Here is a 115343-nt window from a genome sequence, read left to right as displayed (position 1 = left end):
CTCGAGCGTCGAGCGAGGATCGGGACCCTGCGGCTGCCACTCCCCCGGACCTAGCTATTCATCGTCGACGCAGCGTCCGCGGGAGGGCTGTCGGCTGCCGCCTGACCCTTCACGAATGACGGAGCACACGCTAGGATGAGGTGTAATAAATGTCATTGGTCAGGAGAAGGAAATGGTTGCTCCGCGGCGCGCTGTGCTCCGGAAGAAGAAGGCCAAGACCGCCTACCGGACTGCCGAAACCGCGCAAGTCCTCCACATGTTCGCCAAGTCCTCCACGGACACCACAGTGAAGGAAGCCTCCGGGAACGCCAACGTAGAGGCGTGGATCCTGAAACGAGCCGAGAGCGAGGCGAAGAGCATCTCCGCTCTCGGGGTTGCCATTGCAGCGAACCCTGAGCCGGCCTCGCCGGAGTTGGCCCGCAGCCTCCAGGCGGAAGAGAACTGGTGGCGCAAGATTGAACGCGAGCTGCCGTCCCTCAGCAGTACCGAGGTGGCCGAAATGCTCGGCGGCAACCCCAACAACCGGAACCTCGCCTCATCACAGCGTGCTGCCGGCAAGCTGCTGGGCTACGCCCGCCGGCACGCCATCCGCTACCCGAGATTCCAGTTCGATATGCATCGCGGGACCGTGCTACCGGTCATCGCGGAACTGCTCGCGCTGACCCGCGGACTCAACGTCCCGGACGAAGACGTGGTGCTGTGGATGGGCACGCACTCTTCCGCCTTCGCCGATCAGGGCATGCCCGTGGACTACCTGAAAGATCCAGAGCGGCTGCTCGCCGCGGCAGAGGACCACTTCGGGGCCATCTGGTGACGGCCGCCTGGCCAGAGACGCCGGAGCCGCCGAACCCGTTTCAACCCCGCATCGGGGAGCTTGCCGCTGGCACCGTCCTGCAGCGTGTTCACTCCAACCGCTTCCGCCCGACCCAGTTCAACCCCGGCCCACGGGGCGCCGGCAGGTTTCACTTCTTCGGCAACCCACAAGTCCCGGCGCTATACCTGGCCGGGACCCGTGAAGGTGCCCTTGCCGAGACTCTGCTGCATGACATCCCGGTAGGTGTCCCGGCGCCGATGCCCCGCAGCCTCTACGCCGACACCGTCTTGGCCGGGCTCGAGCTGAAGCGGCCCCTGCAGATCGCAGAGTTCTTCGGCCTCGGCCTGCGCTACGTTGGTGTCGAAGCCAACCAGCTGAGCGACACCTCGATGGACAACTACCCGCAGACCAGGAAGTGGGCCCACGCCGCGCACGCAATCGGCCTCGACGGCATCGGCTGGATGTCGAAGCGGGACAACAGCGCCCGCGCCTACATGCTATTCGGGGACCGGGTCGCGGAAAACGACCTTGAAGTCGTCCCGGGAAGCGGGCTGGCGTTCGCCTCCCAGGACGGCTTCAACTGGCTGGTCACAACCTGCGCGCCACTCAAAGTCGACGTCCTAGCGAGGTAGCGGCTCAGTGGCCTGCGTGCCTGCTCCTTAGCCATTTGTTCCGTTCACGGAACAATTTCGTAATGCCTACGGGGCTATGAGGCGAAACGCATCGAACCTAGTCCCGGTCCACTGGCGGACGCCGCACGGGAGCTGTCGAAGTAAGCGCAGCTCCGGCGCGAGCCCGATGGCCTTGACTGGGGGGAGGGCACCTAGCCGATCTTTTCACCCTCGACGATGACCGCGACAGCATAGGGACCGTCGAGGCTTTCAGGTTGCCTCTGGAGTCGGGCCGGTACTCCGTAGTACCCGCGGAGGACTGCGGATCAGTACGGGCTGGAGAAGACCGGAGCTTGAGCGGCTGCCCGGGAAGCCTCGAGGTCCGGTACCACTGTCGCCTCCACCGTGTCGGGGTCTGAGAAGAGTGCACGATGAGCTCGTGCGGCCTCACTTTCGTCGGTCTCCTGAGGAGCCGGTGCTTCGAGCGTGGTCGTCATAGGCATCATGTCTACGCCATGACTGGGGAAAGTGGCCAGCCGACGCGCCGTCCGGTTTACCGCTGGGCCCGCTGTTCCCACTGCTGTAAGGCTCATATTTCGAGGGTGGCACCGCCCGGCTGCATTCCTGGGCCGGCACACGTGCGGCAAGTCAACACTGCTGAAGGTTGTCGCCGGTTTGACCCGGGCCAGCGACAGAACGGTGGAACTGCGCGGCCAGAAGGTCAAGGGCCCCGACGGGACATCGGCTTGCCAAATGCAGATAAAGTACCACCCTGCACAGCGGGAGAGCCGCTGATAGCGGAGATTGCGTCAAGTAGTACTCTGCGTATCTCATCAGATGAATCATTGGAGTCCTCTCCCGCGGACTTCCGCGCCGCGCGTTGGAGGCGCCTTGCGCCGCGGCGTTCAGGGGTTTTCTCCGATTTCATGCTCCGACTCCGCGGCCTCGGAATTGAGCTTTTCGACACACAACACTGGGCGAGCACCGCGCCGTCACACCGCCGCCACTGGCCGCCGACGCACTCGGCTACAGCTAACAGGTCGTGTTCCTTCACGCCGACGCCGCAGGGCAACCATGGACCCTTTCGCTGACGCGATCCCGTAGCAGCGCTCGAGCTACTTCTCAGTCGCGGCGGCCCGTGCGGTAGGCCAGCAGATGGGCCGCAGAGCAATCTCCCGGATCTGGGCGAGGCCAGGCTCCCAGCGCTGTAAGTGCGGTCACGGGCTACTTCGCCATCCACCGCCCTGCGAAGGCACGGAAGACGAACTCCGGACGGGGCGCCGTCGACTCGGAGGACTTTCTCCTTTGCGCTTACCGCGCCAGCGTCTCTCGCTCCTATGACAGTTCCAGCGAGGAAATGCGATGCCTGACAGGGAAACTCCTCCGCAGCCCGGACGCGGCATGCCACCAATGCAAAGCTCCGCCGTGGTCCCTCCACCGTGTGACGGCGGCGCGGTCTGAAATTCTCAGCCTTGTGGGGCCGTGAGCTGCTGTTCCATATCTACCGGGGCATCCTCGGAAGCCTCATCTTCGGCAAAGTCCAAGGCCATTGCCCCATGCGAATGCTTCCGGCGGACCAGGAAGATCACCAGGCCGATGAGCAGCCAGACGCCGCCGAGCGCAAAGGTGAACCAGGCCAGCGAGGTCCACAGCCAGGCGATGAAGGCGAAACCGATTACGGGCATGACCAAGTGGCGTAGCACGCCGATCCTTCCGCGTTTGCGGAGATCGAAGAACAACACTTTGATGGTGGCCAAGTTGACCATGGCAAAGGCGAGCAGGGCGCCGAAGTTGATCATGTAAACAGCCTGGTCCAAGGTGATGAAGAGGGCCACCAGGGAAAATGCGGAGACCACCAGAGCTGCGATGAAGGGTGTCCGGAAGCGAGGATGCAGGCTGGCAAAGGTACCTGGCAGGATGCGGTCACGGCCCATGGCGAAGATCACGCGGCTTACGCTCATCTGCGCGGCCGTGCCGCAGAGGACCAGCCCAGTGAGGTTCACCAGCACGAACACCACCATCAGCACATCGCCGCCAGCCTTCTGCATGAGTTCTGTACCGGCCGCATCCAGGTTCCCGAGGCTGTGCCAGTTGGGCACGATCAGGCTGCCCGCCACGGAGAAGAGGACATAGCCCACGCCGGCCAAAAGGGTGGCGAAGAGAATGCCGCGGGGCACGTCTCGCTTCGGGTTGCGTGCCTCCTCGGACAGGGTGGACACACCGTCAAACCCGAGGAATGCAAACGCCACGATGGCAGCCGCAGCCATCAGGGGCGCGAATCCGCCGTTCCCCGGCGTCAGTGGTCGGAGGACGCTTTCCGGGCTCAGCTGTGGGGCATTGGCCACCGCCAGAACCAGGAAAACTAGGATGACCAGCACAGAAGCAATCACCACCACGAAGTTCATCTTCTTCACCCAGGTCACGCCGATGACGCTAAAGAACCCCACCACGGCCAAGCATCCCAGCACGGCCAGTTGTGGTGGAACGCCGGTGAACAGGCTGTTGAAGTACAGGCCGAAGATCAGGAAGTTCACCATGGGCAGGAACAGGTAGTCCAGCATCATGGCCCAACCCACAAAGAAGCCGACGGGGGCGCCGAAAGCCCTCGCAGTGTAAGCGTAGGCGCCGCCGGTGACTGGAACGTGGCGCGCCATGCGCCCGTAACTGTGTGCGGTGAAGAGCATGGCGAGGACGGCGAGCACATATGCCGCGGGCAGGTGCCCGTCGCTGATCTGGGTGCCTGATCCGTAGACGGCCACCACGGAAAGGATGCCCATGGAGGTCAGCCCGAAGGCAATAAGTGATGGCAGGCCGAGGGTCCTCTTCAAGCTGGGGGGCTGGCCGCCGGGGGCAGGGTTACTGGGCATCGGGAACTCCTTCGCGGTGGCCCTGAGAGATGGGTCACAAAATGAACGATGTTCATAAGAGTAGGGCGGATCAACTTCGATGTCTATGTTTGGTATTCCAAAACTCATAAAGATTCTTTCAACGGCAAAGATCTCACCCCTTCTGCTCAGCCAAATTGTGCAGATCTTCAGGAATCCGAGGCCACACGAGGGATGAATATGACGAATCAAACTTCCGCGTGTTGGAATGTTTGGTATACCATAAAGCCCGTCGTAATCGGCATGCTGAAGCCCCTGGTGCCCCGCGCGGCTCAAGGACCGGCGCAAGGAAAGGAACCATATGATCGTGCCCGTCACATCCGTTGCCGGAGACGATGCCGCTGGGGTGCTGGTCACCCCCGGCTTCGTGGACGGACATATCCACCCGGACAAGACCACCTGGGGTTCCTCCTGGCTCTCCCGCCGGCCCGCTCCTCGTCTGTCAGACCTCATCTCCCACGACCTTCAGGCCCAGCTCGGTTATGCGGACGGTGTGGAAGACCAGGCCTATGCCTTAATGAGGAATGCAGTGGAAAACGGCACAATGGCCATGAGGGCGCACGTGGACGTCGGCACGCAGATCGGGCTGAAGAATATCCATGGCGTCCGTGCTGCCGCCGAGCGGCTGGCGCCCTACCTCAAGGTCCAGATCGTGGCATTCCCGCAGTTCGGGATGCTGAGTAACCCCGGTACTTTGGAGCTCATGGAGGCCTCCCTCAGTGAGGGTGCGGATCTGGTGGGCGGCATTGACCCCCAGTCCCTGGACGGGGACCTCGGAGGCCATCTCGACGCGGTGTTCGGGCTGGCGCGCAAATACGGCCGGCACCTGGATATTCACCTTCATGATACGGGCCAGGACGCCCTGATGCAGCTCCGCGAAATCGCCAGGAGGACCATCGCGGAAGGGCTCCAGGGTCTTGTGACCATTGGGCACGCCTTCGCCCTCTGTGAACCTTCAGAGCCGGACCTGTCCATGACGCTGGACGCGATGGCGGACGCGGGCATGTGGGTGGCCACGTGTGCGCTGGGTGCGGACCCTGTCCCGGCCCTGGGCCTCCTGGAAAACCACGGGGTTCGGGTTGCCCTGGGCTCAGACGCTGTCCGTGACTCCTGGTCACCGTTTGGCACCGGCAGTATGGTGGACCGCATGCACCTGCTCGGCTACCGAACGGGCGCACTGACGGATGCTGAGTTGGAGCACTGCCTGCGCATCGCCACGGTGGGCGGGGCCGAGCTGGTGGGTGTCCCGGAGGTGCTCGGCTTCTCCGGCGCTGGCTCGGCACATCGGGTGGAATTCGCTGCCGCCTCCGCGCCGGAACTAGTGGTCAACCGTCCGGCTCCGCTGCGCGTGGTGCGTAATGGCACGCCGGTGACGTTCTGAACTCAGGCGATCTGTGCGGGCGCGATCTGCCGGAGGCCGACGCAGGAACTGCGACGGCAGGGCCATGACCGCGGTGCCGCTCATGGTTGGAGTGGTGGCTCCGTGAGGCGTTCTATGGCCCCCGGCCACGTCCTGTGCCGTGATGGCGTAAAAGAGGGCCAGATACACCATGGTATGTGGATCCACCAGGATTCCGCCGGTATTTGGGACGGGTGTGGGACGCTCTCACGGGCTCTTCGAAGCTCCGATTTATCCCCAGGAGCAGTCGATTGTGGCCGCCCGGACCTGACCATTTTCGGGTTCTGATCGACAAGCTGGACCCGAACCGCGAACCCAGCCGCCTGACCTTCACTATTCGCAGGGGCGCCGGCGAGATTCGTGGGAACCTCACACCGATGGTGGAGAAGGTCACTGCCCTCGGGTCCGCATCGCAACACCGTTACCAGCAAGAACGGTTACTGACCGCCGTTTTGACGACGTCATGGACGACGACCGCGGCTTCTTCGAGGTCCACGCAGTCTCGCTCGCTAGTTCCGGTCCTTCGTTCAGGAGCGGCTTCATGTCGATCAATTGCCACGGTTACTGCGTCGGCAGTTCGCTGGTAAACAAGGACTTGTCGGGTTTCCCGCCGACAGGTGTGCGACTCTTGATCGTCTGGGCAAATCCGGCGTCTGACATCACAAAGAGCCCCAAATCCTGCGTCTGCGCTCCGGGGCCGACGGTGCCATCTGAATCAGAGTGACCTTTGTCGACGTTCATCCCATTGCGTTGCATGAACTTGATGGCGAGATTTGACCGGCGAGAGGGATGCCGAGTTTCTTCCCTTCGAGCTGGGTCGCCGTAGTATGCGCCCGGTTTTCAGCGAGTACTACGGCGACCCCAGCTCGCGCGCCTGTGATGACTGTCGTCCCGCAGGAGAGGGCGGTGGGCCGGATACCCAGGCGGCTACGGCGCGAGCGTGTGGGCGAGACCGGCAAGAACTGGTTCACGTCCCAGTTCGATGTGCGAATACGCCAGCGAGTAGGCCAAATCGGGGCGGCCCTTGAGGATGGCATTGCAGAGCTCCACGTGCTCGTCACGCTGGAGTTCATTGCTGCGGTTGTGGGCGAGGCCGAAGATCCAGCGCATGCGGCCAAACAGTGGCTTGACCGATTCGACCAGCAGCCGGTTGCCGGAGAGCCGCACTATCTCGGCGTGGAATTCCGCGCTGAGACTCGCAACCTTCGCCTCCGGACCCTCGTCGATCGCCCGTCGCGTTTGGTCCACAAGTTCCTGCAGCTTTGCGCCGTTTTGCCCCTCGGCAACCCGGACCGCTGCGGTCCGCGCGGCAAAGGTTTCGAGGCAGAGCCGGACGTCGAAGAGTTCGTTGACGTCCGTGAGCGTTAGCCGCCGTACCGCCGCACCCCGGCGGGGGAAAGTTTCAACGAAGCCGTCCTGTTCCAGACGCTGGATGGCCTCCCGCACGGGAATCCTCGACACGTTGTGAAGTTCTGACAGTTCCCGTTCGCGAAGCCGCATGCCCTGCTCGTATTTGCCGGTCACGATCCCTTCAAGAACCAGCTGATACACGTGTTCGGCCCGGACTTCGTCATCACGCCCGTTCAGCGCATCACCTTTCGGTTCAACCACACTCACACCGCCGTTCATCACTCACCCCGTGGCCCTGGCGGACGGTGCCGCTCAGCGTTCCACCTGAGCATACACGCGCCCGACTGCCGGTTCCGGGCACAGGCGAAGGCTCCCGCGCAGCTAACCCCCAAGTGCGTTGCCACCGCTATCGGCAGGCCGGCCCAGTCACGGCGCCGCCCAGGCCACATCATTCTCTGGTATTCCAGATGATGCCAAGTTGTGATTTACATCGCACAAATGGTGCCCTAATCTTTGTTTGGTATACAAAACGATGGAGCTTGCTCCTTGGACCCTGAATCGAGCGTTCCCGATGACCCAGCTTCAGTCCGGTGCCACACCAACTGCTGCGAGTCCGTTGCCCGGCGCCAGCGATAGCGACGATGGCAGCAGCGGCGTCAGCCGCCCCTTGTCCCTCGGTGACCAAACCACCGTCAGTGCGGTTCCCGCCCACGCCCGGTCGCTGCTGGCCACGGCCTGGCTGAGGATCCGCAGGAGCAAGATCGCCCTGTTGAGCCTCTGTGTCGTGGTGGCGATCGTGCTCTTTGCTGTCCTCGCGCCTCTCCTCAGTGCCTGGTCCGGAAATGATCCCTTCACCTCCAACACCAGCCCGGAGGTGCTTGATGACTTCGAAACCCCGGGCCTGCCGCTTCCCGGCTACATGTATCCCTCCGGGCAGCACTGGCTGGGGGTGGAACCCGGGCTCGGGCGGGATCTGTTTGCCCGGCTTGCCTTTGGCGGTCAGGTCTCCCTCACCATCGCCCTCCTTTCAACCGCTGTCTCCGTTCTCCTTGGCACCGTGCTCGGGGCGGCGGCCGGCTACTTCGGGGGAAAAGCGGACGCGATTATCAGCCGCATCATGGATCTGTTCCTCGCGTTCCCGCACCTTCTGCTGGTGCTCTCGCTGACGCCCATCCTGCAGTCCCGGCTGCGCGGCACGCCTCTGGGCCAAGGCAGCTTCCTGCCGATGGCCTCGCTGGTCATCATCCTGGGATTTTTCGGCTGGGCGTATCTTGCCCGGATCGTCCGGGGGCAGGTCCTCAGCCTCCGGGAGCGTGAATTTGTTGAGGCGGCCCGCTCGTTTGGGGCCTCGCACCTCAGCGTGCTGTTTCGGCAGATCATCCCCAATGTCATGGGCGTCGTGCTGGTATACGCCACCATGCTCATCCCCACCAACATCTCCGCGGAAGCCGCGCTGTCCTTCCTCGGAGTCGGAGTCAAAGACCCGACGCCGTCGTGGGGCCAGATGCTCAACGCCGCCCAGTCCGGCAACTGGTACCTCAGCGATCCATGGTTCCTGGCCGTCCCCGGCGCCATGCTCATCATCACCGTCCTGGCCTTCAACCTGCTCGGCGACGCCGTCCGCGATGCCTTGGACCCCAAGGCCTCACGCCACTAGCACCCATCACCACCACCCACCCCGTATGAGGAGAACCATGAAATACCCATCCAGAGTGCTGGCACTTGCCGTGCTGATCTCCATGGCAGCCACCGGTTGTGCCGCGTCCCAGGGCCAGCCGGCCGCCAGCAAAGCCAGTGGTTCAGGGACGGATTCGGCCGCGGCGGTGGTCAAGCCCGGCTTCACCACCAAGGGCGGCAACATCAACGTTCTGATGTCCTCCGACTTCCAGACGCTTGACCCTGGAAACAGCAACTACGTCCAGACGGCCAACGTCGGACAGCTGTACTACCGGACGCTCACCATGGCCAAGGAAACCGCGGGCCAGCCGCCCACCATCGTCCCGGACCTCGCCACAGACACCGGGAAAGTTTCAGCCGACGGCCTCACCTGGACGTTCACGCTCCGGGACGGCGTCAAGTTCGAGGACGGCCGCCCCATCACTTCGGCGGACGTCAAATACGGCATCGAACGCACCTTCGCCCAGGACGTCTACACCCAGGCGCCCCAGGAGCTGAATTCCGCGCTCGACGCCGGCGGCTACAAAGGCCCCTACAAGGATCCTGCCGCCGTGCTCCAGGCAGTCGAGACTCCGGACCAGCGCACTGTCGTCTTCCACCTGAAGAAGCCGTTCGCTGAATTTCCTGCGCTGGCCTCACGGTCCAACACCGCTCCTGTGCCCCAGGACAAGGACACCAAACTGGACTACACGAACCATCCGGTCTCATCCGGTCCCTACATGGTGGAATCGTACAACCGCGGCAAGTCGCTCAAGCTCGTCCGCAACCCGCACTGGAATCCCGCGACGGACCCCAACCGCACGGCACTCCCGGATACCTTCAGCTTCTCCCTGTCCACGTCGCAGGCCACCATCAGCCAGCAGCTGCTGGCCAACGCCGACACCAACGCCATCACCCTGGACTCGAACGGTGCCTTGCAGACCTCGGATTCGGCCAAGCTGGCCGATGCCCAGGTCAAGGACCGGGTCGCCTCAGGGCTGCTGGGCTGCAACGACGTGCTGAGCCTGAACACCCAGAAGATCCAGGACCCGGATGTCCGCAAGGCAATTGCCCTTGCCCTGGACCGCCAGTCGATCCTGGTCCAGTACGGCGGACGCCGCTTCGGCGAGCTCACCCAGACGCCGCTCAACGACAAGATGCGCGGGTATGTGGCCCAGGACTTGGAGATCGATCCCAGCGGAAAGCCCAAGCTGGACGAAGCCAAGAAGCTCCTCGAAGGCAAGACCTACCCCAAGACCCTCACCTTTGGCTACGCCAACAACCGGGACGCCTACAAGAACACGGGCACCGTGGTCCAGGAAAACCTCAAGGCCCTGGGCATCGACGTACAGCTGGTGCCGATTCCGGCCCCGAACTATTACTCCGTCATGGCCAGTGAGCAGCTGCCGGACATCGGACGGTCAGGCTGGTGCGGCGGCGCCGATCCGGCGTCGATCCGGACCTCGGCGGACCCCATCCTCGGCCCGAACAACGACGGCACCACCTACGGATTCTCCAACACCTCCCGCTACTTCGACCCTGAGGTGTCCAAGGCCATGTTTGAGCTGCGGGACACCGCGGGGACCTCGGAGGAGCTGGGCCAGAAGTGGTCCGAGGAGTTTGAAAAGGCCCTGAAGACCTACCCGATCATTCCGCTCGTCCGCAGCCACACGAACAGCGTCGTCGGCTCCAACATCCGCAACGCGCAGGTGGGCTACTTCTTCGGCGGCATCGACCTCTCGATCGTCGGCGTCGAGCACTAACCGGTCCTCACAGAAGGAGACGCGGGCCGCCCGGATTCAGGCGGGCGGCCCGCAAACCACAATGATCAGATTCATAATTCGCCGGACAGGCTCCCTGGTCCTGCTACTCATAGCCGTCAGCTTCATCACCTTCACCCTGTTCCAGCTGGGTCCGGCAGATCCGGCCTCGGCCGCCTGCGGCCAGGAATGTACGCCGGAACGCGTCGCCGAGGCGCGCGTCGCCCTCGGCATGGACCAGCCGTTCCTCATCCAGTACGCCGACTACATGCGCGGGCTGGTTTCGCCGCGCATGATCGGCGCCCCCGGCACCGAATCCGTCTGCCAGTGGCCCTGTCTCGGCAAATCGTTCCAGACGAATGAAAACGTCTCGGACATCATCAGCCGGTCGCTGCCCTACACTCTCTCGATGGCAGTCGGCGCCCTGGTCCTCTGGACGGTGTCGGGCGTGGGTCTTGGCCTGCTCGCAGCACTCAGGAAAGGCAGTGCCACCGACAAGTTCATCGTCGGCGCCGCGTCGGTGGGCGTCTCACTGCCGATCCCGGTCACCGGCCTGTTCCTCTTGCTGGTGTTCGTCAATCAGCTGCATCTCCTGCCGTTCACCACCAATGAGATCACCAGCCCGTTCGGAGCCCAGGGACCGGGGGCCTGGGTGCTGAACTTTCTGCTGCCATGGATTGCCCTCGCCGTGCTGTTCAGCGCGTCCTACATCCGGGTCACCCGCACCAACATGATTGAAACGTTCGGCGAGGACTTCATCCGCACCGCCCGGGCCAAGGGACTGGCACCGCGGACCGTGACGTTCAGACACGGCGTCCGGGCCGGAATCACCCCGATCGTGACAATGCTCGGCATGGACATCGGCCTGCTGCTCGGCGGCGCCGTCCTCACCGAACAGATCTTCTCCGTGCCGGGGCTCGGATTCACCGCCGTCCGGGCCGCAATCTCCGGCGACCTGCCTGTCACCATGGCGATCACCATGCTGGCCGCCTTCTTCGTGATCGTCGCCAATGTCGCCGTCGATCTCGCCTATGCCGCCATCGATCCCCGAGTGAGGCTCCAATGACCCAGACCTATCCCGGCGCGCCGGCCACTTTGCCGTCCCCCGCGCCAACCCCTGCAGGGGCCGACAGCGGGGCTGGCGCCTTCCTGGATGTCCGGAACCTGTCAGTTGCGTTCCCCACCGACGACGGCCTGGTCTCGGCCGTCAACGGCATGGACTTCACCCTTGAGCGCGGGCAGACGCTTGGCATCGTTGGCGAATCCGGATCCGGAAAGTCGGTGACGAGCCAGGCACTGATGGGCCTGCTCAAGGGCACCTCCGCCCAGGTCTCCGGCCACGCCCTGTTCCAGGGCAAGGACCTGATCACGCTGTCCGAGTCCGGGATGCGCCAGCTGCGGGGCCGGAACATCGGCATGATCTTCCAGGACCCGCTGTCGGCACTGCATCCGTTCTATACCGTCGGGCACCAAATTGCGGAGGCCTACCTCGTCCATCACCAGGCGAGCAAGAAGGAGGCCCGGACCGCGGCCATCAACATGCTCGGCCGGGTGGGGATTCCCAGCCCCGAGCAGCGCTACGACGAGTACCCGCACCATTTCTCCGGCGGTATGCGGCAGCGGGCCATGATCGCCATGGCCCTCATCTGCGAGCCTGAACTGCTCATCGCGGACGAGCCCACAACGGCCCTGGACGTGACGGTCCAGGCGCAGATCCTGGACCTCATGGCCGAACTCCAGGCGGAAACCAACTCTGCGCTGATCCTCATTACCCACGATCTGGGCGTCGTGGCCGAGGTCTGCGATTCCGTGCTTGTCATGTACGGCGGCCAATGCGTCGAGTCCGGACCGGTGGACGAGATCTTCCACGACACCCGGCATCCGTACACCCTGGGCCTCCTCAATTCCATGCCGACGCTCACCGGCACCTCCGGCCGCCTCAACCCGATCCCCGGCCAGCCGCCGTCGCTGCTTGACCTGCCGTCAGGGTGCATCTTCAGCTCCCGGTGCGAATACGCCGCCCTAGCCGACGCCGACGTCTGCCGCGAGCAGAGGCCCGAGCTTCTGGTGGAGGCCGGCCACGGCAAGCGCTGCCATCTCAGCACCCCCCAGCTCATCACTATCCGGACTTCGCGTTAGGACCGACATGGACAGGCAGCCAATTCTCCAGGTGGAGAACCTTCAAAAGCATTTCCCCGTCAAGGGCGGGCTCTTCTCCCCCGGCGGCGGCCGCGCAGCCAAAACCGTCAAGGCCGTCGACGGCGTCTCGTTCAGTCTCGACCGAGGCCAGACGCTCGGACTTGTGGGTGAGTCCGGGTGCGGAAAGTCCACGACGGGCCGCATGGTCGCCCGCCTGCTGGACCCCACGGGCGGGCGGATCGTCGTCGACGGCGTCGACATCAGCCAGTTGCGCGGGCAGGATCTGTACAACTTCCGGCGCAAGGTCCAGATGATCTTCCAGGACCCGTTCGCGTCGCTCAACCCGAGGCAGACGGTCGGTACCGCGATCGCCGCGCCGATGGTGGCGCAGAAGATCAATCCGCCCGCAGGGCTGAAGAACCGCGTCAAAGAACTCATGGAACAGGTGGGACTCAAGCCCGAACACTACAACCGCTTTCCGCATGAGTTCTCAGGGGGCCAGCGACAGCGCGTGGGTATTGCCCGGGCCATTTCGTTGAACCCTTCGGTGATCGTGTGCGACGAACCGGTGTCCGCCCTGGACGTCTCCGTCCAGGCGCAGGTGGTCAACCTGCTCCAGGAGATCCAGCGCGACTCCGGTGTCGCGTACATCTTCATTGCCCACGACCTCTCCGTCGTCCGGCACATCTCCCACCAGGTGGCCGTCATGTACCTCGGCAAGATTGTCGAACAGGGTCCCCGCGAGGAACTGTTCCGCATTCCCCGGCACCCGTACACGCAGGCGCTGCTGTCCGCGGTGCCGTTGCCCGATCCACGGGCAGCCCGGCAACAGGTGAAGATCCGGCTCCGCGGAGACCTCCCGTCGCCGGCCAACCCGCCCAGCGGTTGCGTCTTCCGCACCCGCTGTCCGCTGTTCGGCACGCTGACCGAAAGCAAGCAACAGCGCTGCATCAGCGGCATTCCCTCGCCCGCCGGCCCGGCCGCACCGGCATGCCACCACGCGGGGCTGGCAGCTGCCGCCCCCGCCGGTGTGCAATAGACCCAACACAAAGGAGCATTACATTGACTACCCTGATCCGCGCCGTCCGTCCATGGGGACAGCCGCTGAGCGACGTCCTGGTCAAGGACGGCAAGATCGCCGCCGTCGAACCGCATGACCCGGTGCGAACGCCGGCGGACTCGTCCGGCATCCGGGGCGAGGCAGTCACGGTCGTGGAGGGCCGCGGCCGGTTGCTGCTCCCGTCCTTCTCGGATGTCCACGTCCATCTGGACTCGACCCGCATCGGCCTGCCGTTCCGTGAGCACACCGGCGGTCCCGGCGTTTGGACCATGATGATGAATGACCGGGAGAACTGGCGCAACGCCGAGGTGCCGCTGCAGGAACGGGTCAACAACACGCTGGGCCGGATGATCGCGCGCGGTACCACCCGCGTCCGTTCCTATGCCCAGATTGACGTGGACTGCCGGCTGGAGCGCTTCGAGGCCGTTGTGGCCGCCAAGGAACAGTTCAAGGACCAGGCCGACGTCGAAATCATCGCGTTCCCGCAGGCCGGCCTCCTGCTCGAGGAGGGCACCGTCCCGCTGATGGTGGCAGCACTCAAGGCCGGGGCCAACGTAATGGGTGGCATTGATCCGTGCAGCCTGGATCGCGATCCCGCACGTCATCTGGACATCGTTTTCGGCCTCGCGGAGAAGTACCAGGTTCCCATCGACATCCACCTCCACGAGCCCGGTGAGCTCGGTGTGTTCAGCACGGACCTCGTCCTGGAGCGCACGCGCGCCCTGGGGATGCAGGGCAAGGTCACCATGTCGCACGCCTATCAGCTGGGCAGCGTCTCCGAGGCGACCACGCGCCGGCTGATCGAGGAGTTCGCGGAGCTGGATGTTTCCATGGCCTCCGTGGCTCCGGCGGTATCCGGCCAGCTCCCGCTCCCGCTCCTGGCCGAGGCCGGAGTCCGCGTCGGTCTCGGCGAAGACGGCCAGCGCGACTACTGGTCCCCCTACGGCAATACCGACATGCTGGACCGCACCTGGCAGCTCGCCTTCACCCACGGCTTCCGCCGGGACGAGCTGATCGAACACTGCCTTGCGATCGCCACAGTGGGCGGCGCCAGCGTTCTGGATCCGGCCGCCACCCGGCTGAAAGGCACCGCGCACCGGCCGGGACTTGAAGCCGGCGATCCGGCCGAGCTGCTGCTTGTCGACGGCGAGACGGTAGGCCCCACTCTTGAGGGACCTGCCACTTTTCCTTTGCCTGCTTATGCCTGGATCAGCTTCCGACGCCGGCCGGCCGGGCCTCTCCGGCGGGCACAGTTCCTTCCTCGACGGACACGATGCGTCCATTCACCGCGAAGTACCCCGCCAGCGCCAGCAGCATAGCCACTCCTGCCAGGGCCCAGAACGCAGCGTCCCAGCCGCCGGTCACATCATGAAGCAGGGCAGCCCCCAAAGGTCCCAGGGAAGCGACGGCGAAACCCAGGCCCTGACTCATCGCCGACAGTTTCCCGGCGGTTTGAGGCCCCGCCGATCGGAGCACCACGAGCGCAATGGCAAGCCCGAATCCCGCGCTCTGGACAACCCCCAAAACACCCACCAGGACGAACTGCAGCTCAGCCGGGCCCGCCAGCACACCGAGCAACGCCGCCGCCACGAGCACCCCCAAACCGGGCGCCATGATTTTGAGAACCGCCGGCCGGCTGGCCAGCACGGGTGCCAGCAGGCTGGCGGGAAGGCCAGCCACGCTGAACCAGGCAAGGAGCGCCGCAGCGTTGCCGGCGGTGAGGCCCTTCGACACAAGGAAGACCGTCAGCCATGAAGTTACCGCGAAATACAGCATCGCCTGGAGCCCAAAGAAAGCGGTCACCGCCCAGGCAGTCCTTTGTAGCCGCACTGAGCGCGCGGCGCGGGGCCGCGCCCCCGCGCCGGCGGTCGAACCGTCGGCTGCAAAGGCGCGTGCAGGGAGAACGGATGCCCCCGGATCCAAGGGTTCTGTCCGCCTGCCGCCGTGCCTGAGGATAAGCACTGCCCCCAGCACGGCAGGAATAGCCCACATGGCCAGCGCACCCTGCAGGCTTCCGCCCAATACGCGCTGCAGCGGCTGGATCAGCCCCGCTCCCAGCGCCGCTCCGAGGCCGAACCCCATGCTGCACAGCCCCGTCCACCAGCCTGTACCCTCATTTGCCTTGACGATCTGGGGCAACAACACGCTGCCGGTCATGATGGCCATCCCCGCAAGGAATGTTCCGGGGAGCATAAGGACCGGCAGCAGCACGCGGGCGGTCAGGGCCACGGCGAGCACCAGCATCGCAAGAGCGACGGCTCTCCCCGCACCCAGGCGCCGGGCGAGCCACGGCCCGCATGGGGCGGACATCCCGAAGGCAAGGACCGGGAGCGCCGCAAGGAGGGGAATCGTCTGGGCGCTTATCCCGAGCCTCTGTTCCAACTGGCCCATGGATCCGGCAACGGTCGTAATCGCCGGCCGGAGGTTAATGGAAACGAGGCTCAAGGCGATGAGGGCCCATGCGAGCTTTGAAGCCGCAGGTGTCCGGGGCCGTCCCCGGGGCGCGTGGGGGATTTCTTCCATAGTCGTCTCCTGACAATATTTGGTATACCAAAAATACCTGAGTTTCGGTTTGGTGCCGCATTTTGGGTGGCCTGATGGTCTTGCTAGTGCTTGAAAAGGCTCTTTGGAATACCAAAGAGTCCCTGTGGGCAGCGTGCAAGGGGCGACGGCGGTTTCCGCCGTCGCCCCTTGCACGCCTCGCTGTTTCGTATTTCCGGCGGTTCCGCGCCGGATCCGCTACCGCCCGAGGGCCATCTGCCCCAGGGCGGCCGCCGCAATGAAGGATGCACTGTAGGTCACGAGGGCGACCACGATGATCTTCCAGCTCAGGGACTTCAGCGCTTTGATGTCCCGCCCGACGGTGAGCCCGATCAAGGTCAGCGCCGGCAGCCCGATGAGAATGACGTCCAGGTGTTGGGTCAGCCCGGCGATGAGCCCCGCAGTGGGCAGGAACGGCGCCGAAAGCACCGTTGTGATGGTCAGTACCCACACGCTTGATGGCACCGAGGGTAGAAACCGGGCCAGACGGAATGACAGGCCCGTCAGCAGCAAGAGGACGATCACGCCCGCTGCATCATTCCAGGAGAAGTTCTTTGTCCCGACGACGTTCATGACAAGGGCCGAGGCTCCGGCAATGGCAAAGGCGAGAATTGTGATTCGTGGCGTCACCTTGAGCGTGGGATCCACATCCACGGCTACCGGAGGGGCAAGCTGCGTTGGAGTAGGCAGCGCCGGCAGGCTGCGTGCCCCGCGGGTGGACCGGCCGTCGTCGTCCTTTCCGAAGAGCCGGCTCCAGAAGGCGTAGAGCCTCCGGCACAGAGGCAGGGACAGGAAGACTCCCGCGTAGAAGCCAACGATGTTCGTGACGAGGTTGGACAACGCGGCCAGCGCCATGATTTCGCCGGCCTGATCCGGGTAGAGCAGGGAGAGCGCCCCGACGCCCCCGAGCATCATCGACGCCGAGCCGAGCCCAAGCCCCAGGGCCAGCGCTCGGGGATCGAAGATATTCAGTCCGCCGAGGAATCCGGCAAGCAGGGAGATGAACACAGCACCAAAGAGGCTGCCGAGCAACCACACTGAGAAGACACCCCTGTACTCTCCGGAACGGACTCCAAAGCGCTGAATGGCGAAGGCGAGGAACGATTCCCGGTCGATGGACCAGGTGGCTCCGACCGCCACCCGGCCCAGCCCCATGGCCACGGCAATCGGCAGCGCCAGTATGACGGTGCCGAAGATGTGCCCCACTTCCTGCAGAAGGATGGCTGGACCGATCTCAGTGACTTTGGCCAGCGACGGCCCGATCTGGGTGCCGAGCCGGGCAAGGAAGAGAATGATCCCAATCTCCAGGAGCAGCGTTGCAACGGCCCGGCTTGCCCCGGAGAGACGGCGGATTCGCTGGGTACCGAGGATCCCGCCGAGGACCACGGCCCAGATGATGGGGAAGAGGACCACCGGGGCGGGCCCCAGTTGGAACTTGTACGTGCCAATCAGGACGGCCGCCACTGAGACAAGCATTGACGCGGTTACGACCGTCCACCAGTGTCGGCGCGTGATCTGTTGATCCGGGACCGCAGCGGAAGGTTGATTGATTAGCTGGGCTTCTGAGGCCATGGGAGTAACTGTCCTTTGGGGAAAGACCTGCCACCCGTACTAGGCGGTTGCTGGGTCGGGGATACATATCGTGTCTAGCTCACAAACCGGTTTGTATACCAAAATAGAATAGGTCAGAGCGGGGCGAGATGTAAATCACTTTCAAAAGCCAGCTTTAAGGGTTTCCGGGAAGATCAGTCTCCCGACAATCGCACCCGGCCTTGGCGGTGGTATACCATAATGAGTATGGTTTGATTCGYGCGGTCCGCTGAGTGGCCGCCCCATCATCGAATCGGAGGTTAGTTTGCGCACCAAATTCAGCGCGGAATTCGTGCTCGGGCATGAATCCGGTCAGCACGTTCTCATCCGCGACGGCGACGTCGTCTTTGAGGACACTCGCATCGTCTATGTCGGACCGAACTACAAGGGCCGCGCCGACCAGTCATTCGAACTTGGCCGGTCCCTCATCACACCGGGCCTGATCGATCTTGATGCCCTCACCGACATCGATCACCTGCTGATCGACTCATGGGCTTCCACGGACCGGGCCAACGGCATGCAATGGTCCGAAGACTACTTCCACAACCGCCGCGCGGACGTCTTTACAGCGCAGGAACGCCAGACCATTCGCAAGTACGCCTTAATGCAGCTGGCCATGCACGGTGTTACGACCTACATGCCCATAGCATCGGAAATCCATTCCGCCTGGGCAGAAAGCTTCGAGGAGCTTGCCGGTATGGCCGAAACCTCCCGCCAGATCGGGCTGCGGGGATATCTGGGCCCGGCCTACCGTTCCGGTGTAAATGTCGTCAGGGCCGATGCGCAACGCGACGTCGCATTCGATGAGGAGCAGGGGCGTGCCGGGCTTGCCGATGCCGTTCGGTTCCTGGACTACGCGGAGGATCTGGCCGATCCCCTGGTTAACGGGGTCTTATTGCCGTGCAGGATTGAAACGCTTACCGCGGAACTTCTACGCGCAACGGCCGAAATCGCCCGCGAACGGCACGTCCTTGTGCGGTTGCACTGCCTTCAGGGGGCGCGGGAGCGGGAGCTGCTGCAGCGCTGGCACGGACTGACGCCTCTCCAGCTTCTGAAGCAGACAGGGCTGCTGGCTGAGCGCCTTCTCATCCCGCACGGGATCTTCGTGGACCGCAATACGCTTGTGGATGGCACCGATCTGGGCGATCTTCAAACGTTGGCGGAGGCCAACATCTCCATCATCCATTGTCCGCTGACATCGTTCAGATACGGCATGGCTCTCGACTCATTTGCGGCCTTCCGGGAGGCCGGCGTTAACCTGTGCCTCGGAACGGACTCCTTCCCACCGGATCTCATCCGGGGCATGGACACGGGCGTGCACCTGGCCAAACTTCTTGACCACCGGCAGGACGCGGCTCCCGCGGAACACTACTTTGAAGCGGCAACCCTTGGCGGAGCCCGCGCCCTCGGCCGTCCGGACCTGGGGAGGCTGGAAGTAGGAGCCCAAGCTGACCTTGTTGCGTTCTCGCTCGACGACATCAGGGACGGCGTCCTGGACGACCCGGTTCGAACCCTCCTGCTCAACGGAACAGCCCGGCAGGCCACTCACTCCGTCGTCGCGGGGCGCCTCGTCATGCGCGACGGCGAAATCCCGGGCATCGATATCCCGGGCCTCAGAGCGGAGGCCCAACGGCTCTTCGAAAAGATGCGGGAAGCGTACTCGGAGCGCGACAGTGAACACCGAACGCCCGGGGAGCTGTTTCCCCCGACCTTTCCCTATGCGCAGATCCGGGGTCTTCGGTAGATAGATGACCGCGTGAGTGCCGTATGTCCTAATCCTTGGGGCCACTCCCCTGTCGTTCGAATCGCGCCGGAGCCACAAAACAACCCAGTACCGGAACCTCAACCAGATAACGGCCCACCTGAAACCTGGGCTCTCTAATCTCAAAAGCCGGCAGTGCGCATAGATACGCAGGCCACAGCGCCCACATCACTTCAAGGCAACGTTTCCGTCTGAGCTTTGGCTATTCCTGGGCCGCCTCGCGGGCCTGAGAGGGGTTCACCGTGGCCCGGTTGCGGATCGTCTGAGTCTCTCCTCGACTCATCGACACGGTACGGCCACCGGCCGGACCGACAGGCCAGGATCTGCGGATTCATGGGGCAGGCGCGGTCCCCTGCATGGCCTGTCCGTTGGGCAGTTTACTCTGCGTATTCTGCTTGGAAGCGAAGCTGCTTGGGGGTACTCCATTGAAGACCGACCTCGGTGAATGGTGCTTTCATGGCGGTCTCTAAGGCCGTTCGTCCACTTGGTATGCCCAATTGCCGCTGCTATTCCTCGGCCGAACTCCTTCAGAGCCGGCCGGCAACACGCGCACCGGGACGTACTTCCGCCACTGTGTGGCGCGTTCGTAGGAGTGAGCGATCGAAAGCACCCGGGCGTCAGATCGTTCCAGCCCCATGAGGTGCAGTCCAATGGGCTGCCCTTCAGCGAAGCCGCAGGGCACACTGACGCCCGGCATCCCGGTGAGGTTCGCGGCGGAAAGCATGCGCAGGGCGGCCGCCAAGGAGTCCTCCCCCGTGGAGCCGGTGAGCTCCGAAGACATCGAAGATGCTAACGGCGCGATCGCCGGCAGCGTGGGCGACACCAGGCCGTCCACTCCTGCCCGACGCATGGATTCCGGTATGAGCGACCGGAGGTGGCTCCGGACCTGCCAGGCCAGGCGAATGTCATCCTTCGACACCAGCGCGCCGGTCTCAATCATGACGCGGGTGCCCGGGAAATATTGGCCGGCGGCACCCCTCAGACGCTGGCGGTGATGCTGGGCCGCTTCCGACAGCGAAATCGCCACGCTGGCGTGCAGGGACAGGTCCAGTTCGGGAAGCGGCAGCTCCACGATCTCGATCCCCAGGTCCGCCAGCACGGACAATGCTTCTTCCACAGCGGCCAGAACGCCGCGGGAGACTCCCCATTCAGACCACATCCGACGGTCAATCCCAAGCTTCGTCTCAGCGGGAATGTCCAGGAGCCGGGCGGAAACCGGCCCTCCCAGACTGGAGACAGCCTGCGGTTCCACCATCCCGTCAAGGAGCATCGCGCAGTCTTCGACGCTCCGGGCGATCGGTCCCACATGGTCCATGGTGTGGCTTACGTGTAGGACCCCGGAGGAAGAAACGACGCCGGAGCTGGGTTTGAGCCCCACCAATCCGTTGACGGCGGCCGGGTTTCGCACCGAACCGCCTGTATCGGTGCCCAAGGCCCCCGGAACGGATCCCACGGCGACAGCGACGCCGGATCCGACGCTGGAGCCTCCCGCGTACCGGTCCGGCCCCCAAGGATTCCGTGATGGAGGCGTCCCTTGCCCGAAGGCAAATTCGTGCGTTTGAAGTTTGCCGAGGATCACAGCACCGCTGGCCCGAAGTTGGCGTACGACGCCGGCGTCGTCTTTCGCGTTGTTACCGCGGAGGCTCTCCGAGCCACCTTCGGTCGGCATCTGCCGGACATTGATGACGTCCTTCACCCCTACGGGGATGCCGTGGAGGGCACCGCCGAATCGACCCGAGGCAGCCTGATCGTCGGCCGTGCGGGCCGCCTCGCGGGCGCCTCGCTCATCCACGTACGCCCAGGCGCGGGCGTAGTCTTCAGTGTCCTGAATCCGATCCAGAATGGATTCGAGGAGTTCAACTGCCGAGAGCTCCCGCCGTCGGATGAGTCCTGCCGCCTCTGCGATGCCCAGCTCCCATGCTTCGGTCAACCCTGCACCTCCTGCTCCGCAGCGCCAGCCTTCTCCCCTGAGCGAGTCTGCTGTTCGAATGCCGCCTTCAGGGAATCCATCCCTGCCCGGAAGTCGCGATACGCGCCTTCCAGCGCGGGCAGGTCCTCCCGGGCGATCGTGTCGCCCACCAGATCTTGAACGACCATGAGCTGTTCAGGGTTCAAGCGTTCGCTCATCGGTGGGCCTCCGGCGTGAGCTTTCCATCCCGAACGACGCAGACACCGTCTACCAGGACAAACCTCACGTCGCGAAAATCGTCAGCACGGGCGACAACGACATCGGCGACGCGGCCGGCTGTGAGCCGACCACTTCCAGGAGCGATGCCCGGGATGAGATCTGCCACGGCCGAGGTGGCCATGGCGACGGCGCCGGGCAAAGTGCGGTGTCCGTACGCGGCAACGTCTTGAACGGCGGAGATCAGCTCGTCATGGTCGCCGTCGTGTCCGTAGTCGGTGCCGATGACTGAGATAAGGTCCGGTTCCCGAAGAAGCAGGTCCCAATGTTCGCGGGTCTTAACGGTGTGCCTGCGGTGCAGGAGATCGAAGACCGATGCCTCGGCTGGCCAGCCCATTTTCCTACCCTGAACGGCGAGCTCGTGCGCTTCATCGGGAGTGTGGGTGGGGTGGTTTGCGTGCGCCGCAATGACGGTGGCCCCGCCGCCGTCGAGCTCAAGCATCAGCTCCCGCAAAACGCTGGCCGTCGCCGATGCACTGTGGACGATGGCCGGCACGCCGAACTTTAGCGCCGCCCGAACACCTTCCCGCAAGCCTTCGATGGCAGGGGCGAAGGAAGGCATCACTGAGTCAGTGACGAGCTTTGCGAGCTGAGTAGCCGTGAAGGCCTCCGCGAGCCCCGCCTCTTTGGCCGCTTCAGCCAAAGCATTCAGATTGAATGCACTGACGTCGATGAACCTGCCCAGCACGGCTTCCTTGATGCGCCGGGCCTGGTCGATAGTGATGCGGATTCCGGCGGCGTGGTGGATGGCCGCAGGGATGTAGACGAGGTCCTGGCCTCCTCCGCCGAGCGTTTGACCCCCGCCCAACTCTCCGATGGCGACAGCACCGTCCTCGAGCATCTGTTCTACGGTGAGTTCCCTGGACGTTGCCGTTAGGCCCTGTCCATCCGCCATGGCCGCCGCCTGCAGGCATTGCGGCAGGTGCGTTGTGGCGCCCCGGACGTGCACCGCGTGCCGCAGATCAGCTTCGCGCACGTCGTCCATGGACGCGAAGCCACAGAGGCTGAGCACGGTGGTGGTTCCGGACAGGAGGTGCCTGTCCAGATTCCCCATCCAGCCCTCCGTGGACAGGGCCGGTGCTGCGCTCGGGAACAGCGGGCCAGGCGTCACTCCGTGGGAGTGGACGTTGATGAGGCCCGGCATTACGACGCACCCCGAGCCGTCGATGACCTCGCCGTCAAACTCTTTGCCCGCATCCCAGCGGTCGAGGACGTCCGCGATCCGGCCATCCCGGATGACCACCGCGCCGGCCTCGATGACAGTGTCGCCGGAGCCCGAGACAACAGTGCCTCCGCGAATGAGCGTAGACATTCGCTCTCCTCTCGACTAGTTTCATCATATCGAAGTTTGCTTCACTATAGCCGCAACCGTGCGGTGCCGGAACCCCTGAACGGAGAAGCTGATGGCAGAGCCGCGGACGCAGCGGGATTTCGTCGGATATGGGGAAATCCCGCCTGAATTCCGCTGGCCCGGCAATGCCCGGGTGGCGGTTTCCCTGGTTATCAATGTGGAGGAGGGCGCGGAACGCAGCATCCCCCGGGGCGACAGCGCCAATGATCTGGGCGCCCACTGGATTCCGGCCTGCGCGTCGGCCGTACGAAACTTGACGCTGGAATCGGCTTTCGAATACGGCTCACGCGCAGGCATCTGGCGGTTGCTGCGGATTCTGCGGAGGCACGATATCCGGGGCACCGCCTTCTGCTGCGCCGTGGCACTGCAACTGAACCCATCCATCGCTGCTGCGTTGATCCGCGACGGGCACGAAATTGCCGATCACGGCCACCAGTGGGACACGCACACAGACCTCGACGACGAGGCCGAGGAGCGCCTCATCCGCGCCTCCCGTGATGCGATTTCGGCGAGCACCGGCCGGACACCAACGAGTTGGTACTCGCGGGACGGACTCAAGCCCGGGACGCGCCGGGTGCTCGCCGAGAATGGATTTGCCTACGAGTCCAACAGCTTCAATGACGACCTGCCGCACTGGGGCAGCGACCCGGGAAACCCGCGGCTCCCGGTGCTGCCGTACGCCGGTGACACCAATGATTCAGGGTTGTTCAAGCAATTCCCCACGGCAACAGCGTTCGGAGACCACTTGATTGCCGCCTTGGACGTGTTGCTCGACGACCACCGCAGCGGCCCCTCGGTGATGAGTGTCGGGCTGCATCCCCGGCTGATCGGACGGCCGGCGTACGCCGTGGCACTCGACCGTTTCATTGCGCATGCCCGCGGCAAGGCGGTCTGGTTCGCGACGCGGGAAGAAATCGTCAACGTCTGGGTGCGCACGATGGCGCAGCAGGCGACGGCGGATAAGTCACCGGCGTGAGCGACCCCGGTCTCCTGCACCGGGGAGTCACGCTAATGGGCTGCGAGCAGCGCTCCCCACCCCGGGAGCGGCCGGGAGGAGCCGGAAATACGAAGCACGTGCCACAAAGTGGCGATGGCACTGTCCACCACGGGAACGCCAAACTCCTGTTCGAATCCGGCCGCCAGGTAGCCCGAGCGCAGGTTGGTGCCGACGCAGACGACGGCGTCGACGCCGCGGGAGAATGCCGGCCGCATCATGGCGTCGATGTCTGCGCTGCCCAGGAGGGCAATCTCCGGATTGGTCATCTCCGCCTCTGGAACCGAAATGGCCAGCACGTCGATGCCATGGGTGGCGTACTCCCTCTGGATCCGGGAGGCGATGGCCGCGGGACCCGGGAAGACGAGGCCGATCCGCGTTGCGGACAAGGCGTCAAGGGCCTCGACGACGGCCACGGAAGCGGTCGTCGCGGGCGCGCCGCACGCGGCCTCAAGTTCAGCACAAAGGGCCCGGTCGCTGCGGATCCCTGTCCAGGATCCGGAGGTGCCGTGGAACGCGATGGCCTGCAGATCGGCGTCATTCAGCAATGCCGGGGCGTCGCCGAGAACACCTAGGTCAACTGTGTCGTCAAGGCTGGGCGGAAGGCGGAACCGGCTGTAGTGGATTCCCAGGTCCGGCTGTCCGGCAAGGATCGACGCCGTGAGCGTTTCCGCATTCGAGTTGCTCGAGGGGACAAGGATGCCCAGCCGTGTCCCCGGCCCGGGAACGCCCACCCTTAGTGGGCCTTGCCGAGGGACGGCGGGGTGGAAATGGCGAGCATCACTGCGGCCGAACTGGTGTGGTTGCTCCACCAGTGGGGCACGGAAGCGTCGTAGGTGAGGCTGTCGCCGGCTTCAAGTACAAAGTCCTGCCCGCCGACGGTGGCCACCAGTGTGCCGGTCTGGAGGATGACACATTCCTCGCCTTCATGGGAGTGGGGAACATGGGCGCCGTCGAAATTAGCCGGGATGGTCATGCTGAGGACCCCCAGCTTGCGCTCCGAATCGGGAACGATCAGCTCCATGATGATGCCCTGCGAGGGGATTTCAATGCGGCGGCGGTCAGCCCGGCGGACCAGCATGTGGTCCTGGCCCTCGTGGGGATCCGTGAACATGCTGGCCAGCGGCAGGTCGAGGGAGTTTGCGAGGCGAAGGAGCGTTGCGAAGGCAGGGTTGCCGATGCCGCGCTCGATCTGGCTGATGAGCCCGGCGCTGACACCGGCGCGTTCGGCCAGCTCCTCCACGGTGAACCGGCCGAGGCGCTGCTGTTTGATCATGGCTCCGAGATGGGCGATCCAGAAGTTGCGTTCCAGGGACTCGGTTGCTTGGCTGCTTGCTGTGTCCGTGCCTTCCACGCCGACTCCTTCACTAGTCCTCGGGTTTCCGTCAGTATATCGAAGATGACTACGCGTGGGAGGTTTTTTGAGCGTCCTAAATTCGGGCGCTCCAACGCCTCTCTTGACGACGCTCACGCGGTCCGCAGATCGACGTAGCCGGCCAGGAGAGAGGCAAGCTCCTTCTCCCAATAGACCGCACAGCGGTCGGCTCCGCGGTCGAAAACGCTGGCCGCAGCAGCCATGCCGGGTGCTGGAAGTCCGATGCTGGCGCCGGCGCCGGACACCACATCAACAACGCGTTGGGTGGCTTCCTGCAGGGCTTCCGGCCGCTGGTCTCCGTGCCGGAGGAGGTCAGCGGCCAGATCTGTCGGGCCCACCCATCCCCCTCCGAAGGCCTCGCTGTCCACAAATTCCTTGACGTGTTCCACGGCTTCCGCCGTCTCGAACAACACGGTGATCAAAGGAGCGAAGGAATAGTCCATGCCGAACGCCGAGGCCGGCGTGACTTGCCGCGGACGCGATCCGGCGGGGGCGTATCGGGTGGCCTCATAAGCGCTTTCCAGCTCGTCCACCGTCCGTACCTGCGGCAGCACGATCTCTGCGACGCCGGTGTTTGCGAAGGCCAGGAGCGTGTTCTTTTGCAGGTCCGGTACACGCACAGCCACCCGCACCCCGGAGCCGGCCAGCCGCTGCACTACATCGCCGCAGTGTTGGACGGTGAGGCCGGTCTGCTCCGCATCGAGGACCAGGAAGTCCACCGCGGCACGGGCAAGGACGGCCAGCAGCGTCGGAGTGGGATCGGCGGTGATGATGCCGACGCTGCGTTCAAGGGCTGCAGCCGGTTCCTGGGTCATGAGAGGTTCCTCCTGAAGGGTGTAGCGCGGAAGTGAACAGTGGCAGGGTGTCCGGACGAGCAGGTCACTCGTCCGGGACGAACTGCCAGTCGGCGGGCTTGCTGACCCCCACAATGAGTTCCACGTCCTCCTCGCCGTCATTGGTGAGGCCATGCGTGGTCCCGCGGGGGATGTAGATGCCATCGCCGGGTTTTGCCCGGTAGGTGGTGTCGCCCAGATGGACGATCGGGGTTCCGCTCAGGACAACGTAGAACTCCGAGGCGTCCGGGTGGTGATGGCACAAGTGGTGCTGCCCGGGCAGGATCCTCCCCCAGCTGACGCACAAATCGTCTGAACCGCTAAGGTCCCGGGAGATGAGCGTGCTGACCAGGCCCTGATCGCGCTGACCGTTAAGGCCCACCTTGTCCAGGGCCGTGAAACCTTGATCATCGACGTTGTGCACCAGTCGGTCGATGTTGACCGTGGCCATCCCGCTGTCGCCTGTGCGCATCAGGCCACGCCCTCGAAGGCGGCCCCGGCCGTGACCGCGTGCGCCTGCACGGGCGGGTGCTCCATCCACCACCGCGCGATTTCCTCACGCGTGGCGAACCACACGCCCGGCCGGGCAAGGGCATACTCCAGAAACCGGCGCACTCCGTGGGCAACACTGGGCCGTCCTCCAATCCTCAAATGCAGCCCCACCGACATCATCTTCGGCACGGTTTCGCCCTCGATCAGGAGGCAATCGAGGGAGTCCTTCAATACGTTAAAGAAGTCCTCCGCCGTGCCGAGGCTGCCATTGCCCCAGAAGCGGGCGTCGTTCGTGTCGCCTGAATAGGGAACAACCAGGTGGCGGTGCGGCCCGGCCTCCACGTAGTACGGGAGGTCATCGGCATAGGAATTCGAGTCGTAGAGCACGCCTTCCTCGGCCAGGATCGTCCGGGTGTTCTCGGTGATGCCCTCCCGGACGTACCAGCCCACCGGCCTTACCCCGGAGACGGCTTCGACGGCGGCCAGGGAGTGGCGGATCTCCCTCCGCTCTTCGTCGGGCTCCATTCCCACGGTTCCGCGCCACTTGTAGCCGTGGGCGCAGATCTCGTGGCCGTCCCGCACGATCGCCCGTGCGGCGTCGGGATTCCGCTCGAGTGCCGCTCCGCAGGCCATGACGGTCGCCGGGACGTTGTACTCGCGCAGCATCCCGAGGTATCGCCAGATGCCCACACGGCTGCCGTATTCGAAGAAGGACTCCTTCATGAGGCTGCGCCGCGAGGGGTCAGCGGACCAGCCGCCGAAGATCGAGACGTCTTCGTCCCGTTCGTCACCGGCTTCGATGGAGCTTTCGGCGCCTTCCTCGTAGTTCAGCACCAGGGAGACGGCAACTTTGGCGCCGTGGGGCCACGTGACAACCGGAGGGTTCTCTCCATATCCAATCAGGTCCCGCATTGACTTCCTCCTTGCTGGTCGTTGGCATCCACCGCAGCATCCCGCCGGGGGCTGCTGCAGTCCGCGGGTCCCGGATTGGCCAGTGCCTTTCCGCGGCACCCCGAATCCACGTTTTCATTATATTGATGATACTTCACTTTACAATTCCAGCCCTTCGTACACTCTCCGGTGGGCGGCCAGCGACGTTTTGAGCATGCTGTCGACATCGTCGATGACGTTGCCGTGGGCGGGCCCGATCAGCCGGGCCGGGTAGGTTTCCAGCGTGTCTTCGATGCCTTGGAAGGCCGTGCGCACATCGACGAATTTCGTCCAATAGAGCGCACGGCCGGTGCCGTAGGCGGCCTGTTCCACCGAGGGAGGCGCCGGCATCTCGCTGGAGAGTAAGCGGCACTGCCCTGGAAGATGCACTGGTTCGTCATCTTCGTCCGGGCCAGGTATGTCGTGAATGTAGGAAAAGCCGTCGGAGACGAACATCATCCCTGCACCGGCGTCGTAACCCCAGAGCGTGTTCTCCAGGTCACGGATGTAGGCCGGAAGGAAGCGGAACTCCCTGTCGCCGAGGTCAAGAGACTCCCCCGCGGCCTTGGCGTGAAGCCGGTCCGCGAACTCCGGGAAATGAAGGGCGTAGTCACGGACGTCCCCCACTACAGCAGCCGAGGGATGTCGGTCCAGCAGGACGGGAAGATTGCCCGCGTGCGGGATTTCCGGATGCGTCGGGAAGATGTAGTCAAGCCTCCGGCCCCCCAGCGCGTGGTCCAGTTGCCGCAGTACGGTATCCCGGTGGGCCGGATCTCCGGTATCGACCAGGATCGAGGCTTCAGACCCGATCACCAGGTACGACGACACGTGATAATGGACCTCCTGGCCCTCAGCGCTGGCCGACAGGCAGCCGCCCAGCCAGTGCAGGCCATCGGCGAGGACACGGCCCGTGGCGGGCGTCCCGCCCGGAATCTCGGAGCTCATTGGATCCCTACCGTCCGGATTGCCGTGGCCAGGGCCGTAGCCGCTGCGGCCGATTCCGCCGTGCCAACGATGGGTGCGCCGTAGCCGGGCCCGATGGCCTTCACGTGTCGCCGGCGAACGGACTCGTCAACATCCCGGGCAATGCCGCGGGTATCGGCCTCGGCAAACCACTGGAACTTTCGCAGGCCGGCCGCGGCATTCGAGCTGCCGTACGAACCGTGCGTGAAAGCATCCGAGGTCAGGAGCGCCCCGGATGCGGGATCGAAGATCCATAACGTGGGCAGGAGACGCATCAGCGGCGAGACAAACTCCAGGGTCAGTCCGTCGATGACCTCGATCTCAAGGGAGGTCCCCGGGTCGACCATGATGCGCCGGGGCGTTGCGGACATCCTCGGCACTGTGATTCCGCCGGTGTACCAGACCGATTCGACGTCGAAGCGGGCCTCGATGGCGGGAAGATTCAGGCAGCATTCCATCTCCGTCCGTGTTAGCACGACGGTCAGCCGTTCCCCCTGCTCCAGAAGTGATTCCAGCTGCCGGATGATCTCTGCCTCATGGAGTCTGATGCCGGTGTCCACCAGCACGGAGCCGTTGCTTCCCTTGATGAGGTAGCAATTGACGGGCTGGATGACGCTGATGCCGGGTGGACACCAACTGACGTGTTCATCCAGGAGGATGTCCGCGCCCAGGCGATAGACGCGGTTTCCGATGAGGCTTTGGGCACCGTTGAAGGCGATCTTTGCCTGGGCTGTGTGCGGATTCAACGCCTTTTCCTCCTCTTGATTCAGAATCGGCCGGCCTAGGCGGTGCTTGCCGAGTCCCAGACCGCGATGGCCTCGTCCAGCGTGCAAACATCGTGGCGGGCCCGCATCACGGTCAGCGCCGCGCCGTGGAGCACCGTGTCGTAGGCGCCGACGGCGTCCTCAAGCAGCACGGCGTAGAAGTCGTTGTGGACGGCGTCCCGCAGCGTGGCCTCGACGCATCCTCCGGTGGAGACGCCAACCAGAGCAACCGACTCAATGCCCTGGCTCCGGAGCAGGAGCGCCAGCTCCGTGCCCACGAAGGCGCTCGGACGGCGCTTGGTGATGATGACCTCGCCCTCCTCAGGCATGCACTCGGCGCAGAACTCCGTGGCAGGATCGCCCTTGAGGCTGAGCCTGCCCAGGTCAATGGGCCGACCGTTGGCTGCCGTATACAGAGCCCGCAGCCACGCCGCAGGGGAGCTGCCGCCATCGGGCAGGTTTTCGACCCGGATATGGAAGATCGGCACCCCGTTCTTCCGGGCGGACTCTATGGCCCTTCCGCAGCGTTTGGCGACATCAGGCATCATGCTGAGGTCGTGGCCGGAGTCGCCGATGGCTCCCCCGGCGTACACTGCACCTTCCTGCATGTCGATCACGACAAGGGCCGTGCTGGCCGGGTCGAGCAATTCCTGAAGGGTGTCGCGAACCTGCTTTCCGCAGATTTCAATCATGGGGAGTCTTCCTTCGGTGGGGGTGGTGCCGGCCGGGTTCAAAGACGGCCGGCCGGCACCACGCTGGTGCTGGCGGCCTAGCGGCCGAGGGAGTTGAAGTAGATCTGGCCGTTGGTCAGGGGCACGGCCCCGGACAGGCCGTCCCTTGTGACGAGCATCCCCCGGGTTTCGACGAGGGAGAGGATGGCTGCGCCGTCGTCAACGAGCGAGGCCATCTTGTTCAGAAGGGTCGTCCGTTTGGCGGTTTCCTGGTCGGGAGTGGCGGCGAGCTCGTTGCGTGTTTTGTCGAACTCCGGGTTGGACCATCCGGTGCTGTTGCTCGGGGCGCCGGTGCCGTAGAACGCGTAGCTGTAGAAGGCAGGGTCTGCGATCACGATCGGTTCGGAGTAGAGCACCGCCTGGTAGCGGCCTTGCAGCAGTGCGGTGGAGAAGTCGGTGGAGCTGGCCACGTTCTGCAGCTGGACGTCGATGCCGACGTCCTTGAGCATGGACTGGAGCAGGACTGCCGACTTGGYGGCCACCGGGCCCGGGCGGGTGGCGCTGTAGCTGAGTGTCATCGGGAACCCGTTGCCGTACCCGGCCTCGGCCAGGAGCTTCTTGGCCTCGTCCTTGTTGTACTTGTAGATCGGGGAGCCCTCAACCGCGGGGAAGATGGATCCGGCGGGTTCACCGAAGCCGGCGTATGCGCCCTTGACCAGTGCGTCGCGGTCGATGGCCATGGAGAGGGCGTGCCGGACCTTGGGGTCTGCCAGCGGACCGGTCTTGGTGTTGATCATCATCGTGTCGCGGGTCTGGCTTGCACAGTTCAGGACCGCCACGCCGGGCGACTTCTCCAGGTCCTTGTACTGGTCGTACTCGAAGCCATTGGCCACTTGGACTTCGCCGGTTTCAATCAGCTGGCTGCGCGTGGCCGTGCTCTGGACCGCCTTGACCGCGACGCGCTTGACGGAACCGCGCGTGCCCTCCCATTTCGGATCCGCCGTCACTGTCAGCGACGTACCGGGTGTGAATTCTTCAAGCTTCCAGCCGCTGTAGTCCGCGAGGTTCTTCGACAGCCAGGCATTCGCCGTCGGATCATCCGCCGTGGCGTGTTTCTTGGCCTCGGTGCTGTCGTGTATGTAGAACAGGTTGTTCTGCAGGGATGCTTCGGTGTAGGACGTCAGTCCCACGGTGTTCAGCTGGATGGTGTGCTCGTCGATGACCTTGACCAGGTTGTCCACGTTGAAGCCGCTGCTTTTCAGCGTTCCCTTCATGACCGGCTGGCGCTTCATGCCGATGTCGAAACTCCATCGGACGTCCTCGGCCGACAGCGTGTTCCCGAATTGGCTGGTGAGCTTACGGAGCGTGACGACGACGCCGGTGCCGTCCGCGCTGGGCTTGGCGCTCTCGGCCAGCCGGCCGGATAGCTCCGTGGACGGTGCGGGGCACGTCTTGCCGTCGCTGGCTCCGGACTTGTACTCCAGGAGCTGCGAGCCGAGGCCGCTCAGCACCACGTGCGAGGCGCTGCCGCCCCAGGGCGAGGGCGTCAGGCTGTCCGGAAGGGCTCCGACAGCGACAACAACATTGTCGATGGACGGGTTGACTGCCGCCTGCGGGGAACCGCCGCAGGCGACAAGGGATGTGGTGAGGGCGACAGCAGCGCCCCCGGTGAGCAAACGCAGACGTTTCATAAGGTGACTCCGTTTATTGGGGGAAGTTACGACTGTGCGGTCTCGTAGCGGTAGGCGCGTTTGTGGCCGGCCCGGATGATGGGCTCCACCTCGCGGATGTTGCTGATGAAGTTGCCGTGGGTGGGGGCCACCGCTTTGACGCCAATTTCATCAATAAGATGAAGGACGCGGTCATAGACTGCGTCAGCGTCGTTGGCGAAGCGGGCCCAGTACAGTGCGCTTCCGGTGAAGAAGGCAGCATTCTCGACGGCGATGGGCACCCGGAGTTCGCCGGTGGTCAGCCCGCATTCGCCCGGGAGGTGTACCGGGTCTTCGTCGTCGAGCTCGGGGCGGTGCATGTAGCAGAAACCGTCGGCGGTGAAGAGTACGCCGCTTTCGGGGACGAATCCCCATTGGGTGTTGGGCAGGTCCCGGATGAGCGCCTCCACCACTGTGAACTCCTGCCCGCCCAGGTCAATCCTGTCTCCGGGCACCTTTGCGTGGAGGTTCGGAACGATCTGCGGGTAGAAGAGGTGGTAGTCACGGATGTCGCCTACCACCTTGATGTCGGGGTACTTCTCCACGAGCCGCGGGAGGTTTCCCGTGTGGGGAAGCTCGGGGTGCGTGGGGAAGACGTAGGTCAGCTCGCGGCCGTCCAGCAGTTCGTCGAGGGTGCGGGAAATGATGGGCCAGCTGGACGGATTCCCGGTGTCCACCAGGATGGACGAATGCTCACCCTGGACGAGGTAGGTGGAGTTGTGGCCGTGGATCACACGGTCCGCCAGGTGGAAGGGGAGGCAGGAACTCATCCAGGTGACGCCCTTCGCGACGCTGCGCGGGAGGTCGCTGCTCATCGTTTCTACAAGTTGTTCTTCCATGGTGGTCTCCTAAACCAGCTGCGGGGTGAGCGCGTCGAGCATGAAATCGAGGTGGCGCCGCACCACGTCGCGTCCCTTCAGGACGCATCCGCGGGACGGGGCGATGACCTCGGGGTCCAGGGCGTCGAACTTGTCCTGGAGCCACTCCCTCAGGGGCTCGCACGTGGAACGCGGGATCCATTCGTATTTCGCATATAGGTGGCCGGCCACCTGTTCCACCGTGGTGGTGTCCTGGACCGTGGAGTCGATGATGCGCTGGCCGTCGGGCCGGTCCATCACACCGTGGGTGAAGGTGTCCGAGGTGAACAACGTGCCCGTTTCCTTGTCCCAGCCCCAGAACGTGGGCAGGAGGCGCAGGAGGGGCGATTCGACTTCCAGCACGCGGCCGGGGGCTATCTTGATCTCCGCGGCCCGCGCCATGGAGTCGCCCTCCTCGGTCCGCTGGGCGTCGATCTGGTGGCGTCGTCCGCGCAGTGCCAGCCGGCTCAGGTCGTCGAAGGCGTCGAAGGGGTTGATGACCCCGCCGGTAAAGAGCCGTTCGATGTCGAACCTGCCGGCGATCGGTTCGAGGTTGGACACGCAGTCCATCTCGGGCCTGGTGAAGAAGATGGAAACTCCGCCGCCTTCGCCAATGAGCCCTGCCAGGTCCTCAAGGATCTCTTCTCTGTGGACCGCCAGTCCGGAATCGACCAGGAGCCTGGAGGATCCCTCGGTCAAGAGGTAGGCGTTCGATGGCTGGAATCCTGTGGCGCCCTGCGGAACCCAGCTCACGCGGCCGTCGAGCGGGACGGTTCCGCCAAGGACCGCCAACTTGTCTGCATGCAATGAAGTGAACATATCTTCAATCTATTGAATATTGTGGGTTTGTCAAGGGTTTTTGGGGTGCCGGTTCTCAGCCCTGCTGTACCGCCGGCACGGCCGCAGGGTGCTTCGCGCCGCGGATGACGTTGGTGCGGGTGCGGGGGTCCAGCATCGTGATGAGGGCGTCCAGCAGCACGTAGCCCAGCAGGCTCGTGGCACCCATGATGAGGACGAATCCCTGGATGACGGGCACGTCGCCTTTGAGTACACCGTCCAACGACCACCCCCCGACGCCGGGCCAGGAGAACACGCTTTCGATGATGGCAGCGCCGCTGAGTGCCGCGGCGAAGAGCAGGACCATGTAGGTCATCAAGGCCCCGCGCACGTCGCTGAGCGCGTAGCGGAAGACCTGCAGCGGTCTCAGTCCGCACGCCCTGGCGAATTCGATCTGGGGCGAATTCAACACCTGGAGGAGGCCTGTTCGGACGGTCTTGCCGAAGGGAGCGGCGAAGAACAGGCCCATGGTGATGACGGGGAGCACGGCCCTGCTCAGGATGGATTGCATCGTTCCCCATTGCCCGGAGATCACCGCGTCCAGGGCAACGGATCCCGTGGCTTTGGGCGGCGGAATGTCGGAGCTGGACAGCATGCCCAGCGGGGCTGGGGCAAGATGGAGCTGCTGGTAGAAGATGAAGAGGAGAAGGAGGGCCAGGACGAACTCCGGCATGGCCATGAGGACCGAGACGCCGGCAGTGAAGGCCCTGTCCGCTCCGCGCCCATAGCGGTAGGCCGCCAGCGTACCCATTCCCATGCCGATCAGCAGCGCCAGGAGGAGGCCAGGGAGCAGGTAGACCAGGGTGTTGGGCAGCCGCGTCCAGATCTCTCCGGAGACCGAGCTTCCGGTGAAGAACGAATTCCCCAGGTCCCCGCTCAACGTGCGGCCCATGTAGTCCAGATAGCGTTCCCAGAACGGCTTGTCTAGGCCCAGTTGGGCATTGATCCGGTCGATATCCGCCGGGGTTGCATACTCGCCCAGGAGTGCAACGGCGGGGTTTCCGGGCAGCAGGGACACCAGGCTGAAGCTCAGGGTGATGAGACCCAACAGGAGCAGGAAGGCGATGACCAGGCGGGAGACGATGTAGCGGATCATGCCATGGCATCCTTTGCTTCAGGGATGTACGGAACAGGGGGCATCGCCGCGGACATCAGGGCCTGGGTGTAGGGCTGTTGCGGATTGGACAGAACGTCCTCCGTGGACCCTGTTTCAACGAACCGTCCGCGGTGCATGACGGCCACGTGGGAACAGAAGCTCCGGACGGTCTCGATGTCGTGGGAAACAAAGACGTAGGTCAGTCCCCTGGCGATCTGGAGCTTCGCGAGCATGCGGAGAATGGAGGCCCGGATTGTGAGGTCCAGCGAAGACGTCGGCTCATCCAGGACCACCAGCGTCGGGTCGGTAACGAGGCACCGGGCGATGCCCACCCTTTGCTGCTGGCCTCCGCTGAGGTTGGCGGGGCGGCGGTTCAGGAAATCCTGCGAGAGCCCCACCTCTTCCAGCGTCTCCGTGACCCGGCGCAGGCGTTCAGCCCGGGAGCCGTAGGTCTTCGCGACGATCAGCGGCTCCTCAACGATCTGGCGGATGGTCAGTCGCGGGTTCAGGGAAGCAAACGGCTCCTGGAACACAATCTGCCAGCGCCTGCGTCGTTTCCTCAGCTGCGCCTTCGACAAGGCGCGGATATCCTCGCCTTCCAGCAGGATCGTGCCGGAATCGGCCTCACTGAGCCTGAGGATCAGGCGGCCAAGCGTGGATTTTCCGGAGCCGCTTTCGCCGATGATCCCCATGGTCTCACCGCGTTCGACGGAAAGTGATATCCCGTCGACGGCTGTCACGGGTTGTCCCTGCGGATTTCGGAACGTCTTCCGGACATCCTTCAATTCGATGATGGGCATGGTCAGATGCTCCTGGATTCGGAGAGTTCGGTGGGATGGGCTGTGCCGGCAGCCTTCGGCTGCACGACGGAGTTGAGCAGCGAGACGGTGTACGGGTCCTGCGGCCGGACAAACACCTCGGACACCGGGCCCTGTTCAACGATGCGGCCGCGGTACATCACCAGCACCCGGTCGCAGTAATTGGCCACCACGCCAAGGTCGTGGGTGACGATCAGCATCGATCGGCCGCAGTCCTTGGTCAGCCTGGTGAGTGTGTCCAGCACCTGGCGCTGCACGGTGAGGTCGAGCGCCGTCGTCGGTTCATCCGCTATGACCAGACGGGGGTTGAGGTACAAGGCCATGGCGATGACCACGCGCTGGGCCATGCCGCCGCTGAGCTCGTGCGCGTAGCCGCGCATGACGCGTTCAGGATCGTTGACGCCCGAGGAGGCCAGCAGGTCCAGGGCCCGGGCCCGGGACTCGGTGTCCACCTTGAGCCCGTGCGCTTTGGCAATGTTCGCGAACTGCTTCTCGATGCGGACCACTGGATTCAACGCGCTGAAGGGATTCTGCGCCACGAAACCGATCTCTTTGCCGCGGATTTGGCGGATTTGCCGCTCCGACAGGCGAATCAGGTCCTGGCCGTCGAACTCGGCAGTGCCCTCCATGACCCGGCCCGGTGGCATCAGCAGTTTGATCACCGAACGCACCACCGTGGACTTTCCCGATCCTGATTCACCCACGACGCCCACGACTTCGTTGGCGCCGACATCGAAGGAAATGTTGTGCAGTGCGCGCGTTACGCCGCTGCGGGAGTGGAACTCGGTTACGAGGTCCCGTACATGAAGTCCTGTCATCATCGTGCCCGTTCCACTCGCTCGATCTTGGTTTCGATTGCTCCGGCGATCACATTCAGTGAGCCGATGGCCAGGAGCATGGCAATGGTGGGGAACGCTGCGGCCCACCATTCGCCACGGATCAGCATGCTGACGCCATCGTTGATCATGGCTCCCCACGTCGGGGTGGGCGGCTTAACCCCGACGCCAAGGAAGTTCAGGGCAGCAATGGTTCCCAGTGCGTTGGCCGCCGTCAGAGTTGCCTGCACCAGGACCACGCCATACGCATTGCGGAAGATGTGGTTGAAGGCGATCCGGATCGGTGAACAACCGATCGCTGCCGCAGCCTCCACATAGCGAGCGGAACGAAGTGCCATGGCCGCTGCCCGGGACAGGCGCACGAACCGGGGGGCGGCCACAATGGCGATCGCGAGAACCACGTCCGTGGCCCCGCCACCCATGAGCTTGATGGAAACGACGGCGATCACGATGATCGGCAGCGCAGCGAAGGCGTCAATGACACGCATGATGACGTCGCCCAGCTTCCCGCTCGTGGCAAACAGCCCCAGGGGGACACCGACCACCAGGGAAAGTGCTGTGGCGGCGAGGGCGACAGGAAGGTCCAGTTTCGCGGCTTCGATGGTTCGGGAAAAGATATCCATCCCGTTTCCATCGGTACCGAACCAGTGCGTTCCGTTGGGCGCAATGCCGATCGCGTTCGTGTCCGGGCGCAATGGATCGTGCGGGAGCGGGGCGAACATTGCCATGAGGGGCAGCCCCACGATGATGGCCACTGCAGCGGCCACCATGATCGTGCTGGACCGGGTCATCAGTAGGGTCTGGCCCCGGCGCGCCCATCCTGTGACGCGGAGGCCCGGTGAGGTGCGCGGAAGTCCTTGAATGCTCATGGAGCCCCCTCGGAGAGTCCGGCGCTGGTGATGGGCAATGCAAAGTGGGAACTGCGTCGGATCGCAGTGATCTCACTCGCAATGTATTGAAGATTGTCCTGACTGAGGACCGGCGGCTGTTGCATGTTCAGCTCCCTGTTCGTACCTTGAGAGGCGATTCCCTCATATCAAAGTCTCGTCACTTTATTGAATTTGACTGTAGCGGCAAGTGTGACGAATTGCACTCTTTTCCGAAAAATCACCCAGAACTCAACGGTCAGCCGGCCAGGTAGGCCCGTCGATACCCGGTCGAGTGGGGAGTCCGGACGTCAGGCTGGCTGCCAGGGAAGCTACAGCCGAACCATTGACACCGCCCGCAAGTGACTTCAATATAGTGAGCAAGTACCGAATGTGATGAAGCTGGGGTGCTGTCTCCGCCGCCGGCGCCACGGAACAGATGAGGAACGGAACCTACGATGCCCAACTTTCAAGAAGCAGCAGCCGCAGTAGCCACCCGGCAAACCGCTCCGGGACAGCCGGTGAAGTATCTGCTCCACGACGGCGAGCTGGTGGACTACGCCGACGCCCGCCTCCACGTGCTGAGCACGTCGCTGAAGTACGGCGTCGGAGTATTTGAGGGGTTCCGCGCGTACTGGAGCGAGGACGACCAGCAGCTCTACGCGTTCAGGGTGGCGGACCACATGAAGCGACTGATCGATTCCATGCGGGTGGTGGAGATCGACGGGCCGCAGGATATCGGGCTGCTCGGCGATCAGCTGCTGGGCCTCATCCGGGCCAATGAGCTGCGGGGCAATCTGCACATGCGGGCCCAGGTATTCGTTGATTCCAGGGACGGCAAGCCGGAGGACACCGGCCCTTCCACCGTGTTCATGGCCGCCATTCCCATGGGCAACTATTTCGGCAGCACGGGACTGGACGTGCAGATCAGCAGCTGGGCCAGGCTCTCGGACCGGTCCATGCCGCCTAGGGTGAAGTCGATTGCCAATTACCAGAACGGCCGACTTGCCTTGCTGGAGGCCAAACGGAACGGTTATGGCGCCGCGCTGCTGCTCACGGAGAGTGGACACGTCGCCGAGGGCGCCGGTTACAACGTCTTCATGGTCCGCCAGGGAAGACTCTGCACTCCCCCGGTTACCGACAGCATCCTCGAGGGAATCACCCGGGACAGCGTCCTGCACCTGGCACGCACGGAGCTGGGCATCGACGTCGACATCCGTCCCATCGACCGCACCGAACTGTATTCCGCCGACGAAGTCTTTGTGTGCGGCAGCGCCGCAGAGGTCAACCACGTCGCGTCCGTGGACCGCACCACCATCGGAGCGGGAACAGCCGGCGACACCACCCGCAGCCTCCAGGAGCTATACCGGAAGGCCGTCATCGGACGTGTCGCCGCTGACCAGAACTGGGCCACGCCCGTCTACCCGTCCTGAGAGGAGACACAGCATGCAGGAAATCCCAACGCTGCGCGAGACGCCGTGCGTCGGCTACCAAGACGCCTCGCTGACCTTTGAGGCGAACTCCAAACCGGTACTTACCGTCAATCAGGGCGAGCATTTCTGGCTGGACGCGCGGAGCCTGCTCACCGGCGGCCTCTTCGAGGAGACCGGCGAGTACGAGAAGCTGTCCATTCCCGTCACCGGCCCCGTTGCGATCCGCGGAGTCAATCCCGGCGATGCTCTGCGCGTGGACGTCCACGAGATCAGGATCGCCGACCGCGGGGCAATGGTCACGCTGCCCGGACGTGGCGGCTTCACCGCTGACTTGGGCAGGGCAGGGCATGTGGTGGAAATCGTGGACGGCCACGTTGAGTTCGATGACGACACGAAGATCCCTGTCCGGCCCATGGTGGGGAAAATCGGGGTGGCGCCTGTCGGCGCCGGCCCGAATTCCAGCACCGTAGGAATCCATGGCGGAAACATGGACTGCAAGGACGTGACGGCGGGTGCCGCCGTCGTGATCCCTGTCCAGGTGAGCGAAGCGATGCTGTACGCCGGTGATCTGCACGCGGCGCAGGGCGACGGTGAATGCTCGCTGACCGCAGTTGAGGTTGAAGGCAGCGCACGGCTCTCATGCACTGTCGTTCCCAGCGGTGCGAATCCGTACGCCGGCATGCGGCGGCCAGTGGTCCTCAGCGGCGGTTCCGTCATCACCATCGGCGACGGCGACACGCTGGATGAGGCGGCGAGGCTCGCCTTGGACGACATGCTGGAGCTGCTCCAAACCGACCGGAAATGGTCCCGGGAAAAGACAGCGATGCTGCTCAGCGCGGCGGCGGATGTATCCGTCTCGCAGCTGGTCAATGCTCGGGTCTCGGCCAAGGTCACGCTGGCATCGCGCTATTTCAGCGCTGGACCATTCTCTTCCGAATCCTCCGACACTTTGAATGCGCAGGTCTCCAATGTTTGATCTCCTCCTGACCAATGGATTGGTCGTCACGCCCTCCGGTGCCGAGCGTTTGGACATCGGTATTGCCGGGGGCAAGATCGTCTCACTCCGCGCGTCGGGCGTGGGCACGCCGGACGAGGCCCGGCGCGTCGTGGATTTGAAGGGTCAGCTGGTGGTACCCGGCGGCGTCGATCCGCACGTGCACACCAACTCGGTACTTCCCACGGCTGCGGAAAGCGGCATCATGTGCTTCGGACCTGACCGTGTGAGTGAGGGCGCCATTTATGGCGGTACCACCACACTGGTGGACTTCGCCCACTGGAAGCCGGGCGACGAACTGACCGAGTCGTTCGCCCGGAAATCGGCCGAGTGGGCCGGCTCCACATACACGGACTACGCGCTGCACGGGACGTTCAAGGAACCGGAGATCCCTTTCGAAGTCCTGGAGCAGATCCCGGATGCGGTGGCAGCCGGACACGGCAGCTACAAGGTGTGGATGACTAATACGACGCCTACGCGGCCCAAGCAGAAGACTGACCTGGGCAACATGTGGGGGCTAATGGAGCAGACGGCCGCCTCGGGGGCGATGCTTGCCGTGCACGCCGAGGACGACGACATCGTCATGTACTCATACAAGAAGCTGCAGCACCAGGGCAATACCGGCATCGAGTACATGCACCACGCCCACAACAACCTGTCCGAGAAACTCTCCTTCCAGCGGGCGATCACCCTCGCCCACCATGTGGGTGCCCCCATCTACCTGATGCATGTCAGTGCCCGTGAGGGCGTGGACGCCATCCGCGAGGCCCGCGGACGCGGCCAGGCCGTCTATGGGGAGATCCTCCCCCACTACGCGTACTTCACAGCCGAGGATTACCGGCAGGAGAACGGAGCGATCTACCACACGTATCCGTCGTTGAAGTCCGAGACGGACCGGGATTCGATGTGGGAATCCTTGCTCGACGGCTCACTGAGCACCCTGGCCACAGACGGCGTCTGCACCGACCTGGACGTAAAGACGCGCGGGAAGACCATCCTGGACGCGACAGGCGGGCACGCCGGAGTGGAAATGCGCATGGCCGTGGCGTACACCGAGGGCGTCGCGAAGCGGGGTCTGGACCTGACCCGCTTCGTAGACATCACCTCTGCGAATGCCGCGAAGATCCTCGGCCTGTACCCGCAGAAGGGTGTCATCGCCATTGGCAGCGACGCTGACCTGGCCGTGCTGGACACCAACGTGGACCGCCGGATCACGGCCTCGGACCTTCACGAAGCCGACTACACCCCATGGGAGGGCTACCGCGTAGCGGCCTGGCCAAGCATGACCGTGTTGCGGGGAACTGTCATGGTGGAAAACCGTAACCTGCTGACCGGCCCGGGCGGCTCACTGCTCAAGCAGCGCGTGTCCAATGATGTCCTCAACCGCCCGGCCTGCTGACGGGCCCCATGCGCCATAGGGGCGTAGTGCGCTATTACCGAGAGCAAACAGTGCACTACTCCCCCTGACGCCGCCGCGGACCTACTTCTGACCAACCAATCCTGACAACCATCTGAGGCTCCAACGGCGACAGCGGTCGCTCACTATGTCCATGGACCGTGCCGGCGCCCCTGCCCGGTCCCGCTCGTGGTCCCCGGCGCCTTCGCCTTGGCCACCAACGTCACGGCCCTGTCTCGTCACAGCCGACAGGGGCGGAACAGATGCCGAGGGCGGGCTGTGCATCACCGGCCGTTTAAGGGAAATCATCATTATTGGCAGGCGGAGCGTTGACCTCACGGTGTTCTGAGCATCTGCCGGGCCACGAGGAACTCCCGGCGCCTGGTGAACTCGCCTTAGCGATAGGCAGGGTTGACAGAAAGCAACGCGACCGCAGAGCCAGCCTTCAAAGGACTGATCTGTTTTTTCGCTACCGGACCATGAGGAGACGGCGCCTGACGCAATCGCCGTTATTGCGACTGAATATTGAACCGCACACGGTGGACAACGATGGCGGGGCAACCGATCGTGAAGAGAGTAAGGACTTATGACCATTCAAACGGCGCCCGATCGACTCCTCGTAGCCGTTCAAACACGAAATGAACTGGACGCCGCCTTGGACCAGGCGCTGGAAATCTTGAAGCCCGTGGCCATGACCGAACGAGTCGGCATCCTGGTAACACGGCTCGCCCCTGGCCGCTACGAGGCCCGGCTCAACGCTGAGCTGCCGCCGGGCACGACGAGGGAAAGCTGGGGTCCGTTCTCCGATGAACCACGATAACTTTGGTACCTCCGGCGCGACGACCGACAGCTTCATGCCGGGCGCATGCCCCACGGCCGGCCAGATGCCGTGCTCGCTGCGGAAGGCGTCGGCGTACCTTGCTGCGGGACGAATAGGACCGAAAGACGCCCTCACAAGATGTGAAGCCGACGCCTTCCTGTTACTTGCGCCGGGGCACCGGGTCGTTGTCCTGGATCACGAAACCGGTGACGTCTGGCGCGGTGCGGTTGACGCGCCTTTTCCGCAACACGGGTTTGTCTGGGTGTTCACAGATTTAGGCGAGCGGAAGGTGTTCGACATCGCTCTCCACACCATCTGGCGATCGGACACGCGTCAAAGCTGTGGCAGTCAGCGCTAAGGACTCTTCCTGACGTCGGGCAACCATCCAGCTGGGTGCGCACTTGGGTATTTGTAGGGCGCGGTCGCGCTGACCGAATAAGTCGCTGCGGTAGAAAGGTCCGGGCCTCTATGAGGACACGCATGCGGTGGTCGGGTGATCTCGCCACCCGACAGTCGTTCCTGTGACGCCGTCGAGTCCGAGGTGTTCCCATGCCGTCCGTAGGGCTTCCAGACGGCCCCAGAAGGAAGTAGATGCCGTCGTGGACGGATACGGCCGCCAGAAGTTCGCTGGCTTCGTCGATGAGGTCGGACGTTGAGCGTTACCAGGGTGCCGACGAGTTCGATTCCGATGTCGTGACTCACTGCGTCGCGTGACGTTATCCGGCAACGAGGGCTTTGCCGGCGTCTGGTCGCCAGCGGGTTCGGCCGTCAGGCTATAACTTCCTGAAAATTCCTTGGGATGTCTTGCGAAGTCCTGGCGCCGGATATTCGACGGTTTCTCCTCCTGCCCCGCGCTAGCCGGGTTCCGGGACTCCCATCGTTTGTCGGCAGGCTTCCCTGACTTTGACGAGGAGAGGGGAATCGGTCATTTCGTTGCTGCAGATCAGGCTGACGCGGGAGATGGCGCCGACATCCTGGATATCCAGATAGGAAAGGCCGGGGATGGCGAAGGCGCGGAGGGATTCCGGGACAACCGCGATGCCCAGGTGGGCGGCCACCAGCCCGAGGATGGTCGGGAACTGGACGGCCTGCTGCGCGAGGTTGAAGTCGACGTCAGCGGCGTCAAGCAATGCGGCGATGTGGTCGAAAAGGCGCGAGATCCTGTCCCGCGGGAAGGCGATGAACCTCTCGCCCTTCAGTTCTCCAAGCCCGACTGAAGTCCGGTCCGCCAGCGGGTGGTCAGTCGCGACGGCTACGACGAGGCGTTCATTTTGCAGAAGGGTGGTACTGAGGCCCGGCACCGCCCGGACTTCCCTGGCGATTCCGGCATCCAGGGCTCCGCCGGCAATGAGGTCGATCTGGGCGTCGGTGGTTTCCTCGCGGAGCTCGAGGTCAATGCCGGGCCATTGCGATCGGAGTTCCCGCACCACGGGCGGAACGGCTGAAATCGCTGCCGATGAGACGAAACCGAGACGCAGCTTGCCGGCTTCCCCGTTGCGGGCCTGCCGAAGTGCCGCGGTCATGGCCCCGTACTGGGTCAGGAGTTTCCTGGCGTGCCCCAGGAGCAGTTCGCCGTCGGGGGTGAGCTGGACGTTGCGGGAGTTGCGTACGAAGAGCTGTGTCTTGCATTCCTCTTCGAGTTTTCGGATCTGCTGGCTGAGGGGCGGCTGGGCCATGTGCAGCCGCTCCGCGGCACGGTTGAAGTGGAGTTCTTCCGCCACCGCGACGAAAAGCTCCAAGCGCCGAAGGTTCATACGAACAAGACTAAACGCATATTGATAAGCGTCAAATAGATACTTCAGTGGACGTCTCGCCGGGTCTACCGTTGATCGTGAGGACAGTCACAGATCAACAAACACTAAGAGGTTAGAGAATGCCCGTCATGACCAAGCCCGCCAGCAGCTTCATCAACGGACGTTGGGTTGAAGGGACCGGGGACACGAGGTTCCGATTCAACCCGTCGGCACCGGACGAAGCGGTCACCACCTATCACCAGGCCGGTTCCGAGGAGCTCGCGCAGGCGATCCAGGCCGCCGCTGCCGCAGCCCCGGCGTGGGACCGGCTGGGGATTTTGGCCCGGGGCAGGATCCTGTCCGCTGCCGCCACACTGATCAGGGAACGGGCCGACGAGATAGCCCGCGTCATGACGGCCGAACATGGCAAGACCCTGACGGAGTCCAGGATGGAAGTCGACGCCTCCGCCGACACGTTCGACTACCACGCAGGCTCGGCCCGGAACCCGGTCGGCACCGAATACCCTTCCAGCCACCCCGATGAGCGGATCTTCACCGTGCGGCGCCCGCTGGGCATCGTCGGTGTGATCACCCCGTGGAACTTCCCGCTGCAGATCCCGGCGTGGAAGATCGCACCGGCACTGCTGCACGGCAACACCGTGGTCTGGAAGTCCGCAAGCCACACCCCCGGAGTGTCAGTCCTGCTGATGGACATTCTGGCCGCGGCCGGTGTTCCGGCCGGTGTCGCGAACCTGCTCCTTGGCCCGGGTCCGCTGGGCTCTGAACTCGTTTCCCACCCGTCCGTGGCGGGCGTGACCTTCACCGGATCCGTTCCGGTGGGCCACCACATCCGCGGGATCGTCTGTGGACGCGGCGCGAAGCTGCAGATGGAATTGGGCGGACACAACGCGACTCTTGTCCTGCCCGACGCCGACGTCGAACTCTCCGCAAGCAGCGCCGTCAACGCCGCCATGGGTTCCACGGGCCAGAAATGCACGGCCACCAGGCGCATCATCCTTGTCGGCGACGGGCACGAGGCGTTCCTGCAGAGGGTGAAGGAGAAGGTGTCCGGACTTGTCGTGGGCCCCGGTACTGACCCGTCCGTGCAGATCGGCCCCGTCGTTTCCGCCTCAGCCCGCGACGAAATTAACGCCGCGATCGACCAGGCCATCACCGAAGGCGGGCAAATTCTTGCCCAGTCCCCCGCTCCCGCCTCAGAGGGGAACTACGTCCGACCCACCGTGCTGACCGGTCCGGCATCGATGACGATCTGCCGCGAAGAGATATTCGGTCCCGTTGTCACCGTTCTCCGCGCAGCCACCCTTGACGAGGCCATTGCGATGGCGAACAACACCAACTTCGGCCTCACGGCCGCGGTGTTCACCAGCGATGAGCGCGCCGCCCGGCGGTGCGTCACGTACCTGGACGCCGGCCTCGTAAAGGTCAATGCCCCCTCGACCGGTTCCGAGATTCATGCCCCCTTCGGCGGGATGAAGGATTCAACATTTGCCGGTCCCCGGGAACAGAACAGTGCCGTCGCCGCGGCGTTCTTCACCCACGAAAAGACCGCTTACCTCCGCCTGGCACCAGAGAAGGCATGATCATGACACTTCAGGACCAACGAACCGCACACGAGCTCCGTTCGCCGGAGGAAGTCCTCTCCGGCACCGACATGAACGGCGCCTGGGCCACCCGGCACAGCTTTGCCCGCACCATGCTCCGCCGCGCCGCAGCCCGGAAGTGGACTGTGGCCAGGACCCGCCTGGATCTCGACGCGGACGCCCGGGGCACGGCCGTCTACACTGTGGAGGCCGAAGGCCGGAGGCTAAGCTTCATCGCTTTCTGCCGCACGCTGGAGGAAAGCGAACGCACCGACCGCGTCATCGCCGATGCCTGGGACGTTACCGCAGCCCTCCTTGAAGGCGACCTCACGCCGGAACGCGAAGCTGAACTGCGGCTCAACGTTCCCGTCCAGGAGCGCGGCCGTGTCGATCCGGACACCATCGTGCTGACCCGTGCGAACCGCAGCGCACGCTTCTTTGACTACGTCAGTGACTGTTTGGCCGCAGGGTCCCAACCCGACGTCGACATCATCGGCCCCAGCCCATATCTGATCCGCAGCACCGCGTTCTATGGCAACGGAAAATTCGGACTCAAGGAATTCGCGGACGTCCCTGCCGGCCACCCGCTCGCCGTGCCGTACCGGTCCCAGATGCTGACCGCCTGGCTGCTGCGTGAACTCAGCATGGACATGGTCGAACATGTCGCCCGCGCCAAAGCCTCCGAAACCGGCACGACTGCCGTCCGGCTGGACGCGGCGTGGAGCCGTTACCTTGGACTGGGCAACGCCACCGGTCTGGGTATGGTCCCGTTCGTGATCAACCACCCGGAATTTCTGGACGCCTGGTGCCGGCTGCGGGAAATTCCGCTCGCTGCCGGGCTCGGCCGGGACTACGCACCCGGGCATCCGGACCTTGCCCGCGTCGCGGAGCTTCTCATCAAGGCTGACCGCCACCTTGAAGAGAAACACGCACTCCACACCGCCCCGTTCCTCCCGACCAATGCGATCCGGCCCCAGCTGCAGCAGCTCCTGCAAGAACTACAGACCCACACGGCCTCCGCGACCGAGCCCGCACCGGTCCTGGCACACCTGCACGACAGAGCCGCAAGCCTCAGCCCGGAGGCCCGAGGGATCTTTGCCTCCATCGTCATTGAACTCCGTACCGACTTCGACGAGGACGCCGAGTCCCTGCTCAGAGTTGACGGCACCGCACCGTTCGACGCGACCATGCCCTGCAGGGAACTGAGGCAGTTGCTGGCGACCAACTACGCCTGGGCGCGCGGCTACGACTTCACCGATCCGGAGAGGACGCTCTACTACTGGTTCTCTTCCGCAGCCAACGAAGAACCCCGCCGCGCACTGCGCGCAACCAGGCCCGCAGGCACGGCCGAGCACTGCACAGACATTGCCCGCCGCATCAATGCCCTCGCCGCGGACCTCGAGCAGTTTCCGGCCCACCGCAGCATCGCTGACTTCCTCCTGGCACACCCCGGCCACCGCTTCGCCGCCGCCCGGGTCCAGCAGACACGGCCCTATCTCTACGGGGAGCTGCAGGACAATCTCATCGACGCTGAATTCCTGCCCCTGAGCACCCAGCGCTTCCAGCTGGCCAGCTACGGGATGAACAACTTCAGCCCCCAATCCACGGACTGGCTACGGGTCACCTTGTTCAGCGGAGCCCCCCGGGCCGTGGACATCAACCACGGAACGGACGATGACGACTGGCTGTTCCCCACGGCGCCCCAAGGGGCGGAACAATGAACCTCCACGAGCAGCTGACCGTCGTCGACGGGCTGCAAATCAGCAACTGGACCCGCCCCGTCCTGGAAGAACTGCGCACCGGCGGCGTCAGCGCGGTCAACGCGACCTGCGCCGTCTGGGAAAACGCCGCGGACACCCTCCGCTCCGTCGGTGAGTGGCTGGACCTCGTCAACCACAACCCGGACCTGGTGTTCCTCGCCTCAACCGGGGCAGACATCGAAACAGCAAAGCAGCAAAACAGGATCGCCGTTTTCCTGGGGTTCCAGAACGCCAGCCCCTTCGAAGACGACTACCGCTACGTTGAACTCTTCCATCGGCTCGGCATCCAGATCGCCCAGCTGACCTATAACAACCAAAATCTGATCGGCAGCGGGTGCTTCGAAGCCGACGACGCCGGCCTGACCCGCTACGGGCGGGTGATTGTGGAAGAGATGAACCGGGTGGGCATGCTCATCGACCTCTCCCATGTCGGATACCGGACCAGCCGCGACGCCATCGAAGCATCCTCGGGGCCGGTCTCCGTCACCCACTCCAACCCGCTCTGGTTCTTTGACACCCCGCGAAACAAACCCCACGACGTCATCCAGCCCCTCGTCGACAGAGGCGGCGTCATCGGCTGCTGCCTTTACCCCACCGTCAGCGGCGGTGAACACGTCACCCTCGAGAGCTTCTGCACGATGGTTGCACGCATGGTCGACCAGTATGGTCCCACGAGCGTCGGTATCGGCAGCGACTGCACCCGCGGATGGGACCATGAATTCGTCGGCTGGCTCCGCAACGGCCGCTGGCAACCGACCGATCCACGGAACACGCCGACCTGGCCCCAGTGGCCGGAATGGTTCAAAGGCCCCCTGGACTTTCCCCGGCTCACCGACGGCCTCTCAGCAGCAGGCCTCACGGACCACACCATCACAGCCGTGATGGGCGGCAACTGGAGCCGGCTCTTCACACAAGTCATGGACACAACAGAGGAACACGCGCATGTCTGACACCTCCACCGGACCAGCCCTCGACGGGCAACAGACGGACCGCGCCATGGCCGTCCAGCCCCGCGAAATCAAAGAAGCGGCCTTCCGGGCACTCTGCGCGGCCGGCGCCGACCCCCTCGAAGCCCAGGAAGGGGCCCTCGCAGTCCTCCGCGCCGAAGCCGAAGCACACGCCGGCCTCCACCTCCTCGAACAGCTCGTGGAGGCAGACTGGACTACACCCGTCCGAGCAGGAGCGGTAAGGGACGCCGCGTGGGTGGGCGGAACCCTCCGCGAGCTTGACTCGGCCGGACAACCGGCTCTGCGAACCGCCCTCCAACTCCTCGACCTCGCCGGCGACACCCCGGCTGGCGAGGTATCCGTGACCCGCACATCGGACGCCAGCATTCCGGTCCTTCTCTGGAGAGACCTGGTACTGAGGCACACAGCATCCCTGCAACGCCGGATAGTCATCGCCACGGCCAATACCGGCGCGACACCGGACGACGGATACACCACTGACCACCTCACCGTCCGGGACGGGCAGCCTTCGGCCACGCAGACGCTCGCCTCGGAGGCCATCGCGGCCCTCATCCCCCAGCCCGCCAGGGCCAGCACCGTCATCGTGGCCTTACCCGGGCCGGTCCACACAAACCCGGAAGCAACCAACATCGCGCCCAAACCGCTCAAAATGCGGGAGAAAGACTGGCAGAACATGTACCAGATGTCCCGGAAGTACCTGGTGCCGGACGCATGAACGCCATCACCCGGACCCAGTTCACCGACGGTAAGCCGCGGCCCTACTCCACCTCCGCGGCAGCCGGTGGCATCCTCTACCTGTGCGGCCAGATACCGGCCCGCGAAGACGGCACCGTCCCGGCCGACATCGAAGGGCAGGTAACCCAGACCTTCGACAATCTGGAAACAGCCCTCAAACAAGCAGGGTCCAGCCTGTCCCACCTCCTCAAACTCACGGTCTTCCTGGCCGACCTTGACGAATTTGATGACTACAACGCCGCCTACCTCACCCGGCTCAGCGGCCACCCCCTGCCTCCCCGGACCACCGTGCAGGTTGCCCGGTTCAGAGGCGAGAAACGCATCGAGATCGATGCGGTCGCAGCCGTAACAGCCTGACCGGACCACGGCCACGGATCTGTTGGGTTACCAACGTCGCTTTCCCTCTTCCCAGATCGGACCCACCATGCTTTCCCATGCACCAGCACCGGCGTCTCAAATGACCATCGACTCGGCGCCGCTGAACTCCTTCCACAAACGCCTCACCCTCTTCAGCTCAGGAGGCCCGTTCCTCGACGGATACATCCTGGCCATCATCGGCATCGCCCTCGTCCAGATCATCCCGGCCTGGCAAATGAATGACTGGTGGAACGGCCTCATCGGCGCCTCCGCCCTGATCGGGGTCTTCCTCGGCGGCCTCATCTTCGGCAACATCACCGACAAGATCGGGCGCAAGCTCATGTACACGATCGACCTCGTGGCCATCATCGTGTTCTCGATAGCCCAGTTCTTCGTTCAGGAACCCTGGCAGCTCTTCGTTCTGCGGCTGCTCATCGGCATCGCCGTCGGCGCCGACTACCCCATCGCCACGGCTCTGGTCGCCGAATTCGTGCCCAAAAACTGGCGTGCCCGCCTCCTCGGCGGCCTGAACGCCATGTGGTTCGTCGGCGCCACCGTCGCCGCCTTCGTCGGCTACTGGCTCCTCTCCCTCGAAGACGGATGGCGCTGGATGCTGCTGTCCTCAGCCATACCCGCCGTCCTGATCCTCATCGCACGGGCCACCATCCCCGAATCCCCCCACTGGCTCGTCGGCAAAGGCCGGCACCAGGAGGCGCTGGACATCCTGAAGAAGACCATCGGCGAAGGCGCCACCCTGGACGGCATCACCGCCCACGACCCCAACGCGGCCAAGCTCAGCACCGCCAAGGCCTTCAAACTGGTCCTGACCGGCGGCTACCTGCACCGGGTCATCTTCATCTCCCTCTTCTGGACCTGCACCATCGTGACGCTGTTTTCGATCTACGCCTTCGGACCCCAGATTCTGGCCCTGTTCAACCTCCAGTCCGGCGACGAAGCCAACATCGGTTACGGCCTGATCAACCTGTTCTTCCTCGTCGGCAACGTCGCCGCCCTCCTCGTCGTGGACAAGCTCGGCCGCCGGCCCGTCCTGATCTGGGGCTTCATCCTCTCCGGCATCGGCCTGCTGTTCCTGGCCTTATTCCCCAACGCACCCCTTGGCCTGATCGCACTGGCCTTCGCCTTCTACGCCATCTTCAACGGCGGCCCGTCGATCCTGGAGTGGATCTACCCCAACGAACTGTTCCCCACCAAAGTCCGGGCAACCGCCGTCGGACTATGCACCGGCACCAGCCGCATCGGCGCCGCCATCGGCACCTTCGCAACCCCGCTGGCCCTAACCCACCTCGGGCTCTCCGGCACCATGTGGATCGCCGCAGGCATCGCCCTCCTCGGCGCAGCCGTCAGTTTCTTCATGGCCCCCGAAACCAAGGGCCAGAACCTCGAAGAAGCAGCCGCCCTCCACGCCTGACACCACCCCGCCACCACCCACCAACCGAAGCGGGAGCAGCTGCCCTTCCGGGATCCTGCTGCTCCCGCCAAGGCGCCACGTAACTCCACCGAGGGAAGATCTTAAGTAGTCGGTGAGGCGGGCCACTACGCGAGGCAAGCCGCCGGAGCCATGCGCTCCCCCACCTCCCGAGGAACGCGTCCACCGCCGCCAGCACGGCCAGGGATGCCTCGCGGCTGCCAATCGTCACTCTCACGCCTTCGAACGCGCGCACCGAAACGCCGTGCCGCTCAGTTTCTTGCTCCAGTGATATCGCGTGGTCAATTGCGAAAGTCACTGCAGCGCTTCGTTTCATGAATTACACAGTTGCCTCAGTCTTTCATTTTGTAATGTGCGCTACATGTAGGCTGATCATCAACATGGTGGACACGATCGGCGCCGCGGCGGCTTGGGTCGCACCTGTAATTGCGGGTATCGTCGGCATCAAATCAACGCCAGATGTAAAATTTATTAGGTGCCACGTGCGCGCCAACTTGTCATCGGCAGCGCCGCCCTGCGACGGAAATTGGCAACGCAAGCTAGGAGTGGAGGATCAATTGACGCACAGTCCAACGGGTCGCCTGGATACCGTCCATAAGGTGCCCGTATCAGGGCAATTGAGTGCAACCGTTGCAGAGCGCACGCGCTCCCAATTGGGCACCTTCAGCCCGAGCGAAACCAAGGTCGCGAGAGCGCTCCTTGCCGCGTATCCCGCTGCAGGATTGGAGACCGTGGCCGAGCTCGCTCTTCGAGCAAGAGTCAGTGCGCCCACGGTGCTACGTTTCGCTTCTGCCTTGGGTTTCGAGGGCTATGCGGCGTTCCAGAAAGCGTTGATAAGAGAAGTTCACGAGGAAATGGGATCTCCTCTGCAGCGCCTTGATGACCACGATTCACGGGTCGACGGCGGACGGACCCGTTCGGAGTCGGCATCCGTATTCTTGGACGGCCTGGCCAGTACATTTGACGCGCTTCCCGAAGCTGAGCTAGGGAGGGCGGTAAACCTTCTCGGAGACAAGCGGCTCCGGGTTCATCTCCTGGGCGGGCGGTTCAGTCGTGTATTGGCCTCCTACTTGAACACGCATCTCGTGTTGATGCGTCCGGATGTCCAATTGGTCCCTCAGGGCGGCCACGAGAGAATGTCTGCACTTCTGGATCTCGGCCGGCGAGATGTTCTGGTGGTCTTTGACTTTCGACGCTACGACCGCTCGGTCATTGAATTCGCCAATAGGGCAAATGCAAAGGGATCGCATGTGGTCCTGTTTACAGACCCTTGGATGTCGCCAGCCGCCGACGTCGCGGAGGTCGTCATCCCTGCGAGAGTTGAAGCGCCAAGCCCCTTCGACTCGTTTGTATCAGCCATGGCTGTGGTTGAAATGTTGATCGCAGCGGTGGCCGCCCACATGGGATCCAGCGCACGCAGTCGTCTCATAGAAATCGAAGCGATGCAGTCAGGCGACAACGCGGAGTAACGTCGGATGCGCCTGCGCTTGGCCGGCTGCTGCATCCGGCGCCCATTGAGTACGCCACGGCAGCAAGAGTAAGAACATCCGATAGGAACTAGGCGACCGACGCTGACCCGCACCGGGGACATGTCCAACGCGCCAGTTTCAGGGCGAGATCAAGAAGATCGCCTCCATGCCTGAGGACGAACTCTCCGTCGTGGCCAAGGAACTGCAGACCCCGTACGAACTCGCCAAGAAAGGTGCCGCGACGGGCCAGCCCTCCGTCGCACTATTCACCGCCGGCGGCCTCGCCAGCCCGGCCGACGCTGCCATGATGATGCGCCGCGCCGACGGCGTATTGGTCGGGTCCGAGATCGACAAGGCCTCCCGAGGCCAGGGTGGGCATCAACGTCGACGAAATACTGCAGCCCCAGCGACCCGCCGAGCGCGGTCTGCAACCCGGAGGCGGCTCTCCCCGCGATGGGTCGGCCGGCCAGCAGGGCAGACTGGGGCACGCGCCAGTGGCACCTGCAGGCTGCGACGAGGCATATCAGCGACAGCCTTCTCGCTCCGTTGGGATGACGGCGCGTCTCGTCGGGAGGCGCCGTTCCGGCCCGCGTTCGACTCGCGGCTCGGCGTCCGCCCTGGACCGCAAAAAAGAATGGAATGTTACAAATTTTCCATTGACTATTCTGATGTAATGAATTTTACTTGACTCAGTTGCCCTCCGCTCTGGCTTGGAGCATCATGCCTCACCCATCCACTGTCGAAATCTTGAGTTCAAACGCCGGAAGGCTGTCATGACATACCCAGAGATATTTGTTGCCACCTGTGACCTGTCGGGACAGGTGCGCGGGAGGGGTGCACCATCCGAAGCCTATGAGTCCGTTCTAAGGTCCGGCTTAGGTTGGGTGCCCGCGAACCTTGGTCTGACCGCTTTCAATGAAATCGCGCCGAAGAGCGCCTTCGGTTCAACCGGCGATCTACGTTTGAAACCGGACAAATTCACCGAAATTACTGTTCCTCCGGACGGCGACACTCCCGGCATGAAGCTCTTTCTAGCTGATCAGACGAACCCCGACGGAAGTGACTGGGGATGTTGTCCACGTACTTTTCTGCGCAAAGCGCTGGGTGACTTCACAGACGCAACAGGACTGCGTGTAGTGGCGAGCTTTGAGCATGAATTCGTCCTCAGAGGGCTCCAAGATTCAGCGCCGTTCTCGCTGCGCCGCCACCGCGATGCTGAGCCCTTCGGCACTGACCTAATCCGGCTCCTCAGTGTTTGTGGCCTGGCGCCGGAGAACTGGCTTCCTGAATACGGACGGGACCAATTCGAGATCACCGTCGAGCCGAGCGATGCTCTCGTCGCCGCCGATCGGGCGGTTCTCCTTCGTGAACTGGTACGTGACCTGGCGCTTCGCCGGGGGCTTGAGGCGTCCTTTGCCCCTCTGCAAGATCCTGACGGAACTGGAACGGGCGTCCATGTTCACATCAGTCTTGTCGACGAACAGGGCCGTCCGGTGCTCTTCGACGAATCCAAACCTGGGAGACTCGCCGAAATCGGGGCGCGGTTCAGCAGTGGAATCCTGCGCCACGCACGCGCTCTCACGGCGTGGACTGCGCCGAGTCCAACGTCATTTCTTCGGCTGGCTCCCCACCGGTGGAGCGTCGGGGGCATCTTCCTCGCCGAACGCAACAGGGAGGCCCTCCTCCGGATTTGTCCAACCAGTTCCATGGGCGGCTCTTCACCAGAGCGTCAATTTAATCTGGAGTACCGCGCCGCGGACGCAACAGCCAATCCGTGGCTGACTCTGGCCGTCCTGATTCGCGCCGGTCTCGCGGGAATTAATGGAGGCGAAGAATATCCTCTACCGATAGTCTTCAGCGAGGATTGCAAAGAAGCCGACCTTCAAGACGTTCCTGAACTCCCGACTTCCTTGGAAGACGCGCTCATGGCTCTCGAGGACGACCACGTCGTCTCATCCTGGTTCGATCCGGACCTCTTGACTACGCACCTTGCCGTGAAACGACATGAAGGAGAGCTGCTCGCCTCCCTCACAGACGCCGAGAGGGTTCAGAGGGTTGCCAGTGTCTACTAAGCCAGAAACCAGGCTGAGCCGCGCTATCAGGGAAGCCCTGCTGGTAGACCATCACGTCCACGGCGCTCTGAAAGCAGACGTCTCCCAAGCAGAGTTCGAGACGCTAATTACGGAATCTGATCGGCCCATCCCCACATGGATGTCGCAGTTTGATACGCAGGTTGGCTTCGCAATTCGACGATGGTGCGCGCCCGTCCTGGGCCTTGCAGAACATGCCAATGCCGCGGACTATATGCGCGCTCGGCTGGAGCTGGGCGCTTCGGAGGTCAACCGACGCTTGCTGACAGGCTCCGGCATAGGGCATTTCTTGGTCGAGACCGGCTACCGCGGTGATGAGATCCTAGATCCTCACAACATGAGCTGGGCTTCCGCGCGGCCGGTGAATGAAGTGGTCCGCCTGGAAACTGTGGCTGAATCGCTGGCTGCTTCCGGTGTGAGTGCCCATGCATTTCCCGACGCCTACGTCGAAGAGCTGTCACGGGCGACGGCACATGCTGTAGGCGTGAAGAGCATCATCGCCTACAGATATGGATTCAATTTCGATCCGAACCGCCCCTCCCATGACGAAGTCGTAGCGGCGACAGAGACATGGCTGCAAGGTGTGGCGGATGGCGCCGCAGCGAAGGTCGAAGATCCCGTCCTTCTGCGGTTTGTTCTCTGGGCAGGAGTCGATCGTGGCCTGCCCATCCAGCTTCACACCGGATACGGGGATCCGGATCTTCGGCTGGACCGCTGCGATCCGCTGCTGCTTACCCCCTGGATTAAGCTAATTGAGCCCAAGGGTGTTGATATAATGCTGCTGCACTGTTATCCCTATCATCGGCAAGCTGGGTATTTGGCCCAGGTTTTTCCGCATGTGTATTTCGATATCGGCCTTGGGGTCAACTACACCGGCGTGCAATCAGAAACCCTCATAGCCGAATCATTGGAGTTGGCGCCTTTCTCCAAAATYCTGTTTTCATCGGACGCCTGGGGACCTGCAGAGTTGCATTTCCTCGGCGCTGCACTATGGCGGCAGGGAATGACCAAGGTGCTGCAACGATGGGTGGACTCCGGGGATTGGTCCGAGAGCGACGCAGTACGTGTTGTGCACATGATAGCCAGCGAAAACGCGAACAGAGTCTATAAACTTCAGGGGGCACGCTGATGCAGACGCCTTTGGACGAGCTTAAGAATCGTTTGGATCAGGAATTGCCAGGAGCGTACGACCTCCGTAAGAGACTCCACAGCTTTCCGGACATGTCAGGGTTCGAGGGTCCGACCCTTCAACTGGTTCTCGACGCATTGCCTGATCCCACGGTCGTGGTGCCAGTCGCTGAAACAGGTGCACTGGTACGGCTTGGGGGTCCGGGGCCGACCGTGGCTGTACGCGCTGAACTGGATGCTTTGCCTGCGACAGAAGCAACCGGCCTGGAGTGGGCGTCTCAAAACGCGGGGGTAATGCACGCATGCGGACATGACATCCACCTGGCAGCAGCCGTCGCGCTTTCGCGAGCCGTGCATGCCACGCCTGGCGCTTTCCCGCTGCTGCTGGTGCTACAACCCAGGGAGGAAACATACCCCTCCGGTGGAAGAGACATTTGCGGGGGAGATCGGATGGCCCTCGAAGAAGTCACGGCGACCATTGGAGCTCATGTTCAACCGCTTTTGCCAAGGGGGACCGTGGCTTGCACAGCTGGCTCGGTCAACGCTTCATCAGACGAGTTCGCGATCACGATTGACGGCCAAGGGGGACATGCGGCCTATCCTCACCTGACAGTTGACCCGGTGGTCACCTTGGCCCACGTAGTAGTTGCGGTCCAAAGCATCATCAGCCGGACCGTAGACCCTATGGAGTCCGCAGTTTTGAGCATTGCAGTCCTCAGCGCCGGCTCGGCACCCAATGTCATCCCCGGATCAGCCACGGCTCGTGGGACCATTCGAGCCATGACGACATCAGTGCGCCAGAATGTCCTTTCGAGGCTGGCGCAAGTCGTGGAAATGGTCTCTGCGGCTCACGGCTGTCGCGGACAGGTAGTTGTGGTGCACGGTGAACCCGTATTGGAAAACAATCACCGGATTGCGAGCACGACCATTCCTCATTTGCAGTCCCTGGGTTTGACAGTGAATACCACACTCCGTTCGGCCGGATCAGACGATTTTTCATATTATTGTGAAAAAGTTCCATCGCTCATGATGTTTGTTGGAACAGATGGAGAATCTGAGCGACTGCATTCCACAACCTTTGCGCCGGATAATACGCACGTCAGGGATGTAGCTTATGCGCTATTAAGCGGATACATGGCTGTCACTGAACTGCATATTGAAGATGAACTCGCTTCGCTGAAAGAAAATTTCCTTGAAAGCCGATGATCCATCCAGCCGGCATGCGGTCCCGCATTCCGGGATCCCTGACTCTTGTCGTCCGATTTCTGCCCTCTAAATATTTCGGTCATGAAGAATACGATTCTTCAGCAGGTTTCCCTCGTCCACCCGTGACCCGGCCACGACAGGAAAATGGCGAAAGCTCGATGGTGAGTTCTTGACGGCAGGCTGAACGCCGTCTCTACCGCTGCAAGTATTGATCGCTTCGAGCGATCCGCGTGTCCCGCAAAGGACTGCGCCGGCGAGCCCTGCGTTTCCGGACCGCCACGGTGCTGCCGGGCTCCGCCGGCCCACCCTCATATGTGTATGACCTCCTAGGAGAGACCATGTCAACTTCCTCGGCACCGACGCAAACGCCGAAACGCAAACTCCCGTTGTGGGCAGCGCTAGCTGTATCTCTGGCGACCGTAGGACCCACGCTGGCGATGTCCGGTAACGGCCAGGGCCTGATCGGCGTAGTGGGAAAATCAGTACCCCTGGTCTTCCTGATCGGGCTGGGCTCTGTTTCCCTAGTGGCATACGGTTTCGTACGGCTAACCCGACACCTCAATCATTCTGGTTCCGCCTATGCGCTCGTGGGCGGAACCATCGGTCCACGCGCCGGATTCTTTTCAGGATTCGCCATGCTGGGGGCCTATGTCGGGTTTTCCGTCGGAACACTGGCGCTGACCGGCGCCTTTGTTAACTCCTTCCTGGGCCAACTGCAGAGCGGCTCTCCGGAGGCGTTCCAGGTTCCGTTGCCCATCATCCTCGCCGTTGGTGCCGCCATTTCACTCGTGCTCGCAGGACGCGAAGCATCCCTGATCGCCAAAATCCTTCTGATCATTGAAGGCGTCGGCATCATCGCTTCGGTGATCCTTGCAGTCGTTATCTTCGCCAAGGGCGGCGCGCCAACGACTGGGTTGGACGTCAGCGTCTTCAGCTTCGACAGTGTTAACCTCGACCAGGTGCTGGCTGGCGTCGTCGCCGCGTTCCTTTCTTGGGCAGGCTTCGAAGCCTGTGCGTCCCTCGGCGAGGAAACGGACAATCCCAAACGCAACATCCCCAGAGCCCTCGGCGGAACGCTGATCCTCACCGGTGTGCTCTTCGTTGTCGCTATGTTCGCGCAGACCATCGGCTTTGGTACGGACGAAGCCGGTCTGGCCCGCATGCAAACATCGGGGAACACTCTCGGCGATCTGGGACACCAGTACATCGGGACAGCGTTCAGCCTCATCATTATCTTTACCGGGATCTGTGCGGCCTTCGGCTGCCATGTGGCCACTTCGGCCACGGCGGCCCGCATGATCTTCGCCTTCACACGTGATGGTTTCGGCCCCGGGGCACTTCGCGTCCTGGACAAGCAGACAAACGCTCCCCGCCGTGCCACGATTCTCGTGGTCGCCATTGCGCTGGCGGCCGGACTGATCTGTGCCCTCACGGGTTGGCCGGTCATGGGCACCAACAACCCGGCTATCGACACATATTTCCTCTTCGCAGTGGCCGGTGCTGTGTGCCTCATGGTCGCCTATTTCATGGTCGAAATCGCCGCCATGTGGTTCACCGGGAACAGGAAATTCGACACCATCCACAGGGGCAGAGGCAGGTTCTTGGGCGTGACGTTGCCCGGACTGGGCGCCGCGGTGATTGCCATCGTGTTGTGGTTCAACGTGAAGGACGCGAGCAGCGCAGACGCAGCCCCGCTCCTGGGACTCTACTGGTGCGTTCTTGGCCTGGTGCTCGCGATCGCAGCCTCCGGCATTGCGGCGAAGGTGGGCGCCGCACTCACCACAGAGCTTGATCTTCCCTCGTTCGGAAAGAATCACACCCGAACGACAGTGGGCCCGATTGACGTTGAGAAGGTCTCCCCGTGACCATTTTGTATTCGCGGGACGCGCGCGTGATCCCGGGCATCAAAGGACTGCGGTTCTTTCCCCTGCAAGTACTTGAAGGCCATGGATCCCGTCTGTTTGATCCCCCGGGCCGAGGACTGCTGGACCTGTCCGCGTCCTGGACCGCCCCGGCTCCTCCACGGACAGCCCGCCGTGATGGCAGCCATGAACAGAACAGTAGCCAAAGCCCCGGGATCACATACCCTCTAGGCAGCCCACCCCGGCTCTGTCGGTCTGGCCCAGGATCTCTTGGCTCTAGCTCCTGGCACCGGAGAACGTCGGGTGCGCCCGGAAACTCAGGGGTTGATGCAAATGACCCGGCCACACGGAACTGCCGGCATTACCTAGGACGCCGGACGGTGCTTGCTATCGAAGCGAGCTGCCATTGCCCGAAGAGTGGGCGACGAAGAGATCGAACCACGTTCCGGATGGCAGCGGCCCCGGCCGGAGCGTCCGGGGCGGGTTGCCATCGGTGCCGCCGACCAGCCTGGTCAAGCCCACACCGGGCAGCCTCACCCATCGTCACTTTGTTCGGACTAACCCTGACGGATGCCCGCGCAGGTATCCCCTGTAAGAACGGTTCGCAGCCTACATAGGCAAGTCCTATCTTCGCGGGATCGACGACATGACCCACCGCTAGGGTGCTTTCGGCGGTTCTGGCCCCATTGCCCTGCACAGAGCCGGGCAATGGGTGCACGCCGTCAGCGCGGCTGACAACGATCACGGGGAAATCATTCCCGTCATGAGAGTAGGGATTTATGACCATTCAAGCAGCGCCCGATCGGCTACTAGTAGCCGTTCAAACACGGGCGGAACTAGATGCCGCACTGGACAGGGCCGTGCGTCTCCTGAAGCCCGCAGCCATGACCGAACGAGTCGGCATCTCGGTAACGCGGCTCGCCCCAGGCCGCTACGAGGCTCGGCTGGACGCCGAGCTGCCACCGGGCACGATACGGGAAAGCTGGGGCTCGCCCTTCGATGAACCAAGGTGACGGCAGTATCGTCGGCGAGACGGCCGTCAGCTTGATGCAGGGCGCGTGTCCTGCGGACGGCCGAGTTGGCTGCTCATTGCGGAAGGCCGCTGCCAGCTTCGCGGCGGGACGAAGTGGATCCAAAGACTCTCTCACGAGATGTGAAGTCGATGCCTTCCTGTTGCTTGCGCCAGGGCACCCAATCATTTTGCTGGTTCACGAAACCGGTGAAGTCCGGCGCGGGTGGGTTGATGTGCCTTTTCCGGAACACGGGATCGTCTGGGTGGTCACGGATTTGGGCGAGCGGAAACTTCTCGATATTGCCATGCACACGGTCTGGCGATCGGATGTGCCTCAATCGTGCGGCAGTCCGGAGCAACATCTGGCAACGAACTCGTAAGTGCAGGTATTGATGAACCGGGAGTGGCTGGCTTGACCAGGTCGCGCGCCGGGTCGCTTCTGTGCCAACGGAATCAATGAGGCCGGCGGCCGGTATCCCGAAGTCTTCTCCCAACCCTCGGATTGCAAAAACGGTCTCTCTCAATTGACCGCTGTGGATTTGGTGGTCCTCGCCGACCCGCCACCCTTTCACCAAGAATCACAGAAAAGGCCCCGATAGTAATGCGAAACGCACAGAAGCCCTCAGGAATGCCGGTCCACCGTTACATCCCGTTCCAGGACCAGATCACCGTTGAACTGCCGGACCGCACCTGGCCGGACAAGCTCATCACGAAGGCCCCGCGCTGGTGTGCCGTGGACCTGCGCGACGGCAACCAGGCCCTCATCGATCCCATGAGCCCGGCCCGCAAGCTGAAGATGTTCGACCTGCTGGTCCGGATGGGCTACAAGGAGATCGAGGTCGGCTTCCCCTCGGCGTCGCAGACGGACTTCGACTTCGTCCGGCAGCTGATCGAGGGCAACCACATCCCCGACGACGTCACGATCCAGGTGCTGACCCAGGCCCGTGAACACCTGATCGAGCGGACCTACGAGTCCCTGGTCGGCGCGAAGCAGGCCATCGTCCACCTCTACAACTCCACGTCCGTCCTGCAGCGCCGCGTCGTGTTCAACCAGGACGAAGACGGCATCCTGGACATCGCCCTGCAGGGCGCCCGGCTGTGCAAGAAGTACGAGGAAACCCTCGTCGACACCCACATCACCTACGAATACTCGCCCGAGTCCTTCACCGGAACCGAACTGGACTACGCCGTACGGGTCTGCAACGCGATCGCCGACGTCTTCGAAGCGTCCGCGGACCGGCAGGTCATCATCAACCTGGCCGCCACGGTGGAAATGGCCACCCCCAACGTCTACGCCGACTCCATTGAGTGGATGAGCCGGAACCTGCACCCGCGCGAAGGCATCATCCTCTCCCTGCACCCGCACAACGACCGCGGCACCGGCGTCGCCGCCGCCGAGCTCGGCTACCTGGCCGGCGCGGACCGGATCGAGGGCTGCCTCTTCGGCAACGGCGAGCGGACCGGCAACGTGGACCTGGTGACCCTGGCCCTGAACATGTTCGTCCAGGGCATCGATCCCATGATCGACTTCTCCAACATCGACGAAATCCGCCGCACGGTGGAGTACTGCAACCAGCTCCCGGTCGCCGAGCGCGTACCGTACGGCGGGGACCTCGTCTTCACCGCGTTCTCCGGTTCGCACCAGGACGCCATCAAGAAGGGCCTGGAAGCCCTCGAAAAAGACGCCGCCGCCGGCAAAGACGTCGCCGACTACACCTGGCAGGTCCCGTACCTGCCCGTCGACCCGAAGGACCTCGGCCGCAGCTACGGTGAACCGGCTACTGGTCTCCTTCGAATCCCTGGCCCCGTATATTTCATCCAGATGGACACCGTTCCTCCGGTCGTCGGACCCGTGGCATAAAGCGCAAGGTCCATCTCGTCAACACCCTTCAGACGGCGCTGACGCTTGGCGACAACACAAAGTGAGTCATGCCCTCACGGTCCGTAGTGACCTCGATCTCCACCGTTCCCTTCGCCTCCGTGGGCCCGTCTTCAACCGCTTCCCGTTCCGCGCGTTGGCTGTCTGCCTGCTGGCAGCATCGTGCTTCCCAGGGCCGCTTAGTATTGGCCGGAAATTGAGTACGTGTCGTAGATAAAGAAGTGGCCCGTGGCCCTGCCGGAATGAATGTGTCTAGCATTCAAGAAGGAACAGGGCCACGAGCCTGGACTGAGTCGACCGGGATGGGGGCTGACGCTGCCACCAGCATCTTCAAACTGCCCGACTACCGCGACATGTCTGTCAGGCTTCTGGCATACAGCCGGTGCCGGGTCATTATCGAAACCGACCAGCCGGCGGGGCGCCCCAGTTGTGGTGTTGCGGCGACCCGTCACAAGGAACGACGGTTCCAGCGGATCCGAGCTATCCCTGTTGCCAGAGCTGTGGAGCTTCTCGGTGACAAGTACAGCTGGTACTGCGAGGAAGCGGCCTGTGCCCCGGCTCGCGTTCTTTGAATCCACAACCCAAGTCCGTGTACTTCTTCAGCGTGGAGGCGGTGGATACATTATTGGCTAAGGCCTGATCGACCACTTTCCGGGCACTATCAAGCTTCCCAGGGGTCTCTCGAAGCGAGAGTCCTTCAGCCCGTTGCAGGCGCCGAATTCCAGCTCATGCCCCCATTGCTGTAACCCAACCCCCTTAAGAGTCAACTACAGGAAAGACACTAGCGAGCTACTTTCAATCGGCTAGTAGCAGCCTCTTTGCATCGGCACTACCGTCAATATCTAGGGCGACGTCAACTTAGCGCCATTAGCGATTGCTATGATCGTCAGGATTAGAACGAGCACACCTGCAATAAGACCGATGATGGCCAGGATCACACCGATAAGGACAAAAGTAGTCCCTGCAGGCTCCTTCTCACGGCCCTTCAGACTCAAAATTAGTCCGGCAATTGAGAAGATGAGTCCGAGCACAGGAACGAGGCCGGTCAAGAAGCCAAGCGTTCCACAGACCAGACCGAGAATGCTGAGGATTGGGTTCTTGGTAGGCGCTTCGTACTGGGTTGAAAAGTCGTTAGTCAATTTGGCGGTTCTCCTAATGATAAATAGTTCTCAAACGATTAATAGTTACACAAAAAAGCACTCGCATTTAGTGATTCGTAAAATGACGTACGTGGGTGATTCGATCCCACGTTTGAGAGTGGTCCCCTCGTCACCTTTTCCCCGTCGTATCCTGTTGCAGAATGAGCATGTTTTGTCTGGTCAAAACGGGGCCGCACTCTGGTGGGATTAATCAAGAAGCCGATAGCGGTAAATAAGTGAGCCTGGATTGACGTGCAATTGAGCGCATAGACAATTGGAGCTTTCGGGGCCAAGTGCTGGCCGTGTCCGAGGTGCTCGGACTGATCAACGTCAGCCATGAACTGGCCGACAGCGACATGCGCAGCCAGATGGCGGTCTTCAACAGGCGCTAGCTGGATCCGATACACGCAATTCCTCGACGAGGGCGGTGACCAGTGCCGTCCTCGTCGTGATCATGCCGGCCAGCGCGTGCTCGCTGCGGGCATGTGCACCGCCGCCGACGGCACCGAGGCCGTCAAGGGTTGGGACACCGATTCCCGCAGTAAAGTTTCCGTCTGAAGCACCCCCGACGCCAATCGCGGCAATTTTGCCGAGACCCTCTCGGTTTGCTATCCGCTCCGCCTTGGCAAAAAGACCCAGTGCACTCCCGCGTTCCATGGGCGGCCGGTTTACCCCGCCGGTGACAGCGAGCGTCGCGGCAGGGTTGATAGGAACGAGGGAACGCATGGCAAGGTCCACACGGTCCTGTTCGGCCTGGGAGCGAACGCGGACGTCGACGTCTATCATCGCCTGCGCTGGCACAGTGTTCGTGGTCGTGCCCGCGCGCAGTGCTGTTGGCGTGACGGAGGTTCCTTGGGCAACGTCTGCCAGGGTTTCAATGGCCAGGATCTGATGCGCCAGTTCGACGCCGGCGTTCACTCCCTTTTCCGGCTCCAACCCGGCATGCGCCGCCCGGCCGTCAACTGTCAGCCGGTAGTTTGAAACGCCTTTACGCTCGACTTTTAGCGCGCCGCCGTCGCCTGCAGCCTCCAGCACTAAGGCTCCAGCGCACCCTTGGGCCTCGGACTCGATCAAGGCGCGGGAAGTGGTAGATCCTGTCTCCTCGTCGCCGGTGACCAAAAGACTTACACCGTCCAGGGCACGGTCTCCCCCACGTTCGCGCAACACGGCGAGTGCGTGGATTGCCTGGACGAGTCCGAGCTTCATATCGAAACAACCCGGGCCCCTGATCACGCCGTCCACGATGGAGAAGGGGATCGCGTTAAGGGTGCCGTGTGGCCACACCGTGTCATGGTGGGTCAAGATGATCACTCGAGGCGTGCCGAATCGCAGGCGCAGATGCCGGCAGCCAGCAATCTCGAACGTTTCCGGCCGGACACCAAGCCGTTTCTCGATGAGGTCCGCGATCATGTTCGCACTCGTCGCAACCGCCTGGAAGTCGTATGAGGGTGACTCACAGTTGACTAGGAGTTCAAGGTCGGCGAGGATCAGGGGCAACCGTTCCTCGCAGTGCGCCAGCAGAGAAACGTCCTGCCATTTGATTGTCGTCATTCCGCTCCGTCATGTCGTTGATTCGACAATCATCTCGGGTACGTAGGGCCCCCACATTGGCCAAACGACCAAAACGCAAGCTAGTTTCCCGTCCCCACGTCGTTGTGCACGTACATGGCCGAAGGCCTCTCGGCAGACTGGGCGCGTCCCTCACCTATGGCTGGTGACCTGCGGGTAAGCCCGGAGGCCAAAGTGCATCAAGTGTCTCTCTGCGGTGGACTCAAAGCTGATCCGCGTCCAATCCGGGTTGTTCGGGCTTTGCACCCCAAAGTGTTTGCTGCCAACGCTCACCAGTTTCAGCTCGGTGGCCATCATCTCGGGCCCGCTGGTGTCAAAAGCCCGCGCCTGCCATTCGCCGGCCGGCCCGTCGGTGCGCGGTTCAATCACGATCCGGAAGCCTGCCGCCTCATAGACACCGGCATATTCACGGAGGCGACTTCCGGAACCGGCCGCAACGCCAATATCAGCGCCAGATTCCGGGCCGAACGCGGCCGGCATCGTAGCCCCTGCGAACAGCTGTGCCGCCTCGGCAAACAATTCCCGATGGATGCTGTCCGCCCGMCCTCCGTTGGCGGACAGGGACAAAGCCATGCCTTGTTCCGGGAATAGTCGAAGGTACGCCTTTTGACCCAGCGTTGCGCCATCGTGGTTGATGGTTGGTACTCCGCCCCAATCCTGCAGGCACCAGCCGAGAGCCCATTCGTCGGCCAAAGTGGTGGCATGTGACATGCGGATCTGTCCGCGGAGCATTTCCGAACACTGTGCCGCAGGCATTAGCGCCGTCCCTCCGGGCAGGAAGGAGCGCGCATACGTGAGGGCGTCGTCCGTGGAAGCAGTGACCAATCCGGCTGGGCCAACACTGCGCGGAAACAAGAAAACGTCCGTCACCTGGCTTGCTTCGCCCAGTCCCTTATGTCCTACGGCGAAACTGTGTAGCGCGGTTTGCTCCGGCAAGGTGGTGGTCGCCTTCAGATCCAAAGGAGCACAGATGTGCATTGCCACTGCTGCGTCCCAGGACATGCCGCGTAGAACTTCTACCACCCGCCCCGCAATTACGAACCCGGTGTTGCAGTAGGACCATGTCAGTCCAGGGGCGAAGATTTGCGCAGCCGTGGACAAGGTCGCCACATATTTTTCCACGCAGTCATCACCGCGGCCGGTATCGGTGAAGAGGTCCCCGTCAATACCACTGGTGTGCGTGAGGATGTGCCGCATGGTGATCGTCGCCGCAGCGGATTCGTCGGCGAGCTTGAAGTCCGGCAACACATCACGTACGGGGGCATCCAGATCCAATTTGCCTTCGGCCACCAGTTGCATTGCCAGGGTTGTGGTCCACGTCTTGCTGATCGAACCGAGTTGAAACAAGGTGTCGGTGGTGACGCTTTGGCCTGTGCGAATATTAGTGACACCGGCGGCCACGACGCAACGTTCTTCCGCGCCCCGCCCCGGAATGGCGGTGCCCGTGCGCAGTATCCCAAACACGGCGCCCGGCGCCCCGTGCTTGGCAATTAGAGTTTCCAGGCGGTGCTGCCAATAGTCGGTGTCCAGAGACACAGGAGCCGCAGCGGTAGCGGTAGCGGACGCTGCCCTCAGTGAGGCAGGAGCCGATGGAACACCCATCTGCGCGAAGTCGGAGAGTTTGATAGAGCGTTTCACAAGAGTCCTCACGTCGCGGGCCTACAGGAACCACCATGCTCGCGGCGTGATGGTGATTTGGTAAAGAAGATGCCGCCCACTGCCGTGGTAAGCCACCTCTGACCCCATCCTTTCGCGCATGCCGTCTCGATTCACTGGTGAATAAGACGGAAAAAAACCAGAAAGCTGTAGAAAAACCCAAGCGCTTAAGTTCCGAAGCCGCTCAGGCCTCCAGCCGCCGGTCGGGTTTAAGGGATGTCGGCGCAGGCGAGCATCGGCGACCACAAACCGATCCTCCCCCTAAGCCGGAAATGACCCTCGTACCAGGCCGGGGCGATTGATTTAGATCCGTTGGCTGATGTCGCCGCCGTGCCCAAGACGAGCGGCCCGGTCGGCCGCCGGCTGTGTCACCAGCGTTTCAGGCTCCGACTCGTTTTTCTTTGCCGTGTCCATCGCCGTTCAGCAGTGTGGGTTCCACCTGGCGGTGGGGCTCTCGTGGCCAGAGTCATGTTGGGCGGTGGGGCCGGTCCTTGACCGGCCCCACCGGGGGCTGGTTCAGCCCGCTGCGAGCACGTCTTCGACGTACGCGAGCAGGGTGCGGACGGTGCAGCCCGTGCCCTGCTTGTGGTTGTAGCCGTAGGGGCTGCCGTTGTTAAACGACGGTCCGGCGATGTCGATGTGCGCCCACGGGATCTGTTCGCCGTCCTTGCCGTTGCCCACAAATTCGCGCAGGAAGACGGCCGCGATCATCATGCCGCCGTGGCGTCCGCCGATGTTGGCGATGTCCGCGACCTGCGAGTCAAGTCTGGGCCTAAGTTCCTCCGGCAACGGCATCGGCCAGACGATCTCGCCGGCGCGGTCCGCGGCGGCCTTGATGGCGCCGGTGACGGAATCGGAGCCCATCACGCCCGCGGTGCGGTCGCCCAGGGCAATCAGCTGTGAGCCCGTCAGCGTGGCGACGTCGATGATGACGTCCGGCTGTTCAAGGCTGGCCGCTGCCAGGCCGTCGGCCATGACCAGGCGGCCTTCGGCGTCTGTGTTCAGGACTTCAACCGTCTTGCCGCCGAACATCGTCAGGACGTCGGCGGGTCGCTGGGCAGCTCCCGAGGGCATGTTCTCCGCAATGCACAGCCAGGCCGTTAACTTGACCGGGAGTCCGAGTTCTGCGACAGCCAGGACGGTGTTGAGGATGACGGCGGCACCGGCCATGTCGCTCTTCATGTCACCCATGCCCAGGGCCGGCTTGATGGAGATGCCGCCGGTGTCGAAGGTGATGCCCTTGCCGACCAGTGCGATCATTTTGGTGGCTTTGGCAGGCGCGTACTCCACCTTGACGAGGCGCGGCTGGCGGGTGGAGCCCTTGCCGACGCCAAGGATGCCGCCGAAGCCGTCCTTTTCGAGGCGCTTTTCATCCCAGACCGTCACCTTGACTGGAAGGCCCTTGGAAAGTTCCTTGGCAGCGTCGGCGAAGGACTCCGGGTAGAGGTGGCTGGGCGGCTGGTTGACCAAGGTCCGGGTGGTGTTGACTGCGCGTCCGACCAGCAGCGCCCGGTCAAGGACGGGCTGAATGTCTTTGCCATCAATGGCCGTGTGGATCAGGACCTTGCCGACCGGATCTTTGAGGCCGTCCTTGCTGGAGCGGTGCTCGGTGTAGGAATAGGAACCGAGTGCGGCACCTTCCGCGACTGCAGCGACGTCGGCAAGGGACGCCATCGGAAATGCCAGGGTTACCGAAGACAGTCCAGCCAACTGACGGACCGCTGATCCTGCGGCCCGACGCAGCGCCTCCTCCGTCAGTAGGGCGCCGCCGGCGACCTTGCCGACACCCGCAAGAACGAGAACGGCCGACCCTGTCTCCGGGATGCCCGGCAGGCGGTTAATCTCGTCGGCTGCGCCGGTGATGCCGAGAAGTTCCAACGAGGCCGCCAGAAACTCGGTGACCTTGGCGCTCAGGGGGTTCGCGAGGAGCACCGGTCCGTCGGGACCCTGGCTGATGCCTATCACGAGTGCTTCGCTGGGCGACTTTTTCAGGTCCTTGGCGATGATGCCAAGGGTGATGTCTGTAGTCTTCACCACGGGGACATTTCCTCATTTCTCTCTGCATGGCTTGGCAGGGCTGGATGTTAGGCGCAGGCTGGAACACGTCGACTGTCGGCATGGGACGACACGGTCTGCGAATTGCGTCAGGGGGCAACGGTCTCCGAGTGGACGCGTACTTTCTTGAGTATCTCGGGGAGCGGGGCCACGCCTAAGCCGGGTCCGCTCGGGATGGCGATGCGGCCGGCGTCGAGTACGAACGGTTCGGTAATATCGAGCCGGTAAAAGCGGTCAGAGGCTGAAATGTCCCCCGGAAGCGTGAAGCCCGGCATTCCGGCCAGCGCTGCGTTCGCGGCTCGACCCAGTCCCGTCTCCAACATTCCACCGCACCAGACCGCGACGCCGTTCGCTGAGGCGATGTCGTGGATGCGCCTGGCTTCGAGATAGCCGCCGACTCGGCCGGGTTTGACGTTGATCACTGCGGCCGCGCCCAGTGCGATCGCATCCGCTGCGGCTGTCGCCGAGACTATCGATTCATCCAAGCACATCGGAGTCCTCATCGTCCTGGCCAGCACCGCATGCTGGCGCAGGTCGTCCTCACCCAGCGGCTGCTCAATCAACAGGAGATCAAACGCATCCAACTGGCGCAGCAACGGCGCATCCAGCAGCGTGTAGGCGGCGTTGGCGTCTACCTGCAAGGGAATGTCGCCAAAACGCTCCCGCACTGCCCGCACAGGTTCTATATCCCAGCCTGGCTTGATCTTGAGCTTGATGCGCACGTATCCCTGGTCGACAAAGTTACCGACGGTTCCGAGCAGGCTGTCGATGGAATCCGCGATGCCAACGGACACTCCTGAGGGAACGGAAGCCGTGGTGGCCCCGAAGTAGCTGGCAAACGATTTTTCGCTTGCCCGAAGCTGGACGTCAAGCACCGCCATCTCCAGGGCTGCCTTCGCCATCCTGTGGCCCACAATGTGCCGAAGGGCATGCCCCACCATCTCAGCCGTGAGGGTGTTGCCCGCGTCTTGCCATAGATACAACAGCGGGATCAGGTAGCGGCGCAGCACGTCACGGGCGCCGTCAAGGTATTCCTCGGAATACAGCGGGTCCTGAAGCGCAACGCATTCCCCCCAGCCCACTACTTCTGAGCCCTCGACCTCAGCGGTGAGTTTAATCAGCAGCGGCGTGCGCTCAGTTTGGGTACTAAAGGACGTGGTGAACGGGGCGACGAGAGGTAGGCGTACCGTGATCAGCTCAACGTTGAGAATCCGCATGTTCAGGTCCTTTCCATATGATAGAAACCGCTGCGGTCGAAGCCGGCGATTTGCCAGCCGTCGGCTAGCAGCGGGACGAATGCAGCTCTGACAGCGAGCCGCCACTGCTCGGCCGCGTTGGGGTTGTTGAGACGCAGAATTTCCACATCGGAGGGGATCTCGATTCGGCAGGCCCGTGCCCGGTGATCGATCGTAGATTCGAGCACTGGGCCGTCCTCGCCGCGGCTTAGCACTGCCGGTGGCAAAGTTCCCTCGAGGCTGGGTCGTGCGGCAGTGGAGCCACGCAGATCCCAATGGAGCAAGAGACGGTCACTGGCGTGGCCGCGATTGAGTTCGTCGGTCATCTCACCGTAGAAGTTTGGCAGGTACTGCGCTGAACGCGCTCCGAGCCTTTCCAGATTGAAGAAGGCGTTCCGTGCCACCAGGGGATCGAACGTCCACGTCATGGTCTCGATCCCCCGACGCAGGCACCAGGCGCGCTGATGGTACTTGAGCGCCTTTCCGATTCCGCTCCCGGCACGGTCCCCGAGGACACCGGCAATGTGCGAGTGCAGTGCCAGATCCTTGGGGGCGTAGAAGAAGCCGATGCATGCGGCCACCATCTGCTCGCCGTCAAACGCACCAACCACGTAGTTTCCTGCGTGAGCCAGGGCGACCATCATGTCGGGTTTCACATGGGTCCTATTTGGCTCCAGCCCCCACACGTCGGCAAGGAGTTTGGCGGCTGTAACCATCTCTGGTGAAGTATGCAGCTCCCGAATCTCGACGTTGCTATCCTTTGAATAGACCTTGGCAAGTTCGGCGGCGTTGGCCTCGATCATCGCCGCGGCGCTCAACTCTTGCTCCTTCGCTGAAAGTCCCGGTAACCGACCCCGGCTGAGTGGACGGGGCGTCGTCCAGGATGCCGTGATCCACAATTCACTGTGCGGGCTCCAGCCTGGATGCTCGATAGGGCGCAGAAAACCAGCTCGGTGTCCGGTGGTATTGCGGTCTCACTCGACACAACAATTTGGCGTAGATCGTCAATGGTCAGTGGACGTGTCATTGTTCAATCTCCTCTTTACCGAAGAGCGGGACACCAATTTGCGGTATCGCCCTGACTAATTCCTGGGTGTATGAATCTTTGGGGTGTTCAATGACTTGGGCCGCCGGTCCGCGTTCGACGATTTCGCCGCGGTTCATGACGGCGATTTCGTCGCACACACGGCTCACAACGGCGAGGTTGTGGCTGATGAAGAGCACCGTGAGTGACAGATGTTGCTGAAGATCAAGCAGTAGATTCAGTACGGTTCCCTGGACGGACACGTCAAGGGCCGAGGTGATCTCATCCGCTAGCAGGACATCCGGTTCGGCGGCGAGTGCCCTGGCCAAGGCCACGCGCTGGCGCTGGCCGCCGGAGAGGGTTCCCGGGAAGGAGTGCGCCATTGTCGAGTCAAGTTCCACCATCGTCAAAAGCTCGCCAATGCGGGCGTTCCGGGCCGCCCGACTCGTCGACGGGTAGGTGCCCGGCTCGCGACGTTTCCGCCGTTCGGTGACGTCGAGCGCCTCCTTGATCGAGGAACCAATCGACATCCTCGGGTCAAGACAGGAATAGGGGTCCTGGAAGACCATCTGGATGCGCTGCCGCACTCGCCCGGTGCTCCCTTTGGCGTGGGCCACGTCAACGCCGTCGAGCAGAATACTGCCGTGGTGGGGTTCGCTCAAGCCGACAGCGGTTCTGGCAATGGTCGATTTCCCCGAACCTGACTCGCCGACGAGTCCGACGATCTTCCCCGAGGGGACGATCAAGTCGATGCCGCGTACAGCGTCGAACGCGGACCGTCCGCTACCAAACCGGACCCACAGGTTCCGGAATTCAAGTGTGCTCATACGACTTCCTCCATCAGCGCTGCCGGGAAGACCGTGCCCTCCGGAATCGTGGCGAATGGCTCCCCCTTCTGGGCTTTCATGCTCGGCACGGCGTCGAGGAGTGCCCGGGTGTATGGGTGTTTGGCCCGGCCAGCCACCAGATCGTCCACGCCGACGTCTTCCACGATTGATCCCCGGTACATGACCAAGGCACGTGTACACAGCCCGGTGACGACCGCGATGTCATGGGAAACGAGCAGGATCGCCGCGTTCTCCTCGGTGTTCACCGCTTTCAAGAGGCCGAGAACTCCGCGCTGCACCGTCACATCCAGGGCCGTGGTTGGTTCATCGGCGATGATCAAGACGGGGCGCCCCATCAACCCCATGGCGATCATGGCCCGTTGGCGCATACCGCCGGAGAACTCATAGGGGTATTGTTTGGCGCGCCGTTCCGGGTCAGGTATCCGAACCTCGCGAAGTCGGTCGACCGCCAGTTCCTGTGCCGCCTTGGCGCTTAGCCCCCCGTGAAGACCACCAATCTCAGCAATCTGCGTGCCGACGTGCAAGGCCGGGTTAAGCGATGTTGACGGGTCCTGGAAGACAAGCGCCAACCTCGTCCCCAGATGTTTCCGCGACACGGCAGAGCGGATACGGCTGGGCAACTTTCCGTTCTGAATGAGTTCCGACCCATCGAAATGCACGCTATCTGCCGAAACGTCCAGCGGTTCTTCCAACAACGCGGCCACGGCCAGACACGTCAGGGACTTACCCGATCCTGACTCACCCACGAGGCCGACGATTTCGCCGCGACGAATATCGAAACTCACATCGTTCACAGGGTGCGTCCAATCGGATCCGGCCGGGACCGCCACCCGCAGGCCACGCACGCGAAGCACAGTGTCATCGGCCCCATCTGGCACAACTTCAGACTCGGTGCGTGCGATTCTTGGCAGCGCCCGTGGTCGCTTTCCCAGGATTGGTTCGATCCCGAAACCGCGTGAAAGAGTTTCCCCGAGCAACGTGAAGACCACGCCAGCAAAGATGACCGCCCCGGCAGGAGCCAGAGCCGTGGCCGGATTGACATAAATCTTGCCTAGCCCCTCATTGAGGAGCCGGCCCCAGTCAAAGTCGGGTGCCTGGACGCCCAGTCCGAGGAATGACAGACCGGAGAAGGCGACGAGCGCGGCGCCAGCGGACAGGCTTGCGTTGACGATGAGCGGTTCACGCACATTGGGGAGGATGTGCCGGAGCAGAATCCGGACCTTTGAGACGCCGAGGACTCGAGCCGCAAGCACAAAATCACGGCCGGCGACCGAAGAACTCATAGTTTGAGTCAATCGTCCAAAGGCGGGCATCATGGCGAAGCCGATGGCCAGCATGGCGCCTTGGGCCCCGGTACCCACAACTATGGAGAACAGCATGATCATCAGAAGGGCCGGGAAGGCGATCGCGATGCCCGTGGCGCTGACGACAAGCCTGGCTGTCTTGCGCGGCAATACGACAGGCAGGAACCCAATTAGGACTCCGCCTGAGACGCCGAGGGCAGTCGCCCCGAGCGCCATTCCGACCGAGAGTCGGGCTGCCGTGAGCACCCGGGCCAGAACATCACGTCCGCCAGCATCCGTGCCGAAGAGATGGTCCGGGCTGGGCTGGGCTGAGAGCTGTTTGAAATCGGTAACAGTCGCCTGTGCGCCCCATATTATTGGGCCGAAAACCACGCCGAATACCATTATGACAACGCCTACAACTGTTGCAATGCCAAGTGGCGAGCGCATGACGGCTGCAAATCGTTGTGCCTGTCGCTGACCCGATGCCGGGTGCGCTGGGAAGGAAGCCATTAGTTCTCCCCCAATGCGGAACGCGGGTCAAGCAGCACTAGCACAATGTCAACAACAAGCGTCACGAGCAAAACGAACAGTCCGTAGACGATGATGACACCTTGGGCCAGGGGGAAGTCTTTGTGCATGATCGAGGCGACAATCGTCATGCCCAACCCGGGCCACGAGAAAATCGTCTCCACAAGTACCGTTCCGGCGATCAGGCCGCCAAGTACGAGCCCGCCGATGGTCAGGGAGGAGGTAAGCAGGTTAGGGAGCGCGTGGCGCATGTAAATTCGCCAGCTGGACATCCTCTTGGCACGGGCGGTGCGAATATAGTCCTGGTCGAGCACGGAGAGGGCCTCCGCACGCACAATTCGCGAGATGCCGGCAATGCCGCCAAGGGATAGCGCAAGAACCGGCAAAATATAGGATTCCGGTCCGCTCCGCCCGGCCACAGGGAGCAAGTGAAACTGTACGGCGAACACGTAGATGAGCCCGACACCGATCAAGAACTCTGGAATGACGGCGATAAAGCCGCTCACGGTCGTGTAGCCAAGTTCAAGGCCCCGCCGGCGACCGCCGCGCGTCAACGCGGCGGTCACCAGACCAACGGGAATCGCAAACGCCAGCATGACGACCAAGGCGAGAACGGCGAGTTCCAGTGTTGCCGGAAGCCGCTGTGCAAGCACTGTTGTCACGGGCATCTGCAGGCTAAAGGACTCTCCAAGATTTCCGGTGAATAGTCCCTGCCAGAAGCGGATGTACTGCTCCCAGAGGGGCAGGTCGAGCCCGAGTGCTGCCCGTCGCTCATCAACAACCGCTTGGGATGCGCGGATACCCAGGGCGATCCGCACCGGATCACCCGGAATCGCCCGGATGCTCAAGAACGCCACGGTCACAAGAACAATGATCGAGACTCCGAGCCGGGAGAGCCTGCGGGCAAGAAATGTTGCCCACCGGCCACCCCATATCGCTTTCGCCGAGTGCGGACTGCTTCCGTTCGGTGCCCCTATTGAAGGGAGAACCTGTTGCTCAGTCATTGTCCGTCACCGAAGCACCCGATAGGCCGAACCGGGAACTATTGCGTTTCCGGAAGGGTAGATCGATTCAGCGCCATTGAAGTAGACGTTGTGTGTATCAATCGCAATCGGGATCAGGTCAGCCTGGGAAAACAGGGCCTGCTCGGATTGCTTCCACAGCTCACAGGCAGATGTGCCCGATTCTAGCCGGGCTTTACCTACTAGATCCTCGTACTTGGCATTCTTGACGGAGGCGTAGTTAGTGCCCTCGGGCGAGGTTGGGCCCGTCAGATAGGCCGGGAAGATACTGGGCGTATCGCTATTGAGGGTGATCGTATTAACGTCCCACTTACTCGGGTCCTGGGCCGAGAAACTATTGGTGACGACAAAGTTCTGGTCACCACCGAGGAGTTTGACTTGGACCCCGAGCGACTTCCACTGTGCGGCCAAGTACTCAGCTGCGGCATTGCCAAGATCTGAGTCGTTGATGTAGTAGAGCGAGAGCGTCAGCGGTTTGCCGTTCTTTTCCAAGATACCTGAGGAATTCTTGGTCCATCCGGCAGCAGTGAGTGTGGATTGCGCATTGCTGACATCGAAGGCCGGCAACGTTCCCTGGATGCTGTCGTAGGAGCATCGCTTCGGCTCTACGGCCATTAGCGAGGTAGCACGCTTACCTTTTCCATCGGTGATGATTTTGGTGTAGGTGTCCAGATCGATGGCTGCTGTCAGCGCCTTGCGTACCTCGGGGTCCTCGGTGGGAAGCCCGGGGTAATGGTTGAAGGTAATCTCGCCTGCGAGGCGGGTGGTCGGCTTCGAGGGAAGCTTAGCTGCTTCCACACGCGCCTCATCGGGCCCTGAAACGTCGGCAATGTTGATGCCCTTGGACAATAGAAGGTTGGCAGCAGTGCTGGCATTGTTCACAATCTTGATGACGACTGTTTTGGGCACACCAAGTGTTTCCGAGGTCACGGTACCTTCGGGGCCCCAGTTATAGCCTTCGCGGCGTGCAAGCGTGATGTGGTCGTTGGGAACTACTTCCTTGATCACAAAGAGACCGGTACCGTTACTGGCCGCCGCGACGCTCTTGGGATCTTTCAGCCCCGCTGAACACACCAGGGCCGTACTACCAATGGTTTGCAGCAGAAAAGGAGAAGCTTCGGGTGTCTCGACTGTCAGTACATTTCCTACTGCTGTCGCCTTCGCATCCGCTGGGATGACTGAGTCCTTCAGCGGAGACCCGTTGGCGGGGTTCACGATCCAGGCGAAGTTGTCCGCTGCGGTCTGCGCGGTGAACGGTGTTCCGTCAGCGCACGTCACCCCGTCTTTGAGGGTGAAGGTGACTTTGGCGGGGGTCTCCGTCCAATTCGTGGCCAAATATGGCTTGAGTGCACCCGTTGACGGATCAGCGAAGAGGAGGGTGTCGTAAGTGTAGGAGGCAACGACTTGCGCAGCGACCAGGTTGGAACTGGCCGGGTTGAGGTCACCTGGATCCTCGTCCAGGGCAACGGTTAGCGTGCCGTCTTTGGCATACTCCGGGGCTGAGCTGACTGGCGTTGCGGGGCCGCTGCACGCGGCGAGAACAAACGTACTCACGACGGCGAGCGGTATCGCGGAGTTTGAACGAACTTTCATGGCTGTCCACCTTGGGGGGTCGAGTGTTGTAAGCCGGCTGGCCCGCATCATCGCGGGTGCTTTGATTAACACTCGCCCCTACATGCGCCTCGATCATCGTTCGAACGGCCAAATGTAGGGATCCAATTGGTACCTTGGACCCAAGGGCAGTTAGGGGAACAGTCGCAGCTCCAACATGAGGCCGAATCTCACCTCTGGATCCTGCATATCTATCCCGCCAATTTCCGCCAATCTGCCAAGGCGGTACCGGAACGTATTCTTGTGAACGTGGATGGCCTCTGCGGCGGCACTGACGTCACCAAAATGGTCCAGCCAGCTGCGCAGAGTCGAGATCAGCTCTGTGTTGTGTTCGACGTCGTACTTACCAAGCGCCTCCAGCGGACCGCTGACGGACATCTGGTCCGCGGCAAGCAAGTCCGAGAGCCGCAGCATCAGCGCCGCCCCGTAAACATTTGCGATCGTTGCTACGCGCAATTGCGAAGTCTCCCTACCGCGCAACACCCGGAGCGCGGCATCCGCCTCGGTGCGCGAGCGGTTGAGCTCGGATACTTCAGAAACCACCGAACCTATCCCCGCAAAGAGTGTGCTCGGCGTATCCATGCGGGCGATGAACGCGTGGGCAATCTGGACTGCCTCATCCTGGGCGCTCCGCTTCGTCTCCCGCAGAGGAACGACGGCGTAGATGATGCGTCCAAGCAGAGACGCAACGGCACGCGGATAGATGGGTTGGAGGTACATGTTCAACGCGCTGGCGACGCGCTGAGCCTCGGATTCCGTGCGCACGGCATCGTCGTGCTCGCTCCGCGCGCCAATTGCGATCACACACGCTGCAGACTTGGAGAAATTGAGCTGGTTCGCCCCCTCCCGTGCTCGTGTGCCGCCGTCAAGGAGCATGCTCACCAGACCCAACCGAAGGCGCGTCGAGGAGTCCGAACTGACGCGCGCGCGGAGCATCGTCAGGGCGACCACTCTGGCAGCTTCAACCATCCCCTGCTCACGCTGTTCGGTGAGTGGTTCGTGAACAACTGCCCAGATCGAGCCAAGCAGTTCCTCGCCCGCCTTCACACGCATCGCAACACGTGGAAGCGCCTCTGGTTCCGGCTTCTCGACGAAGACCGGGCGTTCCGAGGTGTAAATGCGCCTGAACGCACCGTTCTTCCGCTGCGCGTCGTTGAGGGCCTCCGGGACGTGAAGTCCCAGGATGGTCCGTCGACGCGGCTCATCCGTCCCCGCCTGATCGGCGGAAAAGGCGATGACGCGTGAAGAGAGATCCTCGATCGTCACCGGCGACTGGAGTAGCGCAGCCAGGGCGTTGGCCAGTTCAAAGAGGTCAGAACCGATACTCGTTTCTGACCCGGGGGCCACGTGATTCGAGGAGTCGATGCTCAAAGCGGAGGTCAACATCGTGGCGACCTGGATCCAGGACGCCCCCCGGACCAGGCTAAAAAGCACCAGTCCAGTTTCCGCCACGGCCTGTGCCACCTCGGGGCCTACCGGAATTGGCTCCCGTAGCACCAGAGCGACGGCTCCATCGGCAGCGAGCAGTCGGACCTGTTCTACCGTTTGATCAGAACCCGAAATACCCAAGCCGAGCACCAACGCACCCGGCGTCAGCGCTGGACGGTCCAACGGGTCGTAAAGCACCACAGATCGCACGAGCCGGCTGGCATCGAGCGTGCCGGCTTCCAGCGACAAAAGTGTTGAGCCGAGCCGTTCAACAATGCGGCCCAACGATGACTCCGGCGCACGGCTTGAGGTTTCCTGGGACATCAATGTCCTCCCACTTCTGATCAAATGTACAGCCGGGCAACCRTGAATTTGGTCCGCCATACGAACAATTCACCTTTTCCCACGACGATACTGGACCAGTGACACCTACGCATCCAGATCTCGCCTCCGTACGCGACGCCCTCGCGGCCCAACTCAACGAAGCGGGTGTGCGCGGATCCGTGCACGCCATCGATATAGACACCGGCATCGAAATTGGCCTTGATGCGGACAACCCCGTGATCACAGCCAGTGTCTTCAAGGTTCTCGTCCTCGTGGAACTCTGCCGCCAATACACCACAGGACAGCGCACACCCACAGACCGGATCAGCCTTGCCTCGGATGACCGGCGCACTATTGGTGGCACAGGGCTTTCGGCCATGCTTGATGACGTCGAGCTGTCCCTGCGCGATCTATCGTTCTTGATGATGTCGGTGAGCGACAACCGGGCGACGGACGTCATAGTGGACCTTCTTGGCTACGACGCAATCAACGAAACCATCAAACGGTTCGGGCTTGAGCACACGACTGTTTTGACCGACTGCGCCGGCCTGTTCGCGACAATGGATAAGGACCTCGGTATGCCAATGGAAGTGCTCGCAGCTGCCGCTGCCGTCAGCCCTCTCTCGGCTCAGCAACGGGAACAGTTGCGCAGCATCCGCGCGGCCAATCCCGAACTCACCGATTGCACCACGCCACGAGAAATGACCACCATGCTCGCCGCGATCTGGCGGGACGAAGTCATCGGCGAGGAGGCGAGTGCCGAAGTGCGTCGCATCATGGGCCAGCAGGCCTGGCCGCACCGTCTGACCTCAGGTTTCCCAAGCTCCGATGTCAAGGTCTCAGGCAAAACCGGAACTCTTATCTTCGCCCGCAGCGAGGTCGGCGTCGTCGAATTCCCCGATGGCGGACGCTTCGCCGTCGGGGTCTTCCTGCGGGAGCCCACCGAGGATCTGCGCAACCCCGACGCCGATCGTGTCATTGGCACCGTCGCCAGACTTGCGGTCGACTACCTTCGTGAGAGCCAAGCAGAGAGGTTTGATGACAAATGAAGGTCTATATATCCGTAGACATGGAAGGTATTGCTGGGATCGCCACATTGGATCAGGTGGTGCGTGGCGGCTTCGGCTATCCGCGCGCCCAGGAGCTCATGACGGCCGAGACCAATGCCGCCATTGAGGGAGCGTACGACGGCGGCGCCACTGTCGTCGTCGTTAACGACTCACACGGCACCATGGACAACCTTATTCATGAGCAGTTGGATCCGCGTGCACGCCTGGTCTTCGGATCGCCCAAAGCCCAGTGCATGGCTGAAGGGCTCACGGCAGATTGCGATATCGCGCTCTTTCTGGGCTACCACGCACCAGCGGGGGCACCGGGCGTTCTGGCCCACACGTTTTCGAGCCATTTCACGGAGGTTCGTCTCGGCGGGCGTCCCGTCTCGGAAGCGGAAGTCAATGCGCTCTACGCCGCCTCGTTAGGCGTTCCTGTAGGACTCGTCACCGGTGATGACATTATCTGCGAGCTCGTGGAATCCGTTATGCCTGACGCCAAGACAGTTCAAGTGAAGGTCGCCCATGGCTGGTCCGCGACCGATTCAATCGCACCGAGCGTCGCACGAGAGCTGATCCGTGCCGCCGCGGCTGAAACAGTCCGTGGAGCAGCATCACTGCCTCGTCCCGAACTTCCCGGAGAGCTCGTGTTGGAGGTCGATATGCCGACGCCGTTGGCCGCTGAGTTCGCTCTTGGTGTGCCCGGTGTCGAGCGCATAGGCGATCGCACCGTTCGACGCCGGGTGCAGACCGTGTCCGAGGTGCTCGGACTGATCAATGTCAACTATGAACTGGCCGCCAGCGCTATGCGCAGCAAGATGGCGGTCATCAACAGGCGCTAGCTGGGTTCGATCCACGCAATTCCTCGACGAGGGCGGTGACCAGTGCCGTCCTCGTCGCGATCATCTCGACCAGAGCGTGTTCGCTGCGGGCGTGCGCGCCGCCATCGACGGCACCGAGGCCGTCAAGGGCCGGGACACCGATTCCCCCAGCAAAGTTCCCCTCGAGGCAGCTGTGGCCGAGTACATCAACTGGTGTAACTACCGTCGGCTCTACTGGAACTCGGATATACCCCGCCCGTGGAAGCCGAAATGAACTTCTATTCAAATCTGCCGCCGTCAAAGAGCGGGAACGGGTCTAACAAATCCTCTAGCAAATGCTCGCCACACGGTTGGCTTATTTAGGAAGCGGAGTCGACCTGCCCCAGCCGGACTCCTGGGTTAGATGGTCGAGTAACGGCTGGACCCTGTAGGGCAACGGGGTTGAGACTGTCAGGTTGGTGTTGGTATGGCGCACACCGGGGATGCTGATCATACGTCCGACGGCCTCCTGTAGTGCCGAGAGAGTCACTGCCGCAACCCTGACCAAGAGGTCCTCGCGTCCAGCCTGGATTATGACCTCGAGAACCTCGGGAACCTGCCTGAGAGCGTCAACCACTTGCTCGAGCAGTCGCTGATCGAGCTCCAGACCAACGAATGCCTGAACAGCAATGCCTGCCGCCTCCAGTTCTATTACGGGCCGAAATCCTTTTAGGACGCCGGCGTTTTCCAGGCGGTTCAGTCTCGCCAGAACAGTATTCCGTGAGATGCCGAGTTGCGCCGCAAGCTCAGCCACTCCGGCACGGGCATTGCCATCGAGCCTTTTGAGAAGCTCTGAGTCCAGCCGGTCGATGGTGGTCATTTCGTGAACTTGCATCTCCCAATATTCCTATCGTTGTGAACAGAATGTCTAGTTGTTTACCAATAAGTTGACCATATTAAGAGGCTCCCTCAAGGTTAGGAAATCAAATCAGTTACCAATTCATCAACAAAAGAAACTCTTTGGGAGGCGCCATGCGGACGACGTCGATCGACAACCTCTACGGGACAACGGACGGCGTTCGGACGGGAGGTCGATCATGACAACTGAGCCGATTTCCATGTTGTGGCAGGACGGAACGTTCCGTGCCAACGAAGCCTTGCCGATTGATCCTCTTAGCGTTGACGTCCCCAGCCTTTACCGAGATATGGTCATGAGCCGGCGCGTTGACACCGAAGCCATTGCACTCCAGCGTCAGGGGGAACTCGGTCTCTGGCCGTCTCTGCTCGGACAGGAGGCAGCCCAGGTGGGTGCAGCCCGTGCCATGGGTCCGAGAGATGTTGCATTCCCCACCTACCGCGAGCACGGCGTTGCTTGGTGCCGCGGTGTGGATCCCGTCAACCTTCTAGGGCTCTTTCGAGGCACAACCTTGGGCGGGTGGGATCCGGCCGCCAACAACTTCAACCTCTACACCCTCGTTATCGGCGCGCAAACACTGCATGCCGTTGGATATGCCATGGGCATCGTCCGGGACGGCGACGTGGGAACCGGCGATCCGGCGCGAGACCGTGCCGTGCTGGTCTTCCTCGGCGACGGTGCGCTGAGCGAGGGAGAGACCAACGAAGCGTTCGTTTGGGCAGCAGCGCAAAACCTGCCGGTCGTATTCTTTTGCCAGAACAACCAATGGGCGATCTCCGCTCCCTACTCTGTACAAAGCCGTGTGCCCGTCGCACAGCGCGCCGAAGGGTTCGGTTTCAGGGGCGTCCGCGTGGACGGGAACGACGTCCTCGCCTGCCTGGCCGCCACCCGCAAGGCCCTTGCGGTAGCTCGAAGCGGCAACGGCCCGACACTCATTGAGGCCCTTACTTACCGCCGTAACCCGCACACGACCTCTGACGACGACGGACGCTACCGCACAGGGGCGGAGAATGACGAGTGGGAAGCGCTCGATCCCATCGATCGCGTTCGACGCTATCTGGAGGCGTCAGGCCGGATTGACGAGGCTTTCGTGGATGAGCTCGCCAAAGAGGAACAGGTGCTGGCAGAGCGTTTGCGCACAGGATGCAGATCGCTACCTGATCCGCGACCTGACTCCTCGTTCCGTAACACCTTCGTTGACCTTCCCGCCGAACTGGAGAAGCAAATGACCGAGCACATCGAATTTGTGGAGGCCGGCGAATGACCGAAACCGTAACCCGAATGCCCATCGCACACGCGCTGAATCTTGGCCTGCGCCACGCGATGGAAGCCGATGACAAGGTTGTCCTCGTGGGCGAGGACATCGGACAACTCGGCGGGGTATTCCGTGTGACCGACGGGCTGCAAAAGAGCTTTGGCGACCTTCGCGTAGTTGATTCCCCGCTGGGAGAGGCAGGCATTGTCGGCGGCGCAATCGGTCTCGCCATGGCCGGATACCGGCCGGTGTGCGAGATCCAGTTTGATGGTTTTGTCTTTCCTGCAATGAACCAGATCATCACGCAGTTGGCAAAGTACCGGCACAGGTCGGAAGGCCGGATCAAAGTCCCTGTTGTCATCCGCATACCCGTTGGCGGAGGCATCGGCGCGATCGAGCACCATTCCGAGTCGCCGGAGGCATACTTCGCACATACCGCCGGCCTTAGGGTCGTTAGTCCGTCGTCTGCACAGCAAGCCTACGACATGATCCGGCTCGCCATCCGTAGCGATGACCCGGTCGTCTTCCTCGAACCAAAGCGCTCATATTGGCTCAAGGGCGATGTTGACCAGAACCGCACACCGGATCGGCTGGACCGGGCAGTTATTGCCAGGCACGGAGATGACCTGACGCTCGTCACGTACGGTGCGTTGATGCCTGTAGCACTCAAAGTTGCAGATGCGTGCGCCCAAGAGGGGCGAAGCATTGAAGTCATCGACCTGCGATCACTATCACCGATCGACGACGTCACCATCCTCGCGTCGGTGCAACGTACCGGCCGACTTGTTGTCGCCCATGAAGCCTCCAGGACAGCTGGCCTCGGGGCCGAGATCGCCTCCCGGGTGCAGGACGAGGCGTTCCACTACCTTCAGGCTCCGGTAATCCGCGTGACCGGATACGACACGCCGTACCCGCCCAGTCGCCTCGAGGAGGACTGGCTTCCCGGGCTGGATCGCATCCTCGATGCCGTTGACCGCAGCTTCACCTACTAAAGGAAGGGAAAGACCATGACCATCAAAGAGTTCGCCCTGCCGGATGTGGGGGAAGGCCTCACTGAGGCAGAAATCGTCAACTGGCTGGTACAGCCCGGCGACGTTGTCGAAGTCAACCAGGCCATCGTGGAAATCGAGACCGCCAAATCCATCGTGGAACTCCCGAGCCCTTTCGCCGGAGCAGTGACGGCCCTTCATGCAGACCAAGGGGAAACCGTTGACGTGGGCCGTTCAATCATCAGCATCGCGACCGAACAAACGCTTCGTTCCGACACTGCGGTTGAGGCGCCTGCCAAGGTGCGTGCCGAGTCCGCGGGCGAAGACGAACCGAAACTCCTGGTTGGCTATGGAGCCCGGGAACTCCGCACCCAGCGCCGGCGCCGCAGATCAGCCCCGGCTAATTCTCCGGCCCCGGCCGCCACATCGTCGGCGCGACCCGAACCGGCGAAGGCAACACCGCCGGTGCGAAAGCTCGCCAAGGACTTGGGCGTGAACCTGCCCGGTGTTACGCCCACTGGCCTTAACGGTGTGGTGACGCGCCAGGATGTACTGAGGGCGTCCGCCGTTGCTACTGAGGCGTCCGGCCAACCCAAGCCGCAGGCAAACCTCGGTCCGGAAACGGAAGGCGACATCCGCATCCCGATCAAAGGAGTCCGCAAGCACACGGCGGCGGCCATGGTGGCATCCGCATTCACGGCACCCCACGTCACTGAGTTCGTCACGGTGGATGTCTCCCGCATGATGGCCCTGCGCGCGGAAGTGGGCAGACTTCGAGAATTCAAGGACATCAAGCTCAGCCCCCTAGCCTTCGTATGCCGAGCCTTCCTCAAAGCCGTGGAACGGACCCCGCAAGCAAATTCCCGGTGGGAAGAAGAAACACAGGAAATAGTTCAGTTGCGCGAGGTCAACCTTGGAATAGCCGCGGCAACACCCCGAGGGCTTGTGGTGCCCAACATCAAGAGTGCACAGCGGATGCCACTCGTTGAGCTTGCAACGGCAATCGGCAGCCTTGCGGCAACCGCCCGGGAGGGAAAGACGGAGGTTTCAGCGATGGCAAATGGCACCATCACGGTCACTAACATCGGTATCTTCGGCATTGACTCCGGAACACCGATCCTCAACCCGGGGGAAGCCGCGATTCTCGCCGTCGGCGCCGTCCGTCGAATGCCCTGGGTCGTAGATGACGAAAAGGGTGAACGGATCGAGGCGCGATCCGTCATGCAGCTCGCTCTGTCCTTTGACCACCGGGTAATGGACGGACAGCAAGGCTCGCAGCTTTTGGCTGACACTGCAGCACTTCTGCGCGAGCCCGGCCTCGCAATTCTCTGACCCAAGCACTGCCATGCGACCAGCTACCAAGGAACGGAACAAAATGTCCATGCCTCTCATTGAAGACGAGACATCCATCAATGCGGCCGACAGTATGGCCGATGCAACACCCTATCCGGACGCCGATCTGCTCTTCCTCAATGACCTATTGACCGAATCGGAACGGGAGCGCTTGGCAGCGGCCCGCGCGTTCTTTCAAAAGGAAATCCGTCCCATCGCCACAGACTATTGGAACCGGGCTGAATTTCCATTTTCGATTCTGCCAAAACTGGCAGCCCAAGACATCACCACGCAGGCGAATACACGCCCCTTGCTGGCCGGTCTGATTCAGATGGAACTCACCCGGGCAGATACTTCCATCTCCACCTTTTTTGGCGTCCACCACGAACTTTTTGCCGAGGCCGTCGAGCAGCTCGGTTCCGACGCCCAGCGGAAAACACTCCTACCTGATCTGCTTTCCTTGAAGAAGATTGGTGCCTTTGGGTTGACCGAACCACTCCACGGCTCGGACATTTCCAGGGCGATGGAAACAACGGCCACCCGAGATGGCGACGAGTGGGTCCTCAATGGATCCAAACGGTGGATCGGCAATGGAACGTTCGCGGACTACATCCTCATCTGGGCCCGCGACACAAACGACGGCCAGATCAAGGGCTTCATTGTTGAGAAGGGGCGCGAGGGATTCCACGCCGAAGCGATTGTCAACAAAATTTCGGTCCGCATCGTGCAAAACGCCAACATCACGTTGAATAGCGTCAGGATCCCGGCGGCGAACTGGCTGCCGGGAACCAAAACTTTCCGGGACACCAACGCTCTGCTGCTGAAATCGAGGGTCTGGGTGAGTTGGCAGGCAGTTGGCCAGCAACTCGCAACCTTCGACGTTGCCCGCGCGTATGCGCTCAGGAGGAAGCAATTCGGCCGGCCGATCGCATCGTTCCAGCTCATCCAAGACCAGCTGGTCCGGATACTGGGCAACGCGATGATGTCACTTTCCACGATGATCCAACTCGCCAGGCTACAGGAGTCAGAACGGCTTGAAATGACCCACGCTGCCTTGGCGAAAGCGGCCTGCACGGAGAGGATGCGCGAGTCAGTGGCACTGGGCCGCTCCATTCTGGGTGGAAACGGCATCAGTACGGATTTTGAAATGGCCAAAATCTTCGCCGACGCCGAAGCCATCTACTCCTACGAAGGAAGCCAGCAGGTCAACACGCTGGTTGTGGGGCGGGCGGTTACCGGACTCTCGGCGTTCTCCTAGGCGTTCAATTTCCTCCGGAGACGGCGATGCCGCGCAGTTCCAACGCCGCAAGGCCGTCCGGCCTGAGTCACAACCACACATGAGCCCTTAAGAACCAGGAGTTGCGTTGAAGCTAGAAGATACATCCGCAATAGTCACCGGAGGAGCATCAGGCCTGGGCGCGGCAACGGCCCGCGCGCTGGCAAAACAAGGAGCAAAGGTTCTAGCCATGGACCTCGGCCCGTCCATCGACCGTGCTGAAAGAATCGAAGGCGTCACATACCGGGTGGCTGACATTACCAGTGCAGAGGATGTGTTCCAGGCCGTCGCCGTGGCCTCTGCCTCCTTGCCGCTACGCACCGTGGTCAACTGTGCGGGCATCCTGCCCTCAGCGCGCGTGCTCAGCAAGGGCGCGGTCCACGACCTCGGTGTGTTCGCGAAAGTCATCGAAATCAACCTCGTGGGATCGTTCAACGTCCTCGCCGCATCGGCAGCAGCAATCGCAAAAACCGAACCGGACGAGAACGGTCAGCGTGGGGTCATCATCAACACTGCCTCCATCGCCGCTTTTGAAGGCCAGGTTGGGCAGATCGCGTACGCATCATCCAAGGCCGGCGTCGTCGGCATGACGCTCCCTGCAGCCAGGGACCTTGCCCAATACGGCATTCGAGTGAACTCCATTGCCCCCGGCGTGGTGGAAACTCCCATGTTGGCCGACATCAGCGAAGAATTCCGGGAGGGACTCGCTGCCGGTATACCGTTCCCCAAACGACTGGCACGCCCGGACGAATTTGCCCAACTTGTCCTGGCCATCATCGATCACGACTACCTCAACGGGGAAACCATACGCATGGACGGTGCCCTTCGAATGTCCCAGAGATAAGCGACATTCACCACCCGTAACTCCAACAACAGGATGGACATGACAATGCGAACGACATCGGTCGCTTCCAACACCGGCCGAAAGCCGGACGACGTCGTTATGGTCGGCGGTGCACGCACCCCGCATGGCCGCCTTAACGGCCAGCTGTCCGGGCTCTCCGCGGTGGAACTGGGCGCGGCGGCAGTGGCCGGAGCCCTAAAGAAATCCGGAGTCGCCCCCGACCTCATCGATGCCGTCATCATGGGCCAGGTCGTCCAGGCCGGGGCCGGACAGAACCCCGCCAAGCAAACCGCGATCATGGCCGGGATTGGTTGGGACGTGCCGGCAGTGACCATCAACAAAGTCTGTCTCTCCGGGCTCGCCGCCGTCATCGACGCCGCCCGTCTCATCCGGGCCGGAGATGCTTGCTTCGTCGTCGCTGGCGGACAGGAATCAATGAGCCAGGGACCACACCTGGTGCCCGGATCCCGGCAGGGCTGGACGTACGGCAGAACTGACCTCATCGATTCCGTAGAAAATGATGGCCTCACCGACGCTCACGACAAGGAGTCGATGGGAGCTTTGACTGAACGTGGCAATATTTCCCACGGCATCCTTCGCATCCAGCAGGACGAAGTTGCTGCCGAGTCGCATCGACGTGCCGCGCAGGCAGCAGAGGAAGGCATCTTCAATGACGAAATTGTTCCCTTAACCGTGAACCGCCGCAACGGCATGCCAATAGTGGTCAACCACGACGAAAACGTCCGGCCTGACACCAGCATGGACACATTGGCCCGGCTTCGACCGGCCTTCGTCGCGGACGGAACCATTACGGCGGGAAACTCCTCACCGCTTTCGGACGGCGCGGCAGCCTTGATCCTCACCACCCGTGAAACCGCAGAGCGACTGGAACTGGATATTATCTCTGTCATCGGCGCGCCTGGCCAGGTTGCCGGCCCGGACAACTCACTGCATTCCCAACCGGCCAATGCGATCTCCGCGGCGCTGCGCCGGGCCGGATGGACCGCCGAGGACCTGGATTTCGTTGAAATCAATGAGGCCTTCGGCGCTGTAGCAGTCCAGTCGCTGAGCGATCTGGGGATCCCCTTGGCGCGCTGCAACATCCACGGAGGCGCTATTGCTCTTGGGCACCCCATCGGAGCATCGGGCGCCCGCCTGGCACTCCACGCTGCTCACGAACTGAAATCCAGGGGCTCTGGCCGCGCGGCGGTCGCGTTGTGCGGCGGGGGTGGCCAGGGAGAAGCCCTTTTGCTCTACCGCAACTGACATTGCTCCGGCTGGGTGGCCACACCCTGGTCACTATGTCCGCGTTTACAGGGCAATAGAACTAGAAGATCAACTACACACTTCTTCGACGACGTCGCTTCCTCGGATTACTGCTGGAACCGTGAATACTTCGAAGCCCGTCCTGCCCAGAGCTGCTTCTGCTGGAACACCGTCGTCCACGCCCAGGCGACGGGATCCTCGCCGGGCTGGCACACGTTCACCCAGCAGGTGCTTCACGCCTTGTTCGACCGTGCCGACGACGACGTTAAAAGGGTTGCTTCCTCGGGCCGCCAGGCCTGGCTCCCGGCCTACCGTGTCGCGGTCTTGTTCAAGGTAGCGTACTGCTTGCGGCTGCGGTCAAAGCCAATGTCAGCGCCTCCGGGAGATCATCGAGCCCTGTCCGTTCAAGCAGTTCTGAAATGTTCTGGGGACGTCGCAGAGTAGTGAACCGGACGCTTCCTTCAGCGTCGATGTTCGCCCCGTAAACGCCTGGGTCGAGCAGCGAGTTGTAATTGAACGGTGTAGAGAAGTAGTAAGCGCCGGTATCCAGCAGGGTGATGATGTCACCCTGTTCCAGCGGTGGTAGTAGCCTGTTCCGAGCGATCAGATCACCGGCGAAGCAGCAGGGTCCGGCGACGTCCTGAGCCACCGGCGTGCCCTGTTTTGTCCGTCCTAGGCCATCGTGCGCGCCGATCCGGATCGGCCATGCCTCGGGCATGAATACAGTACGGGTGGCTACCTGTGCTCCGGCGTGGGTGATGGCAATCCGGCGACCGCCGGAGACTTTGGTGTATTCGACGTGCGCTGCTATGAACCCAAATTTCGCCAGGATGGTTCGACCGAATTCGGTAACGATTTCGTACTGGCCGTTGAAAAGAGCAGGTACCGCCCTTTTCAGTTCCTGGACATACGGGCCGAAGCCGGATTCCAGGGAGTCGCTTTCGAAGTCGACAGGCAGGCCGCCGCCGATATCGATTGCAGTGATTTGCTGCCGACCGAGTCTGCGGTTGACCTCATCGGCGAAATCCACAACCCGCGAGATGCCGTCGGCGATAAGTGCCAGAGGGCATCCCTGGGAGCCGACATGAGCATGGACACGAGTTAGCCAGGGATACTCTCGGTATGCCTCGAACAGACGCGCCCGGCTGCCCTCGTCGGCTAGCGCAACTCCGAATTTCGATGTCGCACCGGCCGTGCTCATGGCTTCGATACCGCCAACACCCACCTGCGGGTTGATACGGATTCCGATCTTGGAAAGCGAGGGTGAGGTGGACAGTAGCTCGGAGATCCGCTCGATTTCCTGGAAGTTGTCCGCATTTATCGCGACGCCCAGCAAGAGCGACTGCCGCAGTTCACGCCCGGTTTTGGCGGGTGAATCGAAGACGATCCGGTCCGGAGAAAACCCGGCGGCAAGTGCCTGTGCGAGTTCGCCTTCACTGGCCACTTCGCAGCCCATGCCGAGGCCGTTGAGCGCAGCCAGTACCGGGACCAAGCAGTTGGCTTTGGCGGCGAACGCGTGCAGCACCCGGGAGTTGGCAGAGAATTCGCGGTGGAGCGCCGCTACGTTCTCCCGCACTCCATCCAGATCGATGAAAGCGGCAACGAGCGCTTCCTCAGGATGCAGCAGCCCTTGTGTGACAGCAGCCTTCAGGATGAGCTCCCGTCGCCCGGCCGCCTCTAGATTCTTCACAATACGCCTCTCTCGAACTTCGATTTTGTTCAACCAAGAGAAACGTAACGTGCGCCGCATGGTCAGGTCTTCGTGTGCCCGTTCAGAGTTTCGGTCCTAAATAGACGCGGCAGTGCCAAGGTGTAGGTTCATGAAAGGCTTTTGGTGGCGCGACACAAATTGGGCAGGGCGAATTCGTGTAAACATCAGGATGCGAACCTGGGACGCGGGTTGCTTAGCCGTTCCGCTGGCCGTCGCCGACGCCTGGAAGTAGCCGAAGCTGGATCTGGGCCAAGAGACGCGCATCGGGATCCTCCAGCTTGATGCCACTTATTTCTTCCATCTTCCGCAGCCGGTAACGGAAGCTATTAGGGTGGTAGCCGAGTTGTCTTGCAGCCTTCGGAATGTTCCCGAAGGCATCCAAGTAGGCCCGGAGCGTATCCACCAAGGCGGTGTCACCGCGTTCGCCGTCATGATTTACCAGCCTGTCCACCGGGGTCGGCCGTGAGAAGTCCGCACCCGCCAGCGAATCCCCGAGCTGCACAAGTGCCATCTCATTCCCCAGGTCCGGGGCGCTCCCCACGGTCCCAGCCGCCGGTGAGAATTTCAGAGCCCGCAACGCCAGTTCGGCTGAGCGCAAGGAATCCCGCACCCCGTGAAGTGAAGACACAGCTGTGCCCACGCTGATCCAAGTACGTCCAGGCAGCATGCTGTCCAGGGGTTCAACCAGAGATTCCGCGACTGTTCGTGCCCTTGCCTGGGCTTCCTCCGGGGTTCGGAAACCCGTCAGAATAACCCAGAGGCTGCCTTCCCGCGGCACAACCACAGGCCGGCCGCCCTGCAGGCTGCTCTTGAGAGTGACCAATTCAGGCACCCGTGGATTAATATCCATACGCCGGGGGTCATCAGAACGGATTACCAAGACGATCGCCGGGAGGGCTGCGGACAGGCCGGCACGCTCGGCCAGTAGATCAGCTGAACCATGGCCTTTAAGAAGGTCCCGTGCAGCGGTGTCCACCTGCAGGGCAAGGCCACTGTGGAGAGAACGATAAAACAACAGATGGGAGACGGCGGCCGCGGCACAATTCCGCAGAACTTCGACCATGTCGTGCCCTGGCGTCCCTGATGTCGCCACCCAGATAGAGCCCAGGATCTCCGTACCGGCCTTGACCGCGATCGCAAACCGCTCTGGCTCATCGTCGCTGGCGCTCCGGTGGACAACATCGCCCGAAGCCCACAAAGCACGGAAAAAGCCGCTCTCCTCCATCGCGCTTATTCGCCATTGCGGGACACGGCGCCCCAGAATCGTCAATTTTCGGATGTCATCCACCGCGTCTTCGCTGGAAGAGTAAGCAAGTACGCGCGATTGCACATCTTCAATCGTGACGGCGCCGCCGACCTGGGCACTGATAGCATCCGCCAGGGCCTCCAAATTGCCGAGAGCGATTCCGGATACCGCTGGCTCCAAGGGGACGTTCGCCCCTGCCAGACATGCCCGCAGCGCCCCTACAAATTGGGCCCAGCCCACCCACGGCGTTCGCAACAAGACAGCGATTCCCGCGGCGGAGGCAGCGTCGGACAGCTCCGGGGGAAGGCCGCCAGGCTGCTTTCGAAACACAACGGCGGCCACCCCCGCTTCCCCGGCCGCCCGGACAATCCTGACAGCCTCGGGAGTCAATGGATCCACCCCGACAGCGAGGACAATGTGCCCTGATGGGTACTCCGGATCCAAGAGGTCAAGGACCGTCACACCGTGCACAGAACTCGCAGCGCCCCCATGGCCGGAATGTAGCTCCACCATCCCGCCGCCCACCAGGGAGAGGACCTGACTAAGGCGGACCAACGGCGTCGGGGTGGGATATCCGGGAAGGCCGGCAGGCGATGACATCGATTCCATCCATCTAGAGGAAGGCGCTGGCTAGCTCCAGCTGACGTCCCATCCTAGGTCGACGAAGACCGAAAACTGAATGCACAAGGCCGCGACTGAATCTGGTCATTCCGGCAAGGGCTGATATTGCCCGCACTGTTATTGATCTGCGCCAAGGCGGTCACCGTAAGACAACCCGTTGCACCTGCCGCCCCGGAAATGGCTTCGTTTCAGATAGGCCGTACGAGAGACGACGAGCGATTTCGGGCCTGCAGGCTGCGTCCGATGCGCAGAAATTTGATCTCGCATGCGTGGCCGGTCTCTTAATTCTTCATGCGTCGAGAGGACTCACCGGGTCGTGCTCGAGTGCTGCGGTGATGGCCGCCGGGGACGGCAGGGTAGCCTGCTCATCGACCGGAAGTGCCTCGTATGTGCAGGTCGCGACGGTCAGGGGTTGCGCGGAACCATCGAGGGCATAGCGCACAGTGCGGTCGTTCCTGGATCAGCACATCAGGATCCCGACCGTCACACATCAGGATCCCGACCGTCAGGGCCTGTCTGGGCAGCCGAAGCATGTCGTTGACGGCTGCGACGTAGAAGTTCAGCTGCCCCAGATGCTCGGGTTTGAACTTGCCGGTTTTCAGTTCCACAACAACGTAACGGTCGGAAGGTACGTGGTGAAGCAGGAGGTCAACGAAGAAGTCATCTCCATCGACATCAAGGTGATACTGCCGGCCCACGAAAGCGAACCCGGCCCCGAACTCGGCCAGCGTCTGGGCAAGACGCAGCGTCATGGCCTCCTCCATGGCACGTGGCGTCTTCGGTCAGCCCCAGGAAGTCCAGCACCAGAGGGTCCTTGGCAACCTCCCGCGCCAGGTCAGTGCCCTCCCCGGGCAGCCTGGCCTCGAGGTTGTTCGGGGCCGCACCGAGGCGGGTGAGGATGTGGTGTTCCAGTACGGCCACCGACCAACCATGCTGGATGGCTCGTGATGCGTACCATTGACGCTGCTCGTGGTCGTCCAGCTTGGTCAGGAGCGCGAAGTTGTGGTTCCGGCTCAATTGTCCAGACGGTGTCTGGACAATTGAGTCCGGGCCGTTCCATGCCGCAGCGAACGCGCGCATGTTGTAAAGATTGCTTCTGGAGAATCCCTTCATGTGGGGAAACTCCGTGCGGAGGTCGCGTGCCAGCCGGTCCAGAACCTTACTCCCCCACGGCTCCTTCATCTGCTATCAGGTACGGTGTTCACCAAATCACCCGTCGAGCCAAATTCACCCAAACTCACCTGCTACCTACCACCTCGCTTCGGCATACCGGCCCTGGCCGTCTGGCCCCAGACTTGACTCCGCCAAAGCAACATCGGGAATAGTCCAAAGCCCTTTGGACAATTAGACCGGCGCCTACAGAACGTGCACGCCGTGGTGGGTGTGAGTGTCCCAATGTGGGCGGATTATTGGCCGTCTTTGGTGTTGGAGCCTGGTTCTGCCCATTCCAGAGCCGCTACGAGGTGTCCCTCGTCGGGGAGCGCCTGTTGTTCGGCCGGGGGAAGTTTGTCGTAGGTGTAGGCGGCGACGGCCATGGGTGAGGTGGAGCGTCCCAGGCTGTACCGGACGCTGCGGTCGTTCTTTGTGCCGCAGATGAGGATGCCGATGGTTTCGTTATGGTGGTCGCGGCGGAGCGTGTCGTCGACGAGGGCAACGTAGAAGTTCAGTTTGCCGGCGTATTCGGGCTGGAACTTGCCAGTCTTCAGTTCGATAACCACGTATCTGGACTGGTCAATGTTGAAAAATAGCATGTCCACGTAGAAGTCATCCCCGTCGACGTCGAAGTGCACTTGGCGGCCGACGAAGGCGAATCCAGGACCGAGTTCTCGCAGGGTTTCGGTGATTCTGCTGGTCAGGGCATTTTCAAGGTCGCGTTCGGCGACTTCTCCGGAGAGGCCGAGGAATTCGAAGTTGTAGGGATCCTTGGCCAGTTGCTGGGCCAGTTCTGAATCCGGTGCAACAAGCTGTTGCACAAAGTTCGAGGGGGCTGCCCCGGTCCGTTCCATGGACCTGTTCATCATCATGTTCAGGAGCACGTTTCGGGACCAGCCATACTCAACTGCGGCCGAGGCGTACCAGGCACGGTGTTCTGGGGTCGCGGCCTTGTCCAGCAGGACCGTGATGTGGCCCCACGGCAATTGTGCAACAGGCTGTTGCACAATTGGTTCCGGCCAGGCTGCGGCAAACCCGCGCATGTAGAAGAGGTTGCGGCGGGAGAGGCCCTTCATGTCCGGGAACTCTGTCCGCAGGTCATCAGCCAGCCGACCCATGACCCCGCTCCCCCAGCCTTCGATGTCCTGGCGTTCCAGAATCGTTCTTCCGATGGACCAGTACAGCTCGATCAGCTGGGTGTTGACCGTCCGCAGTGCCTTGGTGCGTGCGGCCCTGACCCGGTCCTTGAGCTCGCCGAGGAGATCGGTGTAGCTGGTGGGGAGTGCGAGGTCGCGCGCGTCAGTCATGCGTTCGATCCTATCGAGCCCGTTTGCCTCGGATCGGCATCTCCACGTGGAGCAGCTCCTTAGCGGCTGGGACCGTTTCTGGTTTTCCGGGCCCCGAGTGCCGCGCCCGTGCTTGTCTTCCGAGCCTTCGCTGGCGTCTTGCCGGTGACGAGTGCGGCGCTGGGGTGCGTGCCCTCGCTGCGTGCAGCGGCGAGCGTCCCTTGACGCGTTCCTCGCTGGCGGTTCCGGCGAGGGACGCGGCGAACGCCTGGCGATGATCAGCGGAACCGTATTCTGCGGCTGAGCTGGTTTCGGCCTTCCGGCCCTGGTTTTGCAGGCGTTTGCCGTCGTCGCCGGTAACCCGGTGTTCGAGTTCGCGTCCCATGGCTTCGATGCGGGCGAAGAGTTCCGCTTCGGTGCGTTCGTTGCGCTGTTCCAGCGGCTGCTCCCGGGAGCCGGTGAATCCGCCCTCGGCAAGGAGTTTCGCTTCGTGCCAGTCCTTCGCGGCGTCCACGAACGAAGCGTCCTGGAAGTGGTCCTCGCCTGCGCCGGTGAAGTTCGCCGTGGTTTCTTCGCGCAACCGGTCGATGCTGGGTCCCTTGATGCCGTCTTTGCCGATCAGGTACAGGCGTTCCTTCACCACAGTCTCGGCGGCCTCGATGGCCGCGGGTGTCGTGGCGTCGTGGGCGCTCTGCAGATCCCTCACAACTATTACACGGTCTGGATGGTCACCCCATCCCGGGACCTGCTCTGTCGAGTTCATTTCGACCCGACGCGTCAGGTGCCTCTCGGACCCGACTGGACGAACTCCGTGCCGCGAGGGATTGGTCTTCACCAGATCAACCGGGCGGGCTCCGGCCAACGAGACGACCGAGCGCCCGTAAGACGGTCCTTGGGTTCTTGCGGTGATTGCAACACTTAGCGGGCATCATGCCGGAACGGACGCTGTGACGCGGCGTTCAATCTCTGCAGTTCTGAGACCGGACGGTTAAGTCATCTCGGGCGCAGTCTCGGAATGCCCGAGAAGGGTGGTGATACGCACCGCGTAGTCCCGTGCCTCCTCTCGAGTAGGTGCCGGCGCCAGGCCGAGGAGACGTCGTCGGTGCGGCTCGCCGAGGAGAAGCCCAAACAGAGCTTCCGACTCCGTCGCGGCCTCCGGGGCATTGCCCCGGTGCGAGAGATGCTGTTCCAAGAGCGCGATGTAGCCCTGCGGCCCACTGTCGTAAAAGCGTTGGGCCAGATTGGGGAACTGTGCGGACTCGCCGATCATCAGTCGATGCAGGCCGACTGCGTCGTCAGAGTGCAGAACGAAGACAACGCGGGCGGCGAGATCCTGGAGCGTCTCCGCCTCGGTTTCAAGATCGGCAAGTGCGCGACTGCGGAACCGCTCGATGGCGGCCGTGAACACTTCGGCCTTGTCGCCGAAGTATGTGTAGATAGTTCGCTTCGTGACGCGGGACGCTGCGGCGATCTCGTCGACGGTAGCCTCTCCGTAACCACTCGATACAAACAGCGCGACCGCCGCGTCGAGGATCTGATCTCGGCGCTCCTCACGCTCGTCCGCTGTCGGCCGGCCTCTCTTCCGGGGGGCACTCGAGGAGATGTCGCTCATGGGCGGCCCTTTCATTCACGGACCCCGTGACTCGAGGCCGTCAACAACTATTCTATAATGACACGTATTAGTTTCATTTATTGCGCGGTCATCAGCCCGGGCGATCGACAAGGCCGCGCTCCAGAAGAGCGCGGTGCAGGAGTTTCTCATGGCCACACGTAGATCCACCCACCCCCCGAAGGGGAGCGCCCCCGCCTCGCTTGCTCCGGCAGAAGGCCCGCCAGTCGAGAGCGACGTCCTTCTCGACTTCTACCGGCAAATGGTGCTGATCCGCCGGTTCGAGGAGCGGGCAGCCCGCTCGTATACGCAAGCCGAGATCGGCGGCTACTGCCACCTAAACCTCGGTGAGGAGGCGACCGTTACGGGCCTCATGTCAGCGATGGAGCCCAGCGACTACCTGTTCACCAACTACCGCGAGCACGGCTATGCGATCGGGCGAGGCATCGCGCCGGGACGGATCATGGCGGAGCTCTACGGCCGCAGCGACGGTGTCTCCAAGGGGTGGGGCGGATCGATGCACCTGTTCGACCTGGATGCCAGGCTGCTCGGCGGTTATGGAATCGTGGGCGGGCAGGTGCCGCTCGCGACGGGAGCGGCCCTCGCAATCGACTACCGTAGCGGCTCCGAAGCGGTGGTTTGTGTGATGGGCGACGGTACGACGAATATTGGCGCGTTTCACGAGTCCCTGAACATCGCCGCTTTGTGGGATCTGCCAATCGTCTACGTGGTGGTCAACAACGGCCTCGGGATGGGTACCACAGTGGCGAAGGCGTCCGGTGAGCCCGAGCTGTACAAACGGGCGGCGTCGTACCGGATGGCGTCAGCACGCGTCGACGGCAGCGACCCGGTCGCCGTACGCGAAGCAGCCCTCACAGCCTTGTCGAGTGCTCGGTCGGGTAAGCCGTTCCTGCTGGAGACGGTCAGCGAACGCCTAAAGGGCCACTCCGTAGTCGATCCGGCGAAATACCGCACCAAGGAGGAGGCCGAAGCTCTCAAGGCAGGTGACCCCGTCGCCGCCTTCGCCGCCCGCTTAGCCGAGCGGGATCTGCTGTCGGACGAGGCGATCGCTGACATCGACGCCGCGGCGATGTGCACGGTCGCGGATGCGGTCGCCTTCGCGGAGGCGAGCCCGCACCCGTCGGTCGACACTCTCTTCGATTACACCTACGCCACCGGCGTGCCCAACGATTCGCGGCGCCTCCCCGGACAACCGCTGTTCGAACCGGCACCCTTCCCGACGATCGGAGCATCAGCATGAGCATCATGACCTACCGGCAGGCCCTGCACGACACCCTGCGCGCCGAAATGCTGCGCGACGCGAACGTGCTGCTCCTCGGTGAGGAGATCGGTGTGTTCGAGGGCTCCTACAAGATCACCGCCGGCCTGCTCGCGGAGTTCGGTGAGAAGCGCGTACGCGACACCCCCATCGCCGAGGAGGGCTTCACCGGCGCCGCCATCGGCGCCGCCATGCTGGGCCTGCGCCCAGTGGTGGAAATCATGACCATCAACTTCTCCCTGCTGGCGCTGGATCAGATCGTCAACCACGCCGCGAAGATCTACGGGATGTTCGGCGGTCAGGCGCGCGTACCCCTCGTCATCCGCACCCCCGGTGGCGGCGGACAGCAACTCGGCGCCACCCACTCGCAGAACATCGAGTTGTACTACGCCTTCGTGCCCGGCATGAAGGTCGTCGCCCCCTCGAGCCCAGCCGACGCGAAGGCGCTGCTACTGGCCGCTATCCGCGACGATGACCCCGTGCTGTTCCTCGAGAACCTGGCCCTCTACAACACCAAAGGCGAAGTCCCCGACGACGACACCCCCGCGGAGATCGGGCGCGCCGCCATCACCCGCAAGGGTGCCGACATCACCGTCGTCGCCTATTCCCGGATGGCGGCCGTCGCCTTGCAGGTCGCCGAGAGGCTGGCCGAGAGCGACGGCATCGACGTCGAGGTCGTCGACCTGCGCAGCCTCCGCCCTCTCGACCGCGAGACCGTGATCACCTCAGTAAAGAAGACCCACTGCGCCGTCGTGCTCGAAGACGACTGGCTCACCTACGGCATCGGAGCCGAGATCGCCGCGACAATCTCCGACGGCGCCTTCGACTGGCTCGACGCCCCCGTACGCCGCGTCGCCATGGCCGAAGTTCCCCTCCCCTACTCCAAGCCACTGGAGACCGCGGCACTGCCCTCCGCCGAAGACGCCGCCACCGCCATCCGGCAAACCCTCGCCGCCGTCTCCCTCCGCCCTTAGAAGGACACCCTCATGATCAACATCCTCATGCCACGCCTCTCCGACACCATGGAAGAAGGCACCATCGCCGTCTGGCACAAGAAGCCCGGCGACCGGGTCGACATCGGCGACATCCTCGTCGAGATCGAAACCGACAAAGCAAGCATGGAATACGAGGCCTACGACACTGGAGTACTCCACAACATCCTTGTCCCGGAAGGCGAGCAGGCCACCATCGGCATGATCATCGCCCACCTCGACGACGGCAGCCCCAAAGAGTCAAAGGCCGACGCCAGCGGGACTGATACTCTACAAGGCCCCGTCATCGGCGAGGGAAACGAACCCTCCACCATTGGCACACCTCCCGCGCCCGCTGGGCTGGTCGACGCCCCGCCGCCGTCGGCCCAGACAGATGAGACGACAACGGAGCGCACCAAACCGAACACCGCTGACAGTCAGCGCCTGTTCGCGACACCCCTCGCGCGCAGACTCGCCCGCGAAAGAGCTATCGACCTCCAGCACATCACAGGCTCCGGCCCCGGCGGTCGGATCGTCCGCGCCGACATCGAGGATGCCCTGGCGCGTCAGTCGCCGGTACCTACGTCGGATGCCGTGGCTGCCCCTGCTGAAGCGCTTGCAACAGCCGGGCCGGTGGGGTCAACCGATGCCCGGCAGTCCACCGTGGTGGCGTTTGACAAGACCCGCCAGGTGATCAGCCGCCGCCTCACAGAAAGCAGCAGCACTGCACCCCACTTCTACGTGACATCCATCGCTGATGTCGAAGAACTGCTCGCTCTCCGCGCTGATCTCAACGCACACATCGAATCAACCGGGCGCGCCAAGATCAGCGTCAACGACCTCCTCGTTCGCGCATGCGCGATCGCACTGCGGAAGCACCCAGAGGTCAACGCGTCGTACTCTCCAGAGAATCGCGGACAGACCCTCCTGCACGGGCGCGTGAACATTGGAATGGCTGTCGCCTCAAGCACAGGGCTCGTCGTGCCCGTGATCGCTGACGCCGATCAGAAGACAGCGTCCCAGATCGCCACTGAGTCCCACCGGCTCGCCGGCCTCGCAAAGGATCGCAAACTCAGCGCCACTGACATGAGCGGAGGCACCTTCACCATCAGCAACCTCGGCATGTACGGGGTCGAGCAGTTCACCGCGATCATCAACCCGCCCGAAGGCGCGATCATCGCCGTGGGCGCTGCACAGCCCGAGCCCGTCGCCATCGACGGTGCCCTGGAAATCCGCCACCGGATGCGATACACCCTCTCCGCCGACCATAGAATCATCGACGGCGCCCTCGCCGCACAGTTCCTCGCGACCCTCACCGAGCTTCTGAGGCACCCCCTGGACATCATTGCCTGAGGAAAGGAACAGACCTGCGTCTGCGAAGCCCTCGGCCTGTGTCCACGGACGGCCCAAACACATCGTCATGGTGCTGGGGGTGACCCTCCGGCATCGCCGTTCGAGACTGTGTGGTTAAACGAAAAAGGGCCGACTTGGTGGCCGGCCCTCTTCCGCTCCTCGGACAAATACATCTCACGGTACTAAGACGTCAAGCAAGGCCGCCGGTTTCCTCTAAACACTCATGCGGGAGTGTCCGTCTAACGGTGGATTCACCGTTGGCATTTAGTTGATTCTTCCATCGAAGCTGATGGCGAAGGCATTCAGGGCCAGCTTCCACCGTGAGGCCCATCGTGCCCTGCCTTTGCCTGTCGGGTCCAGTGCCCGGGTCGCCAGGTACAGGCAGTCTCGTCGCCGATGAGCAGACCGGACAGGTAATGCGAGATGCGGGCGGGGGCCAGTTCACCGGAGAGATATCGGGTGCGGGCGCTGAAGGCGCGCAGCGAACGGTTGACCGGGATGGGAGAGCGAGTGCGCCACTCCGGAGTCGGACGCCTCGGCGTTCGACTCGTTGTCGGCCACGCCGGCCGCATCGGCGCTGCGAACCGGATCACCCAGGATCGTCGCATCCAGCAACGCCGCGTGCAGCTCGCCGGTCATGACTGTGGCGAAGTCGGCGATCTCGCCGTCGGCCACGCGCAGCCACTTGGTGTGGGTTCCGGGAAGGATGAGGGTCGCGTCCGCGGGGTCGCCCAGGCGGGCAAGTGCCCCGATGACCTGTGTCTCCTCCCCGCGGATGACATAGCACGATCCCGTCGCATCCCGCGCGGTCTTTAGCCCCGCCGAGGTGACCGAGGAACCATCCAACGAGCAAGGGCCGTGGAAAGTCGAAGTCACCATCCCCGCGCTGAAGGGATTTCGCCGGCTGCGGGAGAAGGCTGCCGCCGCAATCGTCGAATTCGTTACCGGTGTCCTGGCCGATAATCCGCACCGGCTCAGCAAGCCCCTCACCAATGAACTCCTCGGCCTGCGCACCGCACGCCGTGGTGACTACCGCGTGTTGTTCAACCTCGATATCGAAGAGCACACCCTGTATGTCCACCGCATCGAGCACCGTGCGGACGTCTACAAGGCTCGTTAGCCGGCCCCTGAGAACGGGGATACGAAACTTGAGTTGTTAGAAATGATGGGTCGAACCAGTGTTCCAGTGCCATGGGTGTCAGGCGAAGCTGGTAGTTCAATCGACTGTCGAGTTAGAACTCGTTGAGCGAGCAAAGCATGTCCCCGTCAGATCGGCGGGCACTCCCCTACATCGCTCTCTGCCAAAGCCAAAAAATAAGGGAGGTCCTGTTCGCACGGCTGGCAGTGTGTGAAGTACTGTTGCGGCTCCAGCCAAACTACGTAGCCTTCGGTGGCTTCCACCATTTTCCTGGCCTCGATACCGTGCTGGGCGAGCCAGAGGACGGAGTTGTCGGACGTGGCGGCGTCGACCAGGCCATTTAGCGGTGGAGTTCCTGGCTTCCTTATTTCTACTTTTTCGCCCACCAGACGGCTCCATTCGTTGGACCTGTACTTCCCCATGTCAGTTGCTCTCCTTTAGCCGGGACCAGTTCCGGGGCTCACCGTTGGACGTGGTGAATGAGACGGTCCCGGACGATGTCCAGGGCCGTCTCATTCAGAACCATGGCTGAACAGAGATCGTCTGTTCATGGTGGGCCTTTGTTCGTGAGGGGTGGTGATTTGATTACTTGGCGGCTGAGAAGCGCACGCGCCGGCAGATCGTGTGTCGGCCGGGCCGGGGAGCTTCTGGCTTGGTATCCGTTGGCAGGACTACCGTTCCACGACGGCGATGGCTTCGATCTCGATGAGCAGGTTGGGGTCTGCGAGCCGGGAGACTTCGACATGTGTGCGCGTCGGGCGGTGTGTGTTGAAGAATGCCGTGTAGACGGCGTTGACTACGTCCTGTTGATCCATGCGTGTGTTGAAGATCGTGACTTTAACGATGTCGTTTCGGGTCCCTCCGCCTGCCCGGACGAGATTGTCGATGTTTTCCAGGCAAGCCCGTGTCTGTTCCTCCAGGTCGGCTTCGGCTGCGGGGACAGGGTTGTTGGACCCGATGATGGGGTAGGTCTGTCCTGAAAGGTAAATGGTGATTCCCGAGGTCCGGACGAGCGGTGCGAACGGAGGTTTTGGCATCCCCGTGACGTCGGCCAGTGTCGTGGACCAGTGGGCGTCGAGACCTGCGTCGATGTATTCATGCATTGGAATTTCCTAGGGTTCTGACGGTTCGGTGATAGCCGTTTTGCGGGTGAGGAGACGATAGATGATGGCGCCGAAGATCAGTCCGATGGGATAGGCAAGGTCCGCGCCGTCAAGTACTCCCCGGGAGATGGACCCGACCCATAGCGCTGCGGGGTTGTGGCTTTCTGCGAGTTCTGAGCCAACGGCTGTGCTGGAGAACGGTAGCGATAGGAGGTAGCCGGCCACCAGGGCAATGATGGCGGGTCGGCCGGAATGCAGCCGGGCAACAGGAGTCGTTGCGGTGCGCATGAACGCTTCGTGGTCAGGTTTGCTGATCCACAGGATCAGCCATATCCCGATGAACGGCCCTACCCAGTACGTTGCGAGCAGCAGCACATTCGTAAATTTGTCGGCAAGGTTCCCGCTTTGCAGGTAAAGGGTGAGGGCGAATGCGAAGGCGGCGACGATTGCCGTGACTACCGGTCGTGGCAGCTTAACGCCAGCGCCTAGAATTTGGAGTCCGGCAGAGTACTGCGCCACTGTGGCGTTTGCGACAACACCAAGGTACATCGCGACCATGATGAATACCCCAACTGCTCCGCCGCCGACCAAGGTGTTGATCGCGGCCATGGGTGCAGAATCGCTGAGCATTGTGCTGGCTGTGAGTCCGAGGAGTTCCATCCAGATGCATGCCAGTGCGATGCCGCCGAAGGTGGCCCAAAAGAGTTTGGGACGGGAGGTTGTGGCGGGCAGGTAGCGGCAGTAGTCCGGTGCGTTGTGAGCCCAACCGAAGGCAAATCCGAAGCTGATCGCCGCCATCAAGAAGAAGGCGCCGACGCTGGATGTTGAGCCTGAAGTGGCCGAAGCAGGGATACTTGCGAGGTTGACCAGGACGATGATGCTGATGAATACGAATCCGGCGGCTACGAGTATGGCCGTGGACCGTTCAAAGAGATGCATGATGCGATATCCGGCGACGCTGATCAGCCCTTCAAGGGCGAAGACCAGCAATACGGCAATTGTGGGATGTAGTCCGAAGGCCACTTGCAGGGCTTCGGCTCCAAAGATGGCTCCGAGGGCAATGAATGCCACACTGGTCATCGCTGCGAGGATACCCACGATTCCTGTGGCTCGTCCGAAGGGAACCCTGGCCTGGGCCAGAAGGGGCAGTCCGGTTTTGGGGCCTGTCAGGCTCATCGCGGCCGGTCCGGCAGCTCCCAGAATGTTGCCGAGGACGATTGCTCCGGCCGCCGCCCCGTAGCTGAGTCCCAGTCCTGAAGGTCCGCCCAGCACGCCCAGGAAGAGCGCTGTGGGAACGAGCTGGGCGGCGAACCAGAGTCCGCCGACGTGCCATGGTTTTCCGTGCCGGTCTTTTGTCGCGATGGGGGATAGCCCGGTCCATTCAATGACCGAGGCTTTTGTAGCCGGGTTGTCCTCTAGTGTGTAGATTTTTTCGCCGCTCATAGCGCCGCACCTCCTGTAGTTTTTCGAGATCTGGTGTTGTGTCGCACTTGCCAGGAAGTGCGGCGTAGAGTCAGTCCTGCCGGAGTGCTAGGCCGATTCCAGAACGGCGTGGGCGCTGATTTCGATCTTCAACTCGGCGCCGACTAGCCTGTTCACGCCCAGGTGCGTTCGCGTTGGGCGGTGGTCGCCGAAGAATTCCATGTAGGCTTCGTTGACTTCGTCCTGGGCGTCCATTTCGGTGTTGTAGATGGTGACTTCCACGATGTCCGTCACCTTGCCACCCGCTGCTTCCAGCGCGGTTTTCAGATTGTTCAGGCAGGCCCGGGTCTGGGCCGCAACACCGCTGGGGACGGCGAGCTCGGCAGGGTCGTGGGGGTGCTTGTGGACCAGGGGGAAGGCCGTTGCACCTGATAGCCAGATCGCTGTTCCGCCTTTGGTGACGATGGCAGGCATGAAGGGCATCTCGTCGGGATTGGCGCCGGCTGTGATGAATTCCATGGTGATACTTTCCTTATCTATCGAAGTTGACGTGCTGTTTAGGCCGTCGTGATCAGCGCGGGAGCGGCGCTGGTGGAAAAACAGTCCAGGATCTGTTCTCCGGTGGTGAATACAACGTCCTGGCGTTGGCTGATGTGTTCAATGACTTTCCGGAAGTACTTCGCCCGGTGGGGTGCGCCCATGATGTAGGGGTGGACTACAAGGGCCATGACCCGCGCTGCGTCGGCCGAATCCTGGTAGAGCTGGTCGAATTGATCGATTGCCCGCTGGTGGTATTCGCTGGCCTGATGGTGTTGGATGAGCATCATCGCGACGTCGTTGCATTCCTGGGTGTAGGGGATGTTGACGATGGGTGTTGTGCGCGTCTGCAGCAGTACCGGCTGATCATCGAGCACCCAGTCGCACACATACTCGTAGCCTTCTTCAACGAGGATGTCCGGCGTTTCCCAGGTCTCGGTCAGGCCGGGACCCAGCCATCCACGAGGCCGCTTCCCCGTGAAGCCCTCGATCTGTCGGGTTGTCCGACGGATGTCGAGGCGCTCGTCGTCTACTTTCTGCATGTTCTTCTGCGAGTATCCGTGCCCCATGAATTCCCACTCACGTTCCAGGGCTGCGTCTGCGATCTCGGGGTAGGACGTAATTGCCTTGCCGTTGATCGCGAGCACTGCCGGCACGGCGAATTCGTCAATGGTCTTGAGCAGCCTCCAGAAGCCAACGCGGTTGCCGTATTCGTGCCATGCCCAGTTCGGGATATCCGGGGTCGGCTGGCCACCGGCGGGGGGCGTCAGTACGGTCCGGGGCATGGTTTCGAGGATTGACCATTCCTCGATGTTCACGATGAGCCAAACGGCAAGCCGGGCGTTCCCGGGCAGACTCAGTTTTGGCCGTTTCGTTATCGGGGTGTACTTGATGCGGTCTGTCGGAAGCATCTGGATTCCGCTCATGCCACTGTCACTTCCAGTGCGCTCAGGCCCGTGACGTCGGCTCGGATGACATCGCCTTCGGAAACGGCTCCTACTCCGGCCGGGGTGCCCGTGAAGATCAGATCCCCTGGTTCCAGCCTGTAATGCTGGGAGAGGTTCTCAATGATTTCGGCGACGTTCCAGATCATGAGCCCTAGCCCGGTCCGTTGCCGCTGTTCGCCGTTGACGGAGAGCGAGAGGGTGGCGGCCCCGATTGAAGGGCAGGCATCGATAGGGGTGATCTCACCGCAGGGTGCAGAGTGGTCGAATGACTTGCCGATCTCCCAAGGCCGCCCGGATGCGAAGGCCTCCTTCTGCCGGTCGCGCCGGGTCATGTCGATTCCGACGGCGTAACCGAAGATGTGGGCTTCGGCCTTGTCGGACGGAATACTGGCCCCGCCTTCGCCGATGGCCACGACGAGTTCTCCTTCGAATTGGAAGTCCTGGGTGAGTTGTGGATAGGGAATCGTTGCGCCGCTGGCAACGATGGAATCAGTCGGCTTTTGGAAGAAGAAGGGAGCATCGCGCTCGTTGCCCTCTTTCATTTCCCGGATATGGTCCACATAGTTGCGGCCTACGCAGTAGACACGGCGGACAGGAAAAGACTTTGACTGGCCTGATACGGGGACCTGTACAGGTTCTGTTTCCCACAAGAGGGAAGCAGGGATGTTCATGATTGTTCTCCTTTGGGTTTCCGGTAGATAGGGACTTGTGGTGCTAAGACCGGCGATAGAGGCGGGCGCGCTGAGGCTCGTGGGCACAGCTTTGAAGCCCCATGGAGGCGCGCGAGACCGGCGCGCGGGGTCAGACGTTGATAGAGCCCGTGCAGGGCTGGCTTTAGGAGGTCATAATCTCGAGCCGGCCAGGCGCGGCGTCGCCTAGGAGTCGGGCGTCAGGCGCCGGAAGACTTCTGCGGCCGTCTGCACATGTGCCCGACCGGCCTCAAAGGCGCGCCGAGGATCCGCGGCATCGATTGCTTCAGCGATTTCCCTGTGTTGGTCATGCATTTCGCCACGCCATGCTTGACTCGTCAGATTCAGAGCACTCGTGAGTGCTATCTGTGCCCAGACCCGTGAAAGGGCTTCACGGGCCGATTTATTGCCCGATAGTTCCGCAATGTAACGATGCAGACTGATGTTGGACTCCACACGTGATGCGTCACTCTCCGCCTCTTCCACAGACTTCACGTGTCGCCAGAGAGTTGCGATCTGGGACGGCGCCAACTCGCCATCGCTGTTTCGTTGTGCGGCCTGTTCTGCGGTGAGCCCCTCGAGGACGGCCCGATACAGGTAGAGACCATAGACCTCTCGTGGAGAGGTACGTGTCACGGTTGCGCCCCGCCCGGAGAGCGTTACCAGCCCCTCCGACTGCAGGCTTCTCAAGGCTTCCCGCAAGGGTGTCCTGCTAACACCCAGGGCTGTCGCCAGTTCCGGCTCGGGCAATCTTTCGCCCGCTTTAAAGCGTCCGGAAACAAGCATGCTGCGGAGACTGGCATAGGTATCGTCTACAACGCCCACTCTGGTCCTCCCTCTCCGCCCAACGCTGGTGTCAACTTGGGGGTTGTTCGTCGGCGGATGATCCACAGTCTCCACTGTGGCCTCTATCACGCCTACAACTTGAATGTAATGTATACATCCAATACAAGTCAAGAGGCGGACCCTTAATCACCGAATTCACGGCCGATCCGGTGTGCCGGAGGTTCTGATCGCATGCCAGAAGGATCAGGAGCATCCCGGCTTGGCCACGGACTGCGCGCCTCCGGTATACGAGAATCAGCCACGGCCGGGTGCCATCTGGACGCGGTGCGCGCAAAAGCTACCCCGAGCAGTCGCACCTACCCCGCTGACGCAGTTTTTTCGTGTCTCAGGAATGTGTCAGCGGCAGCCTTGACATGATCCGTTGCGCTGGCCCGGGCTTTCGCTTCATCCCCGGCCTCGATCGCGCTGACAATTTCATGATGGTGCCCATCGATGGCGCGCCGCCACAGCGGATCTGCAATGTTCCGCTCGCTCGAAATCGAGATTATGTCCCAGACCCGGGAGAGAGCATCAACGGCAAACTGGTTGCCGGACAATTCCGCAATGTAGCGATGCAGCTCCAGATTTGTCTGTGCTGTTGCCCCGGGATCGGCACTGTCTTCAACCTCGCCCCGAAGCCGGTGGAGAACAGCGATCTGCGAAGGCGCAAGCTCACCCCGCTGCTGCCTGCCGGCAGCGAGCTCAGCCGTAAATCCCTCCAGCGCGGCCCGGAAAAGGAACAACTCGTAGATGGCGTCGGTCGAAAGCTTCGATACGATCGCCCCCCGCTCTATCAGCGTCACCAGCCCGTCGCCCTGGAGGCGGCGAACGGCCTCGCGCAATGGCGTTCGGCTGACTCCCAGTGTGGCGCTCAGCTCAGGCTCGAAGAGTCGTTCCCCCGGCAGCAGCTCCTTTTCGAGAATCATTCTTCTCAGGGCGGCGTAGCATTCGTCCGCTGCACTCAGGATCGGGCTGGTCGCTTTTTCAGGCATGTTCTCGTGTTTTCGATTCTCTGACCTGGACCGTTTAGCCCAGGGAGCGACGCGAACTTCCAGGGAAGCCTCGCATCCTGACCTTGTCGCTGTCTTAAACGCAGCGCTTCTAGGCTACCAACGCCCCGGAACGATTCTCCGGAGGAGGAAGCCATCGGGTCGGGTAGCCGCGAACCGTCAGGCACCGCCGGGTCTCCTGGACCCTTCTGCGCTCAAAGTATTCATTGCATTAGATGTATACACATGATAGTGTGCAGGAACTTCACACATTCGTGTTCGATCGACAACGGAGTTGGCCCATGAGCATCGCAGCAGCAGTTTGGCCTCTGGACAATAAATCCAGGCGAAACCTCATGACCATGGCTGATCATCTCCTTAAGGAGATCGCCGGTGGCGCGCCGTGCTGATACAAGCGGCTCTCGTCGCGGGCGCAGGGCTCTTGGCCGGGGCGGCCAACGCCATCGCAGGAGGAGGGACCTTGCTCACGTTTCCCGCCCTTCTGGCGGCCGGCCTCCCACCAATAACCGCGAACATCACCTCATCGATCGGTCTGCTTCCCGGATATGCCGGGGGTGCGGTTGCGTACAGACGTGAACTCGGGCTCCAAAAGAATCGACTCAGATTCCTGATCTTGCCGACGATCATCGGGGGGATACTGGGTGCCCTCCTGCTGCTAATAACTCCGTCCACTACCTTTCAGGCTGTCGTTCCCTACCTGATACTCATGTCCTGTGTGCTCCTGTCAATACAGCCCCAGCTGGCTACGCTGGTCACGAAAGCCCGCGCTCGGTCAGGAACGAGGGGAAACGAACTCGGCCCAGCTCTCTACCTGGCGGTATTTCTGGCCTCGATTTATGGATCCTTTTTCGGCGCCGGCCTCGGCGTCCTGCTGCTTGCAGTGCTGGGAATCTACATCAGCGACCATCTCCAACATCTGAATGGGCTGAAGAGCCTGCTATCACTACTTGTGGTGATAGCAGGTGTCATCATCTATCTCGTCTCCGGGCAGGCCCGCCTGGACCTGGTCGCAATTCTCCTGGTCACGTCATACGTTGGCGGAGCAATTGGAGGAACCCTCGCCCGACAGATCCCGCAAAACGCCCTGCGCTGGATCATCTGCGCGCTTGGAACCATCGTCGCCCTCGTCATGCTGGTACACCCGTAGGGAAAAGTTGGGCTGCATACACCCGCAACTAAAGCAGGCGGCGTGCACTCCGCCAACCACTGCCGCATCAAAGAAATCCCGGAATACCCCTTGAACCACCACTTGCCCCGGGCGCGCCCGCTCCGGAAACCTGGGCCGACGGCGAGCCCGGTACATCCCGCCGAGAAAGAGAGCACGATGATCAGAAGCCATTCGGACCTCGTATTGGAGATCACCGCCTCGGACCCGGATACCGTCGAAAACGACCTAAATGACGCCGTGGAGATCGCCCGCGAACACGCCATGAAGGACCGCCGCCACGGCATCCTGGTCACACAACACAGCTACACCGCCTACACCGTCGCCGTCACCGCTAGTGTCCCCTACGAACAGACACACGAACGGCGCGAATAACCGGCGAACTCTCAAACGGAGAGCGGCCCGTGTCCGACGGAGCGCGCCGCGGATGCAGCGGCTTGCCCGCGCGAAATCTCTCAGTTTCGGCGCCGCACCCGTGGGTTAGTGATGCCGCGGGAGAATTCGACCATCGGGGTCTTTCCGTTCTCACCTTAGTCTCAGGCTTTGACGTGAGAACCGACGGGTCGGATGAGACGAATAATGGCCCTGGCTGTCTCATCGAACGTGTCAGTTCCGTATTGATGCCGCCGACCCAGCGGCGGTCACTCAACGCGCCACCCTGGCCCGCGCTCAGCCCCTTCGCGCCATTGTCAGGAGTCGCCTGCACCAACCGTAACTACGGGCGATAGTAGCCGTCCGCTGTGGAGCCACCAGCAATGAAGGACCTTCAGACCTCCCGCGCCGGGTGATCTTAAGACGTCGCCCAAGTCTCAGCGGGCAGGGCCGCCTTTGCCCCTCTCGGACCCGACCGCTGCCCCGGTGCGGGACTTTCTGGCCTTAGCTGCTTTGCCCGTTGTTACGGCTGCGATGGGGTGGGTGCCTTCGCTGCGCGCGGCAGCAAGGCGGCCACGAATCTGGGTTTCGTTGGCACCGCTGCTTTCCAGGGACTGAGCGAACTTCTCGTGGTGTTCGGCTGAGCCGTAGCCGACGGCCGACGAGGTTTCTGCCTTCAGGCCCTGGTCTTTGAGCCGGCTGCTGTCGTTGCCGATAATGCGGTTCTCGATCTCGCGGCCTACGCCTTCCAAGCGGGCGAAGAGTTCCTTCTCGGCGCGTTCATACCGCTGTTCCATGGGCGTCCGTTCGGAGCCTCTGAAACCGCCCTCGGCCAGGAGCTTGGCTTCGTGCATGTCTCTGGCGGCTTTCACGAACGCGGGATCCTCGAAGTGGGAGTCGCCGGCACCGTTGATGTTCGCTGTGGTTTCTTTCCGGAGCTGGTCGATGTCGGGGCCGTTGATGCCGTCCTTGCCGATAAGGAACAGACGTTCCTGCACGGTGGCGTCGGCTGCCTCCAGCGCCGTGGGGGTCTTGGCTGTGTGGACAATCTGCAATGCCTGGGCGAGTTCGGGGTCGGCCAGGTACTCGACGGGTACCTGGTGGCGTGCCATCTCCGGGGCCAGCTTGGCGGCCTGGGCGCGGAGTTCTTCGGCGCGGGCCGCTGCGAGCAGGCCCATGGCCTTCCCATGTTCCATGGCCGCCATACGTGTCTCTTCCTGGCTGCGGGCCAGCTCATCCTGCCGGGCCTTCCCGGCGGTGATGGTCTGAATCCCTGATTCCAGGTAGGCGGCGTCCGCGCCGACATCGTGGGTGTCGATGCCATAGCGGGTGAGCACTTCCCGGCGGATCTTCTCCGAGGCTGCCAGGGCGGCCGGATCGTGGTCCTTCCAGCCTTCCGCGACGGCGTGGGCCGTGGCGATATCGCCGGGCTGTGCTTCGTCCCACCACTGGTCCTTCGCCACGGGTGCCAGCGCCGCGTGGGCGGTGCTGCGTTCGGCAGCGAGGCGTGCCCGGGCTTCGTGCGCCGCCTGGGCGTCCTGGTGTTCGAGCTGGCGCTGGCTCTCCTGGCGCCGGCGGGCCAGTGTCTCGGCGATGCGTGAGGCGATCATCAGTGACTGCCGCAGTCCGCCGTCCAGGACGTCATCGATGCCATCTGATTCACTCATCGTGTTCCCCTTGCAGTTGGTGGTGGTTTTTATCGGTCGAGGCCCGGCCCGGCGTCGCGCCGGCCGGGCTGGGAAGTCTTCGCCGGCGCCGCCGGTATTGGCGTCGTGGGCAGTACTGATCCGGGGCGGATGGGGACCATGCCGCGCCGGGCGATGTCGATCGCCCTCGGCGCCACTGCGGCCTCGGGGGCCGGCTGCTGCCCGGCACCCACCACGACCGTCTTGGGCATCGTCGCGGTAAACGGGGCCAGTCGCTCCTCGACCACGGCACGGATGCGCTGGGCTTCACGGGTCCGCCCGGACTGGGCATGCATTTCATACACGGCGAAGGCGGTGTTGATCAGCTGCACCATGAGCGCTGTTTGTGCGGCCGTCTTGTCCTTGCTCGACGCGGCCATGAACAACATGGCAGAACCGGCAATCGACGGAAGGCCGGCAGGTTTGCTGTGCTGTCGTGGTGCGCGCAGCTGGGCGGTGCGGGACAGTTCAGCGGCGGTGGCCGCCAGCGGCCCGGGGTTCGGTTCAAGCCGGTAGGACCATGCCGCGAACGCCCCGGAGACGTCCCGGGCGGCCTTCGCCCAGATCGCGTGATCATCACGCGGAATGGTGCGCAGCTGGTCCGCCAGGGCGGCCGCGTTGCGGGTGTATTCCACCCACATTTCCGCCGGCGGCGTTGCATGCTCGGGCCCGGTCCTGGACACCGTGCGCCTGTTCCGGGCCGCTGCATTCCATTCCGCTGCGGCTTCCGATGCCAGCTGCGGGGTGTCGGGCCATTCCTCACGCAAGGCCCCGAGTTTCAGGTCGGAGGCGAGGGTCCCGCCGCCGAACCAGATCGGCCGTTCTCCCCGGGCGGGGCGTTCGGCCACGGAGTAGCCCACCACGACGTCGGTGGTGTTCTTGGCGTAGCGCGGCCGCACGAGCAGTCCGGTGTCGCGGGCCCTGCGGACGAACTCTGCTTCAGTTGCTGAGGCGCTGGCGCTGGCGCGCACCTTACGGGCCAGGGAAGAGCGGTGCATTTCGCGCTCGTCCCGGACGGCGGTGGCCTTCTCGGCGCGGTCGTAGCCGCGGGTTGAGTGGATGGAAGAGAGTTCTTCGAGGCCGTATTTGGTCTCCAGGGCGCGGCAGGTCTGCTGGGCCTTTTTGTAGTCGCCGTGGGTGGAGGCTTTGGTGCCGTCCTCGCGGACCAGGGACACTGCGATGTGGATGTGGTGGTTGCCGTTCTCACTCGTGCCGTGGTTGATCGCGGCCCAGCGGCACTGGGCTTTGCCGCTGGTTTCGGTGAAGCCCATGGCGTCGACGAAGTCGTTGGCAATGTCTCCCCACTGCTGGTCCGTCAGGGCGCCTTCTTCGGCGCGGAGGCTCAGCGAGCAGTGCCAGACATCAGCGCGCTTGCGGCCGTTCTCCACGCGCTGTTTCGATGCCGCGTCCCAGCGGAAATCCTTCTGCAGAATCTCGACGCCAAACGACTTCCGGGGCTGGTCCAGGTGCTTCGCGATCGCGACGGCGTCATCGCGGTCCAGGACGCCGTCGTCGTACCAGGCCATGATTGCCGCATCCCCGGCCACCAGGTGCGGATCCGTGTGGGAGTTCTTCGTCTTGTCCGCATCCGTCGAGGCCAGATACAGCAGCAGTCCGGACATCCTGGAGCCGCGGGTGATGTTGGGAATCACCGGCTACATCAGCCCCTCAATGGTCCGGTCAATCCGCATCGCGACCTCACGCACATACGCCAGCGCAGCCTTCGCGTCCTGCGGGAACTCATCCCCGGCATTCGCGTGCCGGGCGATCTGGTTCACGTTGTTCGACACCCGCGCCAGGAGCGTGTGCAGGGCCATCAGTTCCGCCATAGCCGCCTTCCGCTCCGTCGGTGTCTCGGCAGTCTCCGACAGGGCCGCGGTGACCAGCAGGTTCGGGACAGTAACTTTCTCCCGGGCAGCCCGGGCAACCAACGCAGCCTCTTCCCCGGCGGTCACCCACACCTCGCGGCGCTTCTTCGTCCCCGCCGGCGAATTCTCCCGGCGGCGCTTGGACAGCCGCGGACGGGACTCATTCAGCTCAGACAAAGCACTCCCCCATCCCCTCAAAAAGCCCAGCGCAGCGACCCCGAACCGAGGACCACACCCACGAGTGTGCCAAGCAAACCGCCAAAGGCGCGTGAGCGACACGCCATTTACACCCGTGTAAATGTATAGCTTGCTCCGGCATTTTTCCGGATCGCTGTCTCCGCGGCGGTTCGTCCCATGGACTCGGGGATGTGGTGGTTAGGGTGGAGGCATGGCGAACCTCGACATTGAAAAGACACGTACCCAGGCCCGCGCGCTGCTCGACTCGCGCATCGAATCCGTCACGCAGCTGGTCAAGGCCCGGCAGCGGGTCGCTGAAATCAAGGAACAACTCGCGGATGCTGAACGCGACGCCAAGCGCTCATACGTCCGGGCCACCAAGGACGGGTGGAGCACCGAGGAGCTCAAGAAGCTTGGACTCGAACCCGGGGCCGTCACCCGCCGGCGGAAAACCTCCGCCTCACAGACCGCAGGCCAGGCGTCCACTCCCCCGCACGGTGACGACATCCTGGACACCGCGACCACACAGTCCTAAGGAGCGGCGGGGTCCTTCCCCATGGTCCAAGACGGTGCGCCCGGCACACCCCGGGTGAGGGCCGGCGTTCTTCAGCCAAGGACCACAAAGAACACCCGCAAGCGGGTGCACCGCACCCACTGATTGGCCGTCAACCTTCGGGTGGCGGCCAATCAGCGTTGTCTTGCCTCAACGTGTTCCCTGCTGCCCCCTCGAAGGGGAGGCCCGGCGGGGTCAGGTGGGCGGATCAAGGAGTTCGGGTCCGTTGTTGCGGACGCTGTTCACCCGGTCCGTCACTACCCGCGGCGTCAGGACCGGTTCGGGCATCGCGTCCAACAGCTTCTGCACATCGTTCTTTCCGGTGGTGCCCGGGTTGAGCCAGGCCCCGTACATCTCCGGCGGGACGATGACCGGGGCCCGGTCGTGGACGTGGCCGAGGGAATCGTGGGCCGTGGTGGTCAGCACGGTGCAGCTGAGCAGCCACCGGTGCGGGTCATCCTCCGGCAGGGACGGGTCGGGCCAGAACTCGTAGAGTCCCGCAAAGGCGAGCAGGTCATTCTTCTCGGAATAGAAGTAGTGCGGGATCTTCTTCCCGTCCTCGGTTTTCTCCCACTCGTAATATCCCTCGGCCGGAATCAGGGCGCGCCGCGTGATGGCTGCCTTGCGGAACGAGGGCTTGTCCAGGATGGATTCGCTGCGCGCGTTGATGAGCTTCGAACCGATCTTGATGTCCTTGGCCCAGGACGGAACGAGACCCCAGCGGGCAATCAGGAGCCGGCGCTCCACGGAGTCCTCATCCAGCTTCTCGGTAATGATCGGGACGTCCTGCGTGGGCGCTACATTCCAGCTCGGCGGGGGCAGGCTGCCCTCAACTTCCTTGGCCTCGAAGTGGCTCAGGAGATCACCGGTCGCCTTTGACATCACGTATCTGCCGCACATGCATTCATTCTGCCCCAGCACCGGTTCCAGGGAACCCCAGGCGGGTCAGTCCTCGGCGGTGGTTTCCTCGGGGATCTGCCCGGCCGCGATCCGGTGCGCGGTCTTCTCGTACGCGGCGTCGATGTAGGCCAGCAGGTCATCTTCCCGGACGCGCCAGACGTTCCGGCCGCCGAACTGCGCGGCCCGCAGTTCCCCGCTGCGCACCAGCGCATACACCAAAGGCGTGTTGACGTTCAGGACCTCCTTCACCTGATCCAGCGTCAGCATCCTGGGCAGCGCCGGACCAGCCATGAGCGTCGGCGGCGCGTCGGTGTCCTCGGTCCGTCGTGCCATCATCAGGTTCCCTCGTTCCGGTGTTTCAGTTCATCTTTGGTGCGTTGTCCGCGGCGCAGTCCGCCGGCCCGGACAGGGGCCCATGCACGGCCGGCGTTGTGGCGGCGCTGCAGCCGCTTCACTTCCCGCATCGTGGCCCGCACGATGAAGTCCGACACGGACGCGTCCCCCTCCAGGTAACCGGCGGCCAGGAACGCCGCACGGACCTGCCCGGCCTCGTCCTCTGTGAAATACGGCGTGAATGCCGCGATCTTCTTCATCCCGTTGATCTTCCCTCACGCAGTGCCCCGCTCATGAATACTTTGGTTCCGGCGTGGCTCCTGAGAGCCGGTCCAGCAGAACGAGCCGGAGGGGTAGAAAACCAGCGGGAACACACCTGCCAACGCCAGCACGACACCGGGCCAGCTGAACTCCTTCTCCGGAGGCCGGGATGCGCGCCATCTAGAGGGCCGGCTCAGTCTCGGGGGACGGGACGTCGATATTACCGGTGGGATTGGCTGCTAGGCCGAACCACGCATCGTCGTCCCCGTAGTCCCGGGGAGACAGGCTGAACCTGTCCGGCGGGTGCTCCTCGTCCTGTTCCGGGCCGGGACCGGTACGCGTGACCTCCGCGGTGGTGTGGCGCAGGGACGGACCGATGTCCTCGACCTCGAGCTCGACGACGGTGCGCGCCTCCCCCGCCGTCGTCGTAAAGGAACGGCGCTTCAGGGCGCCGGTGGCGATCACGCGCATGCCCTTGGTAAGGGACGCGGCCGCGTGTTCGGCAATGCCCCGCCATGCCGTGGCGGGCAGGAAAAGTGTTTCCCCGTCGATCCACTTTCCAGTGCCGGCGTCGAAGGTCCTGGGGGTGGAGGCGATGGTGAAGCGGGCGAAGGCCGTCCCGGATGCCGTGGACCGCAGCTCAGGGTCGGCGGTGACGTTGCCGATAACCGTGATGCTATCCCCGCGACTCATGTGAAGGCACCTTGACGCACGGCGGCTTCGATCTCGATGACCCGGGCGATCTTGACCGGGATCAGCCCTGACCAGTGGTCTTCGCTGCTCTCCTTGTCGTAGACCACGACGGGCACCTGGGAGTAGCCAAGCTCTTCGGTGATGTACTCGAAGGCGGCCTGGTTGGTGGTCACGTCGACCTCGGTGAAGGCGACGCCGGCGTCGATGAACTTCTGCTTCGTCTTCGTGCAGCCGAAGCACCCGGCGGGCTTGGTGTAGATGGTGATGGTCATTTCAGCACCTGGTTTCGTATCTCAATTGGTTTCGTTCGTCCGGCTGACCTGCTACGTCCATTCTAGCAATCATTCAACTGAATGAATAGCACTTGTTCGTTGAATTTTAGGCAGTTTTTGCTTTCGCTTTTTGACAGCCGTACTGTGGTGGGGCCGTCATCTCCAGTCGTTAGCCGGCCCGTTCCCAGTCAGCGGAGAGCTGCGGTGGACCACCGGCTTCCGGACGGCAGGCGGCAGGCTAATGACCCCCCGCCAGCTTCCGCCTCCGGGCCGGTTCCTCACTGGCGACGGCACGCCGGTTAGAGTGTTGCCATGACGCTGGGGGACACGGCCACCGAGCCGCTGGTACACATCAAAGACTTCCGGATGGACTTCGGAGACGCGACGGTCATCAAAGACCTCTCCTTCGATGTCCGGGCCGGGGAAACCTTCGGGTTCCTCGGCAGCAATGGGTCCGGCAAAACAACGACCCTCCGGGCGCTGCTGGGTATCTACCAGCCAACCGCCGGGACCCTGCACATCGGGGGCAAACCCTTCACCCCCCAGGACGGGGCCCGCCTCGGCTATTTGCCCGAGGAACGCGGCCTGTACAAGAAAGAGTCCGTGCTGGATGTGATGGTCTACTTCGGCCGGCTCAAGGGCCTGGACAAGACCCGGGCGAAAGCCTGGTCCCGGGACTACCTGGAACGGGTCGACCTCGCCGACAAGGCCACCACCCGGCTGGATAAGCTCTCCGGCGGGCAGCAGCAGAAAATCCAGCTCGGCGTGACCATCATGAACGACCCCGAACTGCTGATCCTGGACGAACCGACCAAGGGCTTCGACCCGGTCAACCGGCGCCTGCTGATGGACATCATCGAAGACCAGAAACTCGCCGGCGCGACCGTCATCATGGTCACCCACCAGATGGAAGAAGTCGAACGGCTCTGCGACCGGGTGATCCTGCTCAAAGACGGGACCTCCCGCGCCTACGGCACCGTCTCCGAGGTCCAGGAACAGTTCGGCGGCACCGTCTACCGGCTCACCTACACCGGGACCCTGACCTCGTCTGCCCTGTATGACATTGTCAGTGCCGGCGGCGGGCACGCCGAGCTCTCCCCCAAACCCGGCGCCGACGAAGCGGCGGTCCTGCGCGAGCTCATCGCCCACGGCGTGGCCGTGAAGTCCTTCACCACCGCCAGGACGTCCCTGGACGAGGTCTTCATCAAGGTCTACGGCGAAACCCACGACATGGCGGAGGCATAAAAACCCCATGACACAGAAAACCTCCACGCAGCTCCCCTCCCCCGCCCCGGCGCCGGCCACCCCGCCGCCCACGCCCAAGCRACCCTTCGCCGGTCACAACCTCGGCACCGTCGTCGGGTTCGAATTCACCCGCACCGTGAAAAAACGCCGCTTCTGGATCGCCACCCTGGCGATTCCCGTGCTGATGGCGATCGTGTTCGGCCTGGTCTACCTCAGCAACTCCTCATCCGCGGCCAGCGAGGACGCCCAGAAGACCGCGGCCATGTCCTTCACCTACACCGACGCCTCCGGGCTGATCTCGGATGGCATCGCGACGGCCATGGGCGGGCGGAAAGCGGCCGACCCGCAACAGGCCCTGCAGGACGTGAAAACGGGCACGACGGATGCGTACTTCGCCTACCCCGCCGAGCCGGCCACGCAGCCGGTGAAGGTCT

107 protein-coding genes and 5 pseudogenes (1 of these 112 running past the window's edge) are annotated in these 115343 nt (G+C 62.7%); 50 read left to right on the top strand and 62 right to left on the bottom strand.

Annotated features, from left to right (window positions below):
* A protein-coding gene (locus AB4089_RS17450) for a hypothetical protein (RefSeq protein ID WP_441410533.1) crosses the window boundary here: on the bottom strand, positions 1 to 40 show its start. Its footprint begins 236 nt before the window's first position; 40 of the gene's 276 nt are visible here — the first part of the coding sequence; its start codon is at positions 38 to 40; the stop codon falls past the left edge of the window.
* Positions 41 to 172: 132 nt separating this feature from the next.
* On the opposite strand from AB4089_RS17450, the gene AB4089_RS17445 reads away from it, so the two are divergent.
* The 3 genes from AB4089_RS17445 (at position 173) to AB4089_RS17435 (ending at position 2220) form a co-directional block, all read left to right on the top strand.
* A complete protein-coding gene (locus tag AB4089_RS17445) occupies positions 173 to 814 on the top strand; it encodes a hypothetical protein (protein ID WP_441410532.1) in 642 nt (213 codons plus the stop codon).
* The gene (locus AB4089_RS17440; RefSeq protein WP_441410531.1) at positions 811 to 1446 is read left to right on the top strand and encodes an RES family NAD+ phosphorylase; all 636 of its coding nucleotides are present in this window, start codon (positions 811 to 813) and stop codon (positions 1444 to 1446) included. Before AB4089_RS17445 ends, AB4089_RS17440 begins: the two co-directional genes overlap by 4 nt.
* A 507-nt stretch (positions 1447 to 1953) precedes the next feature.
* A complete protein-coding gene (locus AB4089_RS17435; protein ID WP_441410530.1) occupies positions 1954 to 2220 on the top strand; it encodes an ATP-binding cassette domain-containing protein in 267 nt (88 codons plus the stop codon).
* 671 nt (positions 2221 to 2891) lie between these two features.
* Here the strand turns inward: AB4089_RS17435 and AB4089_RS17430 are convergent.
* Entirely contained in the window at positions 2892 to 4292 is a 1401-nt protein-coding gene (locus AB4089_RS17430; RefSeq protein ID WP_441410529.1) for an APC family permease, read from the bottom strand.
* A gap of 325 nt (positions 4293 to 4617) precedes the next feature.
* Here AB4089_RS17430 and AB4089_RS17425 point away from each other — a divergent pair, with 325 nt between their 5' ends.
* Complete coding sequence (locus AB4089_RS17425) at positions 4618 to 5691, top strand: amidohydrolase family protein (RefSeq protein WP_441410528.1); 1074 nt, start codon at positions 4618 to 4620, stop codon at positions 5689 to 5691.
* Between the two features lie 281 nt (positions 5692 to 5972).
* Positions 5973 to 6205 (top strand): annotated as a pseudogene (locus tag AB4089_RS17420) (3-deoxy-7-phosphoheptulonate synthase); the annotation flags it as partial.
* A 65-nt stretch (positions 6206 to 6270) separates the two neighbouring features.
* Here AB4089_RS17420 and AB4089_RS17415 read toward each other — a convergent pair.
* Both AB4089_RS17415 and AB4089_RS17410 read right to left on the bottom strand, forming a co-directional pair.
* Complete coding sequence (locus AB4089_RS17415) at positions 6271 to 6450, bottom strand: hypothetical protein (protein ID WP_441410535.1); 180 nt, start codon at positions 6448 to 6450, stop codon at positions 6271 to 6273.
* Between the two features lie 186 nt (positions 6451 to 6636).
* Positions 6637 to 7320 carry a GntR family transcriptional regulator gene (locus AB4089_RS17410; RefSeq protein ID WP_441410527.1) on the bottom strand — a complete coding sequence of 228 codons (684 nt, stop codon included), beginning with the start codon at positions 7318 to 7320 and terminating at the stop codon, positions 6637 to 6639.
* 310 nt (positions 7321 to 7630) lie between these two features.
* Here AB4089_RS17410 and AB4089_RS17405 point away from each other — a divergent pair, with 310 nt between their 5' ends.
* The 6 genes from AB4089_RS17405 to AB4089_RS17380 all read left to right on the top strand — a co-directional run bounded on the left by AB4089_RS17405 (position 7631) and on the right by AB4089_RS17380 (position 14993).
* A complete protein-coding gene (locus tag AB4089_RS17405; RefSeq protein ID WP_441410526.1) occupies positions 7631 to 8716 on the top strand; it encodes an ABC transporter permease in 1086 nt (361 codons plus the stop codon).
* Between the two features lie 37 nt (positions 8717 to 8753).
* Positions 8754 to 10478 (top strand): ABC transporter substrate-binding protein, encoded by a 1725-nt coding sequence (locus AB4089_RS17400; protein ID WP_441410525.1) that lies wholly within the window; start codon positions 8754 to 8756, stop codon positions 10476 to 10478.
* Between the two features lie 61 nt (positions 10479 to 10539).
* The gene (locus AB4089_RS17395) at positions 10540 to 11541 is read left to right on the top strand and encodes an ABC transporter permease (RefSeq protein WP_441410524.1); all 1002 of its coding nucleotides are present in this window, start codon (positions 10540 to 10542) and stop codon (positions 11539 to 11541) included.
* Entirely contained in the window at positions 11538 to 12614 is a 1077-nt protein-coding gene (locus tag AB4089_RS17390) for an ABC transporter ATP-binding protein (protein ID WP_441410523.1), read from the top strand. The genes AB4089_RS17395 and AB4089_RS17390 overlap by 4 nt, the downstream gene beginning before the upstream one ends.
* Before the next feature lie 7 nt (positions 12615 to 12621).
* Complete coding sequence (locus tag AB4089_RS17385) at positions 12622 to 13653, top strand: ABC transporter ATP-binding protein (protein ID WP_441410522.1); 1032 nt, start codon at positions 12622 to 12624, stop codon at positions 13651 to 13653.
* Positions 13654 to 13676: 23 nt separating this feature from the next.
* A complete protein-coding gene (locus tag AB4089_RS17380; RefSeq protein ID WP_441410521.1) occupies positions 13677 to 14993 on the top strand; it encodes an amidohydrolase family protein in 1317 nt (438 codons plus the stop codon).
* On the opposite strand, the gene AB4089_RS17375 is transcribed toward AB4089_RS17380, so the two are convergent.
* Both AB4089_RS17375 and AB4089_RS17370 read right to left on the bottom strand, forming a co-directional pair.
* Entirely contained in the window at positions 14884 to 16197 is a 1314-nt protein-coding gene (locus tag AB4089_RS17375; RefSeq protein WP_441410520.1) for an MFS transporter, read from the bottom strand. The genes AB4089_RS17380 and AB4089_RS17375 overlap by 110 nt on opposite strands.
* Before the next feature lie 216 nt (positions 16198 to 16413).
* Positions 16414 to 17691, bottom strand: coding sequence for a DUF3100 domain-containing protein (locus AB4089_RS17370; RefSeq protein ID WP_441410519.1), 1278 nt, complete (start codon positions 17689 to 17691; stop codon positions 16414 to 16416).
* A gap of 379 nt (positions 17692 to 18070) precedes the next feature.
* Between AB4089_RS17370 and AB4089_RS17365 the strand changes: the two genes are divergently transcribed.
* Positions 18071 to 19549 carry a chlorohydrolase family protein gene (locus tag AB4089_RS17365; protein WP_441410518.1) on the top strand — a complete coding sequence of 493 codons (1479 nt, stop codon included), beginning with the start codon at positions 18071 to 18073 and terminating at the stop codon, positions 19547 to 19549.
* Positions 19550 to 20033: 484 nt separating this feature from the next.
* Here the strand turns inward: AB4089_RS17365 and AB4089_RS17360 are convergent, their stop codons facing one another.
* The 3 genes from AB4089_RS17360 to AB4089_RS17350 are packed head-to-tail and all read right to left on the bottom strand — an operon-like array spanning position 20034 to position 23064.
* Positions 20034 to 21497 carry an amidase gene (locus tag AB4089_RS17360; RefSeq protein WP_441410517.1) on the bottom strand — a complete coding sequence of 488 codons (1464 nt, stop codon included), beginning with the start codon at positions 21495 to 21497 and terminating at the stop codon, positions 20034 to 20036.
* Positions 21494 to 21694 carry a hypothetical protein gene (locus AB4089_RS17355; protein WP_441410516.1) on the bottom strand — a complete coding sequence of 67 codons (201 nt, stop codon included), beginning with the start codon at positions 21692 to 21694 and terminating at the stop codon, positions 21494 to 21496. The genes AB4089_RS17360 and AB4089_RS17355 overlap by 4 nt, the downstream gene beginning before the upstream one ends.
* Positions 21691 to 23064 carry an amidohydrolase family protein gene (locus tag AB4089_RS17350; RefSeq protein ID WP_441410515.1) on the bottom strand — a complete coding sequence of 458 codons (1374 nt, stop codon included), beginning with the start codon at positions 23062 to 23064 and terminating at the stop codon, positions 21691 to 21693. Before AB4089_RS17350 ends, AB4089_RS17355 begins: the two co-directional genes overlap by 4 nt.
* 91 nt (positions 23065 to 23155) lie before the next feature.
* Here AB4089_RS17350 and AB4089_RS17345 point away from each other — a divergent pair, with 91 nt between their 5' ends.
* Positions 23156 to 24079 (top strand): polysaccharide deacetylase family protein, encoded by a 924-nt coding sequence (locus AB4089_RS17345; protein ID WP_441410514.1) that lies wholly within the window; start codon positions 23156 to 23158, stop codon positions 24077 to 24079.
* A 32-nt stretch (positions 24080 to 24111) separates the two neighbouring features.
* Here AB4089_RS17345 and AB4089_RS17340 read toward each other — a convergent pair whose 3' ends face one another.
* From AB4089_RS17340 to AB4089_RS17270, 15 genes are all read right to left on the bottom strand, one after another.
* The gene (locus AB4089_RS17340) at positions 24112 to 24831 is read right to left on the bottom strand and encodes a maleate cis-trans isomerase family protein (RefSeq protein WP_441410513.1); all 720 of its coding nucleotides are present in this window, start codon (positions 24829 to 24831) and stop codon (positions 24112 to 24114) included.
* A gap of 2 nt (positions 24832 to 24833) precedes the next feature.
* Positions 24834 to 25451, bottom strand: a complete 618-nt coding sequence (locus AB4089_RS17335; RefSeq protein ID WP_441410512.1) for a cupin domain-containing protein — start codon at positions 25449 to 25451, stop codon at positions 24834 to 24836.
* 113 nt (positions 25452 to 25564) lie between these two features.
* Positions 25565 to 26287, bottom strand: a complete 723-nt coding sequence (locus AB4089_RS17330) for an aldolase/citrate lyase family protein (RefSeq protein ID WP_441410511.1) — start codon at positions 26285 to 26287, stop codon at positions 25565 to 25567.
* A gap of 64 nt (positions 26288 to 26351) precedes the next feature.
* Entirely contained in the window at positions 26352 to 26777 is a 426-nt protein-coding gene (locus AB4089_RS17325; protein WP_441410510.1) for a cupin domain-containing protein, read from the bottom strand.
* Positions 26777 to 27709, bottom strand: coding sequence for a polysaccharide deacetylase family protein (locus AB4089_RS17320; RefSeq protein WP_441410509.1), 933 nt, complete (start codon positions 27707 to 27709; stop codon positions 26777 to 26779). Before AB4089_RS17320 ends, AB4089_RS17325 begins: the two co-directional genes overlap by 1 nt.
* Positions 27710 to 27847: 138 nt before the next feature.
* Positions 27848 to 28672, bottom strand: coding sequence for an MBL fold metallo-hydrolase (locus tag AB4089_RS17315; protein ID WP_441410508.1), 825 nt, complete (start codon positions 28670 to 28672; stop codon positions 27848 to 27850).
* Positions 28669 to 29436 (bottom strand): MBL fold metallo-hydrolase, encoded by a 768-nt coding sequence (locus AB4089_RS17310; RefSeq protein WP_441410507.1) that lies wholly within the window; start codon positions 29434 to 29436, stop codon positions 28669 to 28671. The genes AB4089_RS17315 and AB4089_RS17310 overlap by 4 nt, the downstream gene beginning before the upstream one ends.
* Before the next feature lie 35 nt (positions 29437 to 29471).
* Positions 29472 to 30146, bottom strand: coding sequence for a cysteine hydrolase family protein (locus tag AB4089_RS17305; RefSeq protein ID WP_441410506.1), 675 nt, complete (start codon positions 30144 to 30146; stop codon positions 29472 to 29474).
* A gap of 77 nt (positions 30147 to 30223) precedes the next feature.
* On the bottom strand, positions 30224 to 31816 hold the full coding sequence (locus tag AB4089_RS17300; RefSeq protein WP_441410505.1) for an ABC transporter substrate-binding protein: 1593 nt from the start codon (positions 31814 to 31816) through the stop codon (positions 30224 to 30226).
* Between the two features lie 26 nt (positions 31817 to 31842).
* The gene (locus AB4089_RS17295) at positions 31843 to 32673 is read right to left on the bottom strand and encodes an MBL fold metallo-hydrolase (protein WP_441410504.1); all 831 of its coding nucleotides are present in this window, start codon (positions 32671 to 32673) and stop codon (positions 31843 to 31845) included.
* A gap of 9 nt (positions 32674 to 32682) precedes the next feature.
* On the bottom strand, positions 32683 to 33510 hold the full coding sequence (locus AB4089_RS17290) for a hypothetical protein (protein WP_441410503.1): 828 nt from the start codon (positions 33508 to 33510) through the stop codon (positions 32683 to 32685).
* A 55-nt stretch (positions 33511 to 33565) separates the two neighbouring features.
* Complete coding sequence (locus AB4089_RS17285; RefSeq protein WP_441410502.1) at positions 33566 to 34624, bottom strand: ABC transporter permease; 1059 nt, start codon at positions 34622 to 34624, stop codon at positions 33566 to 33568.
* Positions 34621 to 35424, bottom strand: a complete 804-nt coding sequence (locus AB4089_RS17280) for an ABC transporter ATP-binding protein (protein ID WP_441410501.1) — start codon at positions 35422 to 35424, stop codon at positions 34621 to 34623. Before AB4089_RS17280 ends, AB4089_RS17285 begins: the two co-directional genes overlap by 4 nt.
* Positions 35425 to 35426: 2 nt before the next feature.
* Positions 35427 to 36263 carry an ABC transporter ATP-binding protein gene (locus AB4089_RS17275; protein ID WP_441410500.1) on the bottom strand — a complete coding sequence of 279 codons (837 nt, stop codon included), beginning with the start codon at positions 36261 to 36263 and terminating at the stop codon, positions 35427 to 35429.
* Positions 36260 to 37147: an ABC transporter permease gene (locus AB4089_RS17270; protein ID WP_441410499.1), complete on the bottom strand. Its 888-nt coding sequence runs from the start codon at positions 37145 to 37147 to the stop codon at positions 36260 to 36262. The genes AB4089_RS17275 and AB4089_RS17270 overlap by 4 nt, the downstream gene beginning before the upstream one ends.
* 455 nt (positions 37148 to 37602) lie before the next feature.
* Here AB4089_RS17270 and AB4089_RS17265 point away from each other — a divergent pair, with 455 nt between their 5' ends.
* The 4 genes from AB4089_RS17265 to AB4089_RS17250 all read left to right on the top strand — a co-directional run bounded on the left by AB4089_RS17265 (position 37603) and on the right by AB4089_RS17250 (position 41787).
* Positions 37603 to 38577: a branched-chain amino acid transaminase gene (locus AB4089_RS17265; RefSeq protein WP_441410498.1), complete on the top strand. Its 975-nt coding sequence runs from the start codon at positions 37603 to 37605 to the stop codon at positions 38575 to 38577.
* A 13-nt stretch (positions 38578 to 38590) separates the two neighbouring features.
* Complete coding sequence (locus AB4089_RS17260) at positions 38591 to 39553, top strand: acetamidase/formamidase family protein (protein ID WP_441410497.1); 963 nt, start codon at positions 38591 to 38593, stop codon at positions 39551 to 39553.
* On the top strand, positions 39546 to 40970 hold the full coding sequence (locus AB4089_RS17255) for an amidohydrolase family protein (protein WP_441410496.1): 1425 nt from the start codon (positions 39546 to 39548) through the stop codon (positions 40968 to 40970). Before AB4089_RS17260 ends, AB4089_RS17255 begins: the two co-directional genes overlap by 8 nt.
* Positions 40971 to 41553: 583 nt before the next feature.
* Positions 41554 to 41787 (top strand): hypothetical protein, encoded by a 234-nt coding sequence (locus AB4089_RS17250; RefSeq protein ID WP_441410495.1) that lies wholly within the window; start codon positions 41554 to 41556, stop codon positions 41785 to 41787.
* 854 nt (positions 41788 to 42641) lie between these two features.
* Here the strand turns inward: AB4089_RS17250 and AB4089_RS17245 are convergent.
* Positions 42642 to 43541, bottom strand: coding sequence for a LysR family transcriptional regulator (locus AB4089_RS17245; protein WP_441410494.1), 900 nt, complete (start codon positions 43539 to 43541; stop codon positions 42642 to 42644).
* 128 nt (positions 43542 to 43669) lie between these two features.
* Between AB4089_RS17245 and AB4089_RS17240 the strand changes: the two genes are divergently transcribed.
* From AB4089_RS17240 to AB4089_RS17180, 13 genes and pseudogenes are all read left to right on the top strand, one after another.
* Positions 43670 to 45121 (top strand): aldehyde dehydrogenase family protein, encoded by a 1452-nt coding sequence (locus AB4089_RS17240; protein WP_441410493.1) that lies wholly within the window; start codon positions 43670 to 43672, stop codon positions 45119 to 45121.
* Between the two features lie 2 nt (positions 45122 to 45123).
* Positions 45124 to 46842, top strand: coding sequence for a hypothetical protein (locus tag AB4089_RS17235; protein WP_441410492.1), 1719 nt, complete (start codon positions 45124 to 45126; stop codon positions 46840 to 46842).
* Positions 46839 to 47831: a membrane dipeptidase gene (locus AB4089_RS17230; RefSeq protein WP_441410491.1), complete on the top strand. Its 993-nt coding sequence runs from the start codon at positions 46839 to 46841 to the stop codon at positions 47829 to 47831. Before AB4089_RS17235 ends, AB4089_RS17230 begins: the two co-directional genes overlap by 4 nt.
* Positions 47824 to 48564 carry a hypothetical protein gene (locus AB4089_RS17225; RefSeq protein WP_441410490.1) on the top strand — a complete coding sequence of 247 codons (741 nt, stop codon included), beginning with the start codon at positions 47824 to 47826 and terminating at the stop codon, positions 48562 to 48564. The genes AB4089_RS17230 and AB4089_RS17225 overlap by 8 nt, the downstream gene beginning before the upstream one ends.
* Positions 48561 to 48941, top strand: coding sequence for a RidA family protein (locus AB4089_RS17220; protein ID WP_441410489.1), 381 nt, complete (start codon positions 48561 to 48563; stop codon positions 48939 to 48941). Before AB4089_RS17225 ends, AB4089_RS17220 begins: the two co-directional genes overlap by 4 nt.
* A gap of 100 nt (positions 48942 to 49041) precedes the next feature.
* Positions 49042 to 50370: an MFS transporter gene (locus tag AB4089_RS17215; protein WP_441410488.1), complete on the top strand. Its 1329-nt coding sequence runs from the start codon at positions 49042 to 49044 to the stop codon at positions 50368 to 50370.
* Between the two features lie 332 nt (positions 50371 to 50702).
* Entirely contained in the window at positions 50703 to 51857 is a 1155-nt protein-coding gene (locus tag AB4089_RS17210; protein ID WP_441410487.1) for a MurR/RpiR family transcriptional regulator, read from the top strand.
* Positions 51858 to 51987: 130 nt separating this feature from the next.
* Positions 51988 to 52285, top strand: a pseudogene (locus AB4089_RS17205) (pyridoxal 5'-phosphate synthase lyase subunit PdxS); the annotation flags it as partial.
* Between the two features lie 345 nt (positions 52286 to 52630).
* Entirely contained in the window at positions 52631 to 53929 is a 1299-nt protein-coding gene (locus AB4089_RS17200; protein WP_441410486.1) for a glutamine synthetase family protein, read from the top strand.
* Positions 53919 to 55076: an amidohydrolase family protein gene (locus AB4089_RS17195; RefSeq protein ID WP_441410485.1), complete on the top strand. Its 1158-nt coding sequence runs from the start codon at positions 53919 to 53921 to the stop codon at positions 55074 to 55076. The genes AB4089_RS17200 and AB4089_RS17195 overlap by 11 nt, the downstream gene beginning before the upstream one ends.
* Positions 55077 to 55087: 11 nt before the next feature.
* Positions 55088 to 56281: a M20 metallopeptidase family protein gene (locus tag AB4089_RS17190; protein WP_441410484.1), complete on the top strand. Its 1194-nt coding sequence runs from the start codon at positions 55088 to 55090 to the stop codon at positions 56279 to 56281.
* Positions 56282 to 56619: 338 nt separating this feature from the next.
* Positions 56620 to 58146 carry an APC family permease gene (locus tag AB4089_RS17185; protein WP_441410483.1) on the top strand — a complete coding sequence of 509 codons (1527 nt, stop codon included), beginning with the start codon at positions 56620 to 56622 and terminating at the stop codon, positions 58144 to 58146.
* Between the two features lie 881 nt (positions 58147 to 59027).
* Positions 59028 to 59156: a hypothetical protein gene (locus tag AB4089_RS17180; RefSeq protein WP_441410482.1), complete on the top strand. Its 129-nt coding sequence runs from the start codon at positions 59028 to 59030 to the stop codon at positions 59154 to 59156.
* A gap of 73 nt (positions 59157 to 59229) precedes the next feature.
* On the opposite strand, the gene AB4089_RS17175 is transcribed toward AB4089_RS17180, so the two are convergent.
* Positions 59230 to 59466: a hypothetical protein gene (locus AB4089_RS17175; protein WP_441410481.1), complete on the bottom strand. Its 237-nt coding sequence runs from the start codon at positions 59464 to 59466 to the stop codon at positions 59230 to 59232.
* Positions 59467 to 59756: 290 nt separating this feature from the next.
* Between AB4089_RS17175 and AB4089_RS17170 the strand changes: the two are divergent.
* Positions 59757 to 60923 (top strand): annotated as a pseudogene (locus AB4089_RS17170) (2-isopropylmalate synthase); the annotation flags it as partial.
* Positions 60924 to 61876: 953 nt separating this feature from the next.
* On the opposite strand, the gene AB4089_RS17165 reads toward AB4089_RS17170, so the two are convergent.
* The 11 genes from AB4089_RS17165 to AB4089_RS17115 all read right to left on the bottom strand — a co-directional run bounded on the left by AB4089_RS17165 (position 61877) and on the right by AB4089_RS17115 (position 76759).
* Positions 61877 to 62173 (bottom strand): hypothetical protein, encoded by a 297-nt coding sequence (locus AB4089_RS17165; RefSeq protein WP_441410480.1) that lies wholly within the window; start codon positions 62171 to 62173, stop codon positions 61877 to 61879.
* Between the two features lie 378 nt (positions 62174 to 62551).
* Entirely contained in the window at positions 62552 to 63724 is a 1173-nt protein-coding gene (locus tag AB4089_RS17160; RefSeq protein WP_441410479.1) for a M20 family metallopeptidase, read from the bottom strand.
* A 150-nt stretch (positions 63725 to 63874) separates the two neighbouring features.
* Positions 63875 to 65278, bottom strand: coding sequence for a serine hydrolase domain-containing protein (locus tag AB4089_RS17155; protein ID WP_441410478.1), 1404 nt, complete (start codon positions 65276 to 65278; stop codon positions 63875 to 63877).
* A gap of 636 nt (positions 65279 to 65914) precedes the next feature.
* Positions 65915 to 67435 (bottom strand): leucyl aminopeptidase, encoded by a 1521-nt coding sequence (locus AB4089_RS17150; RefSeq protein WP_441410477.1) that lies wholly within the window; start codon positions 67433 to 67435, stop codon positions 65915 to 65917.
* A gap of 107 nt (positions 67436 to 67542) precedes the next feature.
* Positions 67543 to 68670: an o-succinylbenzoate synthase gene (gene menC, locus AB4089_RS17145; RefSeq protein WP_441410476.1), complete on the bottom strand. Its 1128-nt coding sequence runs from the start codon at positions 68668 to 68670 to the stop codon at positions 67543 to 67545.
* A 2-nt stretch (positions 68671 to 68672) separates the two neighbouring features.
* Positions 68673 to 69506, bottom strand: a complete 834-nt coding sequence (locus AB4089_RS17140) for a hypothetical protein (protein WP_441410475.1) — start codon at positions 69504 to 69506, stop codon at positions 68673 to 68675.
* A 205-nt stretch (positions 69507 to 69711) separates the two neighbouring features.
* Complete coding sequence (locus AB4089_RS17135; RefSeq protein ID WP_441410474.1) at positions 69712 to 70539, bottom strand: ABC transporter ATP-binding protein; 828 nt, start codon at positions 70537 to 70539, stop codon at positions 69712 to 69714.
* Positions 70536 to 72248 (bottom strand): dipeptide/oligopeptide/nickel ABC transporter permease/ATP-binding protein, encoded by a 1713-nt coding sequence (locus tag AB4089_RS17130; RefSeq protein ID WP_441410473.1) that lies wholly within the window; start codon positions 72246 to 72248, stop codon positions 70536 to 70538. The genes AB4089_RS17135 and AB4089_RS17130 overlap by 4 nt, the downstream gene beginning before the upstream one ends.
* Positions 72249 to 72355: 107 nt before the next feature.
* Positions 72356 to 73378, bottom strand: coding sequence for an ABC transporter permease (locus tag AB4089_RS17125; RefSeq protein ID WP_441410472.1), 1023 nt, complete (start codon positions 73376 to 73378; stop codon positions 72356 to 72358).
* 6 nt (positions 73379 to 73384) lie between these two features.
* Complete coding sequence (locus AB4089_RS17120) at positions 73385 to 74989, bottom strand: ABC transporter substrate-binding protein (protein ID WP_441410471.1); 1605 nt, start codon at positions 74987 to 74989, stop codon at positions 73385 to 73387.
* Positions 74990 to 75139: 150 nt separating this feature from the next.
* Entirely contained in the window at positions 75140 to 76759 is a 1620-nt protein-coding gene (locus tag AB4089_RS17115; protein WP_441410470.1) for a PucR family transcriptional regulator, read from the bottom strand.
* Positions 76760 to 76857: 98 nt separating this feature from the next.
* Between AB4089_RS17115 and AB4089_RS17110 the strand changes: the two genes are divergently transcribed.
* The 3 genes from AB4089_RS17110 (at position 76858) to AB4089_RS17100 (ending at position 78903) form a co-directional block, all read left to right on the top strand.
* Positions 76858 to 77808 (top strand): serine hydrolase, encoded by a 951-nt coding sequence (locus AB4089_RS17110; protein WP_441410469.1) that lies wholly within the window; start codon positions 76858 to 76860, stop codon positions 77806 to 77808.
* Positions 77805 to 78650: a M55 family metallopeptidase gene (locus tag AB4089_RS17105; protein WP_441410468.1), complete on the top strand. Its 846-nt coding sequence runs from the start codon at positions 77805 to 77807 to the stop codon at positions 78648 to 78650. Before AB4089_RS17110 ends, AB4089_RS17105 begins: the two co-directional genes overlap by 4 nt.
* 91 nt (positions 78651 to 78741) lie before the next feature.
* The gene (locus AB4089_RS17100) at positions 78742 to 78903 is read left to right on the top strand and encodes a hypothetical protein (protein ID WP_441410467.1); all 162 of its coding nucleotides are present in this window, start codon (positions 78742 to 78744) and stop codon (positions 78901 to 78903) included.
* Between the two features lie 81 nt (positions 78904 to 78984).
* Here AB4089_RS17100 and AB4089_RS17095 read toward each other — a convergent pair whose 3' ends face one another.
* On the bottom strand, positions 78985 to 79488 hold the full coding sequence (locus AB4089_RS17095; protein WP_441410466.1) for an Lrp/AsnC family transcriptional regulator: 504 nt from the start codon (positions 79486 to 79488) through the stop codon (positions 78985 to 78987).
* Positions 79489 to 79705: 217 nt separating this feature from the next.
* On the opposite strand from AB4089_RS17095, the gene AB4089_RS17090 reads away from it, so the two are divergent.
* The 6 genes from AB4089_RS17090 (at position 79706) to AB4089_RS17065 (ending at position 86486) form a co-directional block, all read left to right on the top strand.
* Positions 79706 to 80788 (top strand): thiamine pyrophosphate-dependent dehydrogenase E1 component subunit alpha, encoded by a 1083-nt coding sequence (locus tag AB4089_RS17090; protein ID WP_441410465.1) that lies wholly within the window; start codon positions 79706 to 79708, stop codon positions 80786 to 80788.
* Complete coding sequence (locus AB4089_RS17085; protein ID WP_441410464.1) at positions 80785 to 81771, top strand: alpha-ketoacid dehydrogenase subunit beta; 987 nt, start codon at positions 80785 to 80787, stop codon at positions 81769 to 81771. The genes AB4089_RS17090 and AB4089_RS17085 overlap by 4 nt, the downstream gene beginning before the upstream one ends.
* Positions 81772 to 81786: 15 nt before the next feature.
* Positions 81787 to 83100 carry a dihydrolipoamide acetyltransferase family protein gene (locus AB4089_RS17080; RefSeq protein WP_441410463.1) on the top strand — a complete coding sequence of 438 codons (1314 nt, stop codon included), beginning with the start codon at positions 81787 to 81789 and terminating at the stop codon, positions 83098 to 83100.
* A gap of 49 nt (positions 83101 to 83149) precedes the next feature.
* Positions 83150 to 84358 carry an acyl-CoA dehydrogenase family protein gene (locus AB4089_RS17075; RefSeq protein WP_441410462.1) on the top strand — a complete coding sequence of 403 codons (1209 nt, stop codon included), beginning with the start codon at positions 83150 to 83152 and terminating at the stop codon, positions 84356 to 84358.
* 106 nt (positions 84359 to 84464) lie between these two features.
* Positions 84465 to 85220 (top strand): SDR family NAD(P)-dependent oxidoreductase, encoded by a 756-nt coding sequence (locus AB4089_RS17070; RefSeq protein WP_441410461.1) that lies wholly within the window; start codon positions 84465 to 84467, stop codon positions 85218 to 85220.
* Between the two features lie 45 nt (positions 85221 to 85265).
* On the top strand, positions 85266 to 86486 hold the full coding sequence (locus tag AB4089_RS17065; protein WP_441410460.1) for an acetyl-CoA C-acetyltransferase: 1221 nt from the start codon (positions 85266 to 85268) through the stop codon (positions 86484 to 86486).
* Positions 86487 to 86814: 328 nt separating this feature from the next.
* On the opposite strand, the gene AB4089_RS17060 is transcribed toward AB4089_RS17065, so the two are convergent.
* From AB4089_RS17060 to AB4089_RS17050, 3 genes are all read right to left on the bottom strand, one after another.
* On the bottom strand, positions 86815 to 88209 hold the full coding sequence (locus tag AB4089_RS17060; protein WP_441410459.1) for a diaminopimelate decarboxylase: 1395 nt from the start codon (positions 88207 to 88209) through the stop codon (positions 86815 to 86817).
* Positions 88210 to 88390: 181 nt separating this feature from the next.
* Positions 88391 to 89623: a PucR family transcriptional regulator gene (locus AB4089_RS17055; protein WP_441410458.1), complete on the bottom strand. Its 1233-nt coding sequence runs from the start codon at positions 89621 to 89623 to the stop codon at positions 88391 to 88393.
* Between the two features lie 806 nt (positions 89624 to 90429).
* Positions 90430 to 90816: a PDDEXK nuclease domain-containing protein gene (locus AB4089_RS17050; RefSeq protein ID WP_441410457.1), complete on the bottom strand. Its 387-nt coding sequence runs from the start codon at positions 90814 to 90816 to the stop codon at positions 90430 to 90432.
* On the opposite strand from AB4089_RS17050, the gene AB4089_RS17045 reads away from it, so the two are divergent.
* A complete protein-coding gene (locus tag AB4089_RS17045) occupies positions 90815 to 91012 on the top strand; it encodes a hypothetical protein (protein WP_441410534.1) in 198 nt (65 codons plus the stop codon). The genes AB4089_RS17050 and AB4089_RS17045 overlap by 2 nt on opposite strands.
* A gap of 3 nt (positions 91013 to 91015) precedes the next feature.
* Here AB4089_RS17045 and AB4089_RS17040 read toward each other — a convergent pair.
* From AB4089_RS17040 to AB4089_RS17025, 4 genes and pseudogenes are all read right to left on the bottom strand, one after another.
* A pseudogene (locus tag AB4089_RS17040) lies at positions 91016 to 91246 on the bottom strand (DUF1016 N-terminal domain-containing protein); the annotation flags it as partial.
* A 224-nt stretch (positions 91247 to 91470) separates the two neighbouring features.
* Entirely contained in the window at positions 91471 to 92523 is a 1053-nt protein-coding gene (locus AB4089_RS17035) for a PDDEXK nuclease domain-containing protein (RefSeq protein ID WP_441410456.1), read from the bottom strand.
* A 10-nt stretch (positions 92524 to 92533) separates the two neighbouring features.
* Positions 92534 to 93208: a hypothetical protein gene (locus AB4089_RS17030; protein WP_441410455.1), complete on the bottom strand. Its 675-nt coding sequence runs from the start codon at positions 93206 to 93208 to the stop codon at positions 92534 to 92536.
* Between the two features lie 282 nt (positions 93209 to 93490).
* Positions 93491 to 94114, bottom strand: a complete 624-nt coding sequence (locus AB4089_RS17025; protein WP_441410454.1) for a TetR/AcrR family transcriptional regulator — start codon at positions 94112 to 94114, stop codon at positions 93491 to 93493.
* Between the two features lie 148 nt (positions 94115 to 94262).
* On the opposite strand from AB4089_RS17025, the gene pdhA reads away from it, so the two are divergent.
* From pdhA to AB4089_RS17010, 3 genes are read left to right on the top strand one after another with little or no spacing between them, the layout of a single operon-like run.
* Positions 94263 to 95372, top strand: coding sequence for a pyruvate dehydrogenase (acetyl-transferring) E1 component subunit alpha (gene pdhA, locus AB4089_RS17020; protein ID WP_441410453.1), 1110 nt, complete (start codon positions 94263 to 94265; stop codon positions 95370 to 95372).
* Positions 95369 to 96364 (top strand): alpha-ketoacid dehydrogenase subunit beta, encoded by a 996-nt coding sequence (locus AB4089_RS17015; RefSeq protein WP_441410452.1) that lies wholly within the window; start codon positions 95369 to 95371, stop codon positions 96362 to 96364. The genes pdhA and AB4089_RS17015 overlap by 4 nt, the downstream gene beginning before the upstream one ends.
* Positions 96365 to 96376: 12 nt before the next feature.
* Positions 96377 to 97714, top strand: coding sequence for a dihydrolipoamide acetyltransferase family protein (locus AB4089_RS17010; RefSeq protein ID WP_441410451.1), 1338 nt, complete (start codon positions 96377 to 96379; stop codon positions 97712 to 97714).
* Positions 97715 to 98155: 441 nt separating this feature from the next.
* Here AB4089_RS17010 and AB4089_RS17005 read toward each other — a convergent pair whose 3' ends face one another.
* Entirely contained in the window at positions 98156 to 98560 is a 405-nt protein-coding gene (locus AB4089_RS17005) for a 2-dehydro-3-deoxygalactonokinase (RefSeq protein WP_441410450.1), read from the bottom strand.
* Here AB4089_RS17005 and AB4089_RS17000 point away from each other — a divergent pair.
* Positions 98541 to 98834, top strand: coding sequence for a type II toxin-antitoxin system RelE family toxin (locus AB4089_RS17000; protein ID WP_441410449.1), 294 nt, complete (start codon positions 98541 to 98543; stop codon positions 98832 to 98834). The two genes, AB4089_RS17005 and AB4089_RS17000, sit on opposite strands and share 20 nt — an antisense overlap.
* A gap of 146 nt (positions 98835 to 98980) precedes the next feature.
* Here AB4089_RS17000 and AB4089_RS16995 read toward each other — a convergent pair whose 3' ends face one another.
* From AB4089_RS16995 to AB4089_RS16960, 8 genes are all read right to left on the bottom strand, one after another.
* Entirely contained in the window at positions 98981 to 99238 is a 258-nt protein-coding gene (locus tag AB4089_RS16995; RefSeq protein ID WP_441410448.1) for a hypothetical protein, read from the bottom strand.
* A 285-nt stretch (positions 99239 to 99523) separates the two neighbouring features.
* Positions 99524 to 99955: a RidA family protein gene (locus AB4089_RS16990; RefSeq protein ID WP_441410447.1), complete on the bottom strand. Its 432-nt coding sequence runs from the start codon at positions 99953 to 99955 to the stop codon at positions 99524 to 99526.
* A gap of 9 nt (positions 99956 to 99964) precedes the next feature.
* Complete coding sequence (locus tag AB4089_RS16985; protein ID WP_441410446.1) at positions 99965 to 101398, bottom strand: purine-cytosine permease family protein; 1434 nt, start codon at positions 101396 to 101398, stop codon at positions 99965 to 99967.
* An 87-nt stretch (positions 101399 to 101485) separates the two neighbouring features.
* Entirely contained in the window at positions 101486 to 101896 is a 411-nt protein-coding gene (locus AB4089_RS16980; protein WP_441410445.1) for a RidA family protein, read from the bottom strand.
* Positions 101897 to 101934: 38 nt separating this feature from the next.
* Positions 101935 to 102840: a polysaccharide deacetylase family protein gene (locus AB4089_RS16975; RefSeq protein WP_441410444.1), complete on the bottom strand. Its 906-nt coding sequence runs from the start codon at positions 102838 to 102840 to the stop codon at positions 101935 to 101937.
* A complete protein-coding gene (locus tag AB4089_RS16970) occupies positions 102837 to 103532 on the bottom strand; it encodes a fumarylacetoacetate hydrolase family protein (protein WP_441410443.1) in 696 nt (231 codons plus the stop codon). Before AB4089_RS16970 ends, AB4089_RS16975 begins: the two co-directional genes overlap by 4 nt.
* Positions 103533 to 103736: 204 nt before the next feature.
* Complete coding sequence (locus AB4089_RS16965) at positions 103737 to 104375, bottom strand: GntR family transcriptional regulator (RefSeq protein ID WP_441410442.1); 639 nt, start codon at positions 104373 to 104375, stop codon at positions 103737 to 103739.
* A gap of 317 nt (positions 104376 to 104692) precedes the next feature.
* Positions 104693 to 105367, bottom strand: coding sequence for a GntR family transcriptional regulator (locus AB4089_RS16960; RefSeq protein WP_441410441.1), 675 nt, complete (start codon positions 105365 to 105367; stop codon positions 104693 to 104695).
* Positions 105368 to 105767: 400 nt separating this feature from the next.
* Here AB4089_RS16960 and AB4089_RS16955 point away from each other — a divergent pair, with 400 nt between their 5' ends.
* Positions 105768 to 106532, top strand: a complete 765-nt coding sequence (locus AB4089_RS16955) for a sulfite exporter TauE/SafE family protein (RefSeq protein ID WP_441410440.1) — start codon at positions 105768 to 105770, stop codon at positions 106530 to 106532.
* Between the two features lie 177 nt (positions 106533 to 106709).
* Complete coding sequence (locus AB4089_RS16950; RefSeq protein WP_441410439.1) at positions 106710 to 106925, top strand: hypothetical protein; 216 nt, start codon at positions 106710 to 106712, stop codon at positions 106923 to 106925.
* 434 nt (positions 106926 to 107359) lie between these two features.
* Here the strand turns inward: AB4089_RS16950 and AB4089_RS16945 are convergent, their stop codons facing one another.
* The 3 genes from AB4089_RS16945 to AB4089_RS16935 are packed head-to-tail and all read right to left on the bottom strand — an operon-like array spanning position 107360 to position 110652.
* On the bottom strand, positions 107360 to 108589 hold the full coding sequence (locus AB4089_RS16945) for a hypothetical protein (protein ID WP_441410438.1): 1230 nt from the start codon (positions 108587 to 108589) through the stop codon (positions 107360 to 107362).
* 29 nt (positions 108590 to 108618) lie between these two features.
* A complete protein-coding gene (locus AB4089_RS16940; RefSeq protein WP_441410437.1) occupies positions 108619 to 110259 on the bottom strand; it encodes a relaxase/mobilization nuclease domain-containing protein in 1641 nt (546 codons plus the stop codon).
* A gap of 3 nt (positions 110260 to 110262) precedes the next feature.
* Positions 110263 to 110652: a MobC family plasmid mobilization relaxosome protein gene (locus AB4089_RS16935; protein ID WP_441410436.1), complete on the bottom strand. Its 390-nt coding sequence runs from the start codon at positions 110650 to 110652 to the stop codon at positions 110263 to 110265.
* A 211-nt stretch (positions 110653 to 110863) separates the two neighbouring features.
* On the opposite strand from AB4089_RS16935, the gene AB4089_RS16930 reads away from it, so the two are divergent.
* Positions 110864 to 111187 carry a hypothetical protein gene (locus AB4089_RS16930; RefSeq protein ID WP_441410435.1) on the top strand — a complete coding sequence of 108 codons (324 nt, stop codon included), beginning with the start codon at positions 110864 to 110866 and terminating at the stop codon, positions 111185 to 111187.
* 213 nt (positions 111188 to 111400) lie between these two features.
* Here the strand turns inward: AB4089_RS16930 and AB4089_RS16925 are convergent, their stop codons facing one another.
* The 5 genes from AB4089_RS16925 to AB4089_RS16905 form a co-directional block, all read right to left on the bottom strand.
* Positions 111401 to 112105: an SOS response-associated peptidase gene (locus AB4089_RS16925; protein ID WP_441410434.1), complete on the bottom strand. Its 705-nt coding sequence runs from the start codon at positions 112103 to 112105 to the stop codon at positions 111401 to 111403.
* 45 nt (positions 112106 to 112150) lie between these two features.
* Positions 112151 to 112441 carry a helix-turn-helix domain-containing protein gene (locus AB4089_RS16920; protein WP_441410433.1) on the bottom strand — a complete coding sequence of 97 codons (291 nt, stop codon included), beginning with the start codon at positions 112439 to 112441 and terminating at the stop codon, positions 112151 to 112153.
* On the bottom strand, positions 112441 to 112698 hold the full coding sequence (locus AB4089_RS16915; protein ID WP_441410432.1) for a ParB family protein: 258 nt from the start codon (positions 112696 to 112698) through the stop codon (positions 112441 to 112443). Before AB4089_RS16915 ends, AB4089_RS16920 begins: the two co-directional genes overlap by 1 nt.
* 181 nt (positions 112699 to 112879) lie before the next feature.
* On the bottom strand, positions 112880 to 113392 hold the full coding sequence (gene ssb / locus AB4089_RS16910; RefSeq protein WP_441410431.1) for a single-stranded DNA-binding protein: 513 nt from the start codon (positions 113390 to 113392) through the stop codon (positions 112880 to 112882).
* A complete protein-coding gene (locus AB4089_RS16905) occupies positions 113389 to 113664 on the bottom strand; it encodes a glutaredoxin family protein (protein ID WP_441410430.1) in 276 nt (91 codons plus the stop codon). Before AB4089_RS16905 ends, ssb begins: the two co-directional genes overlap by 4 nt.
* A gap of 312 nt (positions 113665 to 113976) precedes the next feature.
* Here AB4089_RS16905 and AB4089_RS16900 point away from each other — a divergent pair, with 312 nt between their 5' ends.
* Both AB4089_RS16900 and AB4089_RS16895 read left to right on the top strand, forming a co-directional pair.
* Positions 113977 to 114909: an ABC transporter ATP-binding protein gene (locus tag AB4089_RS16900; protein ID WP_441410429.1), complete on the top strand. Its 933-nt coding sequence runs from the start codon at positions 113977 to 113979 to the stop codon at positions 114907 to 114909.
* Positions 114910 to 114916: 7 nt separating this feature from the next.
* A pseudogene (locus tag AB4089_RS16895) lies at positions 114917 to 115343 on the top strand (ABC transporter permease); the annotation flags it as partial.

The organism is Arthrobacter sp. 2MCAF15 (assembly GCF_052115605.1).
In the GTDB taxonomy this organism is placed as follows: domain Bacteria; phylum Actinomycetota; class Actinomycetes; order Actinomycetales; family Micrococcaceae; genus Arthrobacter.
Note: the sequence above shows the minus strand (reverse complement) of the source record. Positions and strands in the feature narration are given on the sequence as shown.

Coding starts and splice junctions, on each gene's coding strand:
- AB4089_RS17445 (WP_441410532.1), top strand. CDS start 173: ATGGTTGCTCCGCGGCGCGCTGTGCTCCGGAAGAAGAAGGCCAAGACC.
- AB4089_RS17430 (WP_441410529.1), bottom strand. CDS start 4,292: ATGCCCAGTAACCCTGCCCCCGGCGGCCAGCCCCCCAGCTTGAAGAGG.
- AB4089_RS17415 (WP_441410535.1), bottom strand. CDS start 6,450: ATGAACGTCGACAAAGGTCACTCTGATTCAGATGGCACCGTCGGCCCC.
- AB4089_RS17405 (WP_441410526.1), top strand. CDS start 7,631: ATGACCCAGCTTCAGTCCGGTGCCACACCAACTGCTGCGAGTCCGTTG.
- AB4089_RS17400 (WP_441410525.1), top strand. CDS start 8,754: ATGAAATACCCATCCAGAGTGCTGGCACTTGCCGTGCTGATCTCCATG.
- AB4089_RS17395 (WP_441410524.1), top strand. CDS start 10,540: ATGATCAGATTCATAATTCGCCGGACAGGCTCCCTGGTCCTGCTACTC.
- AB4089_RS17390 (WP_441410523.1), top strand. CDS start 11,538: ATGACCCAGACCTATCCCGGCGCGCCGGCCACTTTGCCGTCCCCCGCG.
- AB4089_RS17385 (WP_441410522.1), top strand. CDS start 12,622: ATGGACAGGCAGCCAATTCTCCAGGTGGAGAACCTTCAAAAGCATTTC.
- AB4089_RS17375 (WP_441410520.1), bottom strand. CDS start 16,197: ATGGAAGAAATCCCCCACGCGCCCCGGGGACGGCCCCGGACACCTGCG.
- AB4089_RS17370 (WP_441410519.1), bottom strand. CDS start 17,691: ATGCTTGTCTCAGTGGCGGCCGTCCTGATTGGCACGTACAAGTTCCAA.
- AB4089_RS17355 (WP_441410516.1), bottom strand. CDS start 21,694: ATGAGCGAACGCTTGAACCCTGAACAGCTCATGGTCGTTCAAGATCTG.
- AB4089_RS17350 (WP_441410515.1), bottom strand. CDS start 23,064: ATGTCTACGCTCATTCGCGGAGGCACTGTTGTCTCGGGCTCCGGCGAC.
- AB4089_RS17345 (WP_441410514.1), top strand. CDS start 23,156: ATGGCAGAGCCGCGGACGCAGCGGGATTTCGTCGGATATGGGGAAATC.
- AB4089_RS17330 (WP_441410511.1), bottom strand. CDS start 26,287: ATGACCCAGGAACCGGCTGCAGCCCTTGAACGCAGCGTCGGCATCATC.
- AB4089_RS17325 (WP_441410510.1), bottom strand. CDS start 26,777: ATGCGCACAGGCGACAGCGGGATGGCCACGGTCAACATCGACCGACTG.
- AB4089_RS17320 (WP_441410509.1), bottom strand. CDS start 27,709: ATGCGGGACCTGATTGGATATGGAGAGAACCCTCCGGTTGTCACGTGG.
- AB4089_RS17315 (WP_441410508.1), bottom strand. CDS start 28,672: ATGAGCTCCGAGATTCCGGGCGGGACGCCCGCCACGGGCCGTGTCCTC.
- AB4089_RS17305 (WP_441410506.1), bottom strand. CDS start 30,146: ATGATTGAAATCTGCGGAAAGCAGGTTCGCGACACCCTTCAGGAATTG.
- AB4089_RS17295 (WP_441410504.1), bottom strand. CDS start 32,673: ATGGAAGAACAACTTGTAGAAACGATGAGCAGCGACCTCCCGCGCAGC.
- AB4089_RS17290 (WP_441410503.1), bottom strand. CDS start 33,510: ATGTTCACTTCATTGCATGCAGACAAGTTGGCGGTCCTTGGCGGAACC.
- AB4089_RS17285 (WP_441410502.1), bottom strand. CDS start 34,624: ATGATCCGCTACATCGTCTCCCGCCTGGTCATCGCCTTCCTGCTCCTG.
- AB4089_RS17280 (WP_441410501.1), bottom strand. CDS start 35,424: ATGCCCATCATCGAATTGAAGGATGTCCGGAAGACGTTCCGAAATCCG.
- AB4089_RS17275 (WP_441410500.1), bottom strand. CDS start 36,263: ATGATGACAGGACTTCATGTACGGGACCTCGTAACCGAGTTCCACTCC.
- AB4089_RS17270 (WP_441410499.1), bottom strand. CDS start 37,147: ATGAGCATTCAAGGACTTCCGCGCACCTCACCGGGCCTCCGCGTCACA.
- AB4089_RS17265 (WP_441410498.1), top strand. CDS start 37,603: ATGCCCAACTTTCAAGAAGCAGCAGCCGCAGTAGCCACCCGGCAAACC.
- AB4089_RS17260 (WP_441410497.1), top strand. CDS start 38,591: ATGCAGGAAATCCCAACGCTGCGCGAGACGCCGTGCGTCGGCTACCAA.
- AB4089_RS17255 (WP_441410496.1), top strand. CDS start 39,546: ATGTTTGATCTCCTCCTGACCAATGGATTGGTCGTCACGCCCTCCGGT.
- AB4089_RS17250 (WP_441410495.1), top strand. CDS start 41,554: ATGACCATTCAAACGGCGCCCGATCGACTCCTCGTAGCCGTTCAAACA.
- AB4089_RS17245 (WP_441410494.1), bottom strand. CDS start 43,541: ATGAACCTTCGGCGCTTGGAGCTTTTCGTCGCGGTGGCGGAAGAACTC.
- AB4089_RS17240 (WP_441410493.1), top strand. CDS start 43,670: ATGACCAAGCCCGCCAGCAGCTTCATCAACGGACGTTGGGTTGAAGGG.
- AB4089_RS17235 (WP_441410492.1), top strand. CDS start 45,124: ATGACACTTCAGGACCAACGAACCGCACACGAGCTCCGTTCGCCGGAG.
- AB4089_RS17230 (WP_441410491.1), top strand. CDS start 46,839: ATGAACCTCCACGAGCAGCTGACCGTCGTCGACGGGCTGCAAATCAGC.
- AB4089_RS17225 (WP_441410490.1), top strand. CDS start 47,824: ATGTCTGACACCTCCACCGGACCAGCCCTCGACGGGCAACAGACGGAC.
- AB4089_RS17220 (WP_441410489.1), top strand. CDS start 48,561: ATGAACGCCATCACCCGGACCCAGTTCACCGACGGTAAGCCGCGGCCC.
- AB4089_RS17215 (WP_441410488.1), top strand. CDS start 49,042: ATGACCATCGACTCGGCGCCGCTGAACTCCTTCCACAAACGCCTCACC.
- AB4089_RS17210 (WP_441410487.1), top strand. CDS start 50,703: ATGAATTACACAGTTGCCTCAGTCTTTCATTTTGTAATGTGCGCTACA.
- AB4089_RS17200 (WP_441410486.1), top strand. CDS start 52,631: ATGACATACCCAGAGATATTTGTTGCCACCTGTGACCTGTCGGGACAG.
- AB4089_RS17185 (WP_441410483.1), top strand. CDS start 56,620: ATGTCAACTTCCTCGGCACCGACGCAAACGCCGAAACGCAAACTCCCG.
- AB4089_RS17180 (WP_441410482.1), top strand. CDS start 59,028: ATGACCGAACGAGTCGGCATCTCGGTAACGCGGCTCGCCCCAGGCCGC.
- AB4089_RS17160 (WP_441410479.1), bottom strand. CDS start 63,724: ATGACGACAATCAAATGGCAGGACGTTTCTCTGCTGGCGCACTGCGAG.
- menC (WP_441410476.1), bottom strand. CDS start 68,670: ATGCGGATTCTCAACGTTGAGCTGATCACGGTACGCCTACCTCTCGTC.
- AB4089_RS17135 (WP_441410474.1), bottom strand. CDS start 70,539: ATGAGCACACTTGAATTCCGGAACCTGTGGGTCCGGTTTGGTAGCGGA.
- AB4089_RS17130 (WP_441410473.1), bottom strand. CDS start 72,248: ATGGTATTCGGCGTGGTTTTCGGCCCAATAATATGGGGCGCACAGGCG.
- AB4089_RS17125 (WP_441410472.1), bottom strand. CDS start 73,378: ATGACTGAGCAACAGGTTCTCCCTTCAATAGGGGCACCGAACGGAAGC.
- AB4089_RS17120 (WP_441410471.1), bottom strand. CDS start 74,989: ATGAAAGTTCGTTCAAACTCCGCGATACCGCTCGCCGTCGTGAGTACG.
- AB4089_RS17115 (WP_441410470.1), bottom strand. CDS start 76,759: ATGTCCCAGGAAACCTCAAGCCGTGCGCCGGAGTCATCGTTGGGCCGC.
- AB4089_RS17105 (WP_441410468.1), top strand. CDS start 77,805: ATGAAGGTCTATATATCCGTAGACATGGAAGGTATTGCTGGGATCGCC.
- AB4089_RS17095 (WP_441410466.1), bottom strand. CDS start 79,488: ATGACCACCATCGACCGGCTGGACTCAGAGCTTCTCAAAAGGCTCGAT.
- AB4089_RS17090 (WP_441410465.1), top strand. CDS start 79,706: ATGACAACTGAGCCGATTTCCATGTTGTGGCAGGACGGAACGTTCCGT.
- AB4089_RS17085 (WP_441410464.1), top strand. CDS start 80,785: ATGACCGAAACCGTAACCCGAATGCCCATCGCACACGCGCTGAATCTT.
- AB4089_RS17080 (WP_441410463.1), top strand. CDS start 81,787: ATGACCATCAAAGAGTTCGCCCTGCCGGATGTGGGGGAAGGCCTCACT.
- AB4089_RS17075 (WP_441410462.1), top strand. CDS start 83,150: ATGCCTCTCATTGAAGACGAGACATCCATCAATGCGGCCGACAGTATG.
- AB4089_RS17065 (WP_441410460.1), top strand. CDS start 85,266: ATGCGAACGACATCGGTCGCTTCCAACACCGGCCGAAAGCCGGACGAC.
- AB4089_RS17045 (WP_441410534.1), top strand. CDS start 90,815: ATGGCCTCCTCCATGGCACGTGGCGTCTTCGGTCAGCCCCAGGAAGTC.
- AB4089_RS17050 (WP_441410457.1), bottom strand. CDS start 90,816: ATGACGCTGCGTCTTGCCCAGACGCTGGCCGAGTTCGGGGCCGGGTTC.
- AB4089_RS17035 (WP_441410456.1), bottom strand. CDS start 92,523: ATGACTGACGCGCGCGACCTCGCACTCCCCACCAGCTACACCGATCTC.
- AB4089_RS17025 (WP_441410454.1), bottom strand. CDS start 94,114: ATGAGCGACATCTCCTCGAGTGCCCCCCGGAAGAGAGGCCGGCCGACA.
- pdhA (WP_441410453.1), top strand. CDS start 94,263: ATGGCCACACGTAGATCCACCCACCCCCCGAAGGGGAGCGCCCCCGCC.
- AB4089_RS17015 (WP_441410452.1), top strand. CDS start 95,369: ATGAGCATCATGACCTACCGGCAGGCCCTGCACGACACCCTGCGCGCC.
- AB4089_RS17010 (WP_441410451.1), top strand. CDS start 96,377: ATGATCAACATCCTCATGCCACGCCTCTCCGACACCATGGAAGAAGGC.
- AB4089_RS16990 (WP_441410447.1), bottom strand. CDS start 99,955: ATGCATGAATACATCGACGCAGGTCTCGACGCCCACTGGTCCACGACA.
- AB4089_RS16985 (WP_441410446.1), bottom strand. CDS start 101,398: ATGAGCGGCGAAAAAATCTACACACTAGAGGACAACCCGGCTACAAAA.
- AB4089_RS16980 (WP_441410445.1), bottom strand. CDS start 101,896: ATGGAATTCATCACAGCCGGCGCCAATCCCGACGAGATGCCCTTCATG.
- AB4089_RS16975 (WP_441410444.1), bottom strand. CDS start 102,840: ATGAGCGGAATCCAGATGCTTCCGACAGACCGCATCAAGTACACCCCG.
- AB4089_RS16970 (WP_441410443.1), bottom strand. CDS start 103,532: ATGAACATCCCTGCTTCCCTCTTGTGGGAAACAGAACCTGTACAGGTC.
- AB4089_RS16960 (WP_441410441.1), bottom strand. CDS start 105,367: ATGCCTGAAAAAGCGACCAGCCCGATCCTGAGTGCAGCGGACGAATGC.
- AB4089_RS16950 (WP_441410439.1), top strand. CDS start 106,710: ATGATCAGAAGCCATTCGGACCTCGTATTGGAGATCACCGCCTCGGAC.
- AB4089_RS16945 (WP_441410438.1), bottom strand. CDS start 108,589: ATGAGTGAATCAGATGGCATCGATGACGTCCTGGACGGCGGACTGCGG.
- AB4089_RS16930 (WP_441410435.1), top strand. CDS start 110,864: ATGGCGAACCTCGACATTGAAAAGACACGTACCCAGGCCCGCGCGCTG.
- AB4089_RS16925 (WP_441410434.1), bottom strand. CDS start 112,105: ATGTGCGGCAGATACGTGATGTCAAAGGCGACCGGTGATCTCCTGAGC.
- AB4089_RS16920 (WP_441410433.1), bottom strand. CDS start 112,441: ATGATGGCACGACGGACCGAGGACACCGACGCGCCGCCGACGCTCATG.
- AB4089_RS16915 (WP_441410432.1), bottom strand. CDS start 112,698: ATGAAGAAGATCGCGGCATTCACGCCGTATTTCACAGAGGACGAGGCC.
- ssb (WP_441410431.1), bottom strand. CDS start 113,392: ATGAGTCGCGGGGATAGCATCACGGTTATCGGCAACGTCACCGCCGAC.
- AB4089_RS16905 (WP_441410430.1), bottom strand. CDS start 113,664: ATGACCATCACCATCTACACCAAGCCCGCCGGGTGCTTCGGCTGCACG.
- AB4089_RS16900 (WP_441410429.1), top strand. CDS start 113,977: ATGACGCTGGGGGACACGGCCACCGAGCCGCTGGTACACATCAAAGAC.